The following is a 115,343-nucleotide window of genomic DNA, read 5'->3' as shown; positions in this document are numbered from 1 at the left end:
CCTCGACGACGTGCGCCGGGGTGCCGGCGCCGCCGTCACCGGGGTCGCCGGCGGTGTTCGTGGTCGTGGGGTCGAGAACAGACACGGGTCACACCCTCACTCGCGGGTCGAGCGCGGCGTAGAGCAGGTCCGCGAGGGTGCCTGCGATGAGCACGAGGATCGCCGTGAAGAGGATCGTGCCCGCTGCCGCGTTGATGTCGTTGTTGCTGATGCTCTGGACGAAGTACTCGCCCATGCCGTGCCAGCTGAAGACGAGTTCGGTGATGCTCGCACCCGTCAGGATGAGGCCGAAGGAGTAGGCGAAGAACGTCGACATCGGGATGAGCGCGACGCGGACGCCGTGCCGCATGATGGCCGATCCACGCGTCCGGCCCTTCGAGCGTGCCGTCCGGATGAAGTCGTTCGACAGGACGTCGAGCATCGCCGAGCGCTGGTACCGGGAGTACGACGCGACGGCGCCCACCGTCAGCGAGATCGTCGGTAACAAGAGGTGGACCAGCCGGTCGCCGAGCACCGGGAAGAACCCGCTGACGCCCGGGGTGTACTCGCCGGTGAAGCTGATCACCTGCGTGCCGACCACGTTGTTGAGGTTGGTCGCCAGGATCATCAGGACCACCGCGATGACGAACGGCGGGGTCGCGAGCACCGCGAAGGACGCGTAGGTCGAGACCTGGTCGGACGTCTTGTACTGCCGCACCGCGTTCCAGACGCCGAGCAGGACGCCGAGGATCGCGCCGAGCAGCGTGCCGATCACGAGCAGCCGGAGGCTCGTGCCGGACCGGGCGACGATGTCGGCGGTGACCTCGGTGCCGCGGGCGCTGATGCCGAGCGAGCCGTGCGTGACGAGGTTCACCCACCAGTTCCACGTCCGGACCAGCAGCGGGGTGTTCGGATCGGCGCCGAGTTTCTGGAGCGCGGCGTCGATCGAGCTCTGCGGCACCGGCGGGTTCTTGCCGAGGTACCTGGCCGTCGGGTTGAGCGTCGCGCTGGCGAGCAGGTAGCCGAGCGTCGTCGCGACGATCGTCAGGATCACGTAGTTGACGATCCGCTTCGCGAGGAAAGCAAGCATGTACTGGGACCTCAGGGGGGTGCGGCCGTCCGTCCGGACGGCGTTGTTCGGTGGCGACAGGTTAGCCGCTTCCGAGCCGGGGTGGGTGATCACTGTTGACGCTATGCAACATTCGTTACGACCATGTTTCGATTCGGTACAGCAGGCCTTGTGCGACCTTCGGATGTGACTAGGGTTCTCAACCAACAGGCGTGGCGGCGGGGGCTGTCGCGTCCCGGCGCTCCGGCGCGAACCACAACGAAAGGGAATCCTCGCCATGCGAATGAGGATCAAGACGACGGCCGTGCTCGCCACAGCAGCCGCCGCGGCACTCGTGCTCGCGGGCTGCTCCGGCGGCGGATCCGCCGGACAGAGCAGCTCGGCCGTCGCCACGTCGTCGCTGAAGTCGACGGGCTGGACGGTCGCCGACCGCGACACGATCAAGGACGGCGGCTCGCTCACCCTGCCGATCGACTCGGCTCCGGCGAACTGGCAGCTGTCGAACCTCGACTCCGGGACGGTCGACGACAACACGATCGCGGGCACCTACCTGCCGGGGTTCATCCAGTTCAAGGCCAACGGTGAGTGGGAGGCGAACAAGGACTACGTCGACTCGATCGAGCTGACGAAGGACTCGCCCCAGACCGTCGAGATCAAGATCAACCCCAAGGCGGTCTGGTCCGACGGCACCCCGATCACCGAGAAGGACGTCGAGGCGAACTGGAAGGCGCTGAACGGCACGAACAAGGCCTTCGCCCCGCTCGCCACCAACGTCTGGGAGGACGTCGACTCCGTCAAGCAGGGGTCCGACGAGCGCGACGTCATCGTCACGTTCTCGAAGACCAACGCCGACTGGCCGAGCGTCTTCAGCGCGATCTACCCCTACTGGGCCGTCGACACCCCCGACCACTTCAACAACTCGTGGGCGAAGGGTCCCTACGCCGCCGACGGCAAGACGTACGTCTCCGCCGGCCCGTACATCCTCAAGTCCTTCGACGCCAACGGCGGCGTCGTGACCTTCGAGAAGAACTCCAAGTGGTGGGGTGACGCGCCGAAGCTCGACACGATCGTCTTCAAGACCGTGTCCCGTGACGGTGTCGCCCAGGCGTACGCGAACAAGGAGTTCGACGCGTTCAACCTGAACGGTTCCGCGGACAACTTCAAGACCGCGAACAGCCGCTCGGACTCGAAGATCGAGCGCTCGCTCGGCACGACCCAGCGTCAGATCACCCTGAACGGCACGTCCGACGTGTTCAAGGACCAGGAGGTCCGTCAGGCCTTCGCCCAGGCGATCAACCGCCAGGTCGTCGCGCAGGCGATCCTCTCGCCGGTGAAGAGCCCGGTCCAGGTGCTCAACAACCTCGTGTACCTGCCCGGCCAGAAGGGCTACCAGGACAACGTCTCGTCGGTCTACGGCTACAGCACGGACAAGGCGAAGAAGAAGCTCGAGGACGCCGGCTACACGATCGGCTCGGACGGCTACGCGACCAAGGGCGGCAAGACGCTCGACGTCCGCTTCGTCATCCCGTCGGACAACCAGAACTCGGCGAACGTCGCGCAGCTCGTGCAGCAGCAGACCAAGCTCGCCGGCTTCAAGGTGACCATCGACACCGTCCCGACCGACGACTTCTTCACGAAGTACGTCACCACCGACGGCCGTGACTTCGACGCCACGTACTTCGCCTGGCAGGGCACGCCGTTCCCGGTGTCGTCGCTGAAGTCGATCTACTACCCGGCCGACGCCGGTCAGAACTACACCGGCGTGACGGACGACTCGCTCGGTGCCGCCTGGGACAAGGCCAACGCGGAGCTCGACGCCGACAAGCGCATCGAGGACGCGGACGCGATCGACAAGAAGATCGTCAAGGTCGCCGGCACCATCCCGCTGTTCCCGGAGCCCTACGCCTGGGGCGTGCGCAAGGACCTGGTGAACTACGGTCCCGCGCAGTTCCAGCAGTCCTCCGTGAAGTGGCAGGACGTGGGCTACAAGAAGTAGTCCGCCGCACTCCAGCCGGAAACGACATCCCCGACGTCGCACGACGTCGGGGATGTCGTTCTTCGTCCAGGGACAGGACGTCGGATCGCGGCGCTCAGAGCTGCGCGGCCGCCAGGGTCGCGACGAAGGTGAGGACCACGATCGCGAGGATCGTCCACCCGTGCACACGGTGCGTGATCGGCGCAGCCGTCACGGTCGCCGGAGGCGGGCCGTCCGCCTCGGGTGGCGCCGGGACGAAGCCGCGGATCCGCTCGGCCGCAGCGTCGACGTCGAGGTGGGTCGCGCCTCCTGGACGACCGTCGACCACCGCGGCGAGCCGAGCCGACCTGCGGGTCGCGAGCCAGGTGCGTCGGACGCCCTCGCTCGTGACGATCTCGAGGCCGTACTTCGTGCGGACCTCGGTGATGCGCCGCCAGGAGTAGGTGCTGGTGCGCCGGACGTCGACGATCCGCAGGTGGTCGTCGGTGAGCTCGAAGCGCGGCCGCCAGAGGACGGCCCACGCGATGAACGCGATGCAGATGCTCGGGACGGGGGCGAGCCAGACGGCGCCACCGGTCAGGAGTGCGAGGGGGACGAGCGCGACGGCCGCGACCCACAGGACGACGGCGAGCAGGCGCATGCCGGGGGCGAGGATCGTGGTCACCCGGACGAGCGTACGAGACGAGGTGACGAGATGCCTCCCCGGAGACGTCCGGGGAGCGGGTGTGACACACCTGCGCGTATCTCCGGACGACCCGATTCCCCGGGGAGGCAGGCCCTGTGTGGACCTCTCGTGGCGTCAATGGTCCTCGGCCCCCGTTCGGGTGTCAATACCCCAGGGTGTCGCATCTTCTGGTGACCGACACGCCGTGTCACCCGTCTCAGGCCACGAGGAGCTCGATCTGTTCCCGGATCGCCTCGGCCTTCGGGAACCGGAGCCCGACCAGCCCGACGTGCCGCCAGCGGACCACGCCGTCGGGTCCGATCACGAAGACCGACCGTCGGAGGCCGATGCCCGGCGCCTGCACGCCGTACGCGCGGACGACGTCGCCAGCGGTGTCGCTCAGCAGGGGGAAGGTGAGCGAGGACCCGCGGGCGAACGCCTCGTGCGAGTCGAGCGCCTGCGGGCTGACGCCCCACACGACGGCGCCGAGGTCACCGAAGTCGTCGAGCTCCTCCTGGTAGCTGCAGAGCTGCGCCGTGCAGACGGGGGTGGCATCGCCGGGGTAGAAGGCGAGCACGAGGGTCCGGCCGATCACGGCGGACAGCGCGTACTCGTCGTCGGTGCGGGTGCCGCCCCGCACGATCATGCCGGGAAGGGTGAATCCGGGTGCGGGATCGCCGACCTCGGGGATGCTCATGCGGCAACGGTAGGGGCGCGACCTCCGTCCGCTGCCGCGCCGCGCTGTGGGTTCACTGTGGGAACGGGCGGTGACGCGGGCGCTGGCGTCAGCGGAACAGCTGCGGGAACGCGTGCGCGACCCACGGGTACCCGACGAAGACGGCCGCGTCGAGCAGGCAGTGCGTGATGACGAGGGGGAGGAGCCGCCCCCACCGGGTGTAGATCCACCCGAACACGATGCCCATCACGGCGTTGCCGACGAACGCGCCGAACCCCTGGTACAGGTGGTAGCTGCCGCGCAGGACGGCCGTGGACAGGATGATCTGCCAGCGCCCCCACCCGACGGAGCCGAGCCGCTCGTAGAGGTAGCCGATGACGATGACCTCCTCCTGCAGCCCGGAGCGGATCGCCGAGAGCAGCAGGACCGGGATCGTCCACCAGTACGAGTCGAGCGCCGCCGGGTCCACGTTCACCGTGACGCCGAGCGCCCGCCCGGTGAAGTAGAGCGCCAGGCCGGGGATCCCGATCCCGAGGGCGATGAGCGCCGCGCCGCCGAGGTCGGGGCGCACCCGGAACCGGTCGATGCCGAGCCGGCCGAGGTGCGGACGGGTCGTGCTCCAGAGCAGGTAGCAGACGAGCGCGACCGGTGCGAGGTCGACCGCGATGCCCACGAGCTGCCGGGCGAGGTCGACGTACTGCACGGTCGTGGTCGACGTGTTCAGCGCCGTGGACTGCTCGCCGAGCGGCGTCGTCTGCGACAGGTCGTCGATGATCTGCAGCACCGAGTAGAGCGCGCTGCCGCCGAGCGAGAGCAGCAGCACGATCGTGATCTCGGTCCACGTTCGCCGACGGCTCATCGGTGGTACTCCTCTCGGTTGCGAACTACCGGTAGACTGGCGTGTCGGGCGTTCTGCCCACCTCCGGGCAGTGCCACCGCGGCGCGCGTGCCACCGTCGGCCGCCCGATCTTCTTCCGAACACCAAAGGATGTCCTGTATGGCGCTCGCCACCCGGTCCGACCTGCGCAACGTCGCCATCGTGGCACACGTCGACCACGGCAAGACCACCCTCGTCGACGCGATGCTGACGCAGACCAACTCGTTCGACGCCCACTTCGAGGGCGAAGACCGCATGATGGACTCGAACGACCTCGAGCGCGAGAAGGGCATCACGATCCTCGCGAAGAACACGTCGGTGCTCTACAACGGCAAGCACGCGACCGAGTTCGGCGCGGACGGCCCCATCACCATCAACGTCATCGACACCCCGGGTCACGCCGACTTCGGTGGCGAGGTCGAGCGCGGCCTCTCCATGGTCGACGGCGTCGTGCTCCTCGTCGACGCATCAGAGGGCCCGCTGCCCCAGACCCGCTTCGTGCTCCGCAAGGCGCTCGCCGCGAAGCTCCCGGTGATCCTGCTCGTCAACAAGACGGACCGCCCGGACTCCCGCATCGACGAGGTCGTGTCCGAGTCGCAGGACCTCCTGCTCGGGCTCGCCTCCGACCTGTCGGACGAGGTCGACGACCTCGACCTCGACGCGATCCTCGACGTCCCGGTGGTCTACGCCTCGGGTCGCGCCGGTGCCGCGTCGCGCAACAAGCCGGAGGACGGCTCGCTGCCCGACAACGACGACCTCGAGCCCCTCTTCGAGGCGATCCTGCAGCACGTCCCGGCCCCGAAGTACGACGACGAGCACCCCCTGCAGGCGCACGTCACGAACCTCGACGCCTCGCCGTTCCTCGGTCGCCTCGCGCTGCTGCGCATCTTCCACGGCACCATGAAGAAGGGCCAGACGGTCGCGTGGGTCAAGCACGACGGCAGCGTCGTGAACGCCCGCATCACCGAGCTGCTCGTCACCAAGGCACTCGAGCGCTACCCGGCCGAGTCCGCGGGCCCCGGTGACATCGTCGCCGTCGCCGGCTTCGACACCATCACCATCGGTGAGACCCTGACCGACCCCGAGGACGTCCGTCCGCTGCCGACCATCACGGTCGACGACCCGGCGATCTCGATGACGATCGGCACGAACACGTCGCCGCTGGTCGGCAAGGTCAAGGGCCACAAGCTCACCGCCCGCATGGTGAAGGACCGCCTCGACCGCGAGCTCATCGGCAACGTCTCGCTCAAGGTCCTCGACATCGGTCGTCCCGACGCGTGGGAGGTCCAGGGTCGCGGCGAGCTCGCGCTGGCCATCCTCGTCGAGCAGATGCGTCGCGAGGGCTTCGAGCTCACCGTCGGCAAGCCGCAGGTCGTCACCAAGCGTGACGAGGACGGCAAGCTGCAGGAGCCGTACGAGCACATGACGATCGACACGCCGGAGGAGCACCTCGGCGCGATCACGCAGCTCATGGCCGCGCGCAAGGGTCGCATGGAGAACATGACGAACCACGGCACCGGCTGGATCCGCATGGAGTTCATCGTGCCGTCGCGTGGCCTGATCGGCTTCCGCACCGCGTTCCTCACCGAGACCCGCGGCACCGGCATCGCCAACGCGATCTCGCACGGCTACGCCGAGTGGGCCGGCCCGATCCAGACCCGTGTCAACGGCTCGATCGTGTCCGACCGCTCCGGTGTGGTCACGCCGTTCGCCATCACGAACCTGCAGGAGCGGATGACGTTCTTCGTCAACCCCACCGAAGAGGTCTACGAGGGCATGGTCATCGGCGAGAACTCGCGCGCCGACGACATGGACGTCAACATCACGAAGGAGAAGAAGCTCACGAACATGCGTTCGGCGAACGCCGACTCCTTCGAGTCGATGACGCCGTCGCGCCAGCTCTCCCTCGAGGAGTGCCTGGAGTTCGCGCGCGAGGACGAGTGCGTCGAGGTCACCCCCGACGCCGTGCGCATCCGCAAGGTCGAGCTCGACGCGCAGGCTCGCCAGCGCGCCTACGCCCGGTTGAAGCGTCAGGACGCGTAGGCCCGTCGCAACAGAGCGGGCGCCCACGCCCGCCTGAAGCGTCAGGACGCGTAAGCGGTCCATCCAGGAGGCGCGACTCGCGTCCGACGGCCCGGTCACCTCGTCCGAGGTGGCCGGGCCGTCGTCGGATGTAGCGTGGTGCGCGTGACTCTCGACCTCCTCTCGCTGTACCAGGACCTCCACGCACACCCCGAGCTCGGCTTCCAGGAGCACCGCACCGCGGGCATCGTCGCCGACCGGCTCGAGGCGATCGGCGGGATCGAGGTCACCACGGGCATCGGCGGCACCGGTGTCGTCGGTGTCCTGTCGAACGGCGACGGGCCGGTCGTCTGGCTCCGCGCCGACATGGACGGACTGCCGGTCCAGGAGCGCACCGGCCTGCCGTACGCCAGCGAGCACCACGGCACCGACGAGGACGGCAACGACGTCCCGACGATGCACGCGTGCGGCCACGACATCCACGTGACGTGGCTGCTCGGCACCCTCGAACGCCTCGCCGCGACCACCGGCGACTGGCACGGCACGGTCGTCGGCGTCTTCCAGCCCGCGGAAGAGGTCATCTCCGGCGCCCGGGCGATGGTCGAGGACGGGCTCGTCGACCGCTTCCCGAAGCCGGACGTCGTGCTCGGGCAGCACTCGGCGCCGGCACCGGTCGGCATCGTCGCCGTCGGCAGCGGCCCCGTGATGGCGTCGAGCGACCGGCTGACCGTCACGTTCAACGGCCGTGGTGCGCACGGTTCCGCCCCGCAGGCCTCGCTCGACCCGGTCGTCACCGCGGCCTCGGCGGTCGTCCGCCTGCAGACCGTGGTCTCGCGTGAGGTCTCGCCGAGCGACGCCGGCGTCGTCACCGTCGGCAGCTTCCACGCCGGCACCCGTGCGAACATCATCCCCGACCAGGCCGTCATCGAGATCTCCACGCGTGCCCGCAACGAGGAGACCCGTGAGCGGATCATCGCCTCGATCGAGCGCATCGTCCGCGCCGAGAGCGAGGCCGGCGGACTGCCGGAGCCGACGATCGTGCGCGCACCCGGCGCCGAGGTCACCGTGAACGACGTCGAGGCCGCCCAGGTCGTGCTCGACGCGATCCGCGCCGAGGTCCCCGGCGCGCGAGACCTCGAGATCGGGTTGGCGATGGCGTCCGAGGACGTCGGGCAGCTCGCCACCGCCGCGGGCGCCCCGCTCGTGTACTGGTTCACCGGCATCACCGACCCGGAGCTCTTCCGTCGCGGCGAGGACATCCCGAGCAACCACTCGCCGTTCTACGCGCCGCAGGCCGAGACGGCGATCCCGGTGGGCGTCGACGCCCTCGTCGCGGCGACGCGCGCGTACGTCGCCTGACGCGAGCGGTCCGCTCGGGCCGGCCAGGAGGCGCGGCGCGACCCCGTCGCGCACGTGACGTTCCCAGGGGACTCACGCCGCGCCTCCCGGCTCGCCCCCTAGGGTGCTGGGCATGCGCACCCCGACCCGCACCCTGATCGCCGCCGTCGCAGCCGGCATCGCCCTCGCCGGACTGGCCGGCTGCTCGTCCGACGCCGTGCGGCAGGCCACCGACCTCGGCTCCTCGGTCGCGTCGAGCGTCGCCGAGGGCGTGCAGGGCATCGACGGCAAGGCCGTCCAGGACGGCATGGCCTCGGTCGCCGGGGGCATCGACGGCGCCCTGGACACCGCGCTGAAGGGCGCGAACGTGACCTCGGACGGCAAGGTCCCGGACGGCTTCCCGACCGAGGACGTCCCGCTCGTCGACGGCACCGTGCTCGGCGGCGGCTCCGGCCCGAACGGCTCCGGCTGGGTCGCACAGGTCCGCGCGGGCTCCGTCGACGACTTCCAGGCGGCGGCGCAGCAGCTCACCGACGCCGGGTTCACCGAGTCGGCGAAGCGCGCGGACTCCTCGAGCGCCTTCGGGATGTTCCGGAGCGACGCCTACCGCGTGGTCCTGACGTTCTCGGACGGCAACGACGGTGTGACCGCGACCTACATCGTGACGCCCCGCTAGTCGCCGCTGGGTACGCTTGGACCCGATGTCGAAGGCCCCTGCAACCCGCCCCGAGCGCGTCCTGTTCGTGCACGCCCACCCGGACGACGAGACGCTCTCGTCCGGTGGGACGATCGCCACCCTGCTCGAGGTCGGCGCCGAGGTGACGGTGCTCACCGCGACCCGGGGTGAGCGCGGGGAGATGCTGACCCCCGAGCTCGGGCCGCTCTTCGGCGACGGCCCCCGGGTCGCCGCACACCGCGAGACCGAGATCGCCGGTGCCCTCGCCGCACTCGGCGGTCCCGCGCACCTCTGGCTCGGCGGCCCCGGTGCACGGCCGACGGACCTGCCCGAGCGCCGCTACACCGACTCCGGCATGCAGTGGGGCCCCGACGGTCGCGCGGTCGCCGCGGGGGACGCCCCGGCCGACTCGCTCACCGCGGCCGACCTCGGTGAGGTCGTCGACGACATCCGCGCCGCGATCCGTTCCACCGGCGCCGACGCGGTGGTGAGCTACGCCGACGACGGTGGCTACGGCCACCCGGACCACGTCCGCGTCCACCACGCGGCGCGGTACGCCGCACGCGCCGAGGAACTCCCGTTCTCGATGATCGTCGACCCCGACTCCGGGCAGGCCGACCTGACCGTGGACGTCCTCCCCGTGCGGGCGAAGGTCCGGGCGGCCGTCGAGCAGTACCGCTCCCAGGTGACCGTCGACCCCGTCGATCCCCGTGACCCCACCGCGCTGTCGTGGGTGATGCCGCACGGCGAACGGCAGCACGCCCGGGCGACCGAGGCGTTCCGGCACGACGTCGACCGGGTCCCCGAGGCACCGCAGACCTTCGCCGAGTTCTCGCGGCAGGGCAAGGTCACCGCGGTCGTGGTCGCCCTCGTCCTCGGACTCGTCGCCGGGGGACTCGGCACCGTCACGCACCAGCAGGCCCTCGGGGGGTTCCCGGTCGGGATCGTGCTCACCTCGCTCATCGTGGTCGGGCTGACGGTCGGCATCCGGCTGTTGTACCGGTCGCGGGCGATGGTCGCCGCGCTCGGCATCGGGATCATCGCCGCGACGCAGGTCCTGACCTCGGTGGCCGGGCAGAGCTCCCCGCTCGTGCTCGCGAACGTCGCCGGCTACGTGTGGACGTTCGGCCCCGCGGCCGTCACCGCGCTCGTGCTCGCCTGGCCGGACCTGTCCGGGATCCGGGCGGCCGCCGCACGGTCCGGCGGTGCGGACCGGTCCTGACGGTCCGGCGCGGTGATGCGGTCCTGACGGTCCGGCGCGGTGTGGACCGGTCCTGCGGTCCGGCGGAGTGCGGACCTCGCGGTCAGGCGGAGTGCGGACCTCGCCGTCCCGGCGGTCAGGTGCGGCCGGGCCGCGCGGGTAGACTCGATCTGCTCAGTCCGAAGGGAGCACCCCAACCGTGACGTACGTGATCGCCCAGCCCTGTGTCGACGTCAAGGACCGCGCCTGCATCGACGAATGCCCGGTCGACTGCATCTACGAGGGTGACCGGTCGCTGTACATCCACCCCGACGAGTGCGTCGACTGCGGTGCGTGCGAGCCGGTCTGCCCGGTCGAGGCGATCTACTACGAGGACGACCTCCCCGACGAGTGGGCCGACTACTACAAGGCCAACGTCGAGTTCTTCGAAGAGGTCGGTTCCCCCGGCGGTGCCGCGAAGGTCGGCGTGATCCACAAGGACCACCCGGTCGTCATGGCCGAGCCGCCCCGCGGCTGACCCGGAGCCGGACCGTGGCGCTCGACCTCCCCGACTTCCCCTGGGACCAGCTCGTCCCGTTCAAGCAGCAGGCAGCGGCGGTCGAGGGCGGCATCGTCGACCTCAGCGTCGGCTCGCCCGTCGACCCGACCCCCGCCGTCGTCCGCACGGCGCTGGCAGAGGCGACCGACGCGCACGCCTACCCGCAGGTCGCCGGGACGCCGGCCCTGCGCGAGGCGATCGCCGACTGGTACGGCCGTCGGCAGGGCGTCACGCTGACGCCCGACCAGGTGCTGCCGACGATCGGCTCGAAGGAGTTCATCGCCGGGCTCGCGCTCTGGCTCGGCATCGGCCGCGGTGACACGGTCGTGTTCCCGGCCGCGGCGTACCCGACGTACGAGCTCGGTGCGGCGCTGGTCGGCGCGGACGCCCTCGCCTCGGACGACCCGGCGGCGTGGCCGTCCACCACGAAGCTCGTCTGGCTGAACTCGCCGGGCAACCCGGACGGCCGCGTCCTGTCGATCGACGAGCTGCGTGCCGCGGTCGAGCGGGCCCGGGAACTCGGCGCGGTCATCGTCGGCGACGAGTGCTACGCCGAACTCGGGTGGGAGCCGCCCTACGACGTCGCCCCCACGCCGACCATCCTCGACCCCCGGGTGGTGGGGGACTCCGTCGACGGCGTGCTCAGCGTCTACTCGCTGTCGAAGCAGTCGAACCTCGCCGGGTACCGGGCGGCCTTCGTCGCGGGCGACGCGCGGGTCCTCGCCGAGGTGCTCGCGGTCCGCAAGCACACCGGCATGATGCCGCCGCTCCCGGTGCAGGAAGCGATGATCGTCGCCCTCGCCGACGAGACCCACGTGCAGGCGCAGAAGGCGCTGTACCGCGCCCGACGGAACATGCTCCGACGGGCACTCGAAGGCGCCGGCTTCCGGATCGACCACAGCGATGCGGGTCTCTACCTCTGGGCGACCCGGGGCGAACCCGCACTCGACACCGTCGCCTGGCTGGCCGAGCGCGGGATCCTCGTCGCACCGGGCACGTTCTACGGATCGGCGGGCGCGGAGCACGTCCGCGTGGCCCTCACCGCCACCGACGAACGCATCGCCGCAGCCGCGCAGCGACTGGCGAGCTCGCGGCGTCTGGCATCCGCCTGAGCCTTTCGCGCTCCGCGCAATCCGTGGTTCCCACCAAGTCCTGAGGCTCGATGTGTGCACGACCGACAGTGGGCGCGATTAGGCTGTCACCGTGACTGACACTGCCAATGACGCTCAGAAGACGGCCACACCGCCCACCACGCCCGTCCCCGTGAGTCCCGCCGCCGAGCAGGCCACGGCGACCGCGACGCTGACGTACCCGGGTGGCACGGCGGAGTTCCCGATCCTGCCGAGCGTCGACGGTGCGTCCGCCATCGACATCTCGACGTTCAAGAAGCAGACCGGGATGAACACCCTCGACTACGGGTTCGTGAACACCGGGTCGACGAAGAGCGCCATCACCTACATCGACGGCGACCAGGGGATCCTGCGGTACCGCGGCTACCCGATCGACCAGGTCGCGTCGAACCTGACCTTCCTCGAGGTGGCCTGGCTCCTCATCTACGGCGAGCTCCCGACCGAGTCCGAGCTCGCGTCCTTCGACGCCCGGATCCGTCGGCACACGCTGCTGCACGAGGACCTCCGTCGTCTGTTCGACGCCCTGCCGCACTCGGCGCACCCGATGTCGGTCCTCTCGAGCGCCGTCAGCGCCCTGTCGACCTACTACGAGGACGACATGGACGTCGACGACCCCGAGAAGGTCGAGCTCCAGACCGTCCGGCTCCTCGCGAAGCTGCCGGTGATCGCCGCGTACGCGCACAAGAAGTCCATCGGGCAGGCGTTCCTGTACCCGGACAACTCGCTGTCGTTCGTCGACAACTTCCTGCGCCTCAACTTCGGCACCATGGCCGAGACCTACCAGCCGAACCCGGTGCTGTCGAAGGCCCTCGAGCGGCTCCTCATCCTGCACGAGGACCACGAGCAGAACGCCTCGACGGCCACGGTCCGGCTGGTCGGCTCGACGAAGGCGAACATGTTCGCCTCGATCTCCGCCGGCATCAACGCCCTGTACGGCCCCCTGCACGGCGGTGCGAACGAGGCCGTCCTCGAGATGCTCCAGCAGATCAAGGACTCGGGCGAGCCCGTGACCCGCTTCGTCGAGCGGGTGAAGAACAAGGAGCGCGGTGTGAAGCTCATGGGCTTCGGGCACCGCGTCTACAAGAACTACGACCCGCGCGCGAAGCTCGTGAAGGAGTCCGCGCACGAGGTGCTCGAGGCACTCGGCGTGCAGGACGACCTGCTCGACATCGCCATGGAGCTCGAGGGCATCGCGCTCGAGGACGAGTACTTCGTCAGCCGCAAGCTCTACCCGAACGTCGACTTCTACACCGGCATCATCTACAAGGCGATGGGCTTCCCGCCGCGGATGTTCACGGTGCTGTTCGCCATCGGGCGTCTGCCGGGGTGGATCGCGCAGTGGCGCGAGCTGAACAACGACCCGCTGAACAAGATCGGGCGCCCGCAGCAGCTCTACGTGGGGCACGCCGAGCGGGACCTCCCGGCGCGCTGACGCCGCGCGCGGGAGCGCGGTGGTCGCCGCGTCGCCACTGCACCGCGCCCCCGCGCGAACAATGCGCCCCGTTCCGACGGGGCGCGATGTTCGTTCGGGGGCGCGCAGCGCACAACACAAGTCACGTCGAACCATGTCATCGCGTGGTTCGACGTGACTTTGGTTGTGCGGGAGTGGCGGGACGGGCGCGGCGGCGGACGGGAGGCGCGGTGCCGGCCCGCACCGCGCCTCCCGTCCGTCGCACGGCCGGCTCCACCGCCTGCCCGCTCACGCCGCCCAGCCGTCGGGCGAGCGCGCCGCGCCGCCGCTCAGGCGCCGGCGACGCGCGCTGCCCACGCCGAGACGAGGTCGAGCGCCCGGTCCGAGTCCGGCGACCCCGGTCGGTTGAGGAACGCGTGCCGCGCTGCCGCGAGCACGTGCCGTTCGACGTCGACGCCGGCGGCCCGGAGCTCGGCGGCGAACCGGTCGCCCGACGCCCGCATCGTGTCGTGCTCGGCGTCCACCATGAGCGTGCGCGGCATGCCCGACGGGTCCGTCCCGCCGGGGAACGCGGTGTCGCCGTCGCCCGCGCGTCCGACGTGGTTCCGGTTCGCCAGGTCGAGCAGCACCGGGTGGTGGGTCACGCGGCGGTGCCCGCGCACCGACCGCAGCACCGCCGGGTCGCGGGGCGTCCTGGCGTGGAAGAACCCGTACGCGAGGACGAGGCCGTTCGGACGCCGATCCTCCGGCAGCGCCAGGGTGACCGCCGCGGCGAGGCACGCTCCGGCGCTCGCGCCACCGAGGAACACCGGGCCGTCGGCCGCCGCACGCACCTCGGCGAGGACGGCGCGGACGTCGTCGTTCGGTACCGGGTGGTGTCGTCGACCGCGGGCGCCGCGTCGTCCGACGAACGGGAACCCGGGCAGGGGAGCGAGACGGTAGTCGACCGTGACGACGTCGAGTCCGCGGTCGGCGAGGGCACCGGCGACCGCGTGCGCCTCCGGCAGGTCGAGGTCACCTCGGAAGAACCCGCCGCCGTGCAGCCACACGAGCGTCGTGCCCCGAGCGGCCTCCGTACGAGCCGCGTACCGGCGGACCGGCACCGGGCCGTGCGGCCCCTCGACCACCCCCACGGCCGACGACCGGCTAGGCGTGCAGCGCGGTGTTGAGCTGGATGCCCTGCCCCCGCCGCTGCAGGGCCTCGACTGCGCCGGTCAGCGAGTTGCGGCGGAACAGGATGTTCGGCGTGCCCGAGAGCTCGGCGGCCTTGACCGTCCGGGGCGTCCCGTCGGGGTTCGGTGCCGCCCCGACGAGCACGACCTTCGTGCCGGCCGTCACGTACAGGCCCGCCTCGATCACGGAGTCGTCGCCGAGCGAGATGCCGAGCCCGGCGTTCGCCCCGAGCAGCGCCCGCTCGCCGAGGGACACACGGTGGGTGCCGCCGCCGGACAGCGTGCCCATGATGGACGCGCCGCCGCCGATGTCCGTGCCGTGGCCGACGACGACGCCCTGGGAGACGCGCCCCTCGATCATGGCGTCGCCGAGCGTGCCGGCGTTGAAGTTCACGAAGCCCTCGTGCATGACCGTGGTGCCGGGGGCGAGGTGCGCGCCCAGACGGACCCGGTTGGCGTCGCCGATGCGCACGCGGTCGGGCACGACGTAGTCGACCAGCCGGGGGAACTTGTCGATGGCGTGCACGGCGATCCCGGCGCGCTGCAGGCCGGGGCGCAGCCGCGTCAGGTCGTCGGGGTGCACGGGGCCGGCGTTCGTCCAGGCGACGATCGGCAGGTGCGCGAAGACGCCGTCGAGGTTGACCTCGTTCGGGCGGACGTGCAGGTGGCTGAGCAGGTGCAGGCGCAGGTAGGCGTCGGGCGTGCTGGCGGGGGCCGCGTCGATCGTGACCTCGGTCGTGACCGCCTCGATCGTGACGGCACGGCGGGGGTCGTCGCCGACGTGCGCCCGCAGCTCGGCGGGGAACGCGGCGTCGGCGGGGAGTGCGCCGAGGTGGGTCTCGGGGTACCAGGTGTCGAGCGTCGTGCCGTCGGCGGCGATCGTCGCGAGGCCGTGGCCCCAGGCGTGGGTCGGGCGGTCGGTGGCAGCGGTCGTGTCGGTCACCGCACCAGGGTACCCAGCGGTCGGTGGCGACCACCCGTCCGTCCGGACGGGTCCGACGGACGCGCACCGCGCCTCCCGGCCTGGAAGCGCGGCACCTGTGGACAGAGCACGAACCGTCCACAGGTGGTCACCTCGACGGCCCCTGCAAGGGTCGGCCGGTAGGCTTCCCGCATGCCGGAGCCGCTCGACCTCACCGCCTCGTCCATCGACATCACCCGTGCCATCTGCGACATCGAGTCGGTGTCCGGCAACGAGGGACCGCTCGCCGACGCGATCGAGGCCGCCCTGGCGCCGCTGCCCCACCTCGAGGTGATCCGAGACGGCGACGCGATCGTCGCGCGCACGAACCTCGGCCGCGACCGCCGGGTCGTCATCGCGGGGCACATCGACACCGTCCCGCTCAACGCGAACCTGCCGACCGAGTTCCGCACCGCCGATGACGGGACCGAGATCCTGTGGGGCCGCGGCACGGTCGACATGAAGGCCGGGTGCGCGGTGCAGCTCAAGCTCGCGTACGACCTCGCCGAACCGAACGTCGACGTCACGTGGGTGTTCTACGACCACGAAGAGGTCAGCGACGCCCTGAACGGGCTCGGTCGCCTGGCCCGGACCCGACCCGAGCTCCTCGCGGGGGACTTCGCGATCCTCGGCGAGCCCTCCGGCGCGCAGATCGAGGGCGGCTGCAACGGCAACCTCCGCGCCGAGATCCGTGCCTTCGGCAAGCGGTCGCACAGTGCCCGGAGCTGGATCGGCGACAACGCGATCCACAAGGCCGCACCGATCCTCGCCACCCTCGCCGCGTACGAGCCGCGCACGGTCACGGTCGACGGGCTCGACTACCGCGAGGGGCTCAACGCCGTCGGCATCACGGGCGGCATCGCCGGCAACGTCATCCCGGACGAGGTCATGGTGCACGTCAACTACCGCTTCGCTCCGTCGCGCACCGCCGACGAGGCCGTCGCCCACGTCCGTGAGCTGTTCGACGGCTACGACGTGCAGATCGTCGACCTCGCGGCCGGGGCCCGGCCGGGGCTCGACGCTCCGCTGGCGCAGGACTTCGTCGCGGCCGTCGGGGGTCCGGCACCCCGGCCGAAGTACGGCTGGACCGACGTCGCCCGGTTCTCGGCGCTCGGCGTCCCCGCGGTCAACTACGGCCCCGGCGAGCCGGTCTGGGCCCACCACGACGACGAGCAGGTCCCCGTCGACCAGATCACCTCGGTCGAGCACGGTCTGCGTCGGTGGCTGACGGCCTGACGACGGCCGGGTCGACCCGGCTGAGCCCTGCCCGCGCCCGGTGGAACGCCCGCTACCGGGTGGTGCCGTGGTGGGTGCGGATCACGGTCGTCTACGTGCTCGCGCGGATCGTGACGGGCGTGATGCTCGCCGCGTTCGCGAGCGTGCAGGCCGCGAACTCGTTCACGGTGCAGCACCCGGGCCTGCTGTCGTTCTCGTCGATCTGGGACGGTGCCTGGTACCGGGTGATCGCCGCGTCCGGGTACCCGTCGACGCTGCCGGTGGACACCGCCGGGCACGTGACCGAGAACGCGTGGGCGTTCATGCCCGCCTACCCGTTCCTCGTGCGTGGTCTGATGGCCGTCACGGGTGCGTCCTTCGAGTTCGTCGCGGTGTCGGTGTCGGTGCTGTTCGGCTGGGGCGCGGCACTGGTGTTCCGACGGCTGATGGGGCGGTTCCTCGACCCGGCGCGGGCGACCTTCGCGACGGTGCTGTTCGTCGTCGCCCCCGTCTCCGCGATGTTCCAGGTGGCCTACGCCGAGTCGATGGGCCTGTTCCTGCTCCTCGTCGCCCTGCTGCTCATGGTGGACCGCCGCTGGTGGTCGATGCTCCCGGTCGTGCTGCTGCTCGGCATGACCCGGCCGACCGGGCTCGCGTTCGCGCTGCTGATCGCGCTGTTCCTCGTGGCGTGGGCGGTCCGGCCGGCCTGGGTCCGGGCGTCCGCACCGCTCACCGTTCGCCAGCTCGTGCCGCCCGCCGTGGTCGCCGTGGTGTCCGGGCTCGTCGGCCTGGCGTGGCCGGCGATCGCCTGGGCGGTCACCGGGGTGCCGCGGGCGTACACCGACACCGAGCTGGCCTGGCGGTCGTCCTACATCGGGTGGAAGGAACTCGTCCCGTTCGCACCCTGGGTGCAGGGCTTCGGGTGGTGGTTCGGGCAGCCGGCCGGCGCGGTCCTGCTCGCCGTGGTGGTCGTCGGGTTCGTGGTGTTCGTCGCCCTGCCGGCTGCCAGGCGGATCGGGCTGGAGCTGCGCCTGTGGGGCGTCGCCTACCTCGTGTACCTGCTGGCGGTGTTCTTCCCGCAGTCGAGCACCTGGCGCATCCTGCTGCCGATCGCCCCGCTGCTCGGGATCGTGGCGCTGCCCCGGTCGCGGGTCTACCGGGTGGCGGTCGTGGTCGTGTGCATCGCGCTGCAGTGGGTGTGGATGTACTTCTGCTGGTGGATCGACGGCTACGACTGGACCCCGCCGTGATCGGCGTCGACCCCGCCGTGATCGGCGTCGACCTCGCGCTCCTCGGCGCCGCGTTCCACCGCCTCGGGGTCCGCTGACGCCGCAGCGTGGATCATCGCGTTCGCGGTGGCGATGAACGGCACCGCGAAGAACGCCCCGACGACGCCGGCGATGGTCGTGCCCGCGGTGACGCCGAGCACGACACCGAGCGGGTGCACGCGGACCGCCGACCCGGTGAGGAACGGGTGCAGGACGTGGCTCTCGAGCTGCTGCACGGCGATCACGATGCCGAGCATGATCAACGCCGGGACCCAGCCGTTGAACACGAGGGCGATGACGACCGCCACGACCCCGGCGACGATGGCGCCGACGACCGGGACGAACGCGCCGAAGAACACGATGACCCCGATCGGGATCGCGAGCGGCACCTGCAGCGCGAGGGCGCCGATCACGATGCCGAGCGCGTCCGTGACCGCGACGACGAGCTGGACCCGGATGAAGCTCGTCAGGGTCTTCCACCCGGCCTGTCCGGCGACGTCGATCCGACCGCGCGCCCGGCGGGGGAAGAGCCGCACCACCCACGACCAGATCCGCGGCCCGTCGACGAGCACGAAGATCGTCGTGAACACCACGATGAAGAGGCCCTCGAGCACGTGCACGAGCCCGCTCCCCGCCTCCGCCGCGCCCGAGGCGATCGACGACGCGTGCGACTGCAGGAACTTCGTCCCGTCGGACAGCCACTTCGTCACCTGCGAGGCGGTGATCCCGAACGGCTCGGTGGCGAGCAGGGACTGCAGCGACTGCACGTTGTGGTCGAGGCGGTGCTCGAGCATCGGCAGGTCGTACCGGATCTGCGCGGTGACGACGAGGGCGAGCACGCCGATGACGATCACCACCGCGAGGAAGCAGGACAGCACCGCGAGCCACTTCGGCCACCGGTGTCGCTGCAGGAACCGCGAGAACGGCGCGAGCAGGGCGCACACGATGAGGCCGATGAGGAACGGCACCACGATGTCCTGCAGCAGGATGACCAGGGCCACGACGACGGCGAGGGCCCCGACGACGACGATCAGTCGCCACGAGAAGGCCCCGGCGACGCGCATGCCCGCTGGGACGGCCTCGACGGCGGGGTCGAGCGGTTGACGGCGCTTGGAGCGGATGTACGGCACACGCCAAGGTGACCACTCGGAACCGCGAGAACGTCGCGATCCGCGGCCCCCAACCTGGGCGGTTTCGCAGTTCCCCCACCGATACGAGATAATGGGGGTGCATGTACTGCACGAAAGGGGACATCTGATGGCAGCCATGAAGCCGAGGACCGGTGACGGGCCGATGGAGGCTGTTAAGGAGGGTCGACTCATCATCGTGCGGGTTCCGCTCGAAGGTGGAGGCCGCCTGGTCGTCTCGGTCAACGATGCCGAGGCCAAGGAACTCCACGACGCACTCGCCGAGGTCGTCTCGGCCTAGTACGTCGACGCACCAGAACGGAGGGCCCGGAGCGCGTACGCTCCGGGCCCTCCGTCCGTCCCCGCACCGCGCGCGTCTGCCCCGCACAGGGCGGATGTCGGCGCGGCAGGGCAAGATGGCGGCGTGCCGAGGACCCACCTGCCGATCCGTCGCGTCGAGGAGTTCCGCGACCCGCACCCGATGCCACGCGACGTCTGGCCCGCCACGCTCGCCCCGGTCCGGCAGCTCCTCGACGAGGGGCTCGACCTCGACCCGGTCACGGTCTTCGTCGGCGAGAACGGTGTCGGCAAGTCCACCATCGTCGAGGCCATCGCGCTGCAGTTCGGCACGGGACCCGAGGGCGGCGGCACGGGGTCACGGCACTCGACCCGTCCGTCCGAGTCCGACCTGTGCGAGCACATCGCCATCCGACGCGACTTCGGCGCCCCGCGCGGCGGGTTCTTCCTGCGGGCGGAGACCATGCACGGCTTCTTCACCTACCTCGAGGAGCACCCGAACCACGCCCGACCCGAGCCGGTCTTCCACGAGCGCAGCCACGGCGAGTCGTTCCTCGACTTCGTGATCGACCGCGCGCGGTGGCCCGGCCTGTGGATCCTCGACGAGCCCGAGTCCGCGCTGTCGTTCTCCGGCTGTCTGGCGCTGATCGGCCTGCTGCAGTCCATCGTCGAGAGCGGTGTCGGACAGGTGCTCATGTCGACGCACTCACCGGTGCTCGCGGCCTTCCCCGGTGCGACGATCCACGAGGTCGGCGAGTGGGGGCTCCGACGGACGGAATGGGCCGACCTCGACCTGGTCCGGCACCAGCGGTCGTTCCTCGAGTCCCCGGAGCGCTACCTGCGCCACCTCGGGAACGACGACCCCGACCGAGACGACACCGACTAGGCGGAGACCTTCGTCATCTGCAGCAGTCCGTCTCCGGCCGGCGACAGTGCGCTGATGACCGCACCCGACGTCGAGACCTCGGTGAGCAGCAGGCGGAAGTCGGTGGTCGCCCGGTCCCGCTTCACGGGATCGGCGACGCGGCCGCGCCACAGGGCGTGCGGCACGAGGACGGTCCCGCCGAGGCGCGCCAGCCGCAGGCCGTGCTCGACGTACTCGATGACGTGCTCCGGGTCGGCGTCGACGAGGACGACGTCGTAGGACGCCTCGTTCATGCGCGGCAGCACCTGGTTCGCGCGACCCGGGATGAGCCGGATGCGTGCGGGTGCGGTGCCGGCGGCGATGAACGCGTCACGGGCGTACTGCTGGTGGTCGACCTCGACGTCGATCGTGGTGAGCGTGGCGGACGGTGCGCCCCCGAGCAGGTACAGCCCGGACACCCCGAGTCCGGTCCCGATCTCGATCATGCTCGTGGCGCGCGAGGCGGCCGCGACGACCCCGATCTGTGCGCCGATGGCGGGGGAGATCGCCTCGACCCCGAGTTCGAGGGAGTGCTCCCGCGCTCGGGCGATCACCTCGGACTCCGAGACGATGTCCTCGGCGAACTTCCAGTTCGACTCTTTCTCTGACACGCACACTCCGTTCGGGTGACAACTCTACGGGTGCTGCGCGGTGCGGACGGGTTACGCTCGTACCGTGTTCGACGGCTTCGAGAAGTTCCTGGTGATCGGGATCATCGGCGTCCTCCTGCTCGGCCCGCAGCGGCTGCCGCAGTACGCACAGAAGCTCGCCGAGTTCGTCAAGGCCGTCCGCCGCTTCGCCGACACCGCGAAGGACCGGATGCGCGAGGAGATGGGCCCGGAGTTCGACGAGGTCGACTGGCAGAAGCTGGACCCCCGGCAGTACGACCCGCGACGCATCATCCGTGACGCGCTGCTCGACTCCGGCAGCAGCGTGGCCGCCGTGCAGACGGCGCAGGTGACCGCCTCCAAGGTCCGTGCGACGGCACCCGTGGTGCCGCTCGCCGTCGGCGAGGCAGCACCGTTCGACGCCGAGGCGACCTGACGCCGGATCACGTGACCGTGTGACGGCCAGGAGGCGCGCTGCCAGCCGGCACCGCGCCTCCTGGCCGTCAGATGGCCGCGTCTACCGCAGGTCGGCCAGGAACCGGTCCGTCCAGGCGAGCGCCGGTGCGCTCGGCACCGAGCTGCAGGTCGACATCGCCGTCGTGGAGGAGCACGGGGTGTCCCGGTCGAGCGACCAGAAGTGGATGCCTGCGAGACCGTTCGCCTTCGCGTAGGCGGTCAGCGTGTCGACGTCGGCGAGGGTGAACACCTCGTCCGAGGCGTCGTTCACACCGATCATCGGGGTGACCTCGATCTTCGACGGCGCGATGCCGTAGGTGTGCTCGAGGTTCGTGACGGCTTGGATCGAGGACCTGCCCATCTCGCAGGTCGACCCGGAGAGGACGCAGTTCGCGGTCGTCGCGCGGCCGAAGTCCATCGTCATGAGGTTGACGGTGTAGTTCGTCAGGCTCGACGCCTTGATGGCCTTGACCGTGGCGTCACCGGTGCTGTTCAGGCCGCCGAAGCTCCCGTCGCTGGCAGCCAGGGTCGCGAGGGTGAACGAGAACCGCATCCCCGGGTACTTCGACTGCGCGAGCGCCGCGGCGTTCACGAGGTTTTGCACGTCGGCCGCGGACTGCCCGCTCTCGATGTCGAAGTCGACGCCGATCATGTGCGGGGTCGCGTACCGCGCGATGAAGCTCTGCAGCGCCGTACCGGAGCACTTGAACGACCCCGCCGCGCCGCCGGTGCTCACGATGTAGTTCACCCCGGCGGCGTCGAGCTTCGGGATGTTGGCGCTCGCGAAGGCGTCCGCGGCGACCCCGCCCCAGTTCTCGCTGCCGCAGGTGCCGGTCGCGAAGGCGAGGGTGATCGCCCCGAGCCCGGGCTCGCGGGTGGACACGAGACTGTTCGACGACCCGACGACGGGGATCCGTGATCCGGTGACCGCGGTGTTCATCACGTTGGTGTTCCAGTCGAGGTTCACGGTGACGTCCTTGTAGGGGCTGAAGACCAGGCCCTTCGCCGTCCCGCCCGAGCCGCCCGTGCCCGTGCCCCCGCCGGTACCCCCGCCCGTGCCGGTCCCGCCGCCACCCGTGCCACCACCCGTGCCGCCGCCGGTGCCCGTGCCGCTGCACGCGCCGGTCGAGGTCCACGGCTGGCCGCTCCCCGTCGCCCCGGAGTGGGTCGCCGGGTCGTCGCCCTGCGTCCACCAGTTCGCGGTGTAGTTCGTGCCGTTCTCGCTCACCGTTGCCCCGCCGGTGTAGGCGGTGCCGGCGTTCCACGCGGTCGCGCACGCCGCGGTGGCGGCCATCGCGGGCCCCACAGCGACGGAGCCGCCCGCGAGTGCCGCCGCGATCACCGCGACGAGTCCGATCCTGAGCCTGGTCTTGCTGTTCACACGGTTCTCCTGTCCTCGGCCGGCGTCGTTGCCGGACACGGGTGGAGCTCCTGCAGACCCGATTCCGCAGGAGCATTGTGGAATACCCCTGCATAATGCTCTGCGGTGGAACGACCTGTCCATGAAAGGACGTACAGCCGAGCGGTCCCCGGACTGTTCGGCTGTGGTCCACCCGCTCAGTCCCTGGTGGCGACGATCGTGAACGTCGTGGGGAGCCGGTCCCGGTCCTCGCCGGGCCACGCCCACGAGCCGTCGCCGGTGTCGACCATGCGCGGGCTGAACCGCCACGGCAGGGTGCGGCCTTCGTCGAGTCGTCGGAGTCGGAGCCCGGCACCGAGCATGGCGTTCACGATCTCGGACAGCGGGTGCGGCCACTCGTACGTCCGGGTGTTCGCCACCGTGCCCTCGCCGGCGTAGGTGCCGGCGTCGTCCCACTGCTGTGCCGAGCCGTCCGCGAAGTACCGGTAGCGGGTGACGAGCCCGTCGGCGTCCTCGTCGAGCGCGTACAGGGCGGGGTGGCCGTCGCGGATGAAGAACACGCCGCCCGGCCGCAGGAGCGCCGCCACCTGGGCGGCCCAGCGGTCCAGGTCGTCGAGCCAGCAGATCGTGCCGATGCTCGTGTAGACGACGTCGAAGTCGCCGACCACCGCAGCTCGGGCGTCGAGGACGTCCGTCTCGACCCAGGTGACGTCGAGTCCGAGCCGTGTCGACAGCCCGGCGGCCGAGGCGAGCGCCGCGGGGGAGAAGTCGACGCCGGTGACCCGGGCGCCCTCACGCGCGAGCGAGACCGTGTCGGTGCCGATGTGGCACTGCAGGTGGCAGAGGTCGAGGCCGGCGAGGGAGCCGTCCGGCAGCCAGGGGCGCAGTGCGGGCAGGTCGTCGCGGACGACGGTCGAGCGGTGGTCCGGGTCGGTCAGGGCGTCGATCTCGTAGGCGCCCTCGTGGATGGGCACCCGGTCGTCCCAGTTCGCGCGGTTGGTGTCGCGGGCCTGCTCCCAGTCGACGCTGACGTGATCAGTGCTCATGCACTCGACCCTACGACAGCGTCAGACCGAGCTTCCGACCCGACAGCCCGCGCCCCATGGTGCCGATGCGGTCCGCGATCTCCGCCAGCGCCAGCGCCGCCGGGTCTTCTGGAACGCCGAGCACGACCGGCAGCCCGGCGTCCCCGCCCTCGCGGAGCGGCACCGACAGCGGCACGCTGCCGAGGACCGGCACCGGGGCGTCCTGGCCGCGGGAGAGCCGTCGCGCGGTCTCCTCGCCACCACCCTCGCCGAAGAGGTGCAGCACCTGGCCGTCCGGCTGCACGAGACCCGCCATGTTCTCGACCACGCCGATCACCCGCTGCCCGGTCTGCCGGGCGACCGTACCGCTCCGCTCGGCGACGTCCGCCGCGGCCGCCTGGGGTGTGGTGACGACGAGGACTTCGGCGTGCGGGAGGAGCTGGCCGACCGAGATCGCCACGTCCCCCGTGCCGGGCGGCAGGTCGAGCAGGAGTACGTCGAGGTCGCCGAAGTACACGTCGGTGAGGAACTGCGAGACGGTCCGGTGCAGCATCGGGCCGCGCCACGACACCGCGGTCGAGACGTCGTCGACGAACATGCCGATCGAGACGACCTTCACGTCGTGGGCGACCGGCGGGAGGATCATGCTGTCCACCCGTGTCGGCCGGGGTGCGACGCCGTGCTCGTCGGTGAGGCCCATCAGCCCGGGCACGCTGAACCCGTGCACGTCGACGTCGACGATCCCCACGCGCTGCCCGCGGGCCGCGAGGGCCGCCGCGAGGTTCACGGTGACCGTCGACTTGCCGACGCCGCCCTTGCCGCTCGTGACCGCGATCACCCGGGTGAGCGAGTCCGGGGTGAACTGCACGCCCCGGGGTCTCCCCGCGCGGAGGCGTTCGGTGAGCGCGGCGCGGGTCGCCGGGGCCATCACGGACACGTCGACCGCCACGCTGGAGACACCGTCCACGGACCCCGCGGCGACGCGCACGTCGCGCTCGATGGTGTCGGCGGCGGGGCACCCGACGATCGTGAGCTGCAGGTCGACGCGAACCGCGCCTCCTGGCTGCACGTCGACGCCACGGATCATGTCGAGCTCGGTGACGGGCCGGCGGATCTCCGGGTCGACGACGCGGCCGAGCGCCGCGAGGACCGCGGTGCCCAGCTGCTCGTCGGTCCTGGCGGCGTCAGCCACGGGCCGTCGTGCCGGGTTCGTCGGCGAAGCCGGCGTCCTCGGCGTCGCGCCGGTCGAGTTCCTCGAGCAGGGAGCGGATCTCGGCGCGGATGAAGTCCTTCGACGCCATGTCCCGCATCGCCAGGCGGAGTGCCACGACCTCGCGGGCGAGGTACTCGGTGTCCGCGAGGTTCCGCTCGGCGCGCTGCCGGTCCTGCTCGAACTGCACCCGGTCGCGGTCGTCCTGCCGGTTCTGGGCGAGCAGGATGAGCGGCGCCGCGTAGGACGCCTGCAGGGACAGCACGAGGGTCAGGGCCGTGAAGCCGATCGCCGCTGAGTCGAACTGCCACGCCCGTGGTGCGAGCGTGTTGTAGCCCATCCACACGACGCAGAAGAGGGTGAGGCCGACGAGGAACCACGGCGTGCCCATGGCCCGCGCGATGCCCTCGGTCGCGCGACCGAAGGTGTCACCACGGCCGCGGCGTCGGGTCGGCAGGACGCGGGTGCGCATGCCCTTGGGCGAGTCGAGTCGAGCGTCGGTCCGCTCGCGATCGCGGCGGTTGTCATCCGTTCGGGCCACGGGTGGTCCTCCTTCCCGTCGTCACGGGCGTCCTGCGTGGGCGTTGGCGTGGAAGCGGTGAGGGTTCCCCCTCGCCCTGACTTCGCCAGTCGTCCGGCAGGACGTGGTCGAGGACATCGTCGATCGTCACCACCCCGACGAGACGGTGGGCGTCGTCGACCACGGGGACGGACAGCAGGTTGTAGGTCGCCATGATGCGGGTGACCTCGGCCGCACTCGCGTCCACGCGGACCGGGTCGGTCTGCTGGTCGATCAGGGTGCCGAGCCGCTCGTTCGGCGGGTACCGGAGCATCCGCTGGAAGTGCACGAGCCCGAGGAACCGCCCGGTCGGCGGTTCGTACGGCGGCAGCGTCACGCAGACGGCGGCACCGAGCACCGGCGCGAGTTCGTGACGGCGGACGAGTGCGAGGCCCTCGGCGACGGTGGCGTCCGCCGAGACGATCACCGGCTCGGTCGTCATGAGCCCACCGGCGGTGTCCGGCTCGTACTCGAGGAGCATGCGGACGTCCTGCGCCTCCTCCGGCTCCATGAGCTGGAGGAGCGCTTCGCTGCGTTCGTCGGAGAACTGCGCGAGGACGTCGGCCGCGTCGTCGGGCTGCATGTGGTCGAGGACGTCGGCGGCCCGGGAGTCCTCGAGCCGGGTGAGGATCTCGATGCGCTCCTGGTCGGGCATCTCCTCGAGCACGTCGGCGAGCCGGTCGTCGGGGAGTTCCTCGGCGACCTCGAACCGGCGCTCGGCGGGGAGGTCGAGCAGCGTGGACGCCAGGTCCGCCGGCAGCAGGTCGGAGTAGGCGGCGATGACGTGCTCGGCCGACTGGGCCTCGCCGGGGAGCTCGTCCTCGGTGACCTCGTTCCAGGTCGCGAACGTCGTGGGGCCCTTGCCGAACGGGGACGGCGTGGTCTTGGGCTTCCGGAGGAAGAGCTGCGAGACCTCCCACTCGCCCTGCCCGCGGTCCTCGATCGCGACGTCCTCGATGGTGGCGCGCGTGCGCTCCTTCTTGATGAGGACCTTGCGACCGAGCATCTCCGCGATCACCCGGACCTCGCCGCCGCGCTGTTCGAAGCGGCGCATGTTCACGAGGCCGGTCGTGATGACCTGCCCGGCGCCGATCGAGGTGATGCGGCCGATGCTGACGAAGATGCGGCGCTTGCCGGGGACCTCGACGATCAGGCCGACGACGTGCGGGGGGTCGGCTCGGCGGTACACGACCAGGACGTCCCGGACGCGACCCACGCGATCGCCGGCGGGGTCGAAGACGGAGCACCCGGCGAGACGGGCGACGAAGACCTTCGTGGCGCTCACCCGACCCAGCGTAGTCGGTACGTCCGAGCGGAACCGCCGCGGCGGTCGGCGGCTTCCCTGAGAGTGCACGTGCGATTGCAAGGTGTGCGGTGAATGATGGCTGTGTGAGCAATCAGAGCCCGTTCGGCGGCCGCACCGCCCAGGCCTTCCCGACGCTGCCCAAGGGCGACGTCCTCGGCACCTACGACAGCTACCCCGACGCCCAGCGCGTGGTGGCGAAGCTCGCCGAGGCCGACTTCCCGGTCAACCAGCTCTCGATCGTCGGCAACGACCTCAAGACCGTCGAGCGGGTCACCGGCAAGATGACGTACGGCCGTGCGGCGATCGCCGGCGCGCTGTCCGGTCTCTGGCTCGGCATCTTCTTCGGCATCGTGCTGACGCTCTTCTCGCCGAGCGCCGGGGGACTCATCCTCGCCGCGGCCATCATCGGCGCGGCGTTCGGCATGCTCTACGGCATCGTGTCGTTCGCGATCACGAAGCGACAGCGCGACTTCACGAGCGTGCACCAGGTGCTCGCCACGAACTACCAGATCGTCGTCGCCCCGCAGCTGACCGGGCAGGCCCGCCGCATCCTCGGCGAGGCCGGGATCGCGCCGGCCACCCACTGGAACCCCGGGACCCCGGGTGCCCCGGGCCCGCAGAGTGGTCCGGGCGCCGGTGGTCCGGGCGCCGGTGGTCCGGGGCTCCACGGGCAGCAGCCGTGGCGGCCGGGTCCTCCGGCCGGTGGTCCGGCGGGCGGGCCGGGCGCCGGTCAGCAGGGATCGCCCTACGGTGGCGGCCAGCAGGGATCGCCGTACGGAGGCGGTCAGCAGGGATCGCCGTACGGTGGGCACGCCACACCGCACCAGCAGCCGGGAGGCGCGCAGCAGTCCGGCACGTCGGCCTCCGGCACGCAGACGGGTGCGCCGCGCTACGGGACGAACGAGGGGCCGCGCTACGGCGAGACCCCCACGACCGCCCCTGCCCCGGCCGAGCCCACGCCCGCTGCACAGCCGCGTGCCGACGAGCCGCCGCGCTACGGGGAACGGGTCACCGGGACCACGCCGCCGCCGAGTGCTCCCGAGTCCGGGTCGAAGGACGACGAGTCCCGCTGAGGCCTCGCGGCCGCTCCGGTCGCACGGCTCGCCGCTCACGCCCGCCGAGGTCGCACGAACGGCCGCTCCCCGTCACGGGGAGCGGCCGTTCGTGCGACCTCGGCGCGACGCGGTGCCGGCGTGCGGCGGACTACAGGACCTTCGAGTAGCAGATCGAGGTGGGGACCCCGACGTACGGCCCGAAGTTCGCGATGCGCGTGAACCCCTCGCGTTCGTAGAACCCGATCGCCCGCTTCTGCTCGTTGCCGGTCTCCAGCACGAGCGCCGGTGAACCGAGGTCGAGCGCGGCGTCCTCGAGTCGGCGCAGCAGCCCCGTCGCCACGCCCGCTCCGCGGGACTCGGGCCGGACGTACATGCGCTTGATCTCGGTGATGCCGTCCTGCACGATCCGCAGCCCGCCGCATCCGAGCGGCGTGCCGTCGTCGTCGCGGGCGAGGAAGAAGACCGCGATCGAGTCGGCCGTCGGCTTCTCGCCCGGTTCGGTGTCGCCGCCGTAGGCGCGGTCGATCTCCAGCCGCTGGGCAGCTCGGAGTCGCTGGGCGTCCGGCGAGTCGAAGTGCTCGACGTCGATCGAGAACGCGCCGTCGACGGGGTCCGACGGGATGCTGGGGGAGACCTCGGGAGTCGTCACACGCTCAGGCTAGCGGCCGGAGCGGGCGATCCACCCCTCCACTTCCGAGGGGGTCCGGGGGATGCCGACGGACAGGTTCTCGGCGCCGTCCTCGGTCACGAGGATGTCGTCCTCGATCCGGACGCCGATGCCGCGGAACTCCTCGGGCACGGTCAGGTCGTCCTGCTGGAAGTACAGGCCGGGCTCGATCGTGAACACCATGCCGGGCTGCACGATGCCGTCGATGTACATCTCGCGACGGGCCTTCGCGCAGTCGTGCACGTCGAGGCCGAGGTGGTGGCTCGTGCCGTGCACCATGTAGCGGCGGTGGAACTGGTTGTCGGGCTGCAGCGATTCGTCGGCCGTGCCGGGCAGGAAGCCCCACTCGGCGGTCTTGCGCGCGATGACCTCCATCGCAGTGGCGTGCACCTGACGGAAGGTGATGCCGGGCTTCACGATCGCGAACGCAGCGTCCGCCGCCTCAAGCACGGCTTCGTAGACGAGCCGCTGCACGTCGGTGAAGGTGCCGCTGACCGGGAGCGTCCGGGTGATGTCGGCCGTGTAGAACGAGTCCACCTCGACACCGGCGTCGATGAGGATGAGGTCGCCCGGCTCGACGGCGCCGTCGTTGCGGGTCCAGTGCAGGATGCAGGCGTGGTGGCCCGAGGCGGCGATGGTGTCGTAGCCCACGGTGTTGCCGTCGGCACGTGCACGGCGGTTGAACGTGCCCTCGACGATGCGCTCGCCACGGGGGTGCGCCAGGACGGCGTCGAAGTCGGCGATGACGTCGTCGAACCCGGCCTTGGTCGCGTTCACGGCCTTGCGCAGCTCGTTGATCTCGTAGGCGTCCTTCACCAGCCGCAGCTCGGAGAGGTCGCGCGCGGCGGCGTCGTCCGTCGCGGGCACGCCGTCGGCCTCGGGCGCGCCACCCACGGCGCTGCCGATCCGGTCGTCGAGGCCGCGCGTGAGGTCGGTGTCGGCGTCGCGGACGACGAGGGCGGACGCGTCGAGCTCGTCGCGGACGGCGTCGAACGCGCCGAGGTCGGCCGTCCGGAGCCCGAGGTCCGCCGCGACCTCGTCGAGCGAGGGACGCGGACCGACCCAGAACTCACCGATCTCGGGGTTGGCGTAGAACTCCTCGGAGTCGCGGCCGGCGGTCGCGCGGAAGTACAGCGTGGCGTCGTGGCCGGTGCCGTTCGGCGTCATCACGAGCACGGATCCGACGACCGTGTCGGTTCCCCAGCCGGTGAGGTGGGCGAAGGCGGAGTGCGGACGGAACGGGTAGTCGCAGTCGTTCGAGCGGACCTTGGCCTGCCCGGCGGGGACGACGATCGTCCGGCCGGGGTGCAGCTCGGAGAGCTTGGCGCGGCGGTCGGCGGCGAACGCGGCCTGCTCGCGGGGCTCGGGCAGCGGACGGTCACGATCGGCCCACTGCGAGCCGATGTAGTCCTTGAACGTCGAGGATCCGGGGGTGGTGGAACGGTTGCTCGTCGCGCGGGGCGTGGTGTCGGACATGCACCCATCATCGCACCGCCGCTCGCACCGCGGCCTGTGCGCCCGCTCACCTGCGGATAGCATTGGCGACGTGCCCGATCCGTTCATCGACCTGCACGCGCACTCGAGCGTCTCCGACGGCACCGAGCGACCCGCGGACCTCGTCCGGGCGGCAGCGGCCGCCGGACTGGACGCCGTCGCGCTGACGGACCACGACACGACCGCGGGGTGGGACGAGGCCACGGCGACGGCCCGCGACCTGCCGCTCACGCTCCTCCCGGGTCTCGAACTCAGCACCCGTGTCGGCTACCGCAGCGTGCACGTCCTCGGCTACCTGGTCGACCCCGCGGACCCGGCCCTCGTCGCCGAGACCCAGCGGATCCGTGACGGCCGTCTCGCGCGTGCGCGGCGCATGGTCGAGCGCATCGGCCAGGACCACCCGATCACCTGGGACGACGTGCTCGCGCAGTCGCGGGACGGTGCGACGATCGGCCGTCCGCACATCGCCGACGCCCTGGTCGCCCGCGGGCTCGAGCCCGACCGCAGCGCGGCGTTCCGCGGCATCCTGCACCCGGCCTCCGGGTACTACGAGCCGCACGAGGCGCCGAGTCCGCTCCGGGGCGTCGAGCTCATCCGGCAGGCCGGCGGCGTGCCGGTGATCGCGCACCCGGCGGCGTCGTCGCGCGGGATCGTCATCGACGAGCCGATGCTCCGCGAGCTGGTCGAGGCCGGGCTGGGCGGACTCGAGGTCGACCACCGCGAGAACCTCGCGCACGGCAAGCGCACCCTGCTCGACTGGGCGACGCGGTACGGGCTGTTCGTCACCGGGTCGAGCGACTACCACGGCACCGGCAAGCCGAACCGGCTGGGCGAGCACCGGACGGCACTGGCCGCGTTCGACGCGATCCGCTCCGAGGCGACCGGCAGCGCGCCCGTCGTCGGCGCCGGCTCCCGCCTGCCCTGACCGGCGCCCCACGGGTCCGGGCCCCGACGACCTTTCGGACCCAGCGACACCTCACGGATCAGCGTGCGCGTGATCTGTCGCTCAGGGCGTGAGAACGGTCCCGCGGCGGATGCGACGAAGGGCCCGTCGCGTCAGCGACGGGCCCTTCGGTCCGGAGGCGCTACTCGCCGTCCGACGACCCCTGCGGTGCCGAGGCGGTCGCCTCGGACGACCCGCCGCCGGCACCGCGACGGCGGCGGCGACGCCGACGCTTCGCGGCACCGTCCGTGGAACCGTCGGCCGACGCGCTCTCGGTGCCAGCGGCCTGCGGAGCCGGGGCGCCGTCGGCCGGGGCCTGCGTGTCGGCGTGTGCCGCGCCTCCCGAACGGGAACCGGAGCCCGAGCGGGTCCGCGTGCGCGGCGGACGCGAGCTGCTGCGCTGACGGTCGCCGGAGGACTTCTCGGCGGGGCCACCGGCCGAGGCTGCGTGCGCCGAGGCACCGGGCAGGCGACCCTTCGTGCCGGCCGGGATGTCGAGCTCCTCGAAGAGGTGCGGCGACGACGAGTACGTCTCGACGGGCTCCGGGATGCCGAACTCGAGCGCCTTGTCGATCAGCGTCCACTTGTGCAGGTCGTCCCAGTCCACGAACGTGACCGCGATGCCGGTCTTGCCCGCGCGACCGGTGCGTCCGGCGCGGTGCAGGTACGTGTCGGGGTCGTCCGGGATCGTGTGGTTGATCACGTGCGTGACGTCGTCCACGTCGATGCCGCGGGCCGCGACGTCGGTGGCGATGAGCACGTCGCGCTTGCCGGCCTTGAAGGCGGCCATGGCGCGCTCGCGCTGTTCCTGGTTGAGGTCGCCGTGCACGGCCGCGGCGTTGAACCCGCGGTCCTTGAGCTCCTCGACGAGCTTCGCGGCGGCGCGCTTCGTGCGGGTGAAGATCACGGTCTTGCCGCGCCCCTCGGCCTGCAGGATGCGGGCGATGACCTCGTCCTTGTCGAGCGAGTGCGCGCGGTAGATGACGTGCTTGATGTTCGCCTGCATCAGACCCTCGTCGGGGTCCGTGGCGCGGATGTGCACCGGGCGGCTCATGAAGCGGCGGGCCAGTGCGACGATCGGCGCCGGCATCGTCGCCGAGAACAGCATCGTGTGCCGGACGTCGGGGACGGCCTGGAAGATCCGCTCGATGTCGGACAGGAAGCCGAGGTCGAGCATGCGGTCGGCCTCGTCGAGGACCACCTCTTGCACGTGGGAGAGGTCGAGCAGGCGCTGGCGCTGCAGGTCGATGAGTCGACCCGGTGTGCCGACGACGATCTGCGCGCCGGCCTTGAGCTGCTCGATCTGGCCCTCGTACGCCTTGCCGCCGTAGATCGACACGATGGTCGTCGGGCGGTTCGAGGTCGCGAGTTCGAGGTCCTCGGTCACCTGGACCGCGAGCTCACGGGTCGGGACGACCACGAGGGCCTTCACGCCGTGGTCCGGGTCGGCACCGAGTCGCTGGATGAGGGGCAGGCCGAAGCCGAAGGTCTTGCCCGTACCCGTCTTGGCCTGGCCGATGATGTCCTGGCCGGTGAGGGCGAGCGGGATCGTCTGCTGCTGGATCGGGAAGGGCTCGATGATGCCCTTCGTCGCGAGCGCGTCGACGATGTCCTGCTCGATGTTGAGGTCTGCGAAAGTCAAAGAATCACCTTAGTCCTGGTGGAAGTCCCGACCAGTCTACCGACGGGCCGGTCGGGCGGGGTGCCGGGGCGGTTCCCGCTATGCTCGTCGGGTGGTGTCGTGGTGGAACCGGAAGCGCGCTGCGCAGCTCGCCGCCGCGTGGCTCGCGTCGCGCAACCCGCGGAACGCCTCGCCCGTCGAACGCCTGCAGCTCGACGACGTCAGCCCCGAGCTCGACGTGTACCTCGGCCAGGCCGCGTACCTCGAACTCTCGCTCTACGAGACGATGGGCCGCGCCGGAGCCGGAGCGCCCACGCTGTCCGGACGGCTCGTCACGGGCGTGCTCGCGACCACGGCACTCGAGCGGCACCGGGCGATCGTCGCCGAGATCGAGCGGACGGGCGGCGATCCCGCTGCGCTGATGGCACCCCACCGCGAGGCGATCGACCTTTTCCTCGAACGCACGAGCGGCGCCGACTGGTACGAGTCGATGCTCACCGGCTACGTCACCGCCGGCATCCTGAACGACCTGTTCGGCTCGCTGCTGCGGTCGCTCCCGGCCGAGGTGCGCCAGCGGCTGAAGACCGTGTTCGACGCGCGCGAGGAAGCCGCCGTCGTCGAGGAGCTCACCGAGCGCATCGCCGAGGACCCGAAGGTCGGCTCACGGCTCGCGATGTGGGGCCGACGACTCGTCGGCGACACCCTGCTCGTGGCCCGCTCGGCGCTCGCGTCCCACGCGCGTGAGGACCAGGAGCGGCTCGAGCCGGTGTGGACGGAGCTCATCGCCGCGCACACGCGACGCATGGACGCGCTCGGCCTGACGGCCTGACGGCGGTCCAGGAGGCGCGGCTCGCACCCGGCGGTCCCGTCACGTCCCGCGGGTGGTGCGTCCTCGGACTCAGGCGCCCTCAGCCTTGGCGCGCTCGAAGTACGCCGTGTCGGCGGCCGTGCGGCGCCGGCCGAGGAACCACTCCGCGACGAGGGCGACCACGCCGGCGCCGACGAGGGCCACGACCCAGATCCAGGTCGCGTCGTAGCGCCAGCCGGCCCATGTAAGGGCCTCCCACAGGACGGCGGCGGCGATGCCGCCGAGCGCCGGCCCGAGCAGTGAACCGCGGCTGGAGCGCCACGGCACGACCAGGTGCGCGACGGCCCCGACGATCAGGCCGCCGAGGACCGCGAAGAGCAGTTCCACGTCAGGCGACGAAACCGATGCGACGGGACTCCTCCGCGCCGACCTCGACGTAGGCGAGCGAGCCGACGGGGACGATGAACCGACGGCCCTTGTCGTCCTGGAGCGACAGGTGCGTCGACTCGTCGCCGAGGGCGGCCGCGACGGCCTGCTCGATCTCGTCGGCGGTCTGGGCGGTCTCGAACGCGATCTCGCGCGGGCTGTTGGTGATGCCGATCTTGATGTCCACGAGCACAGCGTATCCGAGCAGCCGTGGACCCCATCGGGCGTTCGCCGCAGGCGCACTGCGCCCGCCGGTCCGGCGTCTCGTGGACCGGCGTCGTGGCACCTCGTCGGTGTCGGTCGCTCCGGTTACCGTACGAGGGTGCCCCACACCACGCTCGCGCCCGCTCCCGAGGACACGGGTGTCGTGCGGGCCCTGGCGTCCGACCCGACCCAGGCGGCGGTGCTCGCGCTGCCGGACGGCCGGCACGCCGCCGTCATCGGCGCACCGGGCACGGGCAAGACCACCACGCTGACCCGGCTGGTCGCGGCCCGGCTCACCCGCGCGGACGCGATCTCGGCCGACGGCCACGCGACCGTCCTCGCCCTGACCAGCGCCCGCACCGCCGCCACCGCGCTCCGCGACCGGCTCGCCGCCGCGGTCGACCGGCCGGTGCCGGGGGCGCTCGCCCGCACCGTGAACTCCCTGGCGTTCCAGGTCGTCGCGCACGCCGCCGCCGCGCAGGGCCTCGAGACACCGACCCTGCTCACCGGTGGGGAGCAGGACCGCATCATCGCCGACCTGCTCGACGGGCACGAGACCGACGGCACCGGGCCGGAGTGGCCGGCGCCGATCACCGCGGTCGTCCGCGAACGCGCCGGGTTCCGCACCGCGCTCCGCGACGTCATGATGCGGGCGGTCGCCGCGGGCGTGGAACCCGAGGACATGCGCGAGCTCGGCGACGACACCGGGCGGCCGGAGTGGCGGGCGGTCGGGGACTTCGTCGACGAGTACCGCGCAGCACTGACCGCGTTCCGCGCCACCAGCCTCGACGCCGCCGAACTCGTCGCCTACGCCACGGCGGCGGTCCTGCGCGGCCAGCTGCCGGCGAGCGTCCAGGCGCTCCGCCTCGTCGTGGTCGACGACACCCAGGAACTCGTCGAGGGGGAGATCGCCCTCCTCGGTGCCCTCGCCCGCTCCGGCGTGCAGATCGTCGCGTTCGGCGACCCGGACATCGCCGCGTCCGCCTTCCGCGGGGCCGAACCCGACGTGCTCGGCCGGCTGGCGTCCCGCCTCGGTGTGGACCGCGTCGACGAGCTCGTCCTCGGCACGGTGCACCGGCACGCGGCCCCGGTCCGTGCCCTCGTGTCCGGCATCACGGCACGCATCGGTGCGGCGGCGGCCGGTCGGCAACGCACGGCGGTCGCGACCACGGCGGACGCCCGCCCCGACGCCGTCGTGCACCTCGAGGGAGCGAGCCGCGCGGCCCTCGTGGTCGCGATCGCCCGGCGGCTCCGCGAGCACCGGCTGCTCGACGGCGTGCCGTGGCACCGGATGGCGGTCGTCACCCGCAGCGGGGCCGCGATCCCCGAGCTCGTCCGTGCCCTCTCGGTGGCCGAGGTCCCGGCGACCGCCGGAGCCGCCCCCGTCCGACCCCGTGACGACACCGCGGCACGGTCGCTGCTCGACGCCGCGGCGGTCGCACTCGGCGTGTTCCCGCTCGACCCCGTGCTCGCCACCTCGTTCGCGACCGGACCCCTCGGCGGCCTCGACACCCTCGCGATGCGCCGACTCCGGCTCGCCCTCCGCCGTGAAGAACTCGCCGGCGGCGGTACCCGCACGGCCGACGAACTCCTCGTGGACGCGCTCGGCGCCCCCGAGCGACTGGCGACGGTGGACGCCGGGTTCGCCCGGCGTGCCACGCGGCTGGCGCGCAGCCTGGTGCAGGCGCAGCAGGACGCCGCAGCGGGGGCCAGCATCGAGGAGATCCTCTGGGGACTCTGGGAGCGCAGTGGGCTCGCCGGCACCTGGGGCGGACAGTCCGCCGCGGGCGGGGTCGGCGCGGCCGAGGCCGACCGGCACCTCGACGCCGTGGTCGGGCTGTTCACCGCCGCCAAGCGGTTCGTCGAACGCACGCCGGACGCCCCGGCACGCGTGTTCGTCGACGACCTGCTCGGCGCCGACCTGCCCGAGGACTCGATCGGACCCGACCGCACCGCCGGACGGGTCCGCGTGCTCACCCCCTCGGCCACCATCGGACTCGAGTGCGACGTGGTCGTCGTGCTCGGGCTGCAGGACGGCGTCTGGCCGAACACGCGGGTCCGCGGCAGCCTGCTCGACCCCGACGGCCTGGTCCGTGCGGCCGCGGGGATCGACCACGAGACGATCGACGACCGTGCCGCGGTCATCGCCGACGAACTCCGACTGTTCGCCCGTGCGGTCTCCCGCGCGACGACCCAGGTGATCATCGGGACGGTGGCGAACGACGACGAGGCACCGTCCCCGTTCGTCCGCCTCGTGCCGGTGCCGCCCGACCGGCAGCCGACCGTCCACCCGCTCTCGCTGCGCGGGCTCGCCGGCTCGCTCCGACGTCGCGTGGTGGCCTCGGGCGACCACGAGGCCGCGTCCGCCCTCGCCCGCCTGGCCGAGGCCGAGGTCCCCGGTGCCGCTCCGGACGACTGGTACGGACTCGCCGAGCCCTCGACCGACGACCCGCTCGTCGACCTCGACGCCCCGCCGGCACCCGAGCACGAGGGGGGTGAACCGGTCGCACCGACCGTGTCCGTCTCGCCGTCGCGGATCGGCACGTTCGAGGAGTGCCCCGTGCACTGGTTCGTGCAGACGTTCGGCGGCAGTGCGCCGAGCCCGGCGATGGGGATCGGGACGATCGTGCACGAGACGATGGAGCACGCGACCGCCGTCGACGTGGAGTCCCTGTGGCAGCACGTCGAGGGACGGTGGGACGAACTCACGTTCGAGTCGCCGTGGATCGCCGACCGCGAACGCGCCCGCACGCGCCGGATGATCGAGGGCCTCAGCGACTACCTCCGCACCTTCGCGAGCGCCGGACGCCGACTGCTCGGCGCCGAGACCTCGTTCGCGCTCGTCACCGGGCCGGCACGGATGCGCGGCAGCATCGACCGGATCGAGGTGGACCCGGACGGCCGCGTCAGCGTGGTCGACCTGAAGACCGGACGGTCGATGCCGAGCGAGAAGAACGACATGCCGGAGCACCCCCAGCTCGGCGCCTACCAGCTCGCGGTCGAGGACGGCGCGGTCGAGGGAGTGCCCGCCGGCTCGACGATGGCCGACGCCCGGCTGGTCTTCGTGCAGAACGCCCGGAGCGGCCGCGCCTACTCGGAACGGACGCAGCAGGCGTTCGACGACGACGCACGTGAGACCTACCGCCAGCGGCTGCACACCGTCGCGACGGGCATGGCCGGACGGACCTTCCTGGCGAACGTCGACGACCACTGCGAGAAGGCCCGGACCGGCGCCCCGTGCCGGATCCACGTCGTGGGCGAGGTGACCTGGTGAACGAGGACCAGCTGCTCGGACCCGACGACGCCACCACGGTCGACCCGGACGACCTCGCCGCACCCCGCCACGGTGCCGACGCGATCGCCGACGCCCTCGGACGCCCACGCCCCACACCGCAGCAGCGCGCCGTCATCGAGTCGCCGCTCACCCCGGCGCTCGTCGTCGCGGGAGCCGGCAGCGGCAAGACCGAGACCATGGCGTCCCGCGTCGTCTGGCTCCTCGCGAACGGGATGGTCCGCCCCGACGGCATCCTCGGGCTGACCTTCACCCGCAAGGCCGCCGGGGAACTCTCGGTCCGCATCAACGACCGCATCCGCGCGCTCGAGGACGTCGGACTGCTCGCAGCAGGTGACGCGTTCGAGGCCCCGACGGTGTCCACCTACAACGCGTTCGCCAACTCGGTCTTCCGCGAGAACGCGCTGCTCGTGGGCCGCGACGGCGAGTCCCAGGTACTGACCGAGCCGTCCGCCTGGCAGCTCGCACGCCGGGTCGTCGTCGCCGCGCGGGACGACCGGCTGTCCGGCCTCGACCGCGACGTCGACACCGTGACCGCGGCCGTCGTGGCGCTCGCCTGGGCGGTGTCCGAGCACCTCGTCGAGCCCGAGCGACTGCGGCGCTTCGCGATCGAGTTCGCCGGGCTGCTCGAGCTGCCGGGGAACGGCCGCGGCGGAGCGTACAAGGCGATCACCGACGCCGTCGCCGCGATCGGTGCGCTCGAACCCCTCGTCGACCTGGTCGAGGAGTTCCGCCGGCAGAAGGTCGACCGGGGCTTCGTGGAGTTCTCCGACCAGATCGCCCTCGCGCTCGCCGCGGCCGAGTCGGCGCCCCGGGTCGTCACCGACCTGCGGCAGCGGTACGGCGTGGTGCTGCTCGACGAGTACCAGGACACCTCGGTGGTGCAGACCCGGTTCCTCGCCCGGCTGTTCCGCGGGCACCCGGTGATGGCGGTGGGCGACCCGCACCAGTCGATCTACGGGTTCCGTGGTGCGAGTGCGGCGAACCTCGCCCGGTTCCCGCGGGACTTCGGTGCTGCGGCCGAGCCGGGTGGCGACGCCGTCCGGCCCGTCACCTTCGCGCTCTCGACGAGCTGGCGGAACCCGGTCGACGTCCTCGCCGGTGCGAACGCCGTCGTGGCGCCGCTGTCCGAGGCGTCCGAGGTCGACGTCGAGCGCCTCGTGCCCCGTCCCGGTGCGGACGCCGGGACGGTCCGCGCCGTCTTCCCCGAGACCCTGCCGGACGAGGCCGCCGCGGTCGCCGGGTGGTTCGCCGAGCGCCGTGCCGCCGACCCGACGGGCTCGATGGCGCTGCTGCTGCGGTCCCGGAAGGACCTCGCCGCGTTCACCGCCGCCCTCGGCGACCGTCGGGTGCCGTTCCACGTGCTCGGCACCGGCGGGCTCCTGCAGCGCCCGGAGATCGTCGACCTCGTCGCGTGCCTCCGCGTGCTGCACGACCCCGCCGCGGGCAACGACCTCATCCGGCTCCTCGCCGGGGCACGGTGGCGGATCGGCGCCGCGGACATCGTCGCCCTGCACGCCCTCGCTCGCTGGTTGTTCGGCCGCGACCACACCCAGCAGCGACTCGACGACGACGTCACGGCGGCGTTCCGCGCATCCGTCGCCGCGGGGGAGCACGGGTCGATCGTCGACGCCCTCGACTTCGTCGCGACGGCCCCCGACGAGCACGGTGCACTGTCCGACATCAGCGAGACCGGTCGTCGCCGCATGCGCGCGCTCGGCCGGCAGCTGCAGGCGCTGCGGTCCCGGGCGAGCGGCGACCTCGTCGACTTCGTCACGCTCGTCGTGCAGGAGATGCGGCTCGACATCGAGGTCGCCGCGCACGAGCAGGGCAGCGGCGCATTCCTCGACGCCTTCATCGACGAGCTCGCCGGCTTCGTGACGACGGACGACCGGGCCGACCTCGGTGCGTTCCTCGGGTGGATCGACGCCGCTGCCCGGCGCGACGACATGGGCCCGCGCTCCGAGGAGCCCGAGGCCGGCACCGTGCAGATCCTGACGATCCACGGGTCGAAGGGCCTCGAGTGGGACGCCGTCGCGGTCCCGCGGCTGGTCGAGGGCGCGCTCCCCGCCCGCCCACAGGAGGGCTCGTCCGGGTGGATCGGCTTCGGCCGGCTGCCGTACGAGTTCCGCGGCGACGCCGACGAACTGCCGCGGCTCGACTGGCGGGGGCACGACACGCAGAAGGACGTCACGCTCGCGATCGACGCCTACAAGGAGCAGGTGAAGGCCCGCAACGAGGACGAGGAACGGCGTCTCACCTACGTCGCGCTCACCCGGGCGAAGCACGACCTGCTCGTCTCCGGGTCGTTCTGGGCGGGCGGGGTCCGTCCCACCGAGCCGAGCCGGTACCTGCGCGACCTCGTCGACGCCGGTGTGGTGGACGCCGCCGCCGTCCCCGAGACGACCGAGCACGAGGAGAACCCGCTCGGCGACGCCGGTGCCACGCAGTCCTGGCCGCACGTGCCGTTCGGGCACCGAGCCGCCCGGGTCGTCGCTGCCGCCGAGCGCGTGCGGAACGCGAACCCCGGGGCTGCCGGACGCTTCAGCGCCGACATCGACCTGCTGCTCGCCGAGCGCGCCGCGAACCGGACGGCCCGGCACCGGGTGGTCGTCCCGCACCGCGTCCCGGCGTCCGGCTTCAAGGACTACCTCGCCGAACCCGACGCCGTCGCCGAGCGGCTGCGCCGGCCCATGCCGGAACGGCCGTACCGGGCGACGCGACTCGGCACCCTGTTCCACCAGTGGGTCGAGCAGCGCGCTCGCAGAGGCGGGTCGCTCGAGACGCTCGACGCCTGGCCGGACGAGCTCGACCTCGACGGGGACGACGTGGTCGACGCCTCGCCTGACGCCGTGGTCACCGACGACGACGCCCGGCGGCTCGCCGACTTCCAGGCGACCTTCGCCCGGTCCCGCTGGGCGGCACTGACCCCGGTCGAGGTCGAGCGTGAGATCCACATCCCGTTCCTCGGCCACAGCGTCGTCTGCAAGCTCGACGCGGTGTACGAGATCGACGGGCGGGCCGAGGTCGTCGACTGGAAGACCGGCAAGGCACCGACGGGCGAGGACGACCTGGCGAAGCGGCAGCTGCAACTCGCGCTGTACCGGGTCGCCTACGCCGAGTTCACCGGGCGTCCGATCGACGAGGTCGACGCCGTGTTCTACTTCGTGGCCGACGACCTCGAGGTCCGGCCGCGGGAACTGCTCGACCGTGCCGGACTCGAGCGCGCCTGGCGCGACGCGGTCGGCTGACGCCCGCCGCCGGCCGGCCGCGCCGACGCCGGCCTGCACGTCGAACCACGAAGACGCCGGCCCGCACGTCGGACCACGAAGACGCCGGGCCTGCACGTCGAACCACGAATCCGACGTCGAACCACGCGCGGACGCTGGTTCGATGTCGGAACCGTGGTTCGATCCGGACGCGCGCCGCGTCGGACCGCCGGCGACGGGGCGGAGACGAGCCGCGCCTCCAGGGCCGACGCGCGTCGGCGGAGCAGGCCGGTGTCAGCCGTGTCGGCGCTCGGTCGACGAGAGCAGCTGCTCGACCTCGCCGATCTCCATCGTCTCGGGTGAGACCGACTGCAGCGGTGCCGCACTCGGCGTCTGGACGGCGTCGACCAGGCGGTGCATCATCGCGACGGCGTCGTCGACGACCTCGGTGCTCTTCACCTGCACGCCGTGCAGCAGCCACTGGGCCGTCTCGAGCTCGTGGTGGACCCGGGCGCGCTGGGCGAGCTGCCGGTCGCGGCCGCCGCCGTTCGCTTCGTAGGCGCTGAGGACGGTGTCGAAGGCCTGCGCCCGTCCCGCGAGCACCCACGCGAGGTCCTTCGCCGGGTCGCCGAGTCGCAGCTCGCCCCAGTCGATGACCCCGGAGACGTCGTCGCCCTTGACGAGGATCGTCTCGGTCCCGAGCGAACCGTGCACGACGGTCGGGGTGAACTGCCACAGCTGCTGGTCGCGCGCGGCACCCTCCCAGCGTTCCTTGAGCGCTGCCGGCACGAGCTTCGTGGCGACCGCCCGGTCCATCACGGAGACCGCCGAGCGCAGCACCTCGAAGGGGGTGAGCGACGGCAGGCCGGCGTCGGTGACGAAGCTCGTCGGGAGCTGGTGGACGGCGGCGACTGCGCGGCCGACGCTGGTGGCGAGCTCCGGCCGGTCGACGAGGTCCTGCAGCGTCGGGTGCGTACCGGGTAGGTACGAGGTGACGATGGCGCGGGTCGACCCGATGGGTGCCTGGCCGCGGTACTCGGCGACACCGAACGGGAGGCGCGTGCGGATCCCGGCGCTCAGCGCCCGGATCGCGACGAGGTCGGCGGACTGCCGTGCCTCGGCCCGCTGGTTGCGCGGACGACGGATCGCCGACCAGGCGCCGTCGACGTCGCGGAGGACGGCTGATTCGTAGTCCCCGGACGCCGCCGAGCCGAGCGTGCGCGTGCCCGTGACGACGAGGCCGGAGACGGCCGTGGTCGCCAACGCGGCTAGAGTGAACTGGGATCCCGCCATGCCCCTCAGGGTAGGTCCGCAGCCGGTGGTCGAGCGTGCGCCACGCTGGCCTGCGACAGCCCGGGCTCCCGCACACCGACCCGACCCGACCCGAGGAGCCCCCTGCCGTGACCGTCGAGTTCGCCGCCCGGCTGCCGCTCTCCCGCAACGACCTCGACCGCGACGCGGAGTTCCGCACGACGGACGACCTCGACCGCGTGCTCCGGGACGACCCGTCGACCCGCTACCTGCCCGTCCGCGGCTCGGAGCTGCTGCGGAACGGCGACGACACGCTGCGCTTCGTGTCCGCCGACGCCGTGCCGCAGGACGCCGTGACGCTGTACCTCGGCCGTGCCGTGTCCGACGCACCCGATGCGCCGACCGGCACCCGGTTCGTCGCCGCGTTCCTCGACGCCGGCGCCGCGGCCGCGATCGAGCCCGACGACGACGCGTGGGCGAGCCTCCGGATGTTCGGGACCGAGCTCTCGCCGCGCGACCAGGGCCTCGCGGTCGAGGCCGTGGCGATGGCGAACTGGCACGCGGTGCACGGCTTCTCACCCCGCACCGGGTCCGCGACCGACGTCGTCACCGGCGGCTGGGTCCGCCGGGACCCCGAGGGGCACGAGCACTTCCCGCGCACCGACGCGGCGATCATCGTCGGGGTGACCGACGCCGACGACCGGATCCTGCTCGGCTCGAACGCCGCGTGGGACGCCGACCGGTACTCGCTCCTCGCGGGCTTCGTCGAGCCGGGGGAGTCCCTCGAGGACGCCGTCCGGCGCGAGGTCTGGGAAGAGTCGGGCGTCCGCGTCGAGGAGCCCGAGTACCTGGGGTCCCAGCCGTGGCCGTTCCCAGCCTCGCTCATGCTCGGTTTCCGTGCCCGCGCGGTGGACGGCGACCCGACGACCGCTCGACCGGACGGCGTCGAGATCCTGGACGTCCGGTGGTTCTCGCGCGACGAGATCCGCGAGCGCGCCGGCGACACCCTGCTCCTGCCGGGGAAGACGTCGATCGCCCGCGCCATCATCGAAGAGTGGTACGGCGGGCCGCTGGACCTGCCGTGAGCGGGACCGCCGCCGGGGCCTCCGCCGAGCCGCTCCGTCCGCCGTCGCCCGACGAGCTCCTCGCCGCCCTCGACGCCGAACAGCGCACCGTCGCCCGCACCCTGCTCGGGCCGGTCGCCGTGCTGGCCGGTGCCGGCACCGGCAAGACCCGGGCGATCACACACCGGATCGCCTACGGCGTCGCGACCGGCACCTACGCGCCGAACCACGTCCTCGCGCTGACGTTCACGACCCGGGCGGCCGGCGAGCTGCGGTCGCGGCTGCGGTCCCTCGGTGCGGGGACCGTGCAGGCCCGCACGTTCCACGCGGCCGCGATGGCACAGCTCAGCTACTTCTGGCCGGACACGGTCGGCGGCCACGCGCCGAAGATCGTCGAGTCCAAGGGCCGCATGATCGCGCACGCGGCCGACTCGGTGGGGCTGCAGGTGGAAACCCCGACGCTCCGCGACCTGGCCGGCGAGGTCGAGTGGCGCAAGGTCCAGATGCTCTCCTACGACGAGTACGAGGCCGCCGCCGCCGACCGGGTGATGCCCCGGGACACCGCGCCGCGTCGGGTCCTCGACCTCATGCGCGCCTACGAGCAGCTGAAGGACGACCGGCGACAGCTCGACTTCGAGGACGTCCTGCTCGCCACGCTCGGCATGGTGGAGTCCGAACCCCGGGTGGCGTCCTACGTCCGGCAGCAGTACCGGTTCTTCGTGGTCGACGAGTACCAGGACGTCTCGCCCGTGCAGCACGACCTGCTCCGCGCCTGGCTCGGCGGCCGGGACGACGTCTGCGTGGTCGGCGACGCCAGCCAGACCATCTACTCGTTCGCGGGGGCGTCGAGCCGGTACCTGCTCGGCTTCGGTTCCGAGTTCCCCCGCGGGTCCGTGCTGCGGCTCGAGCGGAACTACCGGTCCACGCGCGAGGTCGTGCACGCCGCGAACGCGCTCATGCGCGGGCAGCCAGGGGCCCTCGACCTCGTCGCGCAGCACACCGAGCCGGGCCCGCGGCCCGAGGTCCTGGCGTGCGTGCACGATGGCGACGAAGCCCAGACGGTCGCGCGCACGATCGCCGCGCTCGTCGCCGACCCGGCCTCGCCCGCGTCCTACGGGGACGTCGCGGTGCTCTACCGTCTGGGTGCCCAGGCCGCCGCGATCGAGTCGGCGCTCGGTCGAGCGGGCATCCCGTACCGGGTGCAGGGCGGCACCCGGTTCTTCGACCGACCCGAGGTCAAGCTGGCGGTGCACCACATGCGGGGCGAGGCCGTCCGACAGACCGACGACGAGCTCACCCGGCGGGTCGGCCTCGTGCTCCAGGTGAGCGGGTGGACGCCGACGCCCCCGGAGGGCACGGGTGCGGTGCGCGAGCAGTGGGAGGCGCTGCAGGCGATCATGGGCCTCGCCGAGGACGCGCCCGCCGGCACGACGATGCAGCAGTTCACGCAGGACCTGGTCGACCGTGCGGCGACGCACCACGAGCCGGAGCTGGACGCGGTGACCCTCGCCACGCTGCACTCGTCGAAGGGCCTCGAGTGGCCGCACGTCGTGGTGATCGGCGTGGCCGAGGGACTGCTCCCCATCTCCTACGCCACCACCGACGACGAGGTCGACGAGGAACGCCGGCTCTTCTACGTCGGGCTCACCCGTGCCCGCCGCTCGGTGACCCTCACGTGGTCGCGACAGGGGTCCACGCGTGGGGGCGCCCGGGTGGCGAGTCGCTTCCTGGCAGCGCTCGGCACGAACACCGCGGGTGGAACGTCACCGGCTGCCGACTGACCGACAGGTCGTCGCGGTCGAAGACGAGCTGGTCCGGACCGGGGTGCTGGGTCCGGGACGGGAGCCGTTCGAGGAGCATCCGGGTCGTCGCCGCCGCGACCGCTGCGATCCGGTAGGGCGAGAGCGGTGCCGCGGGGCGGCCCCACACCTGCGCCGCGATGGCCGGCCAGCACGGGTCGTCGTCGACGCGCGCGTACTCGACGCACTGGAGGCACGGCCCGGCACCCGGGACGACGAACGGCCCGAGGCGCACGCGTCCGTCCCCGACGACGACCGGCAGGTGGGCGGTGCCCCGCCGGGTCCAGGCCGCGCGGACCGCCGGGTCGACGACGTGGTCGGCCACCACCACGGCGAGCTGGGGATCCGGGTCGGGGACGGCCACCGGTCCGCCGCGGGGCGCCGCCGTACGCACGACGGTCACGCCCTCGCCCGAGAGCAGTTCGGCGACCGCGTCGGGCAGCGCGCCGGTGCCGTGCACCTCGACGCGCGCGAGCGGTTCGGGGAGGACGTCCACGACCGCCGGTGAGGCGTCCCCGAGGACGCGTGCGGCGAGACCGGGTGGGCAGCCGCTCGCCGCGGCGACCCCGGAGAGCGCGTCCCGACCGGTCTCGCGTCTGAGTGCGCACAGGAAGCGTTCCTCGGCCGTGCTCGGGACCGGCACGACGGCGCGCGGCGGGTCGACCCCGAGCTGGACGGTGGTCGGGTCGCGCCAGACGAACTCGAGGGACGGATCGATGCGGATGCCCATGCCCCCACGCTGGCGGACGGGGCCCGGGCGTGGGGGAGGGGCGGCGGATCTGTGGAGAACTACTTCGGAGCGTCGCCGCGGTCGTCGGCGGGGCCGTCCTCGACGTTGCCGTCCTCGTCCTCGCGCGGGCGGTCGCCGGTCGCGTCGTTGAGGAGGTCCTCGAGCGCCTTGTCGAACTCGTCGTCCTCGGCGGACCGGCCGGGGTTCCGGAGCCGGGCGACGAAGGCGTCGGGCGCGTCGATGTCCTCGGAGGTGGGGACGGCGTCGAAGTGCGACCACAGGGCGTCGCGCTGCTCGGTGCCGAGCTCGTCGGTGACGCGCTGCCACATCGCGGCGGCCTCGCGGAGGCGACGGGGCCGGAGTTCGAGCCCGACGAGCGTGGCGAACGCGGACTCGGCCGGCCCGCCTGCCGCGCGACGGCGGCGGACCATCTCGGCGATCGCGCCGGACTTCGGCAGGCGTTCGGTGGCGGCGGCGGTCACGGTGTCGACCCAGCCCTCGACGAGCGCGAGCATCGTCTCGAGCCGGGCGAGGGCGGCCTCCTGTTCGTCGGTGCGCGGCGGGATGAGGGCGCCGGACGCGAGGGCGTCGCGGAGCTGCTCCTGGTTCGTCGGGTCGATCTCGGACGCGAGCTCCTCGACGCGGTCGAACGGGATGTGGATGCCCCGGGCGTAGTCGGTGATCGACGAGATGATGTGCAGCCGGAGCCACCGGGCCGAGCGGAAGAGCCGGGCGTGTGCCAGCTCGCGGACGGCCAGGTAGATCCGGACCTCGTCCTCGGGGACGTCGAGTCCCTCGGCGAACTCGGCCACGTTCTGCGGCAGGAGTGCGGCGACCTGCTCGTCGAGGAGCGGCACGCCGACGTCGCCGCCGGACACGACCTCCTTCGAGAGCTGCCCGACGACCTGGCCGAGCTGGATCGCGAAGAGTGCGCCGCCGACGCCGCGCATCGCCTTCGAGACGTCGCCGAGCATCGCCTTGAGCTGCTCCGGCGCGCGCTGCTCGATCGCCTCGGTGAGTGCGTTCGAGATGCTCAGCGCCACGGGCTCGGCGATCTGCGCCCACACCGGGGTGGTCGCCTTCGCCCACTGCTCGCGCGTGTAGAGGCTCGGCGTCGCGGTGAGCTCGGCGACCGAGGTGGCCTCGTCGAGCCAGAGCGCGGCGACCTGGAACGCCTGGTCGGCCGCCTGCGAGGTCGCGGGGTCGACCGGGTGGCCGCCCTCACGGGCGATCGCGGTGGCCCGCTCGGAGGCGACCGAGAAGTCGATGCCGTCGCCGCCGGACTGCGCGGCTCGCTGCAGCTGGCTCATCAGGTTCGCGACGAAGGCCGGGTCGTTCGGCAGCCCCGCGGCTCCGGCGAGCTGCGACGGGTCGATCTGGCCCTCGCCGGACAGGAGCTTCCGGAGCATCTCCTGGAAGTCGTCGTCCGGCCCCGGCTGCGGTTCATCAGGCATGACGACTACGCTAATCGCTGCTCACGGGGCCGCGCCTGGGACGCCCCCGTGGGAACGCCCGAACCGCTGCGCCGAGGGCGAACAGCCCACCGTGGAAGGACGCTGCGTGACCCTCTTCGCCCCCGAACCCCGCCGACGTCCGCGCTCCCGGACCGTCGGCTGGGCGTTCGTGATCGGTGCCGTCGTCCTCGGGCTGCTCGCCAGCCTGCTGCCGAGCCCGTACCTCATCGAGGTCCCCGGCCCGGTCTACAACACCATCGGCACGCAGGAGCAGGGGACGGGCAAGGACGCCAAGCAGGTCAAGCTCATCCAGATCGACGGGCACCCGACCTACCCGACCGGCGGCGCGCTCGACATGCTCACCGTCGGCATCCAGGGCGACGCGACGAACCGGCCGTCGTGGACGAGCGTCATCCGTGCCCTCTTCACGAAGTCCGAGGCGGTGATCCCCGCGTCCGCGATCTACCCGGAGGGCGTCAGCACCGACCAGGTGAACCAGCAGGACACGGCCGACATGCAGCAGTCGCAGCAGTCCGCCGTCGCCGCGGCGCTCATCCACCAGGGGTACCGCCTGCCGACCGAGCTCGAGGTCGGCACCGTCCAGAAGGGCTCGGCGGCCGACGGCGTCATCGACGAGGGGGACGTCATCCGGTCGTTCGACGGGACCTCGCTCACCGAGAACGCCGACGCGACCTCGCTCCGTGAGCTGGTCGCGAAGCACGGCACCTCGGGCCCGGTGACGGTGGTCGTCGAACGCGACGGTGCCGAGAAGACGGTCGAGCTGACGCCGCGGAGCGAGCAGGGCACGGCCCTGATCGGTGTGGGCGTGACCGAGCAGTACGACTTCCCGTTCCGCGTCTCCATCGAGCTCCAGGACGTCGGCGGCCCGTCGGCCGGGATGATGTTCGCACTCGGGATCATCGACGAGATCACGCCGGGCAAGCTCAACGGCGGGAAGCACGTCGCCGGGACCGGCACGATCACCGCCGACGGCGAGGTCGGTGCGATCGGCGGCATCCGCCAGAAGATGTACGGCGCGAAGGACGCCGGCGCGACCGTCTTCCTCGCACCGGCCGACAACTGCGACGAGGTGGTCGGTCACGTCCCGGACGGGCTCGACGTCTACCGGGTCGCGACCCTCGACCAGGCGGTCACCGATCTGCAGACGATCGCCTCCGGGAAGAGCACCGCGAAGCTCGCGCGCTGCACGTCCTAGACCCGGCCATGCGCTCCGGGCGATGTCCGCGGACGGCGCGATCCGTGCCTCCCGAGCGGTCAGCCTGGAGGCGCGACACCCGTTCCTGAGTCGCCGTACAGTTTCAGGGGTGCTCGCGCCACATAGGATCGATGCACTGACGGCCCGCCGCGCCGGGCCCGCCGGTTCGACACGTCTGGAGCACATCAAGTGACGACAACCTCGTCCACCTCGGGGCGGCGTTCGCCGCGGGTCCCGATCGTGGTCACGATCATCGTGCTGGCCGCACTGGTGATCGCCTTCTTCATCTTCGCGAGCCTGTACACCGACTACGCGTGGTTCGCGCAGCTCGGCTTCCAGCAGGTCCTGACCACCAGGTGGATCGCCGGGACGCTGATGTTCCTCGCCGGCTTCCTCGGGATGGCGGTCCCGGTGTACGCGAGCATCGCGCTCGCGTTCCGGTTCCGGCCGGTCTACGCGAAGCTCAACTCGCAGCTCGACCGCTACCAGCAGGTCATCGAGCCGCTGCGTCGTGCCGTCATGATCGGCATCCCGGTCGTGCTCGGGATCTTCGCCGGACTCTCGACCGCGGGGCGCTGGAGCATGGTGCTCGAGTACTTCAACCGGACGCCGTTCGGCAAGACCGACCCGCAGTTCGGGCTCGACATCGGCTTCTACGTGTTCGAACTGCCGTTCTGGCGCGCGATCGTGGCGTACTCGTCGGCCGTCGTGCTCATCGCCGGTCTGGCCGCCCTGGCCGCCTGCTACCTGTACGGCGCGATGCGCTTCGGCGGGCGTGAGGTCCGCATCTCGAAGGCCGCGCGCATCCAACTCGCGGTCACGGCGGCCGTCTACGTCGCGCTGCAGGCCGTCAGCCTGTGGCTCGACCAGTACGCCGCCCTGACGAAGTCGAACTCGCTCATCACCGGTGCCCAGTACACCGAGGTGAACGCGGTCATCCCGGGTCGCGAGATCATGGCCGGCATCGCTGCGATCGTGGCGATCCTGTTCATCGTGACGGCCGTCATCGGTCGCTGGCGCATCTCGATCGTCGGGACGGGCCTGCTGCTCGTCGCCGCGATCGTGATCGGTGGCATCTACCCGTGGATCGTCCAGCGCCTGCAGGTGAAGCCCTCGGAGCGGACCTTCGAGTCGGCGTACATCGAGCGGAACATCAAGGCGACCCGTGACGCCTACGGTGTCGCCGGTGTCCAGGAGCGGAACTACGACGCGACGACCGAGGCGAGCTCCGGTGCCCTCGCGCAGGACGCCCAGACGACGGCGAACATCCGCCTGATCGACCCGAAGATCGTCTCCGACACCTTCAGCCAGCTCCAGCAGTACCGGCAGTACTACCAGTTCCCGAAAGAGCTCGACGTCGACCGCTACGACGTCAAGGGCGAGACCGAGGACACCGTCATCGCGGTGCGCGACATCGACCTCGACGGACTGAGCGCGCAGGCGAACACGCCCTACAACCGGGCGTTCGTCTACACGCACGGCTACGGCGTGACGGCGGCGTACGGCAACCAGCGCGCGAGCGACGGCAAGCCGGTGTTCCTCGAGTCGGGGATCCCGTCCAACGGCGCCCTCGGCGACTTCCAGCAGCGCGTGTACTTCGGTGAGACGTCGCCCGCCTACTCGATCGTCGGTGCACCGAAGGGCTCGAAGAACGTCGAGCTCGACTACCCGTCCGGCTCGGACGAGAACGACGACAGCGGCGGCAACGCCACGACGACGTACGCCGGCAACGGCGGCCCGAGCCTCGGGAACTTCTTCAACCGGCTCGTCTACGCGGCGAAGTTCCAGTCGGAGCAGATCCTGCTGTCGAACGCGGTGAACCAGGACTCGCAGATCCTCTACGACCGCGACCCGATCACCCGCGTGCAGAAGGTCGCGCCGTACCTGACGCTCGACAGCGACGCGTACCCGGCGATCGTCGACCACCGCATCCAGTGGGTCGTCGACGGCTACACGACGAGCGACGCCTACCCGTACTCGCAGAGCCAGAGCCTGTCGGACACCATCGCCGGCGCCGAGAGCTCGTCGTACCGGACCGACCAGGTCAACTACATCCGCAACTCGGTCAAGGCCACGGTCGACGCGTACACCGGCAAGGTGACGCTCTACGCGTGGGACACCCAGGACCCGGTGCTCAAGACGTGGCAGAAGATCTTCCCGACGTCGATGCAGCCCGTGTCCAAGATGAGCGCGGAACTGCTCGACCACGTCCGGTACCCGACCGACCTGTTCAAGGTGCAGCGGTCGATCCTCGGCACCTACCACGTCACCAACGCGAACTCGTTCTACTCCGGTGACGACGCGTGGAACGTGCCGCAGGAGCCGACGTCCGGCACGAACGAGACGGACACGTCGGACGCGTCGACCACGACCAACACGGGCGCGAACGCGCTCGGGGCGACCACCACGACGACGACCAGGGGCAACCTGCAGGACCCGTACTACCTCACGATGAAGGTGCCGGGGCAGGGGACCGCCTACTCCCTGTACACGACGTACATCCCGCAGCAGTCCGCCGGGACGAACAACCGCAACGTGCTCACCGGGTACCTGGCGGTGGACTCCGACGCGGGTGGCGCGGGCGAGGGGAAGAAGGCGTCCGGCTACGGCAAGCTCACGCTGTTGACGATGCCGAAGACCGACAACATCCCGGGCCCCGGACAGGTGCAGAGCCTCTTCAACGGTGACTCGACCGTGTCGCAGGAGCTCAACATCCTGAAGCGCGGGAACTCGACCGTGAAGCAGGGCAACCTGCTCACGCTCCCGGTCGGTGGCGGCTTCCTCTACGTGCAGCCCGTGTACGTGCAGTCGACGTCGAGCGGCTCGTACCCGCTGCTGCAGAAGGTGCTCGTGGCCTTCGGCGACAAGATCGCGTTCGAGGACACCCTCGACGAGGCGCTCAACAGCCTGTTCGGCGGCGACTCGGGTGCGTCGGCCGGTGACCAGGGTGCGTCGTCCGGTTCCGGCTCGTCGTCGGGCTCCGGCTCGTCCGACTCCGGCTCGGGCTCGTCGGACTCCGGCTCTGGTTCGTCGAGCGGCTCGGGATCGTCGACCGGCTCCGGCACGGTCGACAACGAGGCGCTGCAGAAGGCCCTGAACGACGCCAAGCAGGCGCTGCAGGACCGGCAGGACGCCTACGCCGAGAACGACCTGGTCGCTGCAGCCGAGGCCGACCAGCGCCTGCAGGAGGCCATCCAGGCCGCGACCGAGGCCGAGGGCGGGAACTGAGACACACCGTGGCGGGGCGCTCGATTTGTGCCCCGCCACGGCCCCGTGTAGGCTGTTCAACGTGCCGCGGGGTGGAGCAGTTCGGTAGCTCGCTGGGCTCATAACCCAGAGGTCGTAGGTTCAAATCCTGCCCCCGCAACCAAGCGTCACAGAGAAGGCCCCGGTCCAGTCGGACCGGGGCCTTCTTCGTGCGCCGACCGTCGCGCTGGCCGTCGCGCCGGGGCCGAGTCTCGGCTGGGCGGACACTTTCGCGCGCTCATGGCGCGAGCAACGTCCGCGGGGCCGAGTCTCGGGCCGCCCGGTACGCTCGGCAGATGGGCACCCTCACCGTCGCCGCGGCGCAGTTCGCGCCCGTGGACGACCCCGCCGCGAACCTGGAGACCGTCCGGACCGCCGCCGTCGACGCGGCCGCCCGGGGGGCCGACCTGCTCGTCACGCCGGAGTACACCTCGTACTTCACCGCCGACATCGACGACCGGTTCGTGGCCGCCGCACAACCCCTGGACGGCCCGTTCGTCACCGGCCTGCAGACCATCGCCCGCGAGGTCGGCATCGCCCTCGTCGTCGGCATCGCCGAGTGCGCCGAAACCCCGGGCCGCTTCCGGAACACCCTCGTCGCGGTCCTGCCCGACGGATCGATCGCCGAGACGTACCGGAAGGTGCACCTCTACGACGCGTTCGGCTCGAAGGAGTCGGACCGCATCGAGTCCGGTGACCCCGAGCAGCTGCCCGTGTTCTCGCTCGGGGGCGTCCGCGTCGGCCTCGAGACCTGCTACGACCTGCGCTTCCCCGAGGTCACACGCCGACTCGTCGCGCCCGAACACGGGGCGGCGGACGTCGTGGTCCTGCCCGCCGAGTGGGTCCGGGGTCCCGGCAAGGAGCACCACTGGCGGACCCTGCTCACCGCCCGCGCGATCGAGAACACCGTCTGGGTGGTCGGTGTCGGCCAGACACCGCCGATCGGCATCGGAGGCTCGCTCGTGCTCGACCCCTCCGGCGTCGCGGTCGCCGCTGCCGGGGCCGTCCCGGGGATGCTCGTCGCGGAGGTCGACACCGCTGTGACCGAGGCCGTCCGCCGGACGAACCCGTCGCTCGCGCTCCGCCGCTACGAGGTCACGCCCCGCGCCTGACCCGGCGCGCGGTCAGCTGCTCGCGCGCCACCGGCGCGCGGCGCGCCCACGCCCATGCCGACGTCGAACGGGCGAAGTACGTCCGCCTGGAGGCGCGGGCGAGCCAGATTCCGCCCGCTCGCCTCGTCCGGGCAGTGCGCCCGACCCGAGTGAGCGAAGTACGTCCCGCTGGATGCGCGGGTGCACCACATTCCGCCCGCTCGACGACGGCACCCGAGGCGCTCACGCCGAACGGGCGAAAGCGGGTTGCCTGGAGGCGCCAAGGGGCCACATTCCGCCCGCTCGCCGCGCTCGGGCGGTGCGCCCGACCCGAACGGGCGAAGTACGTCCGCTGGCACGCGACGCGCTCCCGCCGAACGGGCGAAAGCGGGTTGCCTGGAGGCACGGGCTGGCCAGATTTCGCCCGCTCGCTTCGCCCATGCGGTGCGTCCGACCCGAGTGGGCGAAATACGTCCGACTGGAGGCGCGGATGGGCCACCTTTCGCCCGCTCGATATGCCCGTGACGCGCTCCCGCCGAACGGGCGAAACCGGGTTGCCTGGAGGCGCGGGTGGGCCAGATTCCGCCCGCTCGCCTCGCCCATGCGGTGCGTCCGACCCGAGCGGGCGAAATACGTCCCGCTGGAGGGGAAGGTGGGCAGGATTTCGCCCGCTCGACGCCGGCACGGGACGCGCTCACGCTGAGCGGGCGAGATACGTCCGGCTGAGGGCTCGGGTGGGCCGTGTTTCGCCCGCTCGAAGCGCGCCTCAGGCGGACGCACGGCCCCGAGCGGGCGGAATGCGCCCGTCGAGCGGTGCGGCGGGTGGTGGCGCCGGCGGGTCAGCCGCGCCGAGCGAGACCGGCGAGTCGAGCTGCGGCGTCCTCGAGCACCGAGCGGCGCTTGCAGAAGGCGAACCGCACGAGGGTCCGGTAGTCGGCCGCGTGGTCGGGACGGACGAACGCCGAGACCGGCACCCCGACGACGCCGGCGAGCTCGGGGAGTCGCAGGCAGAACGACCGGGCGTCGTCGTACCCGAGCGGCGCGACGTCCGCGATGACGAAGTACCCGCCGTCGGGACGCATCACCTCGAAGCCCGCGGCGGCCAGCCCACCCGCGAGCAGGTCGTGCTTGGCGGACAGCTCGGCGGCGATGCCCGTGAAGACCCGGTCGGGGAGTCGGAGGCCGGCTGCCACCGCGGGCTGGAACGGAGCCCCGTTCACGAACGTGAGGAACTGCTTCACGCTGGTGATCGCGTCGACGAGCGCCGGGGGAGCCGTGAGCCAGCCGATCTTCCAACCGGTGGTGCTGAAGGTCTTCCCAGCGCTCGAGATCGTCACGGTCCGCTCGGCGGCACCGGGCAGGGTGGCGATCGGGACGTGCGGCACGTCGAAGGTCAGGTGCTCGTAGACCTCGTCGGTGACGATCACCGCGTCGTGGTGCGTCGCGAGTTCGACGATCGTCGTCAGGACCTCGGTCGGCAGCACGCGGCCGGTGGGGTTGTGGGGCGTGTTCACGAGCACGGCGCGGGTGCGGTCGGAGAACGCGGCGCGGAGGGCAGTCTCGTCCGGCAGGAAGTCGGGAGCAGACAGCGGCACGGTGACGTGCGTCCCGCCGGCGAGCCCGATGAGCGCACCGTACGCGTCGTAGAACGGCTCGAACGTGATGACCTCGTCGCCCGGCTCGACGAGCGCCAGGAGCGTCGCGGCGAGGGCCTCGGTGGCGCCGGCGGTGACGAGTACCTGGCGGTCGGGGTCGACATCGAGGTCGTACCAACGGGCCTGGTGCTCGCTGATCGCGGCCCGCAGGTCCGGGGTCCCTCGTCCCGGCGGGTACTGGTTGACGCCGTCGCGGATGGCTGCGACCGCTGCCTCGAGGACCTCGGCCGGGCCGTCCTCGTCCGGGAACCCCTGCCCGAGGTTGAGGGCGCCCGTCGCGGCCGCGAGTGCGCTCATCTCGGCGAACACCGTCGGCGCGGGGACGCCGTCCGGTCCGAGGAGCATCGCTCCCTCGGCGGCTCGCAACCAGGGTCCTGCGTGGCGCATGTGGTTCCCTCCGGGGTGTCGATCGCGCTCGCGGCGCTGAACGGACCCCAACCTAGCGGCCGAGTCGAGCGCACCCCGGGAAGGGTCGCACAGCCCACGCATAAGATCGCCATAGGTCGCTTCCAGCGTCACCAGGAGCACCGCTCAGGTGCGTGCGACAGACTGCACGAGCTTGAAAGGAGCACGTCCAGCATGACCGACACCACGCCCAACGGGCAGGGCGACGACATCCGTCCGGACGACGCGGCCGCCAAGGCCGCATCCGAGGACGCTTCGCCGAACGACTCCGAGCACCTCCACGACGCGGACCACACCGACGCGCGCCACACCGACGCGGACCACACCGACGTGATCGCGTCCGCGAACGACCACCCGACCGATCGGTACACGGCGCCGTACCCGACGCTGTCCGACCACGCGTCGGAGCCGGGCCGGGCCGACCAGTCCGGCCAGCAGGGTCAGGCCGACCAGACCAGCCAGTACGGGCAGGCCTCGGGCGGCTACGGCGCGCACGGGACGCCCTACGGCACCGAGCCGACGCAGCAGCCGCAGTACGGCCAGTCCCAGACGAGCCAGTATGGCCAACAGGACCAGTACGGACAGCAGCAGTACGGCCAGCACGGTCAGTACGGCCAGCAGTCGCAGTACGGCCAGCAGAGCCAGTACGGCCAACAGGACCAGTACGGCCAGCAGCAGCACGGCCAGTACGGCCAGCAGTCGCAGTACGGCCAGCAGAACCAGTACGGCCAGCAGTCGCAGTACGGCCAGCAGCCCCGCTACGGCGAGTACGCCCAGCCCACCTCGGCTCCCGCCTCGGCCTCCGAGTACGCCACCGCATCGGCCCAGGCTCCGGCCTCCGCCACGAGCGCGTTCGGCGACGTCGACGGCTCGAACCAGCGGAACGGCCACTACTTCGAGAGCGGAGCAGCCGGCGCCGCCGGCGTCCCGGGTGCGGCACCCGCCAGCCGTCGCGCGGGCACCGGCCGTGGCCGCCTCGCCCTCCCGATCATCGCCGGCGTCGTCATCGCCGGTCTCGTGGGCGGCGGTGCCGGATGGCTCGCCGGATCAAGCCAGGGCGGGGGGACCGTCGTCGGGTCGTCCACCAGCCAGGGCGGCGGCAACCTCACCGTCAACGACTACAACAACGCGACGGTCGTCACCGCGGTGGCCGCGCAGGCGACCCCGTCGGTGGTCACGATCAACGTCTCGTCGAGCAGTGAAGCGGGCACCGGATCGGGCGTCGTGTTCAGCAAGGACGGCTACATCGTCACGAACACCCACGTGGTGACGCTCGACGGTGACAGCTCGAACGGCACGATCACGGTCACCACCTCGGACGGCAAGATCTACCCGGCGAAGCTCGTTGGCACTGACCCGACGGTCGACCTGGCGGTCATCAAGATCGACGCGACCGACATGAAGCCGATCACGTTCGCGGACTCCGGCGACCTCAACGTCGGCGACACGGCCGTGGCGATCGGTGCTCCGCTCGGACTGTCGAACACCGTCACGGACGGCATCGTCTCGACCCTGAGCCGGAGCATCCAGGTCACCTCGAGCGCCCCCACCGAGGGCGGCGACTCGAACGAGGGCGGGAACGGCTCGAGCGGCGGTCCCTTCGACTTCTGGGGCAACGGCGGCAACGGCAGCAACTCCTCGACGAACAGCACGGTCTCGCTGCCCGTCATCCAGACCGACGCGTCGATCAACCCGGGCAACTCGGGTGGCGCGCTGCTGGACTCCAAGGGCAAGCTCATCGGCATCAACGTGGCCATCGCGAGCGCGGGCAGCTCGTCCGACTCGTCTTCGAGCCAGTCGGGCAGCATCGGCGTCGGCTTCTCGATCCCGTCGAACCTCGTCAAGCGCGTGGCGAACGAGATCAAGGACAACGGCTCCGCGACGCACGGGTTGCTCGGCGCGACCGTCGGCGACGCCGCCGAGGACGCGAACGCCACGCAGATGGGCGGCCTCATCAAGTCGGTGTCGTCCGGCGGCGCAGCGGCGAAGGCCGGTCTGCAGAAGGGCGACGTGGTCACGAAGATCGGGTCGGCGACGGTCTCCGATGCAACCGACCTGACGGCGCAGGTCCGCTACTTCGCGGGCGGTGCGAAGACGACGATCACCTTCATCCGCAACGGCCAGACGCGTGAGGCGGACGTCACCCTCGGGACCTACAAGGGCTGACGCGACCAGCAACGGACGGGAGGCGCGGGGGCCGCGGGCCCCCCCCCCCCCCCCCCCCCGCCCGGCCCCCCCCCCCCCCCCGGGGCGGGGGGGGGGGGGCCCGGGGCCCCCCCCGCCTCCCGTCCGTCTGCCGGTCGCCCCGACGACCCGCGGCGACTTGATAGGCTCAGGGTCGCTCTTGCGGGGCGGCACCGTCCGCGGTGCGTCCCGTGCACCCAGGTGAGGACCCCGAGGTACCGATGCAGACAGACGGACAGCCCCTGCCGGGCGTCTCGTACGTGATGCCCGTCCTCAACGAGGTCACCGAGGTCCGGGCAGCCGTCCAGAGTCTGCTGGAGCAGGACTACTCCGGTCCGTTCGAGGTCATCCTCGCCCTCGGCCCCTCGATCGACGGCACGAACGAACTCGTCGCCGAGATGAGCGCCGCCGACCCCCGGATCCGCGCGATCGAGAACCCGGCCGGCTCGACGCCCGCCGGCCTCAACGTCGCGATCCGTGCATCGGTGCACCCGGTCGTCGTCCGCGTGGACGCCCACTCGGTCCTACCCACGGACTACACGCGCATCGCGGTGCGCGTGCTGCAGGAATCGGGTGCCGACAACGTCGGCGGCATCATGCGCGCCGAGGGACGGACCCCCTTCGAACGCGCCGTCGCGCTCGCCTACGGCAGCCGCGTCGGCCTCGGCGGGACGCCGCACCACGTCGGCGGACGGGCCGGTCCGGCCGAGACCGCGTACCTCGGTGTGTTCCGCCGCGACCGCCTGTTCGAGGTCGGGCTGTTCGACGAGGGCATCAAGCGCGGTCAGGACTGGGAACTCAACCGGCGGCTGCGGCAGACCGGTGGCACCGTCTGGTTCACGCCCGAGCTCGTCGTCACCTACCGCCCGCGGCCCAGCCTGAAGCGCCTGGTCCGGCAGTTCGTCGCCACCGGGCTGTGGCGCGGCGAACTCGCACGCCGCTTCCCCGCCAACAACGGCCTGCGCTACTTCGTGCCCCCGGCGATGGTCGCGGCGATGGCGCTCGGCATCGTCGCCGGGGTCGTCGGGATCATCGGCGCCGCGCTCGGCACCGGTGCGGCATGGGCGCTGCTCGGCTTCGTCGTCCCGGCGGTCTACCTCGTCTTCGTCGTCCTGGGGGCCGTCGCGGTCGCCCGGCGGTCGGGGGTCCCGACGCTCCTCTGGCTCGTCGTGGTGCTGCCGTGCATCCACGTCGGGTGGGGACTCGGCTTCATCATCGGCTTCCTGACCCGGACGTCCGAACTGACCACGCACACGGGACGGTGACCTGACCTCTTGACCGACGACACGACCGGCCGCGGGAACGCCCGCCCCTCCTCGATCGCCGAGCTCCGCGCCGTCGCCCAACCGGACGAGGTGCGCTCGCGGGCGAACGCCGAGCACTGGACGGCCTCGCTGTACCTGCGTGACGTCTCGCCGTACCTGACGTGGGTGCTCCTGAAGACACGGGTGAGCGCGAACCAGGTGACCGGTCTGATGATCCTGGTCGGGTGGAGCGTCGCCGCGGCGCTGCTCATCCCGGGGATCTGGGGCGCGGTCCTCGCTCTCGTGCTCGGCCAGCTCCAGATGCTCGTCGACTGCTCGGACGGCGAGGTCGCAAGGTGGCGGGGGACCCGTTCGCCCGCAGGCGTGTTCCTCGACAAGGTCGGGCACTACACGACCGAGGGACTCATCCCCATCGCGCTCGGCGTGCGGGCCGCCACGTGGCCGATCCACGGTGCGGACTGGATGTGGACGACGATCGGCTGCGCACTGGGCCTCGTGATCGTCCTGAACAAGGCGCTCAACGACATGGTGCACGTGGCACGCGCGAACGCCGGACTCGAGAAGCTCGTCGACCGCCGTGATGCCGGCACCGTGCCGTCCGGCCGACGGCTCGCGACGCTGCGCCGGGCCGCACGGTTCCTGCCGTTCCACCGCCTGTACCACTCGGTCGAACTGAGCATCCTCGCGTTCGTCTTCGCGCTGCTCGGGCTCGTGATCGGTCATCCGCTGGCCGACCGGATCCTCGTGGGCGCGCTGCTGCCGCTCGCGGTGCTGGCGACCTTCGGGCACTTCCTCGCGATCATCTCGTCGAAGCGAGTCCGGGCGTGACCCCTGGGACGCTCCGTCGCCACGCCGTGCCGCACCGTGACCGGCCCCGCGTCGCCGTCGTGAGCCTGTCGCAGGGCACCCGACCCGACGAGCTGCGTCGTGGTCTCGAGAGCGTGCTCGCGCAGCGGGACGTGGAGCTCGACGTGGTCTGCGTCGGCAACGGGTGGGAGCCCGCCGGCCTGCCCGAGGGCGTCCGGACACTGGCGCTGCCCGAGAACGTCGGCATCCCCGCCGGACGGAACGCCGGCGCCGACATGGTCGACGGCGACTACGTGTTCTTCCTCGACGACGACGCCTCGGTGCCGTCCGAGACCTTCCTGCGTGACGCGATCGCCCTGTTCGAGCGCGACCCGTCGCTCGGGCTCGTCCAACCCCGGGTCGTCGACCCCACCGGCGCCGCGAACCCGACCCGGTGGATCCCCCGCATCCGCAAGGGGGAGCCCGACCACTCGTCGCCGGTGTTCTCGGTGTGGGAGGGCGCGGTCATCCTGCCGATGGACGTGTACCGCGCGACCGGAGGATGGGGCGCGGCGTACTTCTACGCGCACGAGGGCATCGAGCTCGCCTGGCGGGTGTGGGACGCCGGCCGACGGACCTGGTACGCCGGGGACCTCGTCGCACACCACCCCGCGATCGACCCGGCACGGCACACCGAGTACTACCGGCTGAACGCCCGGAACCGGGTCTGGCTCGCGCGGCGCAACCTGCCGGCGGTGCTCCGGCCGCTGTACGTCGGGTCCTGGGCGGCGATCCAGGTCGCCCGGTGGTGGCGGCACCCGCGACGTCTGGCGACCTGGTTCGCCGGCGTCCGCGAAGGATGGCGCACCGACTGCGGCCCGGTGCACGTGATGGGGTGGCTCACGATCGGCCGGATGACGCTCGCCGGTCGCCCGCCCGTCGTCTGACCCACCCGCCCCGAACCGTCCCCGGACCCCGGAAGAGAGACCATGCCGATCATCAGCGACGCGCGCACGGCCCTGCGGCTCGCCGAACGCCTGCTCAAGTCCCGTCGCAGCCGCCGCGAACTGGCACGGCGTCTGCCGTCCGTCCCGGAACCCGCGCCGGGGAGCGTGGAGATCGCCGTCTACTTCGCGGACGGCCCGGTGAACATGTACCAGGTGCGGCAGTGGTACGCGCCCCTGGCCGAGCTCGCGGCGACGCACCCCGTGGCGATCATCGCGCGGAGCCCCGGCACCATGCTCGCCCTGCTCGACGAGTCGCCGGTGCCGGTGGTGTACGCCAGGCAGGTCGTGGACCTCGAGCGGTTCGTCGACGAGCAGGCACCGAAGATCGTCTTCTACGTCAACCAGAACGCCCGCAACTTCCAGATGATGCGGTACGGGCGCATGTGGCACGTGTTCGTGAACCACGGCGAGAGCGACAAGATGTACATGACGACGAACCAGTTCAAGGCGTACGACTACGCCCTGATCGCCGGTGACGCCGCTCGTGAACGCCTGTCGGACGCGCTCTGGGACTACGACCTGGACACCCGCACGATCGCGATCGGTCGCCCGCAGGCCGACCACTTCGCCGGTGCCGCGCCGTACCCGGCCGACGGTCGGACGGTCGTGCTGTACGCGCCGACCTGGGAGGGCGACCGGGCCGCGGCCGCCTACGGCTCGATCGCGAGCCACGGCACCACGATCGCCGAGCGGGTGCTCGCGTCGCCGGCGCACCGGCTGGTCTACCGCCCGCACCCCCGCAGCGGCGTCAGCGACCCCGCGTACAAGGCCGCACACGAACGGATCGTCGCGGGCATCGCGAGCGCGAACGCCGCCGACCCGAGCGCGCACCACGTGTACGACGACGGACCCGGCCTCGGCTGGCAGCTCGCCGGTGCCGACGTGGCGATCACGGACATCAGCGCGATGATCTACGACCGGCTCGCCGTCGGGAAGCCGCTCATCGTGACCCGGCCGGTCTCGCCCGAGGCGGACGTCGACGAACGCGGGTACCTCGGGGACGCCAACTGGCTGACCGCGACGGACGCGCACGACGTGGTCGCACGGGTGGACGCCGCGGTCAGCGACGCCGCCGAGCTCGCGAAGCTGCGCCACTGGGTGGAGCGGTACTTCGGGGACACCACGCCGGGTGCGGCGACCCGGCGTCTGCACGACGCTGTGGAGCGTCTGCTCGCCCGCTGGCACGAGGTCGCGGCGGCTCGCGACGAGGACTGACCGACCGACCGGATCGGCCCGCGGGGGCGCGGCGCGGCGCGGGGCGTCACGCCGCACGGGCGTCACCCACCAGGGACATCCGCCAGACGTACTCGGAGCGGTCCGGACGACGCCAGCGGACGATCACGACGCCGGTGTCCTCGGGGTCGGCGCCGAAGACGGCCATCGAGAGGGACCGGCCGGGCTCGAGCCGGTGCACGGCCAGGGGCGGCGAGTAGCCGTTGCCGAGGTGGGTCAGGGTGATGCCGTCGACGGGTTCGTCCCCGACGTTCAGCAGATCGTAGCGGTGGGGCGCTCGGGAACGGTCGATCGAGAACGGGACGGCGTACGCCGGTGTCGGGTGGTGCATGCCGTCACCGTAGGGTGAGGGTCTGACGTCGGGTGGCCGGTTCGGCGTGGGGGAGCGATCGCTGTGGAGAGCGGTGCGGGGGACCCAGGTTGTGGACGGGTGAGGTCGTCAGACGGTGTAGTCGGCCGAGTACCGCTGCAACGCTTCCTCGATCGTGCCGTCGAACTGCAGGCGGCCCTTGTCGAGGTAGAGCCCGCGATCGCAGAAGCGGCGCAGGTCCTTGTCGCTGTGCGAGACGAAGAACAGCGTGCGACCACCGGCGAGGAGCTCCTCGATCCGCTTGTAGCACTTCTCGCGGAACCCCTTGTCACCGACCGCCAGCACCTCGTCGACCAGGATCACCGGTTCGTCGAGCCGCGAGATGACCGCGAACGCGATGCGCACCTTCATGCCGCTGGAGAGGTGCTTGTACGGGGTGTCCACGAAGTCGCCGATCTCGGCGAACTCGATGATCTCGTCGAAGGCGTCACGGATCTCGGCCCGGGACATCCCGTGCAGGCCGGCGGTGAGGTAGACGTTGTCGCGCACCGAGAGGTCCCCGACGAAGCCGCCGGTGATCTCGATCAGCGGGGCCACTCCGGCACCGACCTGGACCCGACCCTCGTCGGGGAGCATGACCTGCGCGACCAGCTTCAGCAGCGTCGACTTCCCCTGTCCGTTCCGCCCGACGACCCCGATCGCCTCGCCCGGGCGGACGTCGAACGACACGCCCCGGAGCGCCCAGAACTCGTCCGCGCGCTTGCGGCGATTGCTGCCGGCGAACAGGTCCTTGAAGCTGCGGCTCGCCCGACGGTTGCGCTTGAACCGGATGCCGGCGTCACGCACGGAGATCACGGGGGCGACCGCCTGGCTGCGGGTGGTCTGCTGGGTGGCGGTCATCACAGCTCCTTCAGGACGCGGTGCTCGCTGCGGCGGAACACGACGAGCCCGATCGCGAGGACGACGACGGTGACCACGGCGGAGACGGCGATCTCGAACCAGTCGAGCTGGGACGGGAAGAAGGCGGACCGGTAGATGCCGAAGATGCCGCTCAGCGGGTTGAACGCGGCGATGTCGTGCAGTCGATCGGGCAGCGCCGTCGTGCTGTAGATGATCGGTGACGCGTAGAAGAAGAACCGCAGGATGAGCTTCACGGCGCGTTCGAGGTCGCGGAAGAAGACCACGAGCGGCGCCACGATCAGGCCGATGCCGTACACCAGCGCGGCCTGCAGCACGATCGCGAGCGGGTAGAGCGCGACCTGCCAGTGCAGGTGGGCCCCGGTGGCGATCGCGAAGACGGCGAGCACGGGCAGGCTCAGCAGGAACTCGATGCCCTTCGAGGCGTTCACGCGGGCCACCCAGATGCTCCGCGGGATGGTCGTCGAGCGGATGAGCTTCGTCTCGCTCACGAACGCGCGAGTGGAGTCGGACACCGCGCCGGTGAACCACATCCACGGCAGCAGGGCCGACAGCAGGAACACGATGTACGGCTCTTCACCCACCTTGCCCCGGTGGAACACCTGGGTGAAGACGAACCAGTAGATCGCCGACATCACGAGCGGGTCGAGGATCGACCAGAGGTAGCCGAGCGCCGAGGTCGAGTACCGGACCCGGAGGTCACGTGCCGTCAACAACCACAGGGCATGGCGATAGCGCCGAGCCGCGCTCCGGGACGCCATCGGTGTGGCGGTCGGGGTCGCGGTCGGCGCGCTCGCTGTGGTCACGGTATCCCTTCGGGCGGAACCGCCGAGGGGGTCCTGACGCTGGTTCAGGCGAACAGGTTGTTCGCGCGCTCGAGGTCCTCGGCGAAGTCGATCTCGACGGCGTAGAGGTCGGAGATGTCGATCGGGCTCCAGAGTAGCCCGTCCTCTGCGATGGCAGCCTCGATGCCGCCCTCGAAGTACTCCTGGTCATCGACGCGGCCGAGCTGGCGGATGAGCGCCTGCTTGTCGGACGAGGACACGTAGTTGATGCCGACGGCCTCGCCGAGCCCGCCCACGACCTGCTTCGACAGCTTGTGGATGAAGCCCTCGGCGTCGACCGTGTACTTGACCTCTTCGTCGGAGACCTTGTCGGTGTTGACGCTGACGAACGAGCGGTCCTCGTCGATCATGTCGGCGGCACGGACGAGCGCACGGGGGTCGAAGACGACGTCACCGTTCATCCACAGCACGCCGCCCTTGCCCGTGGCCTTGAGCGCACGGAGCAGGCTCTTCGAGGTGTTCGTGGAGTCGTACGACTCGTTGTAGACGAAGTTCGCCTCGGGGAACGCCTCGACGATGTACTCCGACTTGTAGCCGACGACGATCGTGACGCGAGCGCTCGAGCCGAACGCGGCGCGGATGTTGTCGAACTGCTGCTGCATGATGGTGCGGCCGTCGCTCAGTTCGGTCAGCGGCTTCGGCAGGCTGCGCCCGAGGCGGCTGCCCATCCCTGCTGCGAGGATGACGATCTGCGTGGTCATGCTGGTCCCTTCTGGTGTCCGCCCGCGCGCCCTGGGGCACGGGCGGGCCTCGTCGAGTCTGCCCCCGCAAGGTTCGATCTGCCCGAGAGGACCGCCGTCTCTGCGCGCATTCGCAGGGAGGGATCGTCATGGGAAGGCCGGCCGGGGCAGGTTTCCAAGTGGTGAACACTTCGTCGTGCCTCGGTGAATGATACGGAACGACCCGCCGACGGGGTACAGCTCCGGGCGCTTCGTGCTCAATTCGTGACCCGGCACCGGGGATTCGGGACAGCGCGCCCCGGGCGTCCCCCGCAGCCGGGTGAGCGTTGGTACGGTGGGGCGGTGGCCGCAGCAGCAGGGGAAGACGACGACGTGTACGCCACGTCGGACGCCGCCTGGCTGACCGAGGAAGCGGAAGCGGACGCCGCCGACGCGGACGACGCCGACGCGGACGACACCGCTGACCCGGACGACGCGGCCACCGAGGACGACGACGCCACCGCGACGGACGACGTCGCGGACGACGACATGGGGGACGGGGATGCGCACGACGCCTCCGCTGAGGACGCGATGACCGACGACACGACGGCCACCGACACGACGGAGACGGACGGGGACCGGGTCGCCGCGCAGGCGGTCGCCCCGACGACCACGAGCCGCCCTGCCAAGGCGCGCGGCGGCAAGGGACGCGCCACCCGCCCGACGCAGGCGGCGGGGAAGACCGGCACCGTGCCTCCCGGCCGCGCGACCGACGGCACCGCCGCGACGGACGGGACCGCCGTGACCGACGGGACCGCCGCGACCGACGGGACCGCCGCGACGGACGGGACCACCGCGACGGACGCACCCGCGACCGGTGCACCCGCGACGGACGCACCCGCGACGGACGCACCCGCGGACGCGCCGGCGACGGCCGCATCCGCGACCGACGGCGCGACCGCGACGGACACGCCGACGACGGGCGCGTCCGCGACCGGCACCAAGCCCGCCAAGAAGCGCCCGAGCGGGACCAAGCGCCCCGCTCCCACGACCAAGCAGCCCCAGCAGCCCGTCGTCCTCCGCGCCTCCGGGCTCGTGAGGCGGTACGGGCAGACGCTCGCCGTCGACGAGGTCGACCTCGAGATCCGCCAGGGCTCGATCTTCGGCGTCGTCGGCCCGAACGGCGCCGGCAAGACGACCACGCTGTCGATGGTCACCGGACTCCTGCGTCCCGACGCGGGCAGCGTGACGGTGCTCGACCACGACGTCTGGGCCGACCCGACCGCCGCCAAGCGCGACCTCGGCGTCCTGCCGGACCGCCTGCGGCTGTTCGACCGGCTGACCGGCGCGCAGCTCCTCTACTACTCGGCGACCCTCCGCGGGCTCGACGGCGCGACCGCGCGGAAGCGCAGCAGCGACCTGGCCGAGGCGTTCGGTCTCGGCGAGGCGCTCGGCCGACAGGTCGCCGACTACTCGGTCGGCATGGCGAAGAAGATCGCCCTCGCCGCCACGCTCATCCACTCGCCCCGGGTCCTGGTGCTCGACGAGCCGTTCGAGTCCGTCGACCCGGTGAGCGCCGCGACCATCACCGAGATCCTCCGTCGCTACACGCGTGGGGGCGGCACGGTGGTGCTCTCCAGCCACTCGATGGAGCTCGTCCAGCGGACGTGCGACTCGGTCGCCATCATCGTCGGCGGCAAGGTCCTCGCGTCCGGCACGATGGCGCAGGTCCGCGGGCGCAAGAGCCTCGAGGACAAGTTCGTCGAACTCGCGGGCGGCCGCGTCGTGGCAGAGAGCATGGAATGGTTGCACAGCTTCTCCGGCTGAGGGCGGACCTGCTCGCGGGCTCGGTCCGCGGCAGCGCGCGACGCTCCGTGCTGGTCGTGCTCGGCAGTCTCGCCGGCCTCGTCGCCGCGGTGCTCGTCGCGATCGAGGTCGCCGGGCTCCGTGACGCCGCGCCCGAGGTCGCACGTTCCGTGGTCGTCCCGGTCGGCGCCCTCATCGCCTTCGCGTTCACCGTCGTCCCGATCGTCGTCGGACGTGGCGACCAGTTCGACCCGAGGCGGTTCACCGTCTTCGGCATCGACCGTCGCGAGCTGGCCGTCGGGCTCGGGGTCGCCGGGCTCATCGGCGTGCCGGTGGTCTCGGTCGCGATCGTCGCGGTCGCGCAGTCGGTCACGTGGATGCGGGGCGGCGCCGTGGGCGTCCTCGGCGTCGTCGCGGCCCTGCTCGCGATCGTCACCTGCGCCCTGCTCATCCGCGTCGGCAGCGCGGTCGGGGCGTCCCTGATCGGTGCGCACCGCTCCCGCGACGCCGGCTGGTTCGTCGCCCTGGTCATCGTCGTCCTGGCGATCCCGGCCGTGTCACTCCTGCTGCGGGTCGACTGGCTCGACCCGACCGGCGCCGAGACGCAGCGGGTCGCCGACGTCGCCGGGTGGACGCCGTGGGGCGCCGCGTGGGCGGTCCCGGCCGACGTCGCGAGCGGGCGCGTGGGCGAGGGGATCGTCAAGCTCCTCATCGCGGTCGTCGTCGTCGCACTGCTCGGACTCGCCTGGTGGGCGCTGGTGGGACGGGCGCTCGAGACGGTCGACGGCCGGGCTCGGACCCGTCGCTACCGGGGACTCGGCTGGTTCGACACGCTCGGCTCCACGCCCGTCGGCGCGGTCGCGGCCAGGGCACTCACCTACTGGGGCCGGGACCCGCGCTACCGCGCCTCGTACCTGATCATCGTCTTCGTCCCGATCGTCGTCATCCCGCTCGGGGTGGCCGGCGTGCCGTGGCACTGGACCGCGCTCGTGCCGCTGCCGCTGATGGCGCTCATCGCCGGGTTCCTGCCGCACAACGACGTCTCGTACGACAACACGGCGGTGTGGCTGCACGTCGCCTCGGGGGCACCCGGGTGGAGCGACCGGCTGGGTCGCCTCGTGCCCGTGCTGGCCGTCGGCATCCCCGCGCTCGTCGCGGGCTCGTGGGTCTCGGCGTGGCTGTTCGGCGACTGGACGGCGTTCCCACTGCTGATCGGCGTGAGTGCCAGTGCGCTCCTGTCCGGCCTCGGACTGTCGAGCGTCGTGTCGGTCGTGCTGCCGTACCCGACGGTCCGTCCCGGTGACCACCCCTTCCAGCAGCCCCAGGCCGCCGGGGTGCTCGCCTCGGTCGCGCAGTCGTCGATGGTGCTCGGGATCCTGGTCTGCTCGGTCCCCGCAGCGTGGCTCGCGGTGCTCGCGTTCGTCGACGGCCCGGAGCCGTGGGGGATGGCCACCCTGGTCGTCGGGGTCCTGGTCGGCGTGGTCGTCCTCGCGGCCGGCGTCGCGGTCGGCGGCCGGCTCTTCGACCGCCACGGACCGGACCTGCTCGCCGCGGCGCAGCGCAACTGAGCCGGGTCGCGTCCCGGAGGTGACCGCCTGACGGTCTGGAGGCGCGGGTCGGCCCCGCACCGCGCCTCCCGTCCATCACGGGGTCACCCGGGTCGTCCGCCCGCCGCCGTCGCGGCGCGCGCGTGGTCGTCGTACCCTGGAGCCATGAGCATGACGGAACCCGGTGGCGGCCTCGACGTGATGGACCGTGAGCTCGAGAAGCTCCTCGAGGAAGAGGCGATCGAGCCCGGCGACCACGAGCGCTTCTCGCACTACGTCAAGAAGGACAAGATCCTGCAGTCGGCCCTGACCGGCAAGCCCGTCAAGGCCCTGTGCGGGAAGAAGTGGATCCCCGGGCGCGACCCCGAGAAGTTCCCGGTCTGCCCCGACTGCAAGGCGATCTACGAGAAGATGAAAGCGGAGTGACGCCGACGCTCAGATGACGAGTGTGGGGATGGCCGGGTCGCCCCGACCGATGCGGGACGCGTCGGCGGGCAGCTCGGCCTTCGCCATCTTGTGGTGCGCGCGGGCCGCCTCGACGCCCTGCACGCCGAGGAACGCCGGGTCCACCTCGCCGTTGGTCACCACCGGGACGAGCAACGGGCGCTCGTCCGGGCCCACCTGCCCCGAGGTGAGCACGACCTCGGCGGTGGCGATGCCGTTCCGGAGCCGGCGACCGGCCTGCTTGCGGCCGCCGACCGTGGCCTTCTCGGCCGACTTCTTCGCGACCGGGACCCAGTCGCCTCCGGTTCCGCCCTCGCTCGCGTCGCGGTGGCTCGCGTCGCGGTGTGCGACGAGCTTGAACACCATGCCGGCGGCCGGGTGCCCCGAGCCGGACACTACCGAGGTCCCGACGCCGTAGGAGTCCACCGGGGCCGCGCGGAGTGCCGCGATCGTGTACTCGTCGAGGTCGTTCGTGACGGTGATCTTCGTCTCGGTCGCGCCGAGCCGGTCGAGCTGCGCACGGACCGAGGCCACGACGGACGGCAGGTCGCCGCTGTCGATGCGGACCGCTCCGAGCTTGCCGTCGGTGAGCCGGACCGCGGTGTCGACCGCGGCCTCGATGTCGTACGTGTCGACGAGGAGCGTCGTGCCGGTCCCGAGCGCGTCGATCTGCGAGCGGAAGGCGTCCTCCTCGGTGTCGTGCAGGAGCGTGAACGCGTGCGCCGCGGTGCCCATCGTCGGGATGCCCCAGGTGCGCCCGGCCTCGAGGTTGCTCGTCGCCCCGAAGCCCGCGATGTACGCGGCCCGGGCGGCGGCGACCGCGTTCCACTCACCCGTGCGTCGCGACCCCATCTCGGCGAGCGGGCGTCCGTCGGCCGCCGAGACCATGCGTGCCGCCGCACTCGCGATCGCGCTGTCCGCGTTGAAGATGCTGAGTGCGAGGGTCTCGAGGACCACCGCCTCGGCGAAGGTGCCCTCGATCTGCAGGACGGGGGAGTTCGGGAAGAACACCTCGCCCTCGCGGTAGGCGCGGATGTCGCCCGTGAACCGGTAGTCGGCGAGGTACGCGGCCGTCCCGGCGTCGATGACTCCGCGGTCGCGCAGGAAGGCGATCTCCTCGTCGCCGAACCGGAAGTCGGTCAGCGCGGTGAGGAACCGGCCGAGGCCCGCGGCCACCCCGTAGCGGCGTCCGTCGGGCAGTCGGCGCGCGAAGACCTCGAACACGCAGCGGCGGTCGGCCGTGCCGTCCTTGAGGGCTGCGTCGACCATGGTGAGTTCGTACTGGTCCGTCAGGAGCGCGCTGGTCACCTCTCCGACACTAGTGTCGCGCGGCCTCCGAGGTGCGGTCCGCGCGGCGGCGCCCCCCGGCCGCCGGGGCGGGTGCGGCGGGTGCAGCGGCGCGAGCGGGCGCGCGACCGGGCTCGCGAGCGGGCGAATTGTGTCCCGTTCGGGTGCCGAGCGGTGCGGATTCCGCCCGCTCGCGGGGTGGCCGGGTGCGGGGGTGGAGGTGACGGCCTGGAGGCGCGGCTCGGCCTGGCGGGGGTAGGTCGCGCCTCCAGGCGGTCCGGAGGGTGCGGCGGGGCGAGCGGGCAGAGTGTGTCCCGCTCGGGTGCCGAGCGGTGCGGATTCCGCCCGCTCGCGGGGGACCGGCGGGTGCTGCGGGGCGAGCGGGCGAAGTGTGTCCCGCTCGGGCGCCGAGCGGTGCGCGTTCCGCCCGCTCGCGGAGCGGGCGGGGAGGGCGGGGCCGCGCGTCGGTACGCTGGTGTCGTGACGGATGCACCGATCGGAGTCTTCGACAGCGGGGTCGGCGGGCTCACGGTGGCCCGCGCCATCATCGACCAGCTGCCGCGCGAGAGCATCCGGTACGTGGGCGACACCGTGCACTCGCCGTACGGTCCGAAGCCGATCGCGGACGTCCGCCGCTACGCGCTCGAGGTGATGGACGACCTCGTCGAGCAGGGGGTGAAGGCGCTCGTGATCGCGTGCAACACCGCGTCCTCCGCCGTGCTCCGGGATGCCCGCGAACGGTACGAGCAGGCGTACGGCATCCCCGTCGTCGAGGTCATCCAGCCCGCCGCACGCGCCGCCGTGAAGCAGACCCGCACCGGACGCATCGGTGTGATCGGCACGGTCGGCACCATCGCCTCGCGCTCCTACGAGGACGCCTTCGCGGTCGCCTCGGACATCACGCTCAGCCTCGCCGCCTGCCCGCGGTTCGTCGAGTTCGTCGAGGCCGGGGACACCTCCTCCCCGGCACTCCGCGAGGTCGCAGCGGGCTACCTCGCACCGATCCGGGCTGCAGACGTCGACACGCTCGTGCTCGGCTGCACCCACTACCCGCTCATGTTCGCAGCGATCCAGTACGTGATGGGTCCGGACGTGACGCTCGTCTCCAGCGCCGAGGAGACCGCCAACGACGTGTACCGCCGACTCGTCGAACACGGACTCGAACGCACCACCACCGAGCCGCCGACCTACTCGTTCGAGGCGACCGGCGACGACAAGAACGGCTTCATCCGACTCGCCCGACGCTTCCTCGGCCCCGAGGTCTCCAGCGTCGGCCACCTCCAGACCGGGGCCATCACGCTGCCCCGCATCGAAAGGACCCCATGACCGACACGCTCCGCATCGACGGCCGCACCGCGACCGACCACCGTCCCGTCACGATCGAGCGGGGGTGGAGCACGCAGGCCGAGGGCAGCGCGCTCATCTCCTTCGGCAACACCAAGGTGCTCTGCACCGCGTCCTTCACGAACGGCGTCCCGCGCTGGCTCGCCGGCAAGGGCACCGGCTGGGTCACCGCCGAGTACTCGATGCTGCCCCGCTCGACGAACGAGCGCATGCAGCGCGAGTCGATCAAGGGCAAGGTCGGCGGTCGCACGCACGAGATCTCGCGCCTCATCGGACGCTCCCTGCGTGCCGTCGTCGACACCAAGGGCCTCGGCGAGAACACCCTCGTCATCGACTGCGACGTGCTGCAGGCCGATGGCGGTACCCGCACGGCGTCGATCACCGGCGCGTACGTCGCCATGGTCGACGCGATCGAGTGGGGCCGCGAGCGCGGCTTCGTCGGGAAGAAGGCGACCCCGCTGCTCGACAGCGTGCAGGCCATCTCCGTCGGGATCGTCAAGGGCGAGCCGATGCTCGACCTCGCGTACACCGAGGACTCCGCCGCCGACACCGACATGAACATCGTCACCACCGGGTCGGGGAAGTTCATCGAGGTGCAGGGCACGGCCGAGCACGCGCCGTTCGACCGCGACGAGCTCAACACGCTGCTCGACCTCGGGCTCGCCGGCAACCAGTCCCTCGCGGCCATCCAGCGCGAGGTGCTCGGACTGTGACCGGGACCGTCGTCCTCGCGACGCACAACCAGGGCAAGGTCGTCGAACTGCGCGAGATCCTCGGCTCGGCGTTGGGCGAGGGTGTCGAGCTCGTCGGCTACGACGGCCCGGAGCCGGTCGAGGACGGCGACACCTACGCCGCCAACGCCCTCATCAAGGCACGCGCAGCGGTCGCGCACACGGGCCTCCCGGCGCTCGCCGACGACTCCGGCATCGCCGTGGACGCGCTCGGCGGTGCGCCCGGCATCCACTCGGCGCGCTACGCCGGCACCCGGGTCGATGCGGACAACATCGCGCTGCTGCTGCGGAACCTCGAGGGCGTGCTGGAGCGGACCGCGGCCTTCGTCTGCGCAGCGGCGTTCGTCACGCCCGAGGGCGAGGAGCACGTGGTCGAGGCGGTGTGGAACGGCGAGGTGCTGACCGAGCCGACCGGGACTGGCGGGCACGGGTACGACCCGGTGTTCCGGTCCGACGACTCCGACCGGTCGTCGGCGGAGCTCACGCGCGAGGAGAAGAACGCGCTCTCGCACCGCAGCAAGGCGTTCCGCGGGATCGCGCCCGTGGTGCGGGAACACTTCGGCGTCTGACGGTCACGCGCGCCGGCGACGGCGCACAACCAACGGCACCCGGAACCACGTCGTGACGTGGTTCCGGGTGTCTTTGGTTGTGCGAAGCGCCCGCGCGACCGCGCGGCGAAATCGACGGGGCCGACGCCGGACCGGGCCGGCGTCGAGCGGGCAGGACACGCCGTACGCGCGCCGGCGAGCGGGCGGAATGTGTCGACTGGACGCGCCGAGGGTGACGTATTTCGCCCGCCCGGCGGCGAAGCGGTGACCCGGCGGCTGCGGCGACGGGGCCGACGCCGGACCGGGCCGGCGTCGAGCGGGCAGGACACGCCGCACGCGCGCCGGCGAGCGGGCGGAACGTGTCGACTGGACGCGCCGAGGCTGACGTATTTCGCCCGCTCGGCGGCGAAGCGCCGACCCAGCGGCGAAGCGGCGAAGCGACGAAGCGGACGGACAGGAGGCGCGGTGCCAGCCGGCACCGCGCCTCCTGTCCGGCAGGACGGGACCGTCAGCGCTGCGGTTCGGTCCCCGCCTCGGCCGCGGCCTCGTCGCGCTTGGCCTTGCGTGCGTTCCGCACGTAGGTCAGCGCCATCGGCACCACCGTCACGACGACGGCCGCGAGCAGGATGATGTCGATGTACTCGCGGACGATGTGCGCGACGAACGGGATGTGCCCGATGAAGTACCCGAGGAACGTCACACCGACGCCCCAGATGACGGCGCCGATCGCGTTGTACAGCGAGTACTTCTTGTAGTTCATCCGGCCGACACCGGCGGCGATCGGCAGGAAGGTGCGCACGACCGGGACGAAGCGGGCGAGGATCACGGCGAGCGGTCCGAAGCGGTGGAAGAACGCGTTCGTGCGGTCGACGTTGGCCTTCGAGAAGAGCCCGCTCTCCTTGCGCTCGAAGATCGGGGGCCCGGCCTTCTTGCCGATGTAGTAGCCGAGCTCGCCGCCGAGGAACGCCGAGGCAGCGATCATCAGCGCCGCGACCCAGACCGGGATGCCGCCGATCTCGCCGCCGCGGTCGAAGGCGAAGAGGCCGGTGATCACGAGGAGGCTGTCGCCCGGGAAGATGAAGCCGACCAGCAGCCCGGTCTCGGCGAAGATGATGGCGCACACCACGAACACGGCGATGGCCCCGAAGTTGTCGAGGATGTACTGCGGATCCAGCCAGGGGATCAGGGCGAGTGCGACGGAGTGCATGGTTCTTCCGGTCGTGGAGGCGGGGCACGGGGAGTCGTCCCGCAGGACGAGGGTACCGTCCGCGGATGACGGCAACGTCCCTCGGTGGTATGAGATGCGTGAGGACGCAACCTCTGGTGCGGAAGGAGGGACTCGAACCCTCACGCCAGGGGCACAGGAACCTAAATCCTGCGTGTCTACCGATTCCACCACTCCCGCGAGCAGCGGCAGTCTACCGAGGGCGACTGGCGTGCCGGGAGCGAGCCGCGCCTCCTGGACCCGCCGGCGGACGCCGGAGCGTCAGCGCAGCGTCCGGGGGAGGTACCGCGGCACGTACCGCAGCAGGATGCCGGCACCCACGAGGCCGAGGACGCCCATCACCCCGCTCGCGACGGCGATCGACGCGACGGCGGTGACGCCGGAGATGAGGAGCGGCGCAGCGGCCTGCCCGAAGTCCCCGGTGAACCGCCAGGCGCCGAGGAAGGGTGCCGGGTGGTCCCGGGGCGCGAGGTCCGCGCCGAGCGTCATGAGGATGCCGGACCCGACGCCGTTCGCGAGCGACATCCCCATCGCGATCGCGACGAACCAAGCGACGCGGGCGTCGAGGTGTCCGGACCAGGCGAGCAGGAAGTAGCTGATGCTCAGGCCGACCATGCAGGGCAGGGCGCTCGCGAGCCGTCCCCACCGGTCCATGATCTGCCCGCTCGTGTAGAACAGCGCGAAGTCGACGGCGCCGGCGATGCCGATGACGAGGGCCGCGGTGGAGTCGTCGAGCCCGACGCTGACCGCCCAGAGCGGCAGGATGACCTGGCGGCCGGCGCGGAGCGCGCCGATCAGGCCGGCGCCGCTGCCGAGTCGGAGGAGGACGGCCCGGTTCGCGCGGATGGTGCGGAAGAGGCCGTGCGCTTCCTCCTGGACGAACTGCGCCCCGGTGTCGGTCGGCGGCTCGGTCGCGGCCGGTCGGCCGGTCGTGTCGGCGGTGGTCGCGACGGTCCCGTCGCTCGCGTCGTCCGTCGCGGGCCGGGAGGCGCGGCTCGGCCTCCGGAAGCCGCGTGCGCCCGTCGCCGGGTCGCGCAGGACGACGAGCGTCAGCGCCGCCAGCAGGCAGCAGACGATGTGGATCCAGAACGCGCTCTGCGTGGTGCCCGTCAGGTGCACGACACCGGCGGCGATGAACGGGCCGACGAAGTACCCGAAGCGGAACACCCCGCCGAGGCTCGACAGCGCCCGGGCCCGGATGTGCAGCGGGATCGCGCTGGTCATGTACGCGTGCCGGGCGAGCGCGAAGACCGCGGTGGAGACACCGACGAGGAACACCCCGAGGGCGAGGACCCACGGGTTCGGCGCGATCGTGCAGACCAGGAGGCCGACGACGGACACCACGGCGGCGCCGATCATGGCGTTGCGCTCACCGATCCGGGCGACGACGACGCCCGACGGGACGTCGCCGATGAGCTCGCCGACGAGGATCAGGGCCGCGACGAAGCCCGCGAACGCGAGGCTCGCGCCGAGGGAGTCCGCGGCGATCGGGATGATCGGGATGATCGCGCCCTCGCCGATCGCGAAGAGCGCGGCGGGCAGGAACCCGGACAGCAGGACCGACCGGAAGTCGAAGGCAGGGGTCTCGGAGGTCATCGCTCGTGCAACGGTACGCCCGCGGTACCGCTTCGGCGGCGGGTTACCCTGGAGGCATGCGAGTTCTGGCGGCGATGAGCGGTGGGGTCGACTCGGCGGTGGCCGCGGCACGGGCCGTCGACGCCGGGCACGACGTGGTCGGCGTGCACCTCGCGCTGAGTCGCATGCCCGGGACCCTCCGCACCGGCAGCCGCGGGTGCTGCACGATCGAGGACTCGATGGACGCCCAGCGCGCCGCGTCCGCGCTCGGCATCCCGTACTACGTGTGGGACTTCTCGGCCCGGTTCAAGGAGGACGTCGTCGACGACTTCGTGGCCGAGTACCAGGCCGGTCGCACGCCGAACCCCTGCATGCGGTGCAACGAGCGGATCAAGTTCGCGGCGCTGCTCGAGAAGGCGCTCGCCCTCGGGTTCGACGCCGTCTGCACCGGGCACTACGCCTCGATCGTCACCGGTCCGGACGGGTCGCGCGAGCTGCACCGTTCGGCGGCGTGGGCGAAGGACCAGTCGTACGTCCTCGGCGTCCTCACTGCGGAGCAGCTCCAGCACGCGATGTTCCCGCTCGGCGCGACGCCCTCGAAGGACGAGGTCCGAGCCGAGGCAGCAGCGCGAGGCCTCACCGTGGCGCAGAAGCCCGACTCCTACGACATCTGCTTCATCCCCGACGGCGACACCCGCGGCTGGCTGGCGGACCGCGTCGGCACCGCGCCGGGCGACGTCGTCGAGCGCGACGGCACGGTCGTCGGCGCGCACGAGGGTGCGACCGGCTACACCGTCGGACAGCGTCGGGGCCTGCACCTCGGACGGCCAGCACCGGACGGCAAGCCCCGGTTCGTGCTCGAGATCCGCCCGAAGGAGAACACCGTCGTGGTCGGCCCGAAGGAGGCGCTCGACGTGACCTCGATGTCCGGGTCGCGCTTCACCTGGGCGGGCACGGCACCGGCCGACCCCGCCGTGCCGTTCGCGTGCGACGTGCAGATCCGGGCGCACGCCGACCCGGTGCCGGCCACCGCGCGGGTGGCCGACGGCCAGCTGGTCATCGACGTCGACGAGCCGCTCTCGGGCGTCGCGCCGGGGCAGACCGCGGTGGTCTACGTCGGCACGCGGGTGCTCGGACAGTGCACGATCGACGCCACGGTCTCGGCGGTCCCGGCCACCGTCTGAGCGCTCGACGCTCCCGGCCGACCGGTCGCTGCGCGTCCGGTCGGTGGTTGCCGGTAGAACTGGAGGCATGAGCGACACGACGCCCGCGGACTCGACGTTCGAGACGATCGACCCCGCCGCACTCGACGCGGCGCAGGCGCAGCGCGAGGTCGACCGGCTGCGGTCCCTGATCAACGACCTGCGGCACGCCTACTACGACGAGAACGGCTCGACGGTCGCGGATGGCGACTACGACGCGCTCGTCCACCGACTCGACGCGATCGAGCGGCGCTTCCCGGAGCTGCTGACGGACGACAGCCCAACGCAGACCGTCGGTGGGCAGGCGCAGACCGTGCAGTTCGCGCCGGTCGAGCACGCCGAGCGCATGCTCAGCCTCGACAACGTGTTCAGCCCCGACGAACTCGTCGACTGGGCGGTGAAGGTGCAGCGCGACGCCGGCGCCGAGCGCGTCCGCTTCCTCACCGAGCTGAAGATCGACGGGCTCGCGATCAACCTGCGGTACGAGAACGGTCGGCTCGTCTCGGCCGCGACCCGCGGCGACGGCGTCGTCGGCGAGGACGTCACCGGCAACGTCCGCACGATGGGCACCATCCCGGACCGGCTGTCCGGCTCCGGCCACCCGCCGATCGTCGAGGTCCGTGGCGAGATCTTCTTCCCGGTCGAGCAGTTCGACGAACTCAACGCCAGGCAGCGCGACGCGGGCGAGCGGCTGTTCGCCAACCCGCGGAACGCCGCCGCCGGGTCCCTCCGCCAGAAGGAAGACGGCAAGTCCGAGGCGAAGCGCGAACTCATGGTCGACCGGCTGCGCCGCCTCCGCATGCTCGTGCACGGCATCGGGGCCTGGCCCGTCCCCGAACTCGAGCGGGACACCGACGTCCGCGCACAGTCCGAGGTCTACGAGCTCCTCGCGACGTGGGGCCTGCCGACGAGTTCCCACTACCGGGTCTTCGACTCCATCGACGAGGTGCTGGCCTTCGTCAAGGACTACGGCGAGCGACGTGCCTCGGTCGAGCACCAGATCGACGGCATCGTGATCAAGGTCGACGACCTCGCCCTGCACGAGGAACTCGGGTCGACCTCGCGCGCACCTCGCTGGGCGATCGCGTACAAGTACCCGCCGGAAGAGGTCCACACGACCCTCCTCGACGTGGTCGTCAGCGTCGGCCGGACCGGTCGCGCGACACCGTTCGCGGTGATGGCCCCGGCCGAGGTCGCGGGCTCGGTCGTCCGTCAGGCCACGCTGCACAACCAGCAGGTCGTCAAGGCGAAGGGCGTCCTCATCGGGGACACCGTCGTGCTGCGCAAGGCCGGCGACGTCATCCCCGAGGTGCTCGGGCCGGTCGTCGAGCTCCGGGACGGCAGCGAGCGTGAGTTCGTGATGCCGACGAACTGCCCCGAGTGCGGCACGCCCCTCGCCCCGGCGAAGGAGGGCGACATCGACCTCCGCTGCCCGAACGCGAAGAGCTGCCCGGCGCAGGTGCGCGGCCGCGTCGAGCACATCGCCTCGCGCGGGTCGCTCGACATCGAGGGGCTGGGCGAGGTCGCCGCGGCCGCCCTGACGCAGCCCCTGCACCCGGAGCAGCCGCCGCTCGAGACCGAGGCCGGGCTGTTCGATCTGACGATGGAGGACATCGTCCCGATCGAGGTCATCGTGCGCGACGCCGAGACCGGCATGGAGAAGACCACCGACGACGGTGCGCCGAAGCGGGTCACCCCGTTCAGCCGGGCGCGCAAGAAGACCGATCCGCCGTTCGACCCCGACGCACGCGGAGCGGACTACACGGGCGAACCGAGCCGGTACCCGTCGAAGAACGCGTTCGAGATGCTCGCGAACATCGACGCCGCGAAGACCAAGCCGCTCTGGCGGATCATGGTCGGCCTGAGCATCCGGCACGTCGGTCCGGTGGCGGCGCGCGCGCTCGCGAACCACTTCGGCTCCCTCGACGCCATCCGGTCTGCCTCGCGCGAGGAACTCGCCGCGGTGGACGGTGTCGGCGGCATCATCGCGGACGCGCTGCTCGACTGGTTCGAGGTCGACTGGCACCGCGAGATCATCGACCGCTGGACGGCGGCCGGCGTGCAGTTCACGACACCCGGCCACCCCGGGCCCGGCGCCGCGGCCGTCGAGGGTGGTGTGCTCAGCGGGCTCACGGTGGTCGCGACCGGGTCCCTCGAGGGGTACAGCAGGGAAGGTGCGCAGGAAGCGATCATCGCCGCCGGTGGGAAGGCCGCCTCGAGCGTGAGCAAGAAGACGGACTTCGTCGCGGCGGGTCCCGGAGCCGGCTCGAAGCTCACGAAGGCCGAGCAGCTCGGCGTCCGGATCATCGACGCCGAGCAGTTCCGGGTGCTCGTCACCGAGGGGCCGGCGGCGCTCGGCGACGCGGTAGACGACGAGGCCGAGGGCGGCACCGAGGGCTGAGTTCCGCTCAGGAGCACGACCGGGCACTGTCCGGCGACCGCGGCGCGCCATGTCCTGCACCCAGTTCAGGGGGCAAGTTGCATCGCGCACGTCCCTCGGACGGGTATTCTCCATACACTTGACGGAGCATCACTCGTCGTCTGCAGGGAGGCGACGGGACGGCCTTCCCGGGGGAGACCCGAATGCTGCTCATCGCCGCGGCTCTGCTCACCGCCTCGATGCACTCATTCGGAGTGGTCGAGGCCCCGGTCGTGCCCGCCGTCCAGTCGGTTGCCGTCGTGCACGCCGTCGCCGAGGTCCCTGAAGGACCCTCAGTACCCCGACCGGTCATGACCGGGGTACATCTCGCCGCGTCGGTCTCGGTGGCCGGCACGACGTCCGCGCCGGTCTCGGTGGCCGGCACGACGTCCGCGTCGGTCTCGGTGACCGGCACGATGTCCGCGCCGGTCTCGGTGGCCGGCACGACGTCCGCGCCGGGCGACGTCACCGTCGACCACGGTCGGGCGTTCCTCGACGACCTGTCCTCGCTCGACCGTGCGGACCTGTTCCGGGCCGATCGCGACCGGCGCGTGCTCGCGACCGCCGAGGACGACCCGCCGACCGCCGCCGAGGTGGCCGCCTGGTGGTCGGGACTCGACGACGACGAGCGCGAGGCGCTGACCTCCTGCGCACCGTCCGTCATCGGCAACCTCGACGGCGTGCCGTACGCCGAACGCGACCGCGCGAACCGAGCCGTCCTCGCCCGCGGACTCGCCGACGCCGCCGCCGGTGCCGCCGTGAAGGCCATGCTCGGCCAGGTCCGCGACGCGCTCGTGCACGAGGTCGGCGCCCCGGACCGTTCCCTCATCACGCTCGACACCCGGGGGTCCGGTCGGGCCGCCATCGCCGTCGGTGACCTGGCGAGCGCCGCCGACGTGACGGTCGTGGTCCCCGGGATGTTCTTCACCGTCACCGGGCAGATGGCGGACTTCACGAACACCGCGAACGACCTGTACACCGAACAGGCGACGGTCGCCGGGCTGGCAGCTCCCGGGTCGGGGAACGGCGTCGCCGTGGTGGCCTGGATGGGCTACCGCACGCCGGACCTGTCGAACATCATGTCCCTCGGCCTCGCGAAGACCGGTGCCGACCGGCTCGCGCGCACGGTCGGCGGACTCCGAGCGGTCCGAGCCGGCGACGAGCCGCGGGTGAACATCGTCGCCCACTCGTACGGGTCGACCACCGCGCTCATGGCGCTGGCGTCCGGACGGATGCGCGCGGACTCGTTGACCGTCCTGGGGTCCCCGGGGAGCGACGTCCGCTCCGCGGCCGACCTGGCCGTCGGCAGCGGACAGGTCTTCGTCGGCGACGCGCACAGCGACCCGGTCGCCGGGTCCGGGTACTTCGGCACCGACCCGGGAGCCGCGGGGTTCGGCTCGACCGTGCTCGACCTGACCGGTGGCGTCGACGCCCAGGACGCCGGTGACGTCTTCCGTCGACCGGTCGGCCACAACGACTACCTCAAGCCGGGGACCGCGTCGCTGCACGACGTGGCGCTCATCGCCGTCGGTCGGGGCGACCTCGTCCGCGAGCAGGTGCGTCGGGGCGAGCGCGGTGGTGAGGGGATGCCGCAGGCGTCGCCGGACATGTACCTCGTGCGACCACAGGACCTCCAGCCCCGCGACTGATCCTGGGTGGCAACCTGAACACGGGCGCAGCCAGGACTCGTTCCGCGGCAGAACCAGTCCAGACCGCCCTCGTACCGTGCCCCCATGCGTGTGGTGCGATGGCCTGGTGCTCTCCTGACGTTCGTGGCGATGTCGGCGCTGGCCGGCATGCTCGTCGCCGTGGCGGTCACGCCCGCGGTCGCCGTCGCCGGTGAGGGGACGTCCGGTGCAGTGTCCTTCTTCGAGGACCTGCCGAGCTACCTCGACATCCAGACACCGCAACAGGTGTCGTCCGTCTACGCCACCAAGGACGGGCACCAGGTCAAGATCGCGTCGTTCTACGCCGAGAACCGCACCACGGTGGCGTCCGACGCGATGGCGAAGTCGCTCAAGCAAGCGGCGATCGACACCGAGGACCCGCGCTTCTACGACGAGGGCGGCATCGACGTCGTCGGGACGCTCCGGGGCGCGGCGGCGACGGTCGTCGGCGGGGACGTGCAGGGCGGGTCGAGCATCACCCAGCAGTACGTCAAGAACGTCCTCGTGCAGCAGTGCGAGGAGCTCACCGGCAAGGACGCGGCCGACACCGAGAAGAAGGTCGCCGCCTGCTACCAAGACGCGGCCGGCGTGACGCCGCAGCGCAAGCTCCAGGAGATGCGGTACGCGATCGCCGTGAACAAGAAGTACTCGAAGGACCAGATCCTCACCGGGTACCTCAACCTCGTCGGGCTCGGTGGCCGGGTCTACGGCGCCGAGGCCGGTGCCGAGTACTACTTCGGCGTGCACGCGAAGGACCTCTCGCTCGTGCAGTCCGCCACGCTCGTCGCCATCCTGAACAACCCGTCGAACCTGCGCATCGACCAGCCCACGAACACGGACAACGGCGCGAAGAACGGTTACGCCGCGACCAAGGAACGCCGCGACTACGTCCTGCAGCGGATGTACGTCCACCACGACATCACGAAGGCGCAGCTCGACCAGGCCAAGGCGACGCCGATCACGCCGAAGATCACCGCCACGGCGAACGGCTGCTCGTCGGCCGCGAGCGGGTACGACGCGGGCTACTTCTGCGACTACGTGCGCGATCAGGTGCTGCAGGACCCGGCGTTCGGCAAGACGGCCGCCGAGCGCATCGCGACGCTCGACACCAAGGGCCTCGAGATCCACACCTCGCTCGACCTCGACCTGCAGTCCCGGGCGCAGACCGCCCTGTCGACCTACGTCCCGTCGACGATGGCGGGCGTCGACGTCGGCGGGTCGAACGTCACGGTCGAGCCGGGGACGGGTCGGATCCTGTCGATGGTGCAGAACACCGCGTACACCCAGGGCGACACCGGCGCGGCCGGCTCCACCGCCGTCAACTACAGCGCCGACAGCGGCTATGGCAACTCCGGCGGCTTCCAGACCGGCTCCACCTACAAGGTGTTCACCCTCGCCGAGTGGCTCGCGACCGGGCACACGCTGTCGCAGTCGGTGTCGACGACGGAGCACACCTTCCAGAACTCCGAGTTCACGAACTCCTGCCAGAACGTCAGCGGCGGCACCTGGCCGGTGTCGAACGCCGAATCGGTGCCCGCGTCGATGACGGTGCAGGCGGCGACGTCCGAGTCGATCAACACCGCGTACGCCGCGATGGGCAAGCAGCTCGACCTGTGCAAGATCGCCGGGGTCGCCCAGGCGATGGGCATCCACCCGGCATCCGGCGGCGCGCTCGGACAGACCCCGGCGTCGATCCTCGGCGTGAACAACCTGTCGCCGATCGACCTCGCCGAGGCCTACGCGGGCTTCGCGAACGGCGGTGTCGTCTGCACGCCGACCGCGATCGACTCGGTCACCGAGGCCGACGGCACGACGATCACCCCGACGCCCGCGTCCTGCACACGGGGCGTCGCGGCCGACGTGGCCGGCACGGTCGACTACGCGCTGCAGGGCGTCCTCACGGGCTCGGGCACGGCCGCGAGCGCGAACCCTGGTGACAGCGTCCCGAAGTTCGCCAAGACCGGGACGACCGACGGCGACGTGCAGAACTGGCTCGTCACCTCGAGCACGAAGTACACGAACGCGACGTGGATCGGCAACGTGCAGGGCGGCGTGAGCCTCGCGAACTGGCCGTTCCTGCAGGGGACCACCGGGTACAGCGCGAAGTTCGGCGTCGGGAGGTCGATGATGTCCTACCTCGACCAGACCGTCGGTGGCGGGACGCTGCCGACCCCGAACGCGGCGATGATCGGGCAGGCCAGCCACACCTCGTCGAACTCGTCGTCCACCTCGTCGTCGAACGGGTCGTCGGACTCCTCGGCCGGTGCGGCGGCGAACGGGTCGCCCAGTACGCCGACCGGCTCCACGCCGGGGGACTCCACGTCCACAGCGCAGCAGGGGCAGCAGCAGTCTCCCCAGAAGCAGACGGGGAAGCAGAAGGGCCACTGACGCTCCAATAGACTGGTGCGCAATCCACGAACCGATCGACGGAGCACCATGCCTGACATCACGAGCGAGCAGGTCGCCCACCTGGCGAACCTCGCACGTATCGCACTCACGCCCGAAGAGATCGAGAAGCTCACGGGGGAGCTGTCGCACATCGTCGACAGCGTCGCCAAGGTCACCGAGGTCGCGACCCCGGACGTGCCGGCGACGAGCCACCCCGTGCCGCTCGGCAACGTCACCCGACCCGACGTGGTGGGCCAGACCCTCACGCAGGAGCAGGCGCTCTCGGGCGCCCCCGACTCCGACGGCGAACGGTTCCGCGTGACGGCCATCCTCGGCGAAGAACAGTAGGGCGAAGACCAGTGACTGACGACATCACGAAGCTGAGCGCCGCTGCGCTCGCCGACGCCCTCGTGGCGCGCGACGTCTCGAGCGTCGAGGCGACCCAGGCGCACCTCGACCGCATCCAGGCGGTGGACGGCGACGTCCACGCCTTCCTGCACGTCAACCAGAACGCCATCGCTGCGGCGAAGTCGATCGACTCCCGCCGTGCCGCCGGCGACGACCTCGGTCCGCTCGCCGGCGTGCCGATCGCGATCAAGGACGTCCTGTGCACGCAGGACATGCCGACGACCTCGGGGTCGAAGATCCTCGAAGGCTGGGTACCGCCCTACGACGCCACCCCGGTCGCGAAGCTCCGTGCCGCCGGTCTCGTCCCGCTCGGCAAGACCAACATGGACGAGTTCGCGATGGGCTCGACCACCGAGTTCTCGGCGTACGGGCCGACGCACAACCCGTGGGACCTCGACCGCATCCCCGGCGGGTCCGGCGGCGGTTCGGCGGCCGCGGTCGCCGCGCACGAGGCCCCGCTCGCCCTCGGTTCGGACACCGGCGGGTCGATCCGTCAGCCGGGTGCCGTCACCGGCACCGTCGGTGTGAAGCCCACGTACGGCGGCGTCAGCCGCTACGGTGCGATCGCCCTGGCGTCCAGCCTCGACCAGGTCGGCCCGGTGTCCCGGACCGTCCTCGACGCCGCGCTCCTGCACGACGTGATCGGCGGGCACGACCCCCGGGACTCCACGAGCATCCCCGACGCCTGGCCCTCGATGGCAGCCGCCGCGCGCGAAGGCCTGCAGGCCGACACGCTGCGCGGGCTGCGCGTGGGCGTGGTGAAGGAGCTGGCCGGTGGCGAGGGCTTCCAGGCCGGTGTCACCCAGCGCTTCCAAGAGACGGTGGCCCTGCTCGAGTCGGCCGGTGCCGTCGTCGTCGAGATCGACGCCCCCTCGTTCGCCTACGCGATCAGCGCGTACTACCTGATCCTCCCGGCCGAGGCGTCGTCGAACCTCGCGAAGTTCGACTCCGTCCGCTTCGGGCTCCGCGTGACGCCCGAGAACGGCGCCACCGTCGAGGACGTCATGGCCGCGACGCGCGAAGCCGGCTTCGGGCCCGAGGTGAAGCGCCGCATCATCCTCGGCACCTACGCGCTGAGCGCCGGCTACTACGACGCCTACTACGGGTCCGCGCAGAAGGTCCGGACGCTCGTCCAGCGCGACTTCCAGGCCGCGTTCGAGCAGGTCGACCTGCTCGTCAGCCCGTCGGCACCGACGACCGCGTTCCCGATCGGTGAGCGCATCGACGACCCGCTGGCGATGTACCTCAACGACCTGACGACGATCCCGGCGAACCTCGCGGGGGTCCCGGGCATGAGCATCCCGAACGGCCTCGCGCCCGAGGACTCCCTGCCCACGGGCGTCCAGCTCATGGCGCCGCAGCGCGAGGACGCACGGCTCTACCGCTACGGTGCCGCGCTCGAGCGTCTGCTCGAGCAGCAGTGGGGCCACCCGCTCATCGACAGCATCCCGGACCTCGACCAGAGTCAGCAGTCCGCTGCGCAGGAAGGTGTGATCTGATGGCGCAGAAGGACGCGCTGATGGACTTCGACGAGGCACTCCGGCTGTACGAGCCGGTCCTCGGGTTCGAGGTCCACGTCGAGCTCGCGACGAAGACCAAGATGTTCTCCGACGCGCCGAACTTCTTCGGCGGCGAGCCGAACACGAACGTGACGCCGGTCGACCTCGGGCTGCCCGGGTCGCTGCCGGTCGTCAACGCCCAGGCCGTGCGCTACTCGATCCAGCTCGGGCTCGCGCTCGGCTGCTCGATCGCCGAGTCCTCGCGGTTCGCCCGGAAGAACTACTACTACCCGGACAACCCGAAGAACTACCAGATCTCGCAGTACGACGAGCCGATCGCCTACGAGGGCGAGGTCGAGGTCGAGCTCGCCGACGGCACGATCTTCCAGGTGCCGATCGAGCGCGCCCACATGGAGGAGGACGCCGGCAAGCTGACGCACGTCGGCGGTGCCACCGGTCGCATCCAGGGTGCCGAGTACTCGCTCGTCGACTACAACCGTGCCGGCGTGCCGCTCGTCGAGATCGTCACGAAGCCGATCTTCGGCGCCGAGGAGCGCGCACCCGAGCTCGGCGCGGCGTACGTGCAGGTCATCCGCGACCTGGTCCGGGCACTCGGCGTCTCCGAGGCCCGCATGGAGCGCGGCAACCTCCGGTGCGACGCGAACATCTCGCTGCGTCCCCGCGGTCAGGAGAAGCTCGGGACCCGCACCGAGACCAAGAACGTCAACTCCTTCCGCGCCGTCGAGCGCGCCATCCGCTACGAGATCCAGCGGCAGGCCGCGATCCTCGCCGCCGGCGGCTCGATCACGCAGGAGACCCGGCATTGGCACGAGGACACCGGCCGGACCTCGGCGGGCCGCCCGAAGTCGGACGCCGACGACTACCGCTACTTCCCGGAGCCCGACCTGCTCCCGGTGGTGCCGGACCCGGCCGTCATCGAGGAGCTCCGTGCCGCGCTGCCCGAGGCCCCGGTGGCGCGTCGCCGTCGACTCAAGAGCGACTGGGGCTTCACGGACCTCGAGTTCCAGGACGTCGTGAACGGCGGGCTCCTCGACGAGCTCGAGGGGACCGTCGCGGCCGGTGCCGCACCGCAGGCCGCGCGCAAGTGGTGGACGGGTGAGATCAGCCGTGTCGCGAACACGCAGGACGCCGCCCCCGGCGACCTCGTGTCGCCGCAGCACGTGGCGGAGCTCATCGGCCTCGTCGAGTCCGGCGACCTGACCGACCGTCTGGCCCGCCAGGTGCTCGAGGGCGTCATCGCGGGCGAGGGATCGCCGGCGCAGGTCGTCGAGTCGCGTGGGCTCAAGGTCGTGTCGGACGACTCGGCGCTCACCGCCGCGGTCGACCAGGCGCTCGCCGCCCAGCCGGACGTCCTCGCCAAGATCCGGGACGGCAAGGTCCAGGCCGCCGGCGCCATCATCGGTGCCGTGATGAAGGCCATGCACGGCCAGGCGGACGCCGCTCGCGTCCGCGAGCTGGTGCTGGAGCGCGCGCAGCAGTCCTAGCAGCGCCCACGGGCAGGACAGGAGGCGCGGTGCCGGCTGGCACCGCGCCTCCCGTCCGTCGACGGCCCGGACCCGGGCGACAACCTGGGGACGCGTCAGCGACCCGGTGACAGGATGAGTCGTGTCCGCAACGATCCGCGCCATCGGTACCGCCGTCCCCGAGACGACACTCGAGCAGGCTGCGGTGCGTGACCTCTTCGCGTCGCAGCCCGACCTCGGGCGACTCGGCAGGCGGCTCGTCCCCGCGGCGTTCGACGCCTCCGCCGTGGCCCACCGGCACACCGTGCTCGACGAACTCGACGCCGCCCGACCTGCCGGAGCGTTCCGGGACGACCGCGGGGTGCTGCGGTCACCGTCGACGGGCACGCGGAACGACCGCTACCGCGAACTCGCCCCGGCCCTGTTCGTGGCGGCCGCCCGCGACGCCGTCGAGCGCGCCGGTGTCAACGCCGGGTCGATCACCCACGTCGTGACCGTCTCGTGCACGGGGTTCACCCAACCCGGACCCGACCTCGACGTCGTGACCGCACTCGGCATCCCACGCACCGTCTTCCGCCAGCACATCGGGTTCATGGGGTGCTGTGCGGCCTTCCCGGCACTCCGCATCGCGGCCGCCTTCGTCGAGGCGGTGCCGTCGGCGGTGGTGCTCGTCGTCTGCGCCGAACTCTGCACCCTGCACGTCCGCGCGAGCGACGACCCGGACCAGATCGTCGCGAACAGCGTCTTCGGGGACGGGGCGGCGGCTGCGGTGGTCACCTCGGACGGTCCCGGGCTGCGCCTCGACGACTTCGCGACGACGGTGGTGCCCGAGGGCGCGTCCGAGATGGCGTGGAACATCGGCGACGAGGGGTTCGAGATGGTGCTCAGCACCGCGGTCCCGAAGCTCGTCGGGGCGACCGTCGCCGAGGCCGTCGCGCCCCTGCTGTCCGCCGCGGGCGCCGCGGCCGTCGACATCCCCACCTGGGCCGTGCACCCGGGCGGGCGCGCGATCCTCGACCGGACACAGGTCGCCCTCGGGCTGCCCGACTCCGCCCTCGCCGCGAGCCGGACGGTGCTGCGCGACCACGGCAACGTCTCGAGCGCCACGGTGCTCTTCGTCCTCCGGCAGGTGCTCGACGACGGCATCGACGACGGTGCGCCGGTCGTCGCACTGGCCTTCGGTCCCGGCCTCACGGTCGAGGCAGCCCGCCTCACGGCCGTCGGGAGCACCACCGAGCCCCTCCGGGCGGCCGCGCTCGAGGGATCGCGGGCACCGGAACGATCGCGATCGCATGGCGACCCGCTCGAACCGGCGATCGCCGGGACGCCGTGAGCCGGACCGACGGTCTCGACCCGCGCCTCCCGGCCGTCGACCTGACCACACGCGCACGCGACCTCCGCGAACTCATGGACGACCCGGACTGCGATCCGCGCGTCCTCGCGCGGACCTTCCGACGCTTCGCGGTGGTGAACGCGCTGGTGAGCGGGTGGCGCTCCGTGTGGCGGACGCACGTCGCACCGGCCCTGCCCGCGAGTGGGCGCGGCCGTGTGCTCGACCTCGGCTGCGGCGGCGGCGACCTGGCACGGGCGCTCGTGCGGTGGGCGGCTGCGGACGGGTTCGACGTCGAGGTCGTCGGCGCCGATCCGGACGCCCGAGCGATCGAGGCGGCGACCCGCTCGATGCCGCGCGGTGTCACGTTCCGGCAGCAGTCGAGCGCCGAACTCGTCGCCGCGGGGGAGCGGTTCGACGTCGTCGTGTCGAACCACGTGCTGCACCACCTGGGCGACGCCGAGCGGCAGGGCTTCCTCGCCGACTCCGAGCAGCTCGCATCGAGCCGCAGCCTGCACTCGGACATCCGGCGGTCGCGATCGGCCTACCGCGCGTACGCCGTCGGCTCGACGCTCGTCGCGGCGGGGACGTTCGTGCGCGTCGACGGGTTGCGGTCGATCCGTCGGAGCTTCACCCTCCCGGAACTCCAGGACGTGCTGCCGGCCGGGTGGAGCGCGGAACGGGCGTCGCCGCACCGGGTGCTCGCGATCCGCGACGCCTGAGGCGGGCCAGGGGCGCTAGCGTCGCTGCATGGCCGCACCCCACCTGCACCGTGTCGCGGTCCTCGTGCTCGACGGTGCGAAGCCGCTCGACGTCGGGATCCCGGCGCAGGTCTTCTCGAACCGGCCGAGCATGCCGTACGAGGTGCGCGTGTGCGGTCCCCGCGTGGGACGCATCGCCGGGGGAGACGGGCTGGCGTACGCGGTCGATGACGGGCTGGACGCGCTCGACTGGGCCGAGACGGTCTTCGTGCCGGGCTACCGGTTCCCCGCGGACACGCCGCCGCCCGCGGACGTGGTGGCCGCCCTCGGGCGTGCCCACGAACGCGGGGTCCGCATCGCGGCGATCTCCACCGGGGCGTTCGCACTGGCCGCGGCCGGGCTCCTCGACGGCCGACGGGCGACCACGCACTGGCACTACACGCGCGTCCTCCGGGACCGCTACCCCGGGGTCGACGTGGACGAGGACGTGCTGTTCGTCGACGCCGGGTCGGTGCTGACGAGCGCCGGCGCGGCCAGCGGCATCGACCTGTGCCTGCACATCGTCCGGCAGGACCACGGCGTCGCGCTGTCCAACCACGTCGCACGGCGGCTCGTGAGCGCCCCGTACCGGAGCGGCGGACAGGCGCAGTACGTCCCGCGGAGCATGCCGGAGCCCCTCGGGGACGTCTTCGCCGAGACCCGCGAGTGGGCGGTGCGACACCTCGCCGACCCGCTCACGCTCGACGTGCTGGCCCGGAACGCGAGGGTCTCGCCTCGGACGTTCTCGCGGCGCTTCGTCGAGGACACCGGGTACACGCCGATGCAGTGGGTGCTGCGTGCTCGCGTCGACCTGGCACGGGAACTGCTCGAACGCTCGGACCTCGCTGTCGACCAGGTCGCGGTGCGCGCGGGACTCGGGTCGGACGCGAACCTGCGGACGCACTTCCGGCGGATCCTCGGGACCTCGCCGACGGCGTACCGGCGCACCTTCCAGGACTGACCGCGCCCGCGCCCGCGCCGGCTGTGGCCCTGGACCTGACGCGGGCCCTGGCCCGGGCGTTGGCGGCGGCGCTGGCTCTGGTCCCGGCGCTGGCGTTGGTATCGGCGGCGTTGGCGGCGGTGCCGGCGGTGCTGGCGTGATCCTTTCGAACACTGGCTCCCCAGCCACTGGAGCCGTGCCCGGCGCCCCGTGAGCATGGACCGCGGAACGAAAGGACATCCACATGACCCGCATCGCCATCAACGGCTTCGGCCGCATCGGCCGCAACACCCTCCGTGCCCTCATCGCCCGAGGAGGAGACGACCTCGAGGTCGTCGCCGTCAACGACCTCACCGCGCCCGACACGCTCGCGCACCTGTTCCGGTACGACTCCGCGCTCGGACCGTTCTCCGGCACCGTCGAGGTCGACGGTGACACGCTCGTGATCGACGGACGGCGCATCCGCGTCCTGGCGTCGCGGGAGCCGGCGGAGCTCCCATGGGCCGACCTCGGCGTCGAGGTCGTGCTCGAGTCGACCGGCCGGTTCACCGCCCGTGACGCAGCCGCGGGACACCTGACCGCCGGCGCACGGCGCGTGCTCATCAGCGCTCCGGCGACCGGGGCGGACGCGACCATCGCGTACGGCGTCAACTCCGACGTGTACGACCCCGCCGTGCACACCGTCGTCTCGAACGCCTCGTGCACGACGAACGCGCTCGCGCCGCTGGCGTCGGTCCTCGACGACCTCGCCGGCATCGAGCACGGATTCATGACCACCGTGCACGCCTACACGCAGGAGCAGAACCTGCAGGACGGCCCGCACCGGGACCTCCGCCGAGCCCGTGCCGCCGGGGTGAACATCGTGCCGACGTCGACCGGGGCGGCGAAGGCGATCGGCCTCGTGCTGCCCCGGCTCGACGGCAAGCTCTCGGGCGACGCGATCCGCGTGCCGGTGCCCGTCGGGTCGATCGTCGAGCTCAACACGGTGGTGTCGCGGGACGTCTCGGTGGACGAGGTGAACGCGGCCTACCGCGCGGCGGCCTCCGGCCCGTTGCAGGGGGTGCTCGCCTACACGGCGGACCCCCTCGTGTCGACGGACATCACAAGGCGGCCGGAGTCGAGCGTGTTCGACTCGCTGCTCACCCGCGTCGACGGAGGTCGCCACGTGAAGGTGGTCGCCTGGTACGACAACGAGTGGGGCTTCTCGAACCGCGTGGTCGACACGCTGGGGATGCTGGCCCGCGCGTAGCGAGTCCGGCCGGACTGGAGGCGCGGTGCGGGCTGGCACCGCGCCTCCAGCCCGGTCGTGGTCATGTTCCGGTCGCGGTCGCGGTCGCGGTCACGTTCCGGTCGCGGTCGCGGTCGCGTTTCGGGCTGTGCGACAGTTCACGCGATCGGGCGGCCGTGAACTGTCGCTGAGCGCGAAATCCGCCGGTTGCGCGGCGCGCGGCGGCGGCGCCGCCGCCGCGTCAGCGGATCAGCGCCGTGGTGCTCGCGAACGCCCGGGAGCGCACCGCCTGCCGGAACCGGTCGAGCGCGGCGGCGTCGGCCCCGACGGACTCGAGTGCCGCCAACCCCGCACCGAGCACCGGCGGATCGGTCACCCAGGTCGGCACCGCGCCGGGCACCCGGGCAGCGAGGCCGTCGACGACCCCCTCGACGAGCAGCGGGTCCCGCGCGGCGAGCACACCACCGCCGAGGACGACCGGGACCGGGCCGGCCGCGGCACCGCCGAGGCCGAGTCGTTCGAGGGCGACCGCCGCGAGCAGGACGATCTCCTCCGCCTGGCGTTCCACGACGCTGCGCGCCACGGAGTCACCTGCGCCGGCGACCTCGAACAGCACGGGGCACAGCCGGTTGAACACTCGCTGGTCGAGGCGGCCGAAGTGGATCGCCTCGGTCACCTCGCGGACGCTGCGGAGACCGAGCGCCGCCGGGACCGCGCCGACGAGGGCCGTCGCCGGTCCGCGGCCGTCGTCCGCCCGGGCCGCGTGCCACAGCGCCCGGTTGCCGAGGTACGCGCCGCCGCCCCAGTCGCCGGAGACGTCGCCGATGGCCGGGAACCGCGCCGTGGTGCCGTCGGCCCGGACCGCGAGCGCGTTGATGCCCGTGCCGCAGACGACCGCCGCGGCGTCCGGGGACAGGGTCCCCGCGCGGAGGAGCGCGAACAGGTCGTTGTCGAGGACGTGCGGTGCGCCGCCGTCGGCCTCCCAGTGGGCCAGCGCCTCGGTCGCCGCGACGAGCTCGTCGTGCAGGTCGAGCCCGGCGAGGTACACGTGCGTCGTCCGGATCCGACGGTCGCCGAGCTCGCTGACGACCCGTGCCCGGACGTCGTCGAGGATCGGGCCGGCCACGTCCCAGCCGCGGGTCTGCGGGTTCGACCCCGGTCCGCGAGCGTGTCCGACGATCGAGCCGTCCAGCGCGATCGCGACGACGTCGGTCTTGCTGCCACCGCCGTCGACGGCGAGGACGACGTCGGTCGGATCCGGTGGGACGGGAGCCGGCGGCCGGACGATCCGAGCAACCCCCGACGCGGTGCGGTTCAGCCCGCCCACGTCAGCTGCTCCGATCGGGTCCACGGCAGGTGGTCGGCGTTCGCGGCCAGGAGCAGGTCGGTCAGCCGCTCCGCCTTGTCGACCTGCCCGACGAGCGGGTGCGCCCACATCGCCCGGAGCACCCGGTCGCGACCGCCGTGCACCGCGGCGTCGAGCGCGAGGCGTTCGTACCCGGCGACGGCCGACACGAGCCCGACCATGTCGGGGTCGAGCGGCGCGACGGGGAGCGGGGTGATCGCCTGACGGGTGACGCGTGCTGGGACCTCGATCACGTGGTCGTCCGGCAGGAACGGGAAGGTGCCGTCGTTCCGCACGTTGAGCACCTGCACGTCGCCACGGTCGCCGAGGATCGACGACAGGACGTCGATCGCCGCCTCGGAGTAGTACGCGCCGCCGCGCTGCTCGAGCTCGGCGGGCTTCGTGACCACGGACGCGTCGGCGTACTTCGCGAGCAGGGCCCGCTCGGTCTCCATGACGGCCTCTGCCCGGGTGGGGGCGTGCAGCTGCTCCTCGAGCACGACGTCGTGGCTGTAGAAGTAGCGCAGGTAGTACGAGGGCACGGCGTGCTGCAGCCGGATGAGGTCGGCCGGCATGTGCACGCTCTCCGCCATCCGGTCGAGGGCGCCGGTGTCGGCAGCGAGCAGTTCGGACAGGACGTCGCGCTCGCCGGAAGCGTCCGTCACGTGGACGCCGCGCTCCCACGTCAGGTGGTTGAGGCCGACGTGGTCGAGCCGGACGGCCGACGGCGCGACGTCGAACTCCTCCGCGAAGCGGCGCTGGAAGCCGATCGCCACGTTGCACAGGCCGACGGCGCGGTGGCCGGCCTCGAGCAGGGCCCGGGTGACGATGCCGACCGGGTTCGTGAAGTCGACGATCCAGGCGTCCGGCTTGGCGTGCTGCCGGACGAGCTCGGCGTACTCGAGCACCACCGGGACCGTGCGGAGCGCCTTCGCGAACCCGCCGGGTCCGGTGGTCTCCTGTCCGATGCAGCAGGCCTCGTGCGGCCAGGTCTCGTCCTGGTGCCGGGCGGCCTGCCCGCCGATCCGGAGCTGGAACATCACCGCGTCCGCGTCGCTGACCCCGGCGACCACGTCGTCCGTGACGTGGATCGTGCCCGGGTGACCGGCGTGCGCGAACATCCGCTTCGCGACGCCGCCGACGAGTTCGCGGCGGACGGGGTCGGGGTCGACGAGCCAGAGCTCGTCGATGGGCAGTTGGTCGCGGAGCCGGGCGAAGCCGTCCACGAGTTCGGGGGTGTAGGTGGATCCGCCACCGATGACTGCGAGTTTCACTGTGGTGCTATCCCTTCACGCCGGTGAGCGCGATGCCCTCGACGAATGCCTTCTGTGCGAAGAAGAAGATGACGACGACGGGGACCATGACGACGACGGTCATCGCCATCGTCATCGACCAGTCGGTGCCGTGCTGGCCGCGGAACGTGGCGAGCCCGTACGCCACCGGCCAGGCGGCCTGGTTCTCGGACGCGTACAGCAGCGGGCCGTAGTAGTCGTTCCACGAGTGGAAGAACATGAAGATCGCCGCCGACGCGATGCCCGGCCGAGCCATCGGCACGACGACCCGCCAGAGCACGCCCCACTCGCTGCAGCCGTCCATGCGGGCGGCGTCGCCGTACTCCTTCGGGATCGTCATGAAGAACTGACGGAGCAGGAAGATGCTGAACGCGTCGCCGAGCAGGTTCGGCAGGATGAGCGGCCAGAGCGTGCCGGTCAGGTGCAGTTCGGACCACATCACGTAGACCGGCACCGCGGTCACCTGCGGGGGCAGGAGCATCGCGACGATGATCACCGTGAAGACCAGGTTCGCGCCCCGGAACCGGATCTGGGCGAGCGCGTACGCCGCCGGGACCGAGCTGACCAGCATGAACGCGGTGGCGAGCACCGCGTACATCGACGAGTTGCCGAACCACTGCGCGAGCGGCAGCTCGGTGAAGACCCGGCCGTAGTTCGAGAAGTCGAACGGGCGCGGCAGGATCGACGCGGTGAGTGCCTGGTTGCTCGACATGAGCGAGGTCAGGACCACGAACACGATCGGGGCGATCGTCAGCACGCCGAGTGCCACGAGGACCGCGTGTTCCGCGATCCAGAGCAGCACGCTCCGGCGCGGGCCGCGAGCAGCACCGGGTGCCGCGCCGCGGGGAGCCCGGGCGAGCGGGGACTGGGAGACGGCGGTCATCAGGACTCCTCCGGTCGGAACACGCTGATCCGGCGCATCGTGAGCACGAGCACGATCGCGGTGATGACGAACAGGACCACGGCCATCGCGGACGCGTAGCCGAACTGGAAGTTCGCGAAACCGTGCTGGTAGAGCAGCTCGGTGTAGGTCAGGAGCGAGGTGCCCGGGTAGCCGAGCTGCGCCGCGGTCCCGCCCCCGATGGTCGCCTTGCCGCTCGCGACGCCCGACGCGACCGCCGCCTCGGTGAAGTACTGCAGAGCGGCGATCACCCCCGTGACGACCGCGAAGCCGATGACCGGGGCGATCGTCGGCAGCGTGATGTGCCGCACCTGCTGGACGCCGTTCGCACCGTCGAGCGACGCCGCCTCGTACAGGTCGCGGGGCACGTCGAGCAGCGACGCCAGGAAGATGATCATGATGTCGCCCATCACCCAGACGCCCATGATCACGAGCGAGGGCTTCGACCACGCCGGGTCGTTGAACCACAGCGGCCCGTCGATCCCGAAGACCCGCAGGATCTGGTTGACGGGCCCCGTCCCCGGGTTGAAGAGGAACACGAACGCGACGACGCTCGCGACCGGCGGCACCAGTGCGGGCAGGTAGAACAGCGTCCGCCAGAACCCGGTGGCCGTCTTCGCCCGGCTGAGGAGTCCCGCGACGAGCAGGCCGCAGACGATCCGGACCGGTACGAGGATGACCACGAACCACAGGGTGTTGACGACCGCGGGGCCGATCTGCGGGTCCTGCGTGAACAGGAACCGGTAGTTCAGCAGGCCGACGAACTCGGGTTCCTGCAGCTGGTTGTAGCGGGTGAACGAGTAGAATACCGACGCGACGAGCGGGTAGGCGAAGAAGATCACGAGGCCCGCCAGGGCCGGCGCCAGCATCGTCAGGGCGACGAGCCGACGCCGCGACTCGGCGGAGCGGGGCCGACGCCGTGGAGCCGTCGGGGGCACCGGACCGGACCCCGTCGGGGCCGTGGGCCGGGAGGAGCGGGCGAGCCGCGCCTCCCGGCCGGTCGTCTTGGTGGTGACGCTCATCACGGACCAGCCAGCTGGTTGGCGTTGTCGATGTCGGAGTCGAGCTGCTTGAGCTTGGCGTCGAGGTTCCCGCCGTTCTCCTGGTACGCCTGCCAGAACTTCGTGAACGTGCCGATGTACGCGGCGCCGTCTGCGGTGCCGGGCGAGGTCATCGTGTCCGCGTTGCCCGCCACGTCGACGAAGGTCTTGTAGTTCTCGTCGACCTCGAGGTCGGGGGACTGCAGCGCCGAGGTGAGCGTCGGGATGTTCTTCAACCCGTTGCCCATCGTGACCTGCGCGTCGGTGTTCGTGGAGAGGTACTTGAGCAGCGCCCACGCGAGCTCGGGGTGCTTCGAGCCCTTGGCGATGCCCGCGACGTTGCCCGCGATGTAGGTCGATCCGTAGTGGCCGAGGCCGTCCATCACCGGCGTCGGCGCGGTGCCGTAGTCGAGGTCCGGCTTCTGGTCCTTGATGAACGCCGTGCGGTACTCGCCGTCGATCTGCATCGCGACCTGGCCGGTCTGGAACGCGTTGTCGGCCGCGAACTCCTGCCCGAGGCCCGAGGTGAAGGCCTTGAGCTTGTCGTACCCGATCTCGTCGACGAAGTCCTTCTGCCAGGTGATGAGCTTCTTCCAGGCGGCGGACGTGCCGATGACGCTGTTGCCCTTGCTGTCCAGCCACGACCCGTCGACCATCGGTGCCCAGTGCTCGGGGGAGTTCTCGTAGAAGTCGATGAGCGGGTTGAAGCCGAGCTGCTTGATCGACCCGTCGGCGTTGTACGTCGTCAGCTTCAGCGCGTCGGTCTTCAGCTCGTCGAGCGTCTTCGGCGGAGCGTCGATCCCGGCCTTCTCGAGCAGCGGCTTGTTGACCATCAACGCACTGACGTCGGCGAGGGCAGGCAGCGTGCACCGGGTGCCCTTGTACTGCGTGTACGACCGCACGGCCTTCGGGATGTCCGACAGGTCGACCTTGTCGCGCTCGATGTAGGGCGAGAGGTCACGGAAGGCACCGGACGAGCAGAAGCTGCCCACGATGGCGGTCGAGTACGACAGGCCCACGTCGATGTTCTGGCCGGACGAGATCGCCTTCTGCAGCTTCTCGTCGTCCTGGCCGGCGTGGATGTCCACCGTGACGCCGGGGTTCGCCTGCTCGAAGCCGGCCACGGCGCTCTTCACGACGCCGGCCTCGCGCCCGGTGAAGAAGTGCCAGAGGGACACGGTGCCCGTGAGTTCCTTCGGCGCGGTCTTGTCGATCGAGTCGGCGCTGCTGCCGGAGCTGCAGCCGGCGACGACGAGGGCGCCGACCGCGGCGACGGCCGTCGTGGTGACGATGCGGCGGACGGTCCGGCGCGGGACGTTCGGTTGGGGGAGGGACACTGCGGTACTCGCTCTCTGGTCTCGCTCCGACGCGGTGCGGTCGCGGTGCCGCACGCCGGACGGGTCCGAGCGTGCGGCACCGGTTCCGGGCGCGCCGAAGAGCCCTGGGACAGGGCCGGGTTGTGGTGCCTCGAGTGGTGCGGGTGGGGTGGTGCTGGTCAGGGGCGCTCGACGGGGTCCGGCGCGGGCACGTCGTCACTGATGCGCTCGAGCCGGTCCGCGAGCGCGGTGCGGACGACGTCGATGAGGACGTGGCGCGCACCGTGCAGGACGGGGGTGTCGGGGACGCCGGGTGCCACGACGGCGGTGGACCAGCGCGTGCGGGTCCGGAGCCAGGCGGTCACGGCGGCGGCCAGGGCGGGTCCGCCCGCGATCCCGGTCGGGCCGTGCAGCACGACCGTCTCGGGATCGGCGACGGCGAGGGCGGGGAGCACGTTGTGCCCGACGCGCTCGCCGAGGGCGGTGGTGAACGGGTGCTGCTCGGGGAGTCCGGGCAGCTGCGGGAGCACCTGGCGCCAGTCGGCTGCGGTGCCGTCCGGTGCCGTGATCCCGTGTTCGGCGGCGAGGGCGATGATCGCGGACTCGGAGATGAGGTCCGCGACGATCGTGGCCGTCGGGTCGATGGAGCGGGCCGCTGCGGGCACGCCGAGGTAGCCGATCTCACCGGCGGCCCCGGAGGCGCCGGTGTGCAGGTGGCCGCCGAGGTCGAGGGCCATGCCGAGGCCCTCTGCCATCCAGAACAGGGCGAACGAGCGCGGGGTCCGCCCCGCGCCCATGTTGCGTTCGGCGATGGCGGCGAGGTTGGCGTCGTTCTCGATGACGACCCGCACCCCGAGCGCGGCGGACAGGGTCGCGGCGACCCGGTCGCGGGGCCAGCCGGGCAGCCCGTCGGTGAAGATGAGGGTGTCGGTCGCGTGGTCCACGCTCGCCTGGACACCCACGGCGACCGCGGTGACGAGGTCGGGGTCGACGCCGGCGGCAGCGGCCGCACGGGAGATCGCGGCGGCGACGATGTCGGCGCCGGGCGCGCGCATCTCGGTCGGGGACATCGTGTGGGTCGCGACCGGGAAGGTCCGGCCGGCGGCGTCCACCACGGTGCTGCGGACGTCGACGAGCTGGACGTCGACCGCCACCGCGAGGTCGCGGTCGGTGATCGCCTCGTACACGACGGCGCTCGGACCGCGGCGACCGGCCTGCGGTGCGGTGCCGGCTTCTCGGATGAGTGTCGCTGCTTCGAGTCGCCGGATGATCTCGGCAGCGGTGGGCTTGCTCAGTCCGGTCCGCTGGGCGATCTCGTTCCGGGTGAGCGGCCCGTCGTCGAGCAGGAGCTCGAGCGCCGCGCGGTCGTTGAGCACACGGAGGAGGCCGGGCTGGCCGGGGGTGCGTCCTCGAGTGGTCATGTCGAGGACTGTAACGGACAACCTTCTTTACTGAAAGGTTTGTTTACCGATTCGAAACACGCGTTCTGCTGCGCGAAACGCGAGCCGCCCTGCACGCACGGATCGCGGCCCTGGACGCGCGCACCGCGGGCCGGGAGGCGCGGGTCGGCCCCGCCACGCGCCTCCCGACCCAGCGTGCCGCGCCTACGGGCGGAGCAGCACCTTGATCGCCCGGCGCTCGTCCATCGCCCGGTACGCCTCGGCCGCCTCGTCGAGCGGGAGCTCGAGGTCGAAGACGCGACCGGGCTCGATCGCGCCGGAGAGCACGTCGGGCAGCAGCTCCGGGATGTACGTCCGCGCCGGGGCCATGCCGCCCGCGACGGTGATGTTCGTGTCGAAGAGGTACCGCGTGCCGATCGTGGGCACCCCGTGCGGGACGCCGACGAAGCCGAGGTTGCCGCCCGGACGCACCGAGTGCAGCGCCTGGTCCATGCTCTCCTCGGTGCCGACCGCCTCGACCGCACAGTCCGCCAGGTCGCCGCCGAGCAGCGCACGGATCGCCGCGACGCCCTCTGCGCCGCGCTCCGACACGACGTCCGTCGCCCCGAACTCGCGGGCGAGCGCCTGGCGGTCCGCGTGCCGGCTCATCGCGATGATGCGCTCGGCGCCGAGCCGCTTCGAGGCCAGGACGGCGGAGAGCCCGACCGCGCCGTCGCCCACCACGACGACGGTCTTGCCCGGACCGACCGCCGCCGAGACCGCGGCGTGGTGCCCGGTGGAGAAGACGTCGGACAGCGTGAGCAGGGAGGGCACGAGCGCCGGGTCGACCGGGCCGGGGACCGCGACGAGCGTCGCGGCCGCGTCCGGGATGCGGACGTACTCGGCCTGCGCGCCGCCGACCGGGTCGCCGTAGGCGTCCTTCCCGCCGAAGCCGGACAGGTGCTCGCAGCCGGTCGTCATGCCGTGGCGGCAGGCCTGGCAGGTGCCGTCGTTCATGGTGAAGGGGGAGATGACGAAGTCGCCGACGTGCAGGTCGTGCACGTCGCCGCCGACCGCCACGACCTCGCCGACGAGCTCGTGACCGATCCCGTGCGCCGCCTTCGTCTCGGTGACGCCGCGGTACGGCCAGAGGTCCGAGCCGCACACGCACGCCGCGACGACCTTGACGACGGCGTCCTTCGGCGTGAGGAGCTCGGGCTGGTCGCGGTCCTCGACGCGGATGTCGTTCGGGGCGTGGATGATGGCAGCGCGCACGGGTGGGCCTTCCGTCGAGATGGTGGGGTGTCCGGCCCGTCGACGTCGTCCGGGCCGAGGACGACAGTACCCTCGTGCGGGTGGACGACGACCGGTACGGCAGTGACGTGCTCTCGGGCGACTGGCGCTCGCGCGGGGTGCAGAAGGTGCGGCAGGTGCCGCTCGAACGGGACATGGTCCTCGAGGACCCCGTGACCGGCTGGGCCGGCGCCGTGGTCCGGCTCGAGGCCGGCACCGTCGAGCTCGAGGACTGGAAGGGGCGCACCCGCTCGTTCCCGTTCGGCGGGCAGTTCCTGCTCGAGGGCGAGCTCGTCACCCTGGGACGCCCGCAGGCGCCGGTGGGGCGGCGGAGCCCGGCGGGTGGTGCGGGTGCGGGCCCGGCGGGTGGTGCGGGTGCCGGGAGGCGCGGCTCGGCCCCGGCGGTGCGGCACGCCTCCGACGGCGGTCGCCTCCGCACCGCGTCCGGATCGTTCGCGGTGGAGTCGCAGCGTGCGCGGGTGGCCCTGCCCTCCCGGATCATGGTGGAGGGCAAGCACGACGCCGAGCTCGTCGAGAAGGTCTGGGGAGCCGACCTCCGCGTCGAGGGCGTCGTCGTCGAGGAGCTCTCCGGCGTGGACAACCTCGCCGACGTGCTCGACGAGTTCCAGCCGACGCGCGACCGTCGTGTCGGGGTGCTCGTCGACCACCTCGTGCCCGGGTCGAAGGAGTCCCGGTTCGCCGACGCCGTGACGCGCGGGAAGTGGGGCGCGCACGTGCTCGTCGTCGGACACCCGTTCGTCGACGTCTGGCAGTCCGTGAAGCCCGCTCGCGTGGGGCTGCAGGCGTGGCCGACGATCCCGCGCTCGATCGAGTGGAAGAAGGGCATCTGCCAGGCGCTCGGCTGGCCCGCCGCCGAGCAGGCCGACATCGCCCGGGCGTGGCAGCGGATCCTCGGGCAGGTGCGCACGTTCGCCGACCTGGAGCCGGAGCTCCTCGGCCGCGTCGAGGAACTCATCGACTTCGTGACGGAACCGACGGGCTGACGGACCCGACCGTTTCGTGCGCGCGCGCCGGATGGCGGGGGTGATCCGCGCCTCCAGGCTTACTGTTGGGGCATGGACGGCATCGACGGACGCGTGCGGAGCGCTGTCGAGGTCTGGCTGCGCTGGCTGCCACGGTGGCAGATCGGCACCGCGCGGCCCCGCACCCGGATCTGTCGGAAGTGCACGGGGTCGCCGATCGCCTCGGCGGCGGGCTTCGGACCGGACGTGCCGCACGCGGTCCAGCACGCGCTGATCGGGCGCATCTCGACCATCATCGAGGACGCCGTCGACGACTACACGGCGAAGAACCTGCCGCTGCTGCAGCGTGAGCTCGAGCGGGCGGACGCGCGGAAGCGGCACGCCGGGTACCAACCGACCGAGGGGTTGCAGCCGGAGTTCCAGGGGCTCGACGTCGACCCCGAGCCCTCACCGGGGGAGCCGTTCCTGTTCACGCTCGGCGAGCTGACCGGCACGGGGGCGGCGGAGCAGGCGCCGCGCGAGCCGCTGTCGGACGAGGCGAAGGCGGCGCTCCGGCACGAGATCGAGCTCTCCGACGAGTGCGCACGGGCCACCGGCACGGCCGTGTGCCTGGCGCTGATCGACCACCGTCCGCGGATCGCCGAGGCCGTGGAGCGGCTGGTCGAGCCGCAGATCGAGGCGCTCGTGTCCGCCATGTTCCGCGGGTTCGACGGCCCGGAGGGGGCGCCCCGCTCCGGCTTGTTCTGATGCGGGGTGCGGCGGCGGCGCGGCGCGGCGCGGCGCGGGGCCCGCGGCGGCGCGGCGGCGCGGCGCGCGGCGGCGGCACGGCGCGGCGCGTGGGCGGGGCCCGCGGCGGCGGGGCGCGCGGCGGCGCGGCGCGCGGCTGCCGAGGCGCGACTCGCACGGTGCGGATCCCGTCAGTCGGTGCGAGGTTGTTCCTCCCGTGCGCCCTTCTGGCGCGCGGACGCTGTGCGGGGGACGGCGCACGGTGCGGGGCTCGTCGGTCGGTGCGAGGTTGCTCGCTCCGTGCGCCCTTCTGGCGCCGCACCATGCCGTCGTCACTGCACGGGCTGGCGAACCTCGCACGGTGCTGGGCTGGCGAACCCTGCACCGGACGACGAAGAGCGCACCGCCCGTCATACGTCGCACCGTGCGGGTTCGGCCAAGCCGGCACGGAACCGCGGAGCCCGCACCGTGCGTGGTTCGTCCCTCAGCGCGGGAGGAGTGTGCGGCCGGCGATCACCGTGCCACGCAGTGAGCGGTGCTCGACAGGACGCGCGGGGTCGTCGATGCGGCCGATGACGAGGTCGATCGCCTCGCGGCCGATGCGCTCGATCGGCTGCTGCAGGGTCGTGAAGCCGATCCAGTCGCTCGCCAGCGGGTAGACCCCGTCGAAGCCGGTGACGGACAGGTCGCGCGGGACCTCGACCCCGCGGTGGCCGAGTGCCTCGCAGACGTCGAGCATGAGTCGGTCCGTCGGGCACATCGCCGCGCTGACGTCCGACTCCTGCATCGCACCGACGATGTCGGCCGCGACATCGCCGGGCGGTCGCACGAAGCTGGCGTCGATGTCGATGACCCGTGTGCCGCGCGCGCGGAGCCGCTCGAGCATCGCCGCCGAGCGCGCGTGCTGCGTGATCGCGTCGCCGAGCGGGACGGTCAGCACGGCGACCGTCGTGTGCCCGGCGTCGGCGACGGCGTCCGCGATGGCTGCACCGCCTCCGACCTCATCGCAGTACACGCTCGACAGTGCGGGGTGCAGTTCGGGCCGTCCGGCGACCACCGTGGCGATCCGTGGGGCGAACTCCGCGATGTCGGTCGCCGGCATGAGCCCGCTGCAGACCACGAGGCCGTCGACCCGCATCGAGACGAGCGCGGCGAGGGCGCTCTTCTCGTCCTCGACCCGTCCGACGCCCGTCGTGGTGACCACGCGGTAGCCGAGCTCCGAGGCACGGCGTTCCATCACGGCGTGAAGAGCGGCGTACACCATCGACGAGGCGTCGCGGACGAGCATCCCGATGGTGTGCGTGCGTCCGCTGACGAGGCCGCGCGCCATCGCGTTGGCGACGTACCCGAGCTCGGCGGCTGCGCGCTCGACCCGCTCTCGTGTCTCGTCGGAGAACCGCCCGGTGCCGGAGAGGACGCGGCTCACCGCCGACTTCGAGACACCCGCCCGCGCGGCGACGTCGAGGATGGTCGGCTGGGACCCGCGGCTGCCGTTCACGCGTCGGTCGCTGCGGCGTCCTGCCGGGAGCGGGGTGCGCGGAGTCGGAGGATCCCGCGGACGACGGCGCGCCAGCCGAGCAGGAACACACCGAGCACGATCGTCGCGACGATGACGAAGGAGATCGGCAGCGGGTTGCCGTCGACGTCGCCCTGGCCCGTGGCGACGCGGATCGCCATGCCCACGAACACCGTGAGGATCCAGGCGACGACGCCGGTCGGCCAGAACCGCAGCGGCCGCGACCACGCGCCGCTCGTGACGTAGGCGATCGCCCAGCCCGCGAGGAACGGGTAGGCCGTCGTCCAGACCCCCAGTGCGGTGTTGCCCTCACCGTGCGAGGAACGGCCGATGAGCGCGAAGACGACGATGAGGACGACGTCGATGACGGCTGCGAGCCAACCCCAGGTGCGTGTGTTCACCCCCACATTCTCGCAGCGTTCTGCGGCCGGGCTCATCCCTCCACATCCTGGGCAGCGGGACGCACCGTCCACAGGGCTTTGGTCCGACGCCTCACCCGTTCGGGGAACTCCGGAACATCGGGGCATGTCGACGAACCTCAACCTCGCACCGGTCCCCGAAGTCCTCACCTACCGAACGTCAGCACGGCGGCCGGACGAGTCCGACGTCATCCGGCGCCGGGCCGCGGCGGGAAAACTCACCCGGGTCGCCCGTGGTCTGTACGCCGAGTCTGCGGGCTGGGCGGCTCTCCGCTCCAGCGAGCAGCACCTCGTCCGGGTGCGCTCGGTCGCGGATCGGATCCGAGACGGGGACCTCGTGTCGCACGTGTCCGCGGCCGTGGTGTTCGGCGTGCCGCTCCTCACCCCGCCGCCGACCCGCGTCCACGTGACCTCGACCGGCGCGGACCGACGGACGACGAACGGCACCTTCGTCGTCCACGCCGACCTCGATCCCGAGTGGAACCGCCCGGTCGTGACGACCTCGGACGGTCTGCTGCTGTGCGGGCTGGAGCGGCTCGCGACGGACCTCGCGCTGACGCTGCCCTTCGCCGACGCGGTCGTCGCCCTCGATGCGCTCCTCGGCCGGGCGGTCGAACGGGAACTGGTGCGAGCGGCCGTGGCACGGCGGGGACAGAAGGGGCGGCGGCGTGCGCTCCGCGCGGTCGAGTTCGCCGACGCGGCCTCGGGCTCGCCAGGGGAGTCGTACGCGCGGGCTCGGTTCGACCAGTTCGGCACGCCGGCGCCGGTCCTCCAGCACCGATTCCGATCGGCGGGCGAGCCGGACATCGTCGTGGACTTCTGGTTCCCGGAGTCGGGCGTGGTCGTCGAGTTCGACGGCTCCGTGAAGTACCAGCGCAGCGAGTACCTGCACGGGCGGACACCGCAGGAGGCGCTGGTCGACGAGAAGCTCCGCGAGGACCGGCTCCGTGCGTTCCCGGAGGTGCGCAGGGTGCTCCGGTTGACCTGGTCGGACCTGCTGAACGAGTGGGTCCTGCGGGCGAAGCTCCGCCAAGCCGGCGTGCGGATGTCGCGCTGAGGGAACTGTCCGCGCACGGTACGGACTTGTTCGGGGGCGGGCGCGGGCGCACGGTGCGACGCCCGCGGGCGGCGGGCGGCTTGCCCGCTCGGTGCGAGGTTGTAGGCGGGCACGGAGCGGGCAACCTCGCACTGAGTGGCGGAGGGCGCACGGTGCGGCGCCCGCGGGCGGCGGGCGGGTTGCCCGCTCCGTGCGAGGTTGTAGGCGGGCACGGAGCGGGCAACCTCGCACCGAGCGGCGGAGGGCGCACCGTGCGGTGGAAGGGGCACAGCGCCGGGCGCGCCGCGCGGAGTTCACCCGGGGGCGACCCCCGCGGTACCTCGCGTTCACCCGGCGGCGCGACACTCGACCTCGGTGCGGGAACGTTCCCGCACCGCGTCACCGCGCGCGCCCCACCCCGCACACCCCAGCCCCACCCCGCACACCCCCACGACCCAGGGAGACCACCACCGTGAAGACCCGAGCCCTCGCCGGCCTCGCGATCGCCGCCGCCGCGACCGTCGCACTGTCCGGCTGCGTGCAGAGCGCCAACGCCTCGAACGCCGCCGACCCCAGCAGCGGCACGACCGACCTCACCGTGTTCATCAGCGGCGACACCAACGTCCAGGACCTCTGGGAGAAGTCGCTCATCCCCGCGTTCGAGAAGCAGCACCCGACGATCCACGTCAGCACGAGCATCGACCTGCACGGCGAGCACGACGCCCAGACCCAGGCGAACCTCGCCACCGCGGTCAAGGCGGGCAAGCGCGTGGCGTACGACCTCGTCGACGCGGGCTTCGTCTCGACCGCCGGCAAGGCCGGACTCCTCACGAAGGTCAGTGCCACGAGCATCCCGAACCTCGCGAACGTCCCCGAGGCCACCAAGCAGCAGGGCGGCACGAGCGCGATCCCGTACCGCGCCTCGAGCGTCCTGCTCGCCTACGACTCGAAGAAGGTGACGGACCCGCCGAAGACCCTCGACGACCTCCTCGCCTGGATCCGCGCCAACCCGGGCCAGTTCGCCTACAACTCGCCCTCGTCGGGCGGTTCCGGCGGGTCGTTCGTCGCGACGGTCCTCGCGAAGTACCTGTCGGACTCCGAGCAGGAGACGATGCAGACCTCGTACGACAAGTCCCTCGAGTCGGAGTGGGACAAGGGGTTCCAGGCCCTCAAGGACCTCGGCCCGTCGATGTACCAGAAGGGTGTCTACCCGAACGGCAACGACCAGGTCGTCCAGATGCTCGGGTCCGGCCAGATCTCGATGGCGCCGGTGTGGAGTGACCAGTTCATCACCTCGCAGAAGACCGGGATCATCCCGAAGACGGTCAAGGCGGTGCAGATCGCGGACCCGTCGTTCACGGGCAGCGCGAGCTTCCTCGGCATCCCGAAGACCGAGCCCACCGCGCAGAAGCGTGCGGCCGAGGAGCTCGCCGACTTCGTCCTCAGCTCGTCCGGGCAGCAGCTCGTCGCGAGTGCCGTCTCGGGCTACCCGGTGATCCCGCTGGACTCGCTCCCGAAGTCCGTCTCGGAGCAGTTCGCCGACGCCGACCCGTCGAACCTCCGGCTCGGCTTCCAGAGCGACTTCGCCGCGGACATGAACGCGGCGTGGGACGCGAAGGTCCCGCAGTGACCCAGGTCGCCGACCGGGAGGCCCGTGGCGCGTCCGCCACGGGCCTCCCGCCCGCCCCGCCACCGGTCCAGGACGCGCCCCACCAGACGGACCGGCGCGCGCTCCGGAGTCGCCAGGCGCGCCGCGCGCGCATGACGGGCCTCGCGCTCGTCGCGGCACCCGTCCTCGTCGTCGTGCTGTTCGTCGGCGTCCCGGTCGTCAACGCCGCGCTCTTCAGCCTCGGGTTCACCGGCGGCCTCAACCAGGCGCTCGCGGACATCGGCGGCGACACCGTGCGTGGGTTCTCCCTCGCGGTCTACGGCACGCTGCTCGGCAACCCGACGTTCCTCCGGGACCTCGTGGCGACCCTCGGCGTCACGGCGCTGTCGACCGGGTCGACCGTCGCGCTCGCCGTGGTCGTCGCCGTGATCCTGCGGCTCCGGGGCGGTGTGCTCGGCAAGACCCTGAGCGTGCTGGCGGTGGTCCCGATCTTCGTCCCGGTGGTGATCGCGAGCTGGTCGATCCTGACGTTCACCGACGCGCAGGGCTTCCTGCGGAGCCTCGGCGCACAGGTCGGACTCGACGTGCCGGTGTGGGGCTACACCCTCGTCGCGGTCGTGTTCGGCAGCGTCTGGACGAGCCTGCCGTTCGCGGTGCTGATGATCGCCGGCGCGCTGCAGGGCACCCCCGACGCCCTGGTCGAGGCCGCGAAGGACGCCGGCGCGAGCACGTGGCGTGTCGTCTGGCAGGTGCTCCTGCCGATGGCGAAGACCCCGCTGGTCATCGCGACGACCTTCACGGTGATCGGGGTGCTCGGGTCGTTCACCGTCCCGTACTTCACCGGCCCGAACGCGCCGACGATGCTCGGCGTCGACATCTCGAAGTACTTCCAGGCCTACAACCGGCCGCAGCAGTCGACCGCGATGGCGTTCATCGTGTTCGCGTTCGCCGCCGCCGCGAGCGTGTTCTACCTCCGGTCGACGGTGCGGACGAACGCCCGTGAGCTGGCCGACACGAACAAGGAGGCGCAGTCGTGATCGCACGTGTGACCGGGACCGCCCTCGTCTGGACCACCGCCGTCGTCCTCGCGGTCTTCATCGCCGGGCCGCTGCTCTGGCTCGCCGCACGGGCGTTCGCGACGACGTGGACCTACCCGAACCTGCTGCCGGACGGGTGGACGCTCCAGTGGTGGGGGCGGGTCTTCGACGACCCCACCCTCGGCGTCGCGATCCAGAACTCCCTCGTGCTCGCCCCGCTCACGGTCGGGATCGCCGCGGTCGTCTGCCTGCCGGCCGCATGGGCGATCAGCCGCATCGAGTTCCCCGGGCGGCGCCTCGTGCTCGTCGGGCTGTTCGCCACGAACGCCTTCCCGAAGATGGGGCTGTTCGTGACGATGTCGGCGATGTTCACGGCGCTGAACCTGATGAACACCGTCACCGGCATCCTCATCGTGCACGTGCTCGGGTGCGTGGTGTTCATGACCTGGCTCCCGGCCGCGGCGTTCTCGGCCGTGCCGCGCGCCCTCGAGGAGGCCGCCCGCGACGCCGGTGCGAGCCGCTGGCGCACGTTCTGGAGCGTCACCTTCCCGATCGCCTGGCCCGGCATCCTCGTCGCCGTGGTGATGAGCTTCCTCGCCTCGTTCGACGAGGCCCAGGGCACCTACCTCGTCGGCGCCCCGACCTACATGACCATGCCGACCGCGATGTACTCGCTCGTCCTGAACTCGCCGCGCCAGGTGTCGGCGGTGTTCGCGATCGCGCTGAGCATCCCGTCGATCGTGCTGATGACGCTCGCGCGGAAGCACATCATGGGCGGCCGCCTCGCGGACGGGTTCCAGATCCGATGACCACCACCAGCTCGAAAGGCGACCCCATGACGGACCACGCGCTCGTCGCGGAACGCGCACCGCGCCTCCCGGCCCACGACCACCCGGCCGACCGGCCGGACGCCACCCGCACCGGCGGCCTGACCGTCAGGGGGTTGCGGAAGACCCTCGGCGGGCGCGACGTCGTGGCCGGCATCGACCTGGACGTGGCGAAGGGCGAGCTCGTCTCGCTCCTCGGCCCGTCCGGGTGCGGCAAGACCACGACGCTCCGCATGGTCGCCGGGTTCCTCGCCGCCGACGCCGGGACCGTCACGATGGGCGATCGCGACGTCACGGCCCTCGGCCCGGAACGCCGACCGAGCGCGATGGTGTTCCAGAACTACGCGCTCTGGCCGCACATGACCGTGACGCAGAACGTCGCCTTCCCGCTCCGGACCCGTCGCGTGCCGAAACAGCGGGTCGCCGAGCGGGTCCGGGACGCCCTCGAGCTCGTCGGGCTCGCGCACCACGCCGGCTCGCGCCCGACCGCCATCTCCGGCGGCGAGCAGCAGCGGGTCGCCCTCGCCCGGGCGATCGTGCAGGAGCCCGACGTCCTGCTCCTCGACGAGCCGCTGTCCAACCTCGACGCGAAGCTCCGGGTGAGCGTCCGCGACGAGATCCGCCGCATCCAGCAGCGCCTCGGCATCACGACCGTGATCGTCACGCACGACCAGGACGAGGCGCTCAGCATCTCCGACCGGATCGCCGTGATGCACGACGGCCGCATCGAGCAGATCGCGGCGCCCACCGAGCTGTACGCCCGCCCCGCCACCGGGTTCGTGGCGTCGTTCATCGGGTCGACGAGCGTCGTCTCGGGTCGCTTCCTCGCCGCCACCGGGGTCGTGCCGCGCCCCGGCGACACGGTCCTCGTCCGGCCCGAGCAGGTGGCGCTCGCCGACGACGCGCCGCTCCGGGCGACCGTGGTGCGGGTCCTCGTGCGCGGACACTTCGCCGAGGTGGTGCTCGCCGCGGACGGCGCCGAGCTCCGCGCGTACGTCACCGGCGTCCCGCCGGTCGTCGGCACCGAGACCGGCGTGCGGATCGGCGACGTGCTCGTCCACCGCGACGGCGTGCTCGTCGAGGCCGCACGGTGACCACGCAGGAGGTCTCGGCCCCGACGGACCGGCGGACCGACCCGCAGCCGTCGCGGGGCCCGCGGGTCCCCCTGCTCGTCGCGCACCGCGGCGCACCGCGCGTCCGCCGTGAGAACACGCTGCCCGCCATCGCGGTCGCCGAGGCGCTCGGCGCCGAGACCATCGAAGTCGACGTCCGCCGGACGGCCGACGGCGTCGCGGTCCTGCTCCACGACGAGACCCTCGGCCGGCTGTGGGGCGACGCCCGACGGGTGTCCGAGGTGGACTGGTGCGACGTCGCCCGGCTCGGGAACGGACTCGACCGCATCCCGCGCCTCGACGCCGTCCTCGAGCGACTCGACGGGTGCCGGAGCTCGCTGCTGGTCGACCTGACCGACCCCGAGGACGCGCGGGTCGCCGCCCGGACCGTCGCCGCGTCCCGGGCGGGCACCGGGGTCGCGTGGTGCGGTGCGCCGGCGGCCATGGCCGCGGTCCGCGAGGTCCTGCCGGACGCCGACGTCTGGCTCGCGTGGGAGTCGCTCGACCCGCCGACCGCGGCGGACCTGGTCGCCCTCACTCCCTCGACGCTGAACCTCGACCTCGCGTTCCTCACCCCGCGCACCGTCCGTGCCGCCCGCGACCTCGGACTGCGCGTCTCGGTCTGGACCCTCGACGACGCCGAACCGGCCGTCTGGGCAGCAACGGCCGGCGTCGACTCGATCACGACGAACGACGTCGCCGCGATCCGCGCCGCCCTGGCCCGGGCCGAACGCGACGGCTGGCCGGAGCCGGACCGCGAGCCGACCGAGACCGAGGTCGCGTCGCGCGCGCAGGCCCTGGCGCACCGGCTCGCGCACGAGGTGATCGCCTTCACCCGGGAGCACCCGGTCGGCGAGGTCGCCACCAAGGCGCACCCGGCCGACCTCGTCACCGACGTCGACCGGCTCGTCGAGCAGCACGTGCGGTCCCGGGTGCGGATGGCGTTCCCGACGCACGGGTTCACCGGCGAGGAGTACGGCGCGGCCCCCGGTGACCGGCACCGCTGGTACCTGGACCCGGTGGACGGCACGACGAACCTGGCGAACGGGGTGCCGTGGACCTCGATGTCGCTCTGCCTCACCCGTGGCGGCCGGCCGCTCGTCGGTGTCGTCGCGGACCCGTGGCGGGGCGAGGTGCTCGAGGCCCGGAGTGGACGCGGGGCCACCCTCCGCGACCGGACGCTGCGCCTCGACGACGCACCACGGGCACTCGCCGGCGCCGTCGTCGGCACCGAGCTCGACGGACACCGGCCGTGGCCCGGGTTCGGGGCGTTCCTCGACGCCCTCGCGGACCGGTCGTGCACGCTGCGGGTGCAGGGGTCCGGCACGCTCACGATCGCGCAGGTCGCGGCCGGACGGGGGATCGGTGGCTGCGTGTCGGCGTTCAACCCGGTCGACCACGGTGCGGCGGTCCTGCTCGTCCACGAGGCCGGTGGGATCGTGCTGACCCGGGAGGGTGCGGTCGAGGGCTTCCCGTCGGTGGGGGAGCCGTTCCTCGTGGCGCACCCGGGCGCGGCGGACGAACTCCACGCGGTGTGGACGGCGGCGCTCGCCGCCGGGTGACGTACGCGTCGTGGGGGGGGGGGGGGGGGGGGGGGGCCCCCCCCCCCCCCCCCCCCCCCCCCCCACGCTCCGGTGCACTCGCACCGCCGGCTCTCGGGGGACTCTGTGCGTGCGTTCAGTCAGTGGTCGTCGGCGCTCCCTAGGGTGGCAGTCCACGGCACCGCTCGACGGCGGGCCGCACGGTCCCGCCGCCGGCGGGACGCACGGCTCCGCCGCTGGCGGTGCGCACCCGAAGGAGCATCGACCATGGGATTCCTCGACCGCCTGCTCGGACGCCCCGAGCGCGACCAGAACGGCGCCGCGCAGCAGAACCAGTGGGGGCAGCCGCAGCAGCAGGGGTACCGCTACGGCCAGCAGTCCTACCAGCAGCCCGCCACGGGCACCCCGGCGACCGGCGACCGGTACGGCACGCCGCAGTGGGGTGGCGGCGCACCCTCGGGTGGCCAAGCGTCGACCGACGACGAGCGGGCGGTCGAGCGCTACCGCTACCTGCTCCGCACGGCGCCGCCGGAGCGCATCGAGGAGGTCCACGCCGAGGCGTTCGCGAAGCTGACGGACGAGCAGCGCCGGATGGTCTTCGACGAGTTCACCCGGTCCGCCCCCGCCGGCGAGGCCCCGCGAGGCGACGACCCGCGGTCGCTGGCCCAGGCCGCGACGCGCTCGGAGATCCGGCAGCCCGGGTTCATGGAGCGGTCGCTCGGTGGTGTCGGGAACGGTCGCGGCGGGATGTTCGGCGGTGCCGGGCAGCGCTCCGGACCCTCGTTCGGCAGCATGATCGGCGCCTCGATCCTCGGTACGGTCGCCGGCTACGTGATCGGCTCCGCCATCATGAGTGCCTTCCTGCCGGACCCCGGATCGTTCGACGGCGGTACCGATGCTGCGGGTGACGGTGGTTCGGAGGACACTGGTGCCGACCCCGGTGACGGCGGAGCGTCCGACGCAGGCGCGTCCGACGGCGGCGGGTTCGACAACGCGGGCTGGGGCGACGGCGGATCCGACTTCGGCGGTGGCTTCAGCGACTTCGGTGGCGACTTCGACGTGTAGCGCGTCGCGGGCGGCACCGACCCACCGACGTGTTCCATGCTCGACAAGGGAGCGACATGGCCATCATCGAAGCCTCCGGGCTGACCAAGACCTACCGATCGAAGTCCGGCCCGGTGCACGCGCTCGCCGGGCTCGACCTGGTGGTGCCGCAGGGGACCGTCAAGGCCCTGCTCGGGCCGAACGGCGCCGGCAAGACGACGACGGTCAAGGTGCTGACCACGCTCATCACGCCCGACACCGGCACGGCGACCATCGACGGGATCGACGTCATCGCCGACCCGCAGGCGACCCGCCGGTCGATCGGTGTGTCCGGGCAGTACGCCGCCGTCGACGAGAACCTCACCGGGTTCGAGAACCTCGAGATGATCGGTCGGCTGTACCACCTCGGCCGGCGGACGGCCCGCGAACGGGCGCGTGAGCTCATCGACGTGTTCGACCTCGCCGAGGCGGGGGACCGCCCCGTGAAGGGCTTCTCCGGCGGGATGCGGCGGCGGATCGACCTCGCCGGCGCCCTCGTGATGAACCCCAGGGTGCTGTTCCTCGACGAACCGACGACCGGCCTCGACCCGCGCAGCCGACTCGCGCTCTGGGGCATCATCGAGGGGCTCGTGGCGGACGGCACGACCGTGCTCCTCACCACCCAGTACCTGGAAGAGGCGGACCAGCTCGCCGACGACATCGCGGTGATCGACGGCGGGACCGTCATCGCCGAGGGCACCTCCGACCAGCTGAAGGCCCAGGTCGGCGGCCACCGCGTCGTCGTGACCCTGGTCGACGAGTCCGACGCCGACGCAGCCACGACCGTCCTCCGCCGCTACGGCGTGGGCGAGGTCGAGGCCTCTGGTGACGGCCGCACCCACGCCGTCGCGGTCGAGGCCGGGCCCTCGGCGCTCCAGCGCGTGCTCGCGGACCTCGGCGACGCCGGCATCGCGCTGCACGACGCCGGCATGCGTCGCCCCACCCTCGACGACGTGTTCCTCCGGCTCACCGGCCACGCCGCGACGGACGACGATGCCGTCGAACCCGCTGCCACCAAGCAGAAGGAGGCGGCACGATGACCGCCACCACGACCCCCACGGCACTCGGACGCCAGCTGCCCGTCGTCGTCACCTCGCCCGCCGCCGTCTGGCTCGAGGACGGCTGGACGGTCACGAAGCGGAACCTCATCAAGATCAAGCGGTCGCCGGACATGCTCGTGTTCGCCGTGCTGCAGCCGATCATGTTCGTCCTGCTCTTCAGCCAGGTCTACGGCGGCGCGATCCAGGTGCAGGGGACCGACTACACGCAGTTCCTGATGGCGGGCATCTTCGCGCAGACCGTCGTGTTCGGCGCCACGTTCTCGGGCTCGGCGATGGCGCAGGACCTCAAGGAAGGGCTCATCGACCGGTTCCGCACGCTGCCGATGTCGGCGTCCGCGGTGCTCGTCGGCCGCACGAACTCCGACCTCGTGCTCAACGGGATCTCGATGGCGATCATGATGCTCACCGGGCTCGCGGTCGGGTGGCGGGTGAACTCGTCGCCGCTCGAGTTCCTCGCCGGCATCGGTCTGCTCCTGCTGTTCAGCTACGCGTTCAGCTGGGTGATGGCGCTGCTCGGCATGAGCGTCAAGACGCCCGAGGTGATCAACAACGCCTCGTTCATGATCCTCTTCCCGCTGACCTTCATCTCGAACGCGTTCGTCCCGAGCGACACGCTGCCGCTCGTGCTGCGGGTGTTCGCGGAGTGGAACCCGGTGTCGTCCCTCGTGCAGGCCGCGCGGGAACTGTTCGGCAACGTCGGCTCGGCGCCCGTGCCGGACATCTGGACGATGCAGCACCCGGTGGTGACCGTCCTGATCGGCATCGCGGTCATGCTCGTGGTGTTCGTGCCGTGGTCGGTGAACAAGTACACGCGGATCAGCTCGAAGTAGGCAAAGGCAGGTTCTCCACCGTGTCGACCGGATGTGCGCGTGCGGTCCCCGGGACGGCTTAGCATCGTCTCCGTGACCGCGACAGACGCCGAGCGGGCCGCGGACCACGACGCGACCGAACCTCCCCTCGACCGCAGCACCCGTGTGCGTCGCTGGATGCTGCACGGGGCCGACCAGGGTGCTTCGCACCAGGGCCCGCACCAGGTCGAGGTCGAGAAGACCCACTCGTGGTGGCGCGTCATGTGCCTCACGGGCGTCGACTACTTCTCCACCCTGGGGTACCAGCCCGCGATCGCCGCGCTCGCGGCGGGGCTCCTCTCGCCGATCGCGACGATCGTGCTCGTGCTCGTGACGCTGTTCGGCGCACTGCCGGTGTACCGCCGCGTCGCGCAGGACAGCTTCCGGGGCGCCGGGTCGATCATGATGCTCGAGAAGCTCCTGCCCTGGTGGGCCGGCAAGCTCTTCGTGCTCGTGCTGCTCGGGTTCGCCGTGACGGACTTCATGATCACGATGACGCTGTCCGCGGCGGACGCGACGGCGCACATCGCCGAGAACCCCTTCACGCCGCACTGGTTCACCGAGATCCCGGTGCCGCTCACCCTCGCGCTCCTGCTCCTGCTCGGGGTGGTGTTCATCCGCGGCTTCAAGGAGGCCATCGGCATCGCCGTGGGGCTCGTCGCGGTGTACCTCGTCCTCAACGCGGTCGTCGTCGGGGTGTCCCTGTGGCACGTGTTCGAGCACCCGATGGTGGCGAGCGACTGGTGGAGCGGCCTGACCGCCCAGCACAGCAACCCGCTGGTGATGATCGGCATCGCGCTCGTGGTGTTCCCGAAGCTCGCCCTCGGCCTGTCCGGCTTCGAGACCGGCGTCGCGGTGATGCCCCAGGTCCGGGGCGACGCCACCGACGGCGCCGGACCCCGGCCCGAGGGACGCATCCGCGGGACGAAGCGCCTGCTCACCGTCGCCGCCGTGATCATGAGCTCGTTCCTCATCACCTCGTCGATCGTCACGACCTTCCTCATCCCGCAGCAGGAGTTCCAGCCGGGTGGCGGGGCGAACGGTCGTGCCCTGGCGTACCTGGCACACGAGTACCTCGGCGGGGTGTTCGGCTCGGTGTACGACTTCTCGACGGTCGCGATCCTGTGGTTCGCGGGTGCGAGCGCGATGGCGGGCCTGCTCAACCTCGTGCCCCGGTTCCTGCCCCGCTACGGCATGGCGCCGCAGTGGGCGCGGGCGACCCGGCCGCTCGTCATCATCTTCACGCTGATCGCCTTCGTGATCACGATCATCTTCCAGGCCAACGTCGACGCGCAGGGCGGTGCCTACGCCACCGGCGTGCTCGTCCTCATCACGAGCGCGGCGGTCGCGGTGACGCTGTCGGCCCGGCGCAAGCAGCAGAAGAAGCGGACGATCGGGTTCGGCATCATCGCCGTGGTGTTCGTGTACACGACCGTCGCGAACGTCATCGAGCGCCCGGACGGTGTGCGGATCGCCGCGATCTTCATCATCGCGATCGTCGTCGTGTCGCTGATCTCCCGCGTCCGTCGGTCGTTCGAGCTCCGCGCCTCGTCGATCGAGCTGGACGCCACCGCACGCCAGTTCGTCGAGGCCGACGCCGACCAGTTCAGCTCGGTCTGCATCATCGCGAACGAACCCGGTGCCGGCACCGCCGAGGCGTACCGGTCGAAGGGCCGCGAAGAGCGCCGCGACTCCGGCATCCCGGCACGCGTGCCGACGATGTTCCTCGAGGTGCTGCCGGCCGACTCCTCCGACTTCGAGGAAGACCTGGTCGTCGAGGGGCACGTCATCCACGGCCACCGCGTGCTGAAGGTGCGCTCCGGCAACGTGCCGAACACCATCGCCTCGACGCTGCTGGCGATCCGCGACATCGCCGGGGTGGTGCCGAGCATCTACTTCGAGTGGAACGAGGGCAGCCCCATCCGCAACGCCATCCGCTTCGTGTTCACCGGCGTCGGCGACGTCGCCCCGGTGACGCGCGAAGTCCTGCGCGAGGCCGAACCCGACGTGAACCGCCGACCGAGCGTCCACGTGTCGTGACCGGCGGGACGGCGGCGAGCCGCGCCTCCCGGCCAGCCGGCGGACTCGCGGCCGTCCTCGTCGCCGCCGCCGTGTGGGGCACCACCGGCACCGCGACGCACTTCGCGCCGGGCGTCCCGGCGTTCGTGTTCGGTGCCGTGACGTTCGGTCTGGGCGGACTCGTCCTCGCCGCCGGCGCCCGTCGCGGAACCCTCGATGCGATCCGGGACCCCGCCAGTCGGCGGTGGGTGCTGCTCGGCGCGGCGTCGCTCGTCGTCTACGCCGTCGCGTTCTACGCGGCCCTCGCCGACGCGGGCGTCGCGCTCGGCACGACGGTGGCCATCGGGTCGTCGCCCGTCTTCGCGGGGCTCGTCGAGTGGGTCGCCGACGGCAGGCGCGTCACGCGTCGGTGGGTCGTCGCCACCCTGGTGAGCGTGGTCGGCATGGTCGTCGTGACGCTCGCGCGGTCGGAGGGCTCCGGCGCGGGTGGATCGCTCGTGCTCGGACTCGGGGCGGCGCTGTCGGCCGGACTGACCTACGCGTCGTACTCGTGGGCGGTCGCGCGGGGCATGCGCGGGGTGTCCGCTCACGGGGCGCTGCCGGGTGGCGTGTCGCTGCCCGGCGGTCCCGGGGCCGAGATCGTCGTCCGGGCGCGGTCGGGCGAGCGCGGCCTCGTCGGGGCGGTCTTCGGACTGGCGGCCCTCCCGCTCGTCGTGCTCGCCGTCGTGGCCGGGCACGCGTCGCTCGGGGTCGCGTCGAACTGGCCGGTGTTCCTGTACCTGGCGCTCGTGCCGACGGTGCTCGGCCACTCGCTGTACGCCCTCGGGCTGCGGTCCGTGCCTGCCTCGGTCGCGACGCTGCTGTCGTTGTTCGAGCCCGTCGTGGCGGCGGTCCTCGCCGTGCTCGTGGTGGGGGAGCACCTCGGCGTCGGCGGCTGGGTCGGGATCGCGCTCGTCGTGGTCGGCCTGGCGGTGCTCGCGATGCCGGAGCGGACGCTCGCCTGACGGTGTGGGGATTCGGCCAGGGGTGTGAAACCGCCGTCGCAGTCTGACGGACTGGCGCGCCCCGCGGGCGGGGTCAGTCCTCGCCGAGGATCCGGTCCCGCACCTTCCGCCGCAGCACCTTGCCGATCATCGACCGCGGCAGGTCCTCGACGACGACGATCCGGCGGGGCACCTTGTAGGCGGCCAGGTGCTCGCGCGACCACGCACGCAGAGCATCCGGGTCGAACGACGCCGGGTCCTTCGGTACGACCGCGGCGACGACCTGCTCGTTGCCCGCCTGGGT

Annotated in this window: 98 protein-coding genes and 2 tRNA genes (2 of these 100 only partly in view); 59 read left to right on the top strand and 41 right to left on the bottom strand. The window is 71.9% G+C overall.

The annotated features are described in order from the left end of the window. Together ACIQUC_RS06280 and ACIQUC_RS06275 are read right to left on the bottom strand one after the other, a co-directional pair. A protein-coding gene (locus ACIQUC_RS06280) for an ABC transporter permease (protein WP_022906078.1) crosses the window boundary here: on the bottom strand, positions 1-85 show its 5' portion. Its footprint begins 854 nt before the window's first position; only the first 85 of its 939 coding nucleotides appear in the window; it begins with the start codon at positions 83-85; its stop codon lies beyond the left edge, outside the window. 3 nt (positions 86-88) lie between these two features. Then, positions 89-1,069, bottom strand: a complete 981-nt coding sequence (locus ACIQUC_RS06275; protein ID WP_402264527.1) for an ABC transporter permease — start codon at positions 1,067-1,069, stop codon at positions 89-91. 262 nt (positions 1,070-1,331) lie between these two features. On the opposite strand from ACIQUC_RS06275, the gene ACIQUC_RS06270 reads away from it, so the two are divergent. Further along, positions 1,332-3,044, top strand: coding sequence for an ABC transporter family substrate-binding protein (locus tag ACIQUC_RS06270; RefSeq protein WP_022906080.1), 1,713 nt, complete (start codon positions 1,332-1,334; stop codon positions 3,042-3,044). A gap of 94 nt (positions 3,045-3,138) precedes the next feature. Here ACIQUC_RS06270 and ACIQUC_RS06265 read toward each other — a convergent pair whose 3' ends face one another. From ACIQUC_RS06265 to ACIQUC_RS06255, 3 genes are all read right to left on the bottom strand, one after another. Continuing rightward, the gene (locus tag ACIQUC_RS06265) at positions 3,139-3,687 is read right to left on the bottom strand and encodes a hypothetical protein (RefSeq protein ID WP_402264524.1); all 549 of its coding nucleotides are present in this window, start codon (positions 3,685-3,687) and stop codon (positions 3,139-3,141) included. A 217-nt stretch (positions 3,688-3,904) separates the two neighbouring features. After that, complete coding sequence (locus ACIQUC_RS06260) at positions 3,905-4,384, bottom strand: peroxiredoxin (RefSeq protein ID WP_402264521.1); 480 nt, start codon at positions 4,382-4,384, stop codon at positions 3,905-3,907. Between the two features lie 88 nt (positions 4,385-4,472). Further along, positions 4,473-5,222 carry a CPBP family intramembrane glutamic endopeptidase gene (locus ACIQUC_RS06255; RefSeq protein ID WP_402264518.1) on the bottom strand — a complete coding sequence of 250 codons (750 nt, stop codon included), beginning with the start codon at positions 5,220-5,222 and terminating at the stop codon, positions 4,473-4,475. A 138-nt stretch (positions 5,223-5,360) separates the two neighbouring features. Here ACIQUC_RS06255 and typA point away from each other — a divergent pair, with 138 nt between their 5' ends. From typA to ACIQUC_RS06220, 7 genes are all read left to right on the top strand, one after another. Next, positions 5,361-7,283, top strand: a complete 1,923-nt coding sequence (typA, locus tag ACIQUC_RS06250) for a translational GTPase TypA (protein ID WP_402264515.1) — start codon at positions 5,361-5,363, stop codon at positions 7,281-7,283. A 144-nt stretch (positions 7,284-7,427) separates the two neighbouring features. Continuing rightward, the gene (locus tag ACIQUC_RS06245) at positions 7,428-8,621 is read left to right on the top strand and encodes an amidohydrolase (RefSeq protein ID WP_402264512.1); all 1,194 of its coding nucleotides are present in this window, start codon (positions 7,428-7,430) and stop codon (positions 8,619-8,621) included. A 112-nt stretch (positions 8,622-8,733) separates the two neighbouring features. Beyond that, positions 8,734-9,276, top strand: a complete 543-nt coding sequence (locus ACIQUC_RS06240; RefSeq protein ID WP_022908290.1) for a hypothetical protein — start codon at positions 8,734-8,736, stop codon at positions 9,274-9,276. A 25-nt stretch (positions 9,277-9,301) separates the two neighbouring features. Next, the gene (locus ACIQUC_RS06235) at positions 9,302-10,498 is read left to right on the top strand and encodes a PIG-L family deacetylase (RefSeq protein ID WP_402264509.1); all 1,197 of its coding nucleotides are present in this window, start codon (positions 9,302-9,304) and stop codon (positions 10,496-10,498) included. A gap of 178 nt (positions 10,499-10,676) precedes the next feature. Beyond that, a complete protein-coding gene (gene fdxA / locus ACIQUC_RS06230; protein WP_058728223.1) occupies positions 10,677-10,994 on the top strand; it encodes a ferredoxin in 318 nt (105 codons plus the stop codon). A 14-nt stretch (positions 10,995-11,008) separates the two neighbouring features. Further along, on the top strand, positions 11,009-12,127 hold the full coding sequence (gene dapC, locus ACIQUC_RS06225) for a succinyldiaminopimelate transaminase (protein WP_402264506.1): 1,119 nt from the start codon (positions 11,009-11,011) through the stop codon (positions 12,125-12,127). Between the two features lie 151 nt (positions 12,128-12,278). Then, positions 12,279-13,577, top strand: coding sequence for a citrate synthase (locus ACIQUC_RS06220; RefSeq protein ID WP_402265684.1), 1,299 nt, complete (start codon positions 12,279-12,281; stop codon positions 13,575-13,577). A 308-nt stretch (positions 13,578-13,885) separates the two neighbouring features. On the opposite strand, the gene ACIQUC_RS06215 is transcribed toward ACIQUC_RS06220, so the two are convergent. Together ACIQUC_RS06215 and dapD are read right to left on the bottom strand one after the other, a co-directional pair. Further along, positions 13,886-14,689, bottom strand: coding sequence for an alpha/beta hydrolase (locus tag ACIQUC_RS06215; protein ID WP_402264503.1), 804 nt, complete (start codon positions 14,687-14,689; stop codon positions 13,886-13,888). A gap of 13 nt (positions 14,690-14,702) precedes the next feature. After that, positions 14,703-15,671, bottom strand: coding sequence for a 2,3,4,5-tetrahydropyridine-2,6-dicarboxylate N-succinyltransferase (dapD, locus tag ACIQUC_RS06210; protein WP_402264500.1), 969 nt, complete (start codon positions 15,669-15,671; stop codon positions 14,703-14,705). Positions 15,672-15,842: 171 nt separating this feature from the next. On the opposite strand from dapD, the gene dapE reads away from it, so the two are divergent. Together dapE and ACIQUC_RS06200 are read left to right on the top strand one after the other, a co-directional pair. Beyond that, positions 15,843-16,925: a succinyl-diaminopimelate desuccinylase gene (dapE, locus tag ACIQUC_RS06205; RefSeq protein ID WP_402264498.1), complete on the top strand. Its 1,083-nt coding sequence runs from the start codon at positions 15,843-15,845 to the stop codon at positions 16,923-16,925. Then, positions 16,910-18,154, top strand: coding sequence for a hypothetical protein (locus ACIQUC_RS06200; RefSeq protein ID WP_402264495.1), 1,245 nt, complete (start codon positions 16,910-16,912; stop codon positions 18,152-18,154). The genes dapE and ACIQUC_RS06200 overlap by 16 nt, the downstream gene beginning before the upstream one ends. Here the strand turns inward: ACIQUC_RS06200 and ACIQUC_RS06195 are convergent. Next, positions 18,133-19,302 (bottom strand): AI-2E family transporter, encoded by a 1,170-nt coding sequence (locus tag ACIQUC_RS06195; protein WP_022908299.1) that lies wholly within the window; start codon positions 19,300-19,302, stop codon positions 18,133-18,135. The genes ACIQUC_RS06200 and ACIQUC_RS06195 overlap by 22 nt on opposite strands. Positions 19,303-19,429: 127 nt before the next feature. Here ACIQUC_RS06195 and ACIQUC_RS06190 point away from each other — a divergent pair, with 127 nt between their 5' ends. Both ACIQUC_RS06190 and ACIQUC_RS06185 read left to right on the top strand, forming a co-directional pair. Then, complete coding sequence (locus ACIQUC_RS06190; protein ID WP_017887054.1) at positions 19,430-19,600, top strand: DUF3117 domain-containing protein; 171 nt, start codon at positions 19,430-19,432, stop codon at positions 19,598-19,600. A gap of 123 nt (positions 19,601-19,723) precedes the next feature. Continuing rightward, entirely contained in the window at positions 19,724-20,482 is a 759-nt protein-coding gene (locus ACIQUC_RS06185; protein ID WP_402264491.1) for an AAA family ATPase, read from the top strand. On the opposite strand, the gene ACIQUC_RS06180 is transcribed toward ACIQUC_RS06185, so the two are convergent. Further along, the gene (locus ACIQUC_RS06180; protein WP_022906172.1) at positions 20,479-21,111 is read right to left on the bottom strand and encodes an O-methyltransferase; all 633 of its coding nucleotides are present in this window, start codon (positions 21,109-21,111) and stop codon (positions 20,479-20,481) included. The two genes, ACIQUC_RS06185 and ACIQUC_RS06180, sit on opposite strands and share 4 nt — an antisense overlap. A 64-nt stretch (positions 21,112-21,175) precedes the next feature. On the opposite strand from ACIQUC_RS06180, the gene ACIQUC_RS06175 reads away from it, so the two are divergent. Beyond that, positions 21,176-21,544 carry a twin-arginine translocase TatA/TatE family subunit gene (locus tag ACIQUC_RS06175; protein ID WP_022906173.1) on the top strand — a complete coding sequence of 123 codons (369 nt, stop codon included), beginning with the start codon at positions 21,176-21,178 and terminating at the stop codon, positions 21,542-21,544. A gap of 81 nt (positions 21,545-21,625) precedes the next feature. Here ACIQUC_RS06175 and ACIQUC_RS06170 read toward each other — a convergent pair whose 3' ends face one another. The 5 genes from ACIQUC_RS06170 to ACIQUC_RS06150 all read right to left on the bottom strand — a co-directional run bounded on the left by ACIQUC_RS06170 (position 21,626) and on the right by ACIQUC_RS06150 (position 27,003). Beyond that, on the bottom strand, positions 21,626-22,984 hold the full coding sequence (locus tag ACIQUC_RS06170; protein ID WP_402264487.1) for a carbohydrate-binding protein: 1,359 nt from the start codon (positions 22,982-22,984) through the stop codon (positions 21,626-21,628). Positions 22,985-23,121: 137 nt separating this feature from the next. Beyond that, positions 23,122-23,970, bottom strand: coding sequence for a class I SAM-dependent methyltransferase (locus ACIQUC_RS06165; RefSeq protein WP_402264484.1), 849 nt, complete (start codon positions 23,968-23,970; stop codon positions 23,122-23,124). A 10-nt stretch (positions 23,971-23,980) separates the two neighbouring features. Next, positions 23,981-25,141, bottom strand: a complete 1,161-nt coding sequence (locus ACIQUC_RS06160; RefSeq protein WP_402264481.1) for an Mrp/NBP35 family ATP-binding protein — start codon at positions 25,139-25,141, stop codon at positions 23,981-23,983. Further along, positions 25,134-25,631 (bottom strand): DUF1003 domain-containing protein, encoded by a 498-nt coding sequence (locus ACIQUC_RS06155; RefSeq protein WP_042723632.1) that lies wholly within the window; start codon positions 25,629-25,631, stop codon positions 25,134-25,136. Before ACIQUC_RS06155 ends, ACIQUC_RS06160 begins: the two co-directional genes overlap by 8 nt. Positions 25,632-25,683: 52 nt before the next feature. Then, positions 25,684-27,003, bottom strand: a complete 1,320-nt coding sequence (locus ACIQUC_RS06150) for a magnesium transporter MgtE N-terminal domain-containing protein (RefSeq protein WP_402264478.1) — start codon at positions 27,001-27,003, stop codon at positions 25,684-25,686. 104 nt (positions 27,004-27,107) lie between these two features. On the opposite strand from ACIQUC_RS06150, the gene ACIQUC_RS06145 reads away from it, so the two are divergent. Next, positions 27,108-28,097 (top strand): general stress protein, encoded by a 990-nt coding sequence (locus ACIQUC_RS06145; protein WP_402264476.1) that lies wholly within the window; start codon positions 27,108-27,110, stop codon positions 28,095-28,097. 130 nt (positions 28,098-28,227) lie between these two features. Here the strand turns inward: ACIQUC_RS06145 and ACIQUC_RS06140 are convergent, their stop codons facing one another. Both ACIQUC_RS06140 and ACIQUC_RS06135 read right to left on the bottom strand, forming a co-directional pair. Then, complete coding sequence (locus tag ACIQUC_RS06140) at positions 28,228-28,728, bottom strand: GNAT family N-acetyltransferase (RefSeq protein WP_022906261.1); 501 nt, start codon at positions 28,726-28,728, stop codon at positions 28,228-28,230. A gap of 9 nt (positions 28,729-28,737) precedes the next feature. After that, positions 28,738-30,222: an aminopeptidase P family protein gene (locus ACIQUC_RS06135; protein ID WP_402264473.1), complete on the bottom strand. Its 1,485-nt coding sequence runs from the start codon at positions 30,220-30,222 to the stop codon at positions 28,738-28,740. Positions 30,223-30,292: 70 nt separating this feature from the next. Here ACIQUC_RS06135 and ACIQUC_RS06130 point away from each other — a divergent pair, with 70 nt between their 5' ends. Then, positions 30,293-31,165, top strand: a complete 873-nt coding sequence (locus ACIQUC_RS06130; RefSeq protein ID WP_402264470.1) for a PHP domain-containing protein — start codon at positions 30,293-30,295, stop codon at positions 31,163-31,165. 160 nt (positions 31,166-31,325) lie between these two features. On the opposite strand, the gene ACIQUC_RS06125 is transcribed toward ACIQUC_RS06130, so the two are convergent. Next, complete coding sequence (locus ACIQUC_RS06125; RefSeq protein ID WP_022906264.1) at positions 31,326-32,825, bottom strand: DEAD/DEAH box helicase; 1,500 nt, start codon at positions 32,823-32,825, stop codon at positions 31,326-31,328. A gap of 94 nt (positions 32,826-32,919) precedes the next feature. Here ACIQUC_RS06125 and ACIQUC_RS06120 point away from each other — a divergent pair, with 94 nt between their 5' ends. Further along, positions 32,920-33,633, top strand: coding sequence for a ferritin-like fold-containing protein (locus ACIQUC_RS06120; protein ID WP_402264467.1), 714 nt, complete (start codon positions 32,920-32,922; stop codon positions 33,631-33,633). A 69-nt stretch (positions 33,634-33,702) separates the two neighbouring features. Here the strand turns inward: ACIQUC_RS06120 and ACIQUC_RS06115 are convergent, their stop codons facing one another. Both ACIQUC_RS06115 and ACIQUC_RS06110 read right to left on the bottom strand, forming a co-directional pair. Then, on the bottom strand, positions 33,703-33,999 hold the full coding sequence (locus ACIQUC_RS06115) for a hypothetical protein (RefSeq protein WP_402264464.1): 297 nt from the start codon (positions 33,997-33,999) through the stop codon (positions 33,703-33,705). Between the two features lies 1 nt (position 34,000). Further along, a complete protein-coding gene (locus ACIQUC_RS06110) occupies positions 34,001-34,225 on the bottom strand; it encodes a DUF3107 domain-containing protein (protein ID WP_402264461.1) in 225 nt (74 codons plus the stop codon). A 135-nt stretch (positions 34,226-34,360) separates the two neighbouring features. Here ACIQUC_RS06110 and ACIQUC_RS06105 point away from each other — a divergent pair, with 135 nt between their 5' ends. Then, entirely contained in the window at positions 34,361-37,516 is a 3,156-nt protein-coding gene (locus ACIQUC_RS06105; protein WP_402264458.1) for a PD-(D/E)XK nuclease family protein, read from the top strand. After that, the gene (locus tag ACIQUC_RS06100) at positions 37,513-40,785 is read left to right on the top strand and encodes an ATP-dependent DNA helicase (protein ID WP_402264455.1); all 3,273 of its coding nucleotides are present in this window, start codon (positions 37,513-37,515) and stop codon (positions 40,783-40,785) included. The genes ACIQUC_RS06105 and ACIQUC_RS06100 overlap by 4 nt, the downstream gene beginning before the upstream one ends. Positions 40,786-41,037: 252 nt before the next feature. Here ACIQUC_RS06100 and ACIQUC_RS06095 read toward each other — a convergent pair whose 3' ends face one another. Beyond that, entirely contained in the window at positions 41,038-42,036 is a 999-nt protein-coding gene (locus ACIQUC_RS06095; RefSeq protein ID WP_402264452.1) for a phosphotransferase, read from the bottom strand. Between the two features lie 107 nt (positions 42,037-42,143). Between ACIQUC_RS06095 and nudC the strand changes: the two genes are divergently transcribed. Together nudC and ACIQUC_RS06085 are read left to right on the top strand one after the other, a co-directional pair. Then, positions 42,144-43,079 (top strand): NAD(+) diphosphatase, encoded by a 936-nt coding sequence (gene nudC, locus ACIQUC_RS06090; protein ID WP_402264449.1) that lies wholly within the window; start codon positions 42,144-42,146, stop codon positions 43,077-43,079. After that, positions 43,076-44,839: an ATP-dependent helicase gene (locus tag ACIQUC_RS06085; RefSeq protein WP_402264446.1), complete on the top strand. Its 1,764-nt coding sequence runs from the start codon at positions 43,076-43,078 to the stop codon at positions 44,837-44,839. Before nudC ends, ACIQUC_RS06085 begins: the two co-directional genes overlap by 4 nt. Here the strand turns inward: ACIQUC_RS06085 and ACIQUC_RS06080 are convergent. Together ACIQUC_RS06080 and ACIQUC_RS06075 are read right to left on the bottom strand one after the other, a co-directional pair. Next, positions 44,730-45,587: a hypothetical protein gene (locus ACIQUC_RS06080; RefSeq protein ID WP_402264443.1), complete on the bottom strand. Its 858-nt coding sequence runs from the start codon at positions 45,585-45,587 to the stop codon at positions 44,730-44,732. The genes ACIQUC_RS06085 and ACIQUC_RS06080 overlap by 110 nt on opposite strands. Positions 45,588-45,646: 59 nt before the next feature. Further along, a complete protein-coding gene (locus ACIQUC_RS06075) occupies positions 45,647-47,041 on the bottom strand; it encodes a zinc-dependent metalloprotease (protein ID WP_402264440.1) in 1,395 nt (464 codons plus the stop codon). A gap of 106 nt (positions 47,042-47,147) precedes the next feature. On the opposite strand from ACIQUC_RS06075, the gene ACIQUC_RS06070 reads away from it, so the two are divergent. The 4 genes from ACIQUC_RS06070 to ACIQUC_RS06055 all read left to right on the top strand — a co-directional run bounded on the left by ACIQUC_RS06070 (position 47,148) and on the right by ACIQUC_RS06055 (position 52,615). Continuing rightward, on the top strand, positions 47,148-48,257 hold the full coding sequence (locus ACIQUC_RS06070; protein WP_402264437.1) for a PDZ domain-containing protein: 1,110 nt from the start codon (positions 47,148-47,150) through the stop codon (positions 48,255-48,257). A 240-nt stretch (positions 48,258-48,497) separates the two neighbouring features. Then, positions 48,498-51,485, top strand: coding sequence for a UPF0182 family protein (locus tag ACIQUC_RS06065; RefSeq protein WP_402264434.1), 2,988 nt, complete (start codon positions 48,498-48,500; stop codon positions 51,483-51,485). A 65-nt stretch (positions 51,486-51,550) separates the two neighbouring features. Continuing rightward, a tRNA-Met gene (locus ACIQUC_RS06060) sits at positions 51,551-51,627 on the top strand. 172 nt (positions 51,628-51,799) lie between these two features. Then, entirely contained in the window at positions 51,800-52,615 is an 816-nt protein-coding gene (locus ACIQUC_RS06055) for a carbon-nitrogen hydrolase family protein (protein WP_402264431.1), read from the top strand. Between the two features lie 818 nt (positions 52,616-53,433). Here ACIQUC_RS06055 and ACIQUC_RS06050 read toward each other — a convergent pair. Further along, a complete protein-coding gene (locus ACIQUC_RS06050; protein WP_402264428.1) occupies positions 53,434-54,636 on the bottom strand; it encodes an aminotransferase class I/II-fold pyridoxal phosphate-dependent enzyme in 1,203 nt (400 codons plus the stop codon). A 192-nt stretch (positions 54,637-54,828) separates the two neighbouring features. On the opposite strand from ACIQUC_RS06050, the gene ACIQUC_RS06045 reads away from it, so the two are divergent. The 5 genes from ACIQUC_RS06045 to ACIQUC_RS06025 all read left to right on the top strand — a co-directional run bounded on the left by ACIQUC_RS06045 (position 54,829) and on the right by ACIQUC_RS06025 (position 61,111). Continuing rightward, complete coding sequence (locus ACIQUC_RS06045) at positions 54,829-56,820, top strand: S1C family serine protease (protein ID WP_402264425.1); 1,992 nt, start codon at positions 54,829-54,831, stop codon at positions 56,818-56,820. 239 nt (positions 56,821-57,059) lie between these two features. Continuing rightward, on the top strand, positions 57,060-58,103 hold the full coding sequence (locus ACIQUC_RS06040) for a glycosyltransferase family 2 protein (protein ID WP_402264422.1): 1,044 nt from the start codon (positions 57,060-57,062) through the stop codon (positions 58,101-58,103). Positions 58,104-58,112: 9 nt separating this feature from the next. Continuing rightward, the gene (locus ACIQUC_RS06035) at positions 58,113-58,931 is read left to right on the top strand and encodes a CDP-alcohol phosphatidyltransferase family protein (protein WP_402264419.1); all 819 of its coding nucleotides are present in this window, start codon (positions 58,113-58,115) and stop codon (positions 58,929-58,931) included. Further along, positions 58,928-59,836, top strand: coding sequence for a glycosyltransferase family 2 protein (locus ACIQUC_RS06030; RefSeq protein WP_402264416.1), 909 nt, complete (start codon positions 58,928-58,930; stop codon positions 59,834-59,836). The genes ACIQUC_RS06035 and ACIQUC_RS06030 overlap by 4 nt, the downstream gene beginning before the upstream one ends. A gap of 42 nt (positions 59,837-59,878) precedes the next feature. Then, on the top strand, positions 59,879-61,111 hold the full coding sequence (locus ACIQUC_RS06025; protein ID WP_402264413.1) for a CDP-glycerol glycerophosphotransferase family protein: 1,233 nt from the start codon (positions 59,879-59,881) through the stop codon (positions 61,109-61,111). A gap of 46 nt (positions 61,112-61,157) precedes the next feature. Here the strand turns inward: ACIQUC_RS06025 and ACIQUC_RS06020 are convergent, their stop codons facing one another. The 4 genes from ACIQUC_RS06020 to ACIQUC_RS06005 form a co-directional block, all read right to left on the bottom strand. Beyond that, entirely contained in the window at positions 61,158-61,460 is a 303-nt protein-coding gene (locus ACIQUC_RS06020; RefSeq protein ID WP_402264410.1) for a hypothetical protein, read from the bottom strand. A gap of 108 nt (positions 61,461-61,568) precedes the next feature. Next, the gene (locus ACIQUC_RS06015; RefSeq protein ID WP_022907222.1) at positions 61,569-62,339 is read right to left on the bottom strand and encodes an ABC transporter ATP-binding protein; all 771 of its coding nucleotides are present in this window, start codon (positions 62,337-62,339) and stop codon (positions 61,569-61,571) included. Then, the gene (locus tag ACIQUC_RS06010; RefSeq protein WP_402265682.1) at positions 62,339-63,118 is read right to left on the bottom strand and encodes an ABC transporter permease; all 780 of its coding nucleotides are present in this window, start codon (positions 63,116-63,118) and stop codon (positions 62,339-62,341) included. Before ACIQUC_RS06010 ends, ACIQUC_RS06015 begins: the two co-directional genes overlap by 1 nt. An 89-nt stretch (positions 63,119-63,207) precedes the next feature. Further along, entirely contained in the window at positions 63,208-63,903 is a 696-nt protein-coding gene (locus tag ACIQUC_RS06005; protein ID WP_022907220.1) for an NTP transferase domain-containing protein, read from the bottom strand. Between the two features lie 321 nt (positions 63,904-64,224). On the opposite strand from ACIQUC_RS06005, the gene ACIQUC_RS06000 reads away from it, so the two are divergent. The 3 genes from ACIQUC_RS06000 to ACIQUC_RS05990 all read left to right on the top strand — a co-directional run bounded on the left by ACIQUC_RS06000 (position 64,225) and on the right by ACIQUC_RS05990 (position 67,640). Further along, positions 64,225-65,688 (top strand): ATP-binding cassette domain-containing protein, encoded by a 1,464-nt coding sequence (locus tag ACIQUC_RS06000; protein ID WP_402264407.1) that lies wholly within the window; start codon positions 64,225-64,227, stop codon positions 65,686-65,688. Beyond that, on the top strand, positions 65,664-67,235 hold the full coding sequence (locus ACIQUC_RS05995; RefSeq protein ID WP_402264404.1) for an ABC transporter permease: 1,572 nt from the start codon (positions 65,664-65,666) through the stop codon (positions 67,233-67,235). Before ACIQUC_RS06000 ends, ACIQUC_RS05995 begins: the two co-directional genes overlap by 25 nt. A 144-nt stretch (positions 67,236-67,379) precedes the next feature. Then, positions 67,380-67,640, top strand: coding sequence for a DUF3039 domain-containing protein (locus ACIQUC_RS05990; RefSeq protein ID WP_092384164.1), 261 nt, complete (start codon positions 67,380-67,382; stop codon positions 67,638-67,640). Between the two features lie 9 nt (positions 67,641-67,649). Here the strand turns inward: ACIQUC_RS05990 and ACIQUC_RS05985 are convergent, their stop codons facing one another. Continuing rightward, positions 67,650-68,966, bottom strand: coding sequence for a nicotinate phosphoribosyltransferase (locus ACIQUC_RS05985; protein ID WP_402264401.1), 1,317 nt, complete (start codon positions 68,964-68,966; stop codon positions 67,650-67,652). A gap of 459 nt (positions 68,967-69,425) precedes the next feature. Here ACIQUC_RS05985 and murI point away from each other — a divergent pair, with 459 nt between their 5' ends. Genes murI through rdgB form a run of 3 tightly spaced genes read left to right on the top strand, consistent with a single transcriptional unit; the run spans position 69,426 to position 71,589 of the window. Next, positions 69,426-70,271, top strand: a complete 846-nt coding sequence (gene murI, locus ACIQUC_RS05980) for a glutamate racemase (protein ID WP_402264398.1) — start codon at positions 69,426-69,428, stop codon at positions 70,269-70,271. After that, the gene (gene rph / locus ACIQUC_RS05975) at positions 70,268-71,002 is read left to right on the top strand and encodes a ribonuclease PH (protein WP_402264395.1); all 735 of its coding nucleotides are present in this window, start codon (positions 70,268-70,270) and stop codon (positions 71,000-71,002) included. The genes murI and rph overlap by 4 nt, the downstream gene beginning before the upstream one ends. After that, positions 70,999-71,589, top strand: a complete 591-nt coding sequence (gene rdgB, locus ACIQUC_RS05970) for an RdgB/HAM1 family non-canonical purine NTP pyrophosphatase (protein WP_402264392.1) — start codon at positions 70,999-71,001, stop codon at positions 71,587-71,589. The genes rph and rdgB overlap by 4 nt, the downstream gene beginning before the upstream one ends. 487 nt (positions 71,590-72,076) lie before the next feature. Here rdgB and ACIQUC_RS05965 read toward each other — a convergent pair whose 3' ends face one another. The 3 genes from ACIQUC_RS05965 to ACIQUC_RS05955 form a co-directional block, all read right to left on the bottom strand. Continuing rightward, positions 72,077-72,775: a DedA family protein gene (locus ACIQUC_RS05965; protein WP_402264389.1), complete on the bottom strand. Its 699-nt coding sequence runs from the start codon at positions 72,773-72,775 to the stop codon at positions 72,077-72,079. A gap of 114 nt (positions 72,776-72,889) precedes the next feature. After that, positions 72,890-72,973, bottom strand: a tRNA-Leu gene (locus ACIQUC_RS05960). A gap of 81 nt (positions 72,974-73,054) precedes the next feature. Then, on the bottom strand, positions 73,055-74,389 hold the full coding sequence (locus ACIQUC_RS05955) for an MFS transporter (protein WP_402264386.1): 1,335 nt from the start codon (positions 74,387-74,389) through the stop codon (positions 73,055-73,057). 56 nt (positions 74,390-74,445) lie between these two features. Between ACIQUC_RS05955 and mnmA the strand changes: the two genes are divergently transcribed. The 11 genes from mnmA to gap all read left to right on the top strand — a co-directional run bounded on the left by mnmA (position 74,446) and on the right by gap (position 89,694). Next, entirely contained in the window at positions 74,446-75,552 is a 1,107-nt protein-coding gene (mnmA, locus tag ACIQUC_RS05950) for a tRNA 2-thiouridine(34) synthase MnmA (RefSeq protein WP_402264384.1), read from the top strand. 67 nt (positions 75,553-75,619) lie between these two features. Next, positions 75,620-77,971, top strand: coding sequence for an NAD-dependent DNA ligase LigA (gene ligA, locus ACIQUC_RS05945; protein ID WP_402264381.1), 2,352 nt, complete (start codon positions 75,620-75,622; stop codon positions 77,969-77,971). A 182-nt stretch (positions 77,972-78,153) separates the two neighbouring features. Then, positions 78,154-79,638: an alpha/beta hydrolase gene (locus ACIQUC_RS05940; protein WP_402264378.1), complete on the top strand. Its 1,485-nt coding sequence runs from the start codon at positions 78,154-78,156 to the stop codon at positions 79,636-79,638. An 84-nt stretch (positions 79,639-79,722) separates the two neighbouring features. Further along, entirely contained in the window at positions 79,723-82,044 is a 2,322-nt protein-coding gene (locus ACIQUC_RS05935; protein WP_402264375.1) for a transglycosylase domain-containing protein, read from the top strand. Between the two features lie 48 nt (positions 82,045-82,092). Further along, positions 82,093-82,392, top strand: coding sequence for an Asp-tRNA(Asn)/Glu-tRNA(Gln) amidotransferase subunit GatC (gene gatC / locus ACIQUC_RS05930; protein ID WP_022907359.1), 300 nt, complete (start codon positions 82,093-82,095; stop codon positions 82,390-82,392). Between the two features lie 11 nt (positions 82,393-82,403). After that, the gene (gatA, locus tag ACIQUC_RS05925; protein WP_402264370.1) at positions 82,404-83,951 is read left to right on the top strand and encodes an Asp-tRNA(Asn)/Glu-tRNA(Gln) amidotransferase subunit GatA; all 1,548 of its coding nucleotides are present in this window, start codon (positions 82,404-82,406) and stop codon (positions 83,949-83,951) included. After that, entirely contained in the window at positions 83,951-85,456 is a 1,506-nt protein-coding gene (gene gatB, locus ACIQUC_RS05920) for an Asp-tRNA(Asn)/Glu-tRNA(Gln) amidotransferase subunit GatB (protein WP_402264367.1), read from the top strand. Before gatA ends, gatB begins: the two co-directional genes overlap by 1 nt. 121 nt (positions 85,457-85,577) lie before the next feature. Continuing rightward, on the top strand, positions 85,578-86,768 hold the full coding sequence (locus ACIQUC_RS05915; RefSeq protein ID WP_402264364.1) for a type III polyketide synthase: 1,191 nt from the start codon (positions 85,578-85,580) through the stop codon (positions 86,766-86,768). Further along, positions 86,765-87,487, top strand: a complete 723-nt coding sequence (locus ACIQUC_RS05910) for a methyltransferase domain-containing protein (RefSeq protein WP_402264361.1) — start codon at positions 86,765-86,767, stop codon at positions 87,485-87,487. Before ACIQUC_RS05915 ends, ACIQUC_RS05910 begins: the two co-directional genes overlap by 4 nt. Before the next feature lie 28 nt (positions 87,488-87,515). Beyond that, complete coding sequence (locus tag ACIQUC_RS05905; protein WP_022908648.1) at positions 87,516-88,466, top strand: GlxA family transcriptional regulator; 951 nt, start codon at positions 87,516-87,518, stop codon at positions 88,464-88,466. A gap of 223 nt (positions 88,467-88,689) precedes the next feature. After that, positions 88,690-89,694, top strand: a complete 1,005-nt coding sequence (gene gap, locus ACIQUC_RS05900) for a type I glyceraldehyde-3-phosphate dehydrogenase (RefSeq protein ID WP_402264357.1) — start codon at positions 88,690-88,692, stop codon at positions 89,692-89,694. A gap of 220 nt (positions 89,695-89,914) precedes the next feature. On the opposite strand, the gene ACIQUC_RS05895 is transcribed toward gap, so the two are convergent. The 7 genes from ACIQUC_RS05895 to ACIQUC_RS05865 form a co-directional block, all read right to left on the bottom strand. Continuing rightward, positions 89,915-91,000 carry an N-acetylglucosamine kinase gene (locus ACIQUC_RS05895; protein ID WP_402264354.1) on the bottom strand — a complete coding sequence of 362 codons (1,086 nt, stop codon included), beginning with the start codon at positions 90,998-91,000 and terminating at the stop codon, positions 89,915-89,917. Beyond that, positions 90,988-92,292: a 6-phospho-beta-glucosidase gene (locus ACIQUC_RS05890; protein ID WP_402264351.1), complete on the bottom strand. Its 1,305-nt coding sequence runs from the start codon at positions 92,290-92,292 to the stop codon at positions 90,988-90,990. The genes ACIQUC_RS05895 and ACIQUC_RS05890 overlap by 13 nt, the downstream gene beginning before the upstream one ends. Before the next feature lie 7 nt (positions 92,293-92,299). Next, a complete protein-coding gene (locus tag ACIQUC_RS05885; RefSeq protein WP_022905599.1) occupies positions 92,300-93,193 on the bottom strand; it encodes a carbohydrate ABC transporter permease in 894 nt (297 codons plus the stop codon). After that, positions 93,193-94,233 carry a carbohydrate ABC transporter permease gene (locus tag ACIQUC_RS05880; RefSeq protein ID WP_402264348.1) on the bottom strand — a complete coding sequence of 347 codons (1,041 nt, stop codon included), beginning with the start codon at positions 94,231-94,233 and terminating at the stop codon, positions 93,193-93,195. The genes ACIQUC_RS05885 and ACIQUC_RS05880 overlap by 1 nt, the downstream gene beginning before the upstream one ends. Further along, entirely contained in the window at positions 94,233-95,588 is a 1,356-nt protein-coding gene (locus tag ACIQUC_RS05875) for an extracellular solute-binding protein (protein WP_402264345.1), read from the bottom strand. The genes ACIQUC_RS05880 and ACIQUC_RS05875 overlap by 1 nt, the downstream gene beginning before the upstream one ends. A gap of 158 nt (positions 95,589-95,746) precedes the next feature. Next, positions 95,747-96,988: an ROK family transcriptional regulator gene (locus tag ACIQUC_RS05870; RefSeq protein WP_402264342.1), complete on the bottom strand. Its 1,242-nt coding sequence runs from the start codon at positions 96,986-96,988 to the stop codon at positions 95,747-95,749. A 183-nt stretch (positions 96,989-97,171) separates the two neighbouring features. Next, positions 97,172-98,221, bottom strand: a complete 1,050-nt coding sequence (locus ACIQUC_RS05865; RefSeq protein ID WP_402264339.1) for a zinc-binding dehydrogenase — start codon at positions 98,219-98,221, stop codon at positions 97,172-97,174. An 80-nt stretch (positions 98,222-98,301) separates the two neighbouring features. Between ACIQUC_RS05865 and ACIQUC_RS05860 the strand changes: the two genes are divergently transcribed. Beyond that, positions 98,302-99,243: a DUF3097 domain-containing protein gene (locus ACIQUC_RS05860; protein ID WP_402264336.1), complete on the top strand. Its 942-nt coding sequence runs from the start codon at positions 98,302-98,304 to the stop codon at positions 99,241-99,243. Positions 99,244-99,315: 72 nt separating this feature from the next. Beyond that, the gene (locus ACIQUC_RS05855; protein WP_402264333.1) at positions 99,316-99,969 is read left to right on the top strand and encodes a spermidine/putrescine ABC transporter substrate-binding protein; all 654 of its coding nucleotides are present in this window, start codon (positions 99,316-99,318) and stop codon (positions 99,967-99,969) included. Positions 99,970-100,432: 463 nt separating this feature from the next. Here ACIQUC_RS05855 and ACIQUC_RS05850 read toward each other — a convergent pair whose 3' ends face one another. Both ACIQUC_RS05850 and ACIQUC_RS05845 read right to left on the bottom strand, forming a co-directional pair. Further along, positions 100,433-101,446, bottom strand: a complete 1,014-nt coding sequence (locus ACIQUC_RS05850; RefSeq protein ID WP_022905607.1) for a LacI family DNA-binding transcriptional regulator — start codon at positions 101,444-101,446, stop codon at positions 100,433-100,435. Beyond that, the gene (locus ACIQUC_RS05845; RefSeq protein WP_261974842.1) at positions 101,443-101,865 is read right to left on the bottom strand and encodes a DUF3054 domain-containing protein; all 423 of its coding nucleotides are present in this window, start codon (positions 101,863-101,865) and stop codon (positions 101,443-101,445) included. The genes ACIQUC_RS05850 and ACIQUC_RS05845 overlap by 4 nt, the downstream gene beginning before the upstream one ends. Positions 101,866-101,989: 124 nt before the next feature. Here ACIQUC_RS05845 and ACIQUC_RS05840 point away from each other — a divergent pair, with 124 nt between their 5' ends. The 11 genes from ACIQUC_RS05840 to ACIQUC_RS05790 all read left to right on the top strand — a co-directional run bounded on the left by ACIQUC_RS05840 (position 101,990) and on the right by ACIQUC_RS05790 (position 115,060). Continuing rightward, entirely contained in the window at positions 101,990-102,940 is a 951-nt protein-coding gene (locus ACIQUC_RS05840; protein ID WP_022905609.1) for a hypothetical protein, read from the top strand. Between the two features lie 451 nt (positions 102,941-103,391). Continuing rightward, positions 103,392-104,549 carry an extracellular solute-binding protein gene (locus ACIQUC_RS05835; protein WP_402264329.1) on the top strand — a complete coding sequence of 386 codons (1,158 nt, stop codon included), beginning with the start codon at positions 103,392-103,394 and terminating at the stop codon, positions 104,547-104,549. Further along, a complete protein-coding gene (locus tag ACIQUC_RS05830) occupies positions 104,546-105,565 on the top strand; it encodes an ABC transporter permease (RefSeq protein WP_402264326.1) in 1,020 nt (339 codons plus the stop codon). Before ACIQUC_RS05835 ends, ACIQUC_RS05830 begins: the two co-directional genes overlap by 4 nt. Then, positions 105,562-106,374: an ABC transporter permease gene (locus ACIQUC_RS05825; RefSeq protein WP_402264323.1), complete on the top strand. Its 813-nt coding sequence runs from the start codon at positions 105,562-105,564 to the stop codon at positions 106,372-106,374. Before ACIQUC_RS05830 ends, ACIQUC_RS05825 begins: the two co-directional genes overlap by 4 nt. A 26-nt stretch (positions 106,375-106,400) precedes the next feature. Continuing rightward, positions 106,401-107,486 (top strand): ABC transporter ATP-binding protein, encoded by a 1,086-nt coding sequence (locus ACIQUC_RS05820; protein WP_402264320.1) that lies wholly within the window; start codon positions 106,401-106,403, stop codon positions 107,484-107,486. Beyond that, on the top strand, positions 107,483-109,066 hold the full coding sequence (locus ACIQUC_RS05815) for an inositol monophosphatase family protein (RefSeq protein ID WP_402264317.1): 1,584 nt from the start codon (positions 107,483-107,485) through the stop codon (positions 109,064-109,066). The genes ACIQUC_RS05820 and ACIQUC_RS05815 overlap by 4 nt, the downstream gene beginning before the upstream one ends. A gap of 246 nt (positions 109,067-109,312) precedes the next feature. After that, positions 109,313-110,110, top strand: coding sequence for a hypothetical protein (locus ACIQUC_RS05810; protein WP_402264315.1), 798 nt, complete (start codon positions 109,313-109,315; stop codon positions 110,108-110,110). A gap of 56 nt (positions 110,111-110,166) precedes the next feature. Continuing rightward, complete coding sequence (locus ACIQUC_RS05805) at positions 110,167-111,168, top strand: ATP-binding cassette domain-containing protein (protein ID WP_402264312.1); 1,002 nt, start codon at positions 110,167-110,169, stop codon at positions 111,166-111,168. Further along, positions 111,165-112,019 (top strand): ABC transporter permease, encoded by an 855-nt coding sequence (locus ACIQUC_RS05800; RefSeq protein ID WP_402264309.1) that lies wholly within the window; start codon positions 111,165-111,167, stop codon positions 112,017-112,019. Before ACIQUC_RS05805 ends, ACIQUC_RS05800 begins: the two co-directional genes overlap by 4 nt. Before the next feature lie 156 nt (positions 112,020-112,175). Then, positions 112,176-114,077 (top strand): amino acid transporter, encoded by a 1,902-nt coding sequence (locus ACIQUC_RS05795; protein ID WP_402265679.1) that lies wholly within the window; start codon positions 112,176-112,178, stop codon positions 114,075-114,077. After that, complete coding sequence (locus tag ACIQUC_RS05790; protein WP_402264306.1) at positions 114,074-115,060, top strand: DMT family transporter; 987 nt, start codon at positions 114,074-114,076, stop codon at positions 115,058-115,060. The genes ACIQUC_RS05795 and ACIQUC_RS05790 overlap by 4 nt, the downstream gene beginning before the upstream one ends. Before the next feature lie 73 nt (positions 115,061-115,133). Here the strand turns inward: ACIQUC_RS05790 and ACIQUC_RS05785 are convergent, their stop codons facing one another. Then, a protein-coding gene (locus tag ACIQUC_RS05785) for a long-chain-fatty-acid--CoA ligase (protein WP_402264303.1) crosses the window boundary here: on the bottom strand, positions 115,134-115,343 show its 3' portion. Its footprint extends 1,479 nt past the window's final position; the window shows 210 of its 1,689 coding nt (coding positions 1,480-1,689); its start codon lies beyond the right edge, outside the window; the stop codon is at positions 115,134-115,136.

It is taken from the genome of Curtobacterium sp. NPDC098951 (assembly GCF_044759965.1).
GTDB lineage: Bacteria > Actinomycetota > Actinomycetes > Actinomycetales > Microbacteriaceae > Curtobacterium.
The sequence above is the reverse complement of the archived record's forward strand: the minus strand, read 5'-3'. Positions and strand labels throughout refer to the sequence as shown.

Coding starts and splice junctions, on each gene's coding strand:
- ACIQUC_RS06275 (WP_402264527.1), bottom strand. CDS start 1,069: ATGCTTGCTTTCCTCGCGAAGCGGATCGTCAACTACGTGATCCTGACG.
- ACIQUC_RS06270 (WP_022906080.1), top strand. CDS start 1,332: ATGAGGATCAAGACGACGGCCGTGCTCGCCACAGCAGCCGCCGCGGCA.
- ACIQUC_RS06260 (WP_402264521.1), bottom strand. CDS start 4,384: ATGAGCATCCCCGAGGTCGGCGATCCCGCACCCGGATTCACCCTTCCC.
- ACIQUC_RS06255 (WP_402264518.1), bottom strand. CDS start 5,222: ATGAGCCGTCGGCGAACGTGGACCGAGATCACGATCGTGCTGCTGCTC.
- typA (WP_402264515.1), top strand. CDS start 5,361: ATGGCGCTCGCCACCCGGTCCGACCTGCGCAACGTCGCCATCGTGGCA.
- ACIQUC_RS06240 (WP_022908290.1), top strand. CDS start 8,734: ATGCGCACCCCGACCCGCACCCTGATCGCCGCCGTCGCAGCCGGCATC.
- ACIQUC_RS06235 (WP_402264509.1), top strand. CDS start 9,302: ATGTCGAAGGCCCCTGCAACCCGCCCCGAGCGCGTCCTGTTCGTGCAC.
- dapE (WP_402264498.1), top strand. CDS start 15,843: ATGCCGGAGCCGCTCGACCTCACCGCCTCGTCCATCGACATCACCCGT.
- ACIQUC_RS06190 (WP_017887054.1), top strand. CDS start 19,430: ATGGCAGCCATGAAGCCGAGGACCGGTGACGGGCCGATGGAGGCTGTT.
- ACIQUC_RS06165 (WP_402264484.1), bottom strand. CDS start 23,970: ATGAGCACTGATCACGTCAGCGTCGACTGGGAGCAGGCCCGCGACACC.
- ACIQUC_RS06155 (WP_042723632.1), bottom strand. CDS start 25,631: ATGCGCACCCGCGTCCTGCCGACCCGACGCCGCGGCCGTGGTGACACC.
- ACIQUC_RS06135 (WP_402264473.1), bottom strand. CDS start 30,222: ATGTCCGACACCACGCCCCGCGCGACGAGCAACCGTTCCACCACCCCC.
- ACIQUC_RS06095 (WP_402264452.1), bottom strand. CDS start 42,036: ATGGCGGGATCCCAGTTCACTCTAGCCGCGTTGGCGACCACGGCCGTC.
- ACIQUC_RS06080 (WP_402264443.1), bottom strand. CDS start 45,587: ATGGGCATCCGCATCGATCCGTCCCTCGAGTTCGTCTGGCGCGACCCG.
- ACIQUC_RS06075 (WP_402264440.1), bottom strand. CDS start 47,041: ATGCCTGATGAACCGCAGCCGGGGCCGGACGACGACTTCCAGGAGATG.
- ACIQUC_RS06055 (WP_402264431.1), top strand. CDS start 51,800: ATGGGCACCCTCACCGTCGCCGCGGCGCAGTTCGCGCCCGTGGACGAC.
- ACIQUC_RS06050 (WP_402264428.1), bottom strand. CDS start 54,636: ATGCGCCACGCAGGACCCTGGTTGCGAGCCGCCGAGGGAGCGATGCTC.
- ACIQUC_RS06045 (WP_402264425.1), top strand. CDS start 54,829: ATGACCGACACCACGCCCAACGGGCAGGGCGACGACATCCGTCCGGAC.
- ACIQUC_RS06040 (WP_402264422.1), top strand. CDS start 57,060: ATGCAGACAGACGGACAGCCCCTGCCGGGCGTCTCGTACGTGATGCCC.
- ACIQUC_RS06025 (WP_402264413.1), top strand. CDS start 59,879: ATGCCGATCATCAGCGACGCGCGCACGGCCCTGCGGCTCGCCGAACGC.
- ACIQUC_RS06020 (WP_402264410.1), bottom strand. CDS start 61,460: ATGCACCACCCGACACCGGCGTACGCCGTCCCGTTCTCGATCGACCGT.
- ACIQUC_RS06015 (WP_022907222.1), bottom strand. CDS start 62,339: ATGACCGCCACCCAGCAGACCACCCGCAGCCAGGCGGTCGCCCCCGTG.
- ACIQUC_RS06010 (WP_402265682.1), bottom strand. CDS start 63,118: ATGGCGTCCCGGAGCGCGGCTCGGCGCTATCGCCATGCCCTGTGGTTG.
- ACIQUC_RS06005 (WP_022907220.1), bottom strand. CDS start 63,903: ATGACCACGCAGATCGTCATCCTCGCAGCAGGGATGGGCAGCCGCCTC.
- ACIQUC_RS05995 (WP_402264404.1), top strand. CDS start 65,664: ATGGTTGCACAGCTTCTCCGGCTGAGGGCGGACCTGCTCGCGGGCTCG.
- ACIQUC_RS05990 (WP_092384164.1), top strand. CDS start 67,380: ATGAGCATGACGGAACCCGGTGGCGGCCTCGACGTGATGGACCGTGAG.
- rph (WP_402264395.1), top strand. CDS start 70,268: ATGACCGACACGCTCCGCATCGACGGCCGCACCGCGACCGACCACCGT.
- ACIQUC_RS05965 (WP_402264389.1), bottom strand. CDS start 72,775: ATGCACTCCGTCGCACTCGCCCTGATCCCCTGGCTGGATCCGCAGTAC.
- ACIQUC_RS05955 (WP_402264386.1), bottom strand. CDS start 74,389: ATGACCTCCGAGACCCCTGCCTTCGACTTCCGGTCGGTCCTGCTGTCC.
- mnmA (WP_402264384.1), top strand. CDS start 74,446: ATGCGAGTTCTGGCGGCGATGAGCGGTGGGGTCGACTCGGCGGTGGCC.
- ligA (WP_402264381.1), top strand. CDS start 75,620: ATGAGCGACACGACGCCCGCGGACTCGACGTTCGAGACGATCGACCCC.
- ACIQUC_RS05940 (WP_402264378.1), top strand. CDS start 78,154: ATGCTGCTCATCGCCGCGGCTCTGCTCACCGCCTCGATGCACTCATTC.
- ACIQUC_RS05935 (WP_402264375.1), top strand. CDS start 79,723: ATGCGTGTGGTGCGATGGCCTGGTGCTCTCCTGACGTTCGTGGCGATG.
- gatC (WP_022907359.1), top strand. CDS start 82,093: ATGCCTGACATCACGAGCGAGCAGGTCGCCCACCTGGCGAACCTCGCA.
- gatB (WP_402264367.1), top strand. CDS start 83,951: ATGGCGCAGAAGGACGCGCTGATGGACTTCGACGAGGCACTCCGGCTG.
- ACIQUC_RS05905 (WP_022908648.1), top strand. CDS start 87,516: ATGGCCGCACCCCACCTGCACCGTGTCGCGGTCCTCGTGCTCGACGGT.
- gap (WP_402264357.1), top strand. CDS start 88,690: ATGACCCGCATCGCCATCAACGGCTTCGGCCGCATCGGCCGCAACACC.
- ACIQUC_RS05885 (WP_022905599.1), bottom strand. CDS start 93,193: ATGACCGCCGTCTCCCAGTCCCCGCTCGCCCGGGCTCCCCGCGGCGCG.
- ACIQUC_RS05880 (WP_402264348.1), bottom strand. CDS start 94,233: ATGAGCGTCACCACCAAGACGACCGGCCGGGAGGCGCGGCTCGCCCGC.
- ACIQUC_RS05870 (WP_402264342.1), bottom strand. CDS start 96,988: ATGACCACTCGAGGACGCACCCCCGGCCAGCCCGGCCTCCTCCGTGTG.
- ACIQUC_RS05855 (WP_402264333.1), top strand. CDS start 99,316: ATGGACGGCATCGACGGACGCGTGCGGAGCGCTGTCGAGGTCTGGCTG.
- ACIQUC_RS05840 (WP_022905609.1), top strand. CDS start 101,990: ATGTCGACGAACCTCAACCTCGCACCGGTCCCCGAAGTCCTCACCTAC.
- ACIQUC_RS05820 (WP_402264320.1), top strand. CDS start 106,401: ATGACGGACCACGCGCTCGTCGCGGAACGCGCACCGCGCCTCCCGGCC.
- ACIQUC_RS05810 (WP_402264315.1), top strand. CDS start 109,313: ATGGGATTCCTCGACCGCCTGCTCGGACGCCCCGAGCGCGACCAGAAC.
- ACIQUC_RS05805 (WP_402264312.1), top strand. CDS start 110,167: ATGGCCATCATCGAAGCCTCCGGGCTGACCAAGACCTACCGATCGAAG.
- ACIQUC_RS05800 (WP_402264309.1), top strand. CDS start 111,165: ATGACCGCCACCACGACCCCCACGGCACTCGGACGCCAGCTGCCCGTC.
- ACIQUC_RS05795 (WP_402265679.1), top strand. CDS start 112,176: ATGCTGCACGGGGCCGACCAGGGTGCTTCGCACCAGGGCCCGCACCAG.